The 97787-nt window shown below is 72.2% G+C and carries 83 protein-coding genes and 1 rRNA gene (1 of these 84 only partly in view); 37 read left to right on the forward strand and 47 right to left on the reverse strand.

Going from position 1 to position 97787, the window contains the following annotated elements:
• Nucleotides 1-169 carry the 5' end (the start) of a M4 family metallopeptidase gene (locus ABZW17_RS25395; protein ID WP_354818944.1) on the reverse strand. It extends 1913 nt beyond the left edge of the window, so the window shows 169 of its 2082 coding nt (coding positions 1-169); the start codon lies at nt 167-169; its stop codon lies beyond the left edge, outside the window.
• 149 nt (nt 170-318) lie between these two features.
• Nucleotides 319-1494, reverse strand: coding sequence for a saccharopine dehydrogenase NADP-binding domain-containing protein (locus ABZW17_RS25400; RefSeq protein WP_354818947.1), 1176 nt, complete (start codon nt 1492-1494; stop codon nt 319-321).
• Between the two features lie 109 nt (nt 1495-1603).
• On the opposite strand from ABZW17_RS25400, the gene ABZW17_RS25405 reads away from it, so the two are divergent.
• The 3 genes from ABZW17_RS25405 (at nt 1604) to ABZW17_RS25415 (ending at nt 8757) form a co-directional block, all read left to right on the forward strand.
• On the forward strand, nt 1604-2767 hold the full coding sequence (locus tag ABZW17_RS25405; protein ID WP_354818950.1) for a lactate 2-monooxygenase: 1164 nt from the start codon (nt 1604-1606) through the stop codon (nt 2765-2767).
• 118 nt (nt 2768-2885) lie between these two features.
• Entirely contained in the window at nt 2886-6782 is a 3897-nt protein-coding gene (hrpA, locus tag ABZW17_RS25410; RefSeq protein WP_354818953.1) for an ATP-dependent RNA helicase HrpA, read from the forward strand.
• 220 nt (nt 6783-7002) lie between these two features.
• Entirely contained in the window at nt 7003-8757 is a 1755-nt protein-coding gene (locus ABZW17_RS25415; protein WP_354818956.1) for a sialidase family protein, read from the forward strand.
• A 48-nt stretch (nt 8758-8805) separates the two neighbouring features.
• Here ABZW17_RS25415 and ABZW17_RS25420 read toward each other — a convergent pair whose 3' ends face one another.
• Nucleotides 8806-10494, reverse strand: a complete 1689-nt coding sequence (locus ABZW17_RS25420; protein WP_354818959.1) for a bifunctional 3'-5' exonuclease/DNA polymerase — start codon at nt 10492-10494, stop codon at nt 8806-8808.
• A gap of 194 nt (nt 10495-10688) precedes the next feature.
• Between ABZW17_RS25420 and ABZW17_RS25425 the strand changes: the two genes are divergently transcribed.
• Nucleotides 10689-12323, forward strand: coding sequence for an acyl-CoA synthetase (locus tag ABZW17_RS25425; protein ID WP_354818962.1), 1635 nt, complete (start codon nt 10689-10691; stop codon nt 12321-12323).
• On the opposite strand, the gene ABZW17_RS25430 is transcribed toward ABZW17_RS25425, so the two are convergent.
• Nucleotides 12318-12614 (reverse strand): nuclear transport factor 2 family protein, encoded by a 297-nt coding sequence (locus ABZW17_RS25430; protein WP_354818965.1) that lies wholly within the window; start codon nt 12612-12614, stop codon nt 12318-12320. The genes ABZW17_RS25425 and ABZW17_RS25430 overlap by 6 nt on opposite strands.
• A gap of 75 nt (nt 12615-12689) precedes the next feature.
• Here ABZW17_RS25430 and ABZW17_RS25435 point away from each other — a divergent pair, with 75 nt between their 5' ends.
• Complete coding sequence (locus ABZW17_RS25435; RefSeq protein ID WP_354818968.1) at nt 12690-15641, forward strand: LuxR C-terminal-related transcriptional regulator; 2952 nt, start codon at nt 12690-12692, stop codon at nt 15639-15641.
• Between the two features lie 198 nt (nt 15642-15839).
• On the opposite strand, the gene ABZW17_RS25440 is transcribed toward ABZW17_RS25435, so the two are convergent.
• Complete coding sequence (locus ABZW17_RS25440; protein WP_354818971.1) at nt 15840-16769, reverse strand: hypothetical protein; 930 nt, start codon at nt 16767-16769, stop codon at nt 15840-15842.
• 383 nt (nt 16770-17152) lie between these two features.
• On the opposite strand from ABZW17_RS25440, the gene ABZW17_RS25445 reads away from it, so the two are divergent.
• From ABZW17_RS25445 to ABZW17_RS25480, 8 genes are all read left to right on the forward strand, one after another.
• Nucleotides 17153-17905 carry an SDR family oxidoreductase gene (locus ABZW17_RS25445; RefSeq protein ID WP_354818974.1) on the forward strand — a complete coding sequence of 251 codons (753 nt, stop codon included), beginning with the start codon at nt 17153-17155 and terminating at the stop codon, nt 17903-17905.
• Nucleotides 17902-18960, forward strand: coding sequence for a phosphotransferase family protein (locus ABZW17_RS25450; protein ID WP_354818977.1), 1059 nt, complete (start codon nt 17902-17904; stop codon nt 18958-18960). Before ABZW17_RS25445 ends, ABZW17_RS25450 begins: the two co-directional genes overlap by 4 nt.
• The gene (locus tag ABZW17_RS25455; protein WP_354818980.1) at nt 18960-19616 is read left to right on the forward strand and encodes a histidine phosphatase family protein; all 657 of its coding nucleotides are present in this window, start codon (nt 18960-18962) and stop codon (nt 19614-19616) included. The genes ABZW17_RS25450 and ABZW17_RS25455 overlap by 1 nt, the downstream gene beginning before the upstream one ends.
• 8 nt (nt 19617-19624) lie before the next feature.
• Entirely contained in the window at nt 19625-20542 is a 918-nt protein-coding gene (locus ABZW17_RS25460) for an SMP-30/gluconolactonase/LRE family protein (protein ID WP_354818983.1), read from the forward strand.
• Nucleotides 20542-20931, forward strand: a complete 390-nt coding sequence (locus ABZW17_RS25465) for a VOC family protein (RefSeq protein WP_354818986.1) — start codon at nt 20542-20544, stop codon at nt 20929-20931. The genes ABZW17_RS25460 and ABZW17_RS25465 overlap by 1 nt, the downstream gene beginning before the upstream one ends.
• A gap of 214 nt (nt 20932-21145) precedes the next feature.
• Nucleotides 21146-21550 carry a hypothetical protein gene (locus ABZW17_RS25470; RefSeq protein WP_354818989.1) on the forward strand — a complete coding sequence of 135 codons (405 nt, stop codon included), beginning with the start codon at nt 21146-21148 and terminating at the stop codon, nt 21548-21550.
• Nucleotides 21543-23873: a hypothetical protein gene (locus ABZW17_RS25475; protein ID WP_354818992.1), complete on the forward strand. Its 2331-nt coding sequence runs from the start codon at nt 21543-21545 to the stop codon at nt 23871-23873. Before ABZW17_RS25470 ends, ABZW17_RS25475 begins: the two co-directional genes overlap by 8 nt.
• Nucleotides 23873-25480 carry an amidohydrolase gene (locus ABZW17_RS25480; protein ID WP_354818995.1) on the forward strand — a complete coding sequence of 536 codons (1608 nt, stop codon included), beginning with the start codon at nt 23873-23875 and terminating at the stop codon, nt 25478-25480. Before ABZW17_RS25475 ends, ABZW17_RS25480 begins: the two co-directional genes overlap by 1 nt.
• 23 nt (nt 25481-25503) lie before the next feature.
• Here the strand turns inward: ABZW17_RS25480 and ABZW17_RS25485 are convergent, their stop codons facing one another.
• Genes ABZW17_RS25485 through ABZW17_RS25500 form a run of 4 tightly spaced genes read right to left on the reverse strand, consistent with a single transcriptional unit; the run spans nt 25504 to nt 29276 of the window.
• Nucleotides 25504-26331, reverse strand: a complete 828-nt coding sequence (locus tag ABZW17_RS25485; protein ID WP_354818998.1) for an enoyl-CoA hydratase family protein — start codon at nt 26329-26331, stop codon at nt 25504-25506.
• Nucleotides 26328-27020, reverse strand: coding sequence for an SDR family oxidoreductase (locus ABZW17_RS25490; RefSeq protein ID WP_354819001.1), 693 nt, complete (start codon nt 27018-27020; stop codon nt 26328-26330). Before ABZW17_RS25490 ends, ABZW17_RS25485 begins: the two co-directional genes overlap by 4 nt.
• Complete coding sequence (locus ABZW17_RS25495; RefSeq protein ID WP_354819003.1) at nt 27017-28531, reverse strand: benzoate-CoA ligase family protein; 1515 nt, start codon at nt 28529-28531, stop codon at nt 27017-27019. Before ABZW17_RS25495 ends, ABZW17_RS25490 begins: the two co-directional genes overlap by 4 nt.
• On the reverse strand, nt 28524-29276 hold the full coding sequence (locus ABZW17_RS25500; RefSeq protein WP_354819006.1) for a creatininase family protein: 753 nt from the start codon (nt 29274-29276) through the stop codon (nt 28524-28526). The genes ABZW17_RS25495 and ABZW17_RS25500 overlap by 8 nt, the downstream gene beginning before the upstream one ends.
• 47 nt (nt 29277-29323) lie before the next feature.
• On the opposite strand from ABZW17_RS25500, the gene ABZW17_RS25505 reads away from it, so the two are divergent.
• The 5 genes from ABZW17_RS25505 to ABZW17_RS25525 all read left to right on the forward strand — a co-directional run bounded on the left by ABZW17_RS25505 (nt 29324) and on the right by ABZW17_RS25525 (nt 34239).
• Entirely contained in the window at nt 29324-30139 is an 816-nt protein-coding gene (locus tag ABZW17_RS25505) for a PaaX family transcriptional regulator C-terminal domain-containing protein (protein WP_354819009.1), read from the forward strand.
• Nucleotides 30136-30930 carry a tryptophan 2,3-dioxygenase family protein gene (locus tag ABZW17_RS25510; RefSeq protein ID WP_354819012.1) on the forward strand — a complete coding sequence of 265 codons (795 nt, stop codon included), beginning with the start codon at nt 30136-30138 and terminating at the stop codon, nt 30928-30930. The genes ABZW17_RS25505 and ABZW17_RS25510 overlap by 4 nt, the downstream gene beginning before the upstream one ends.
• Nucleotides 30927-32120: a kynureninase gene (locus ABZW17_RS25515; RefSeq protein WP_354819015.1), complete on the forward strand. Its 1194-nt coding sequence runs from the start codon at nt 30927-30929 to the stop codon at nt 32118-32120. The genes ABZW17_RS25510 and ABZW17_RS25515 overlap by 4 nt, the downstream gene beginning before the upstream one ends.
• Nucleotides 32121-32368: 248 nt before the next feature.
• Nucleotides 32369-33442, forward strand: a complete 1074-nt coding sequence (locus ABZW17_RS25520) for a Glu/Leu/Phe/Val dehydrogenase dimerization domain-containing protein (protein ID WP_354819018.1) — start codon at nt 32369-32371, stop codon at nt 33440-33442.
• On the forward strand, nt 33439-34239 hold the full coding sequence (locus tag ABZW17_RS25525; RefSeq protein ID WP_354819021.1) for a serine hydrolase: 801 nt from the start codon (nt 33439-33441) through the stop codon (nt 34237-34239). The genes ABZW17_RS25520 and ABZW17_RS25525 overlap by 4 nt, the downstream gene beginning before the upstream one ends.
• On the opposite strand, the gene ABZW17_RS25530 is transcribed toward ABZW17_RS25525, so the two are convergent.
• Nucleotides 34224-35168, reverse strand: coding sequence for a LysR substrate-binding domain-containing protein (locus ABZW17_RS25530; protein ID WP_354819024.1), 945 nt, complete (start codon nt 35166-35168; stop codon nt 34224-34226). The genes ABZW17_RS25525 and ABZW17_RS25530 overlap by 16 nt on opposite strands.
• Before the next feature lie 84 nt (nt 35169-35252).
• On the opposite strand from ABZW17_RS25530, the gene ABZW17_RS25535 reads away from it, so the two are divergent.
• Complete coding sequence (locus tag ABZW17_RS25535) at nt 35253-36215, forward strand: MBL fold metallo-hydrolase (RefSeq protein WP_354819027.1); 963 nt, start codon at nt 35253-35255, stop codon at nt 36213-36215.
• A 148-nt stretch (nt 36216-36363) separates the two neighbouring features.
• On the opposite strand, the gene ABZW17_RS25540 is transcribed toward ABZW17_RS25535, so the two are convergent.
• The gene (locus tag ABZW17_RS25540; RefSeq protein ID WP_354819030.1) at nt 36364-36549 is read right to left on the reverse strand and encodes a DUF5302 domain-containing protein; all 186 of its coding nucleotides are present in this window, start codon (nt 36547-36549) and stop codon (nt 36364-36366) included.
• A gap of 91 nt (nt 36550-36640) precedes the next feature.
• Complete coding sequence (locus ABZW17_RS25545) at nt 36641-37597, reverse strand: winged helix-turn-helix transcriptional regulator (RefSeq protein WP_354819033.1); 957 nt, start codon at nt 37595-37597, stop codon at nt 36641-36643.
• 125 nt (nt 37598-37722) lie between these two features.
• Here ABZW17_RS25545 and ABZW17_RS25550 point away from each other — a divergent pair, with 125 nt between their 5' ends.
• From ABZW17_RS25550 to ABZW17_RS25570, 5 genes are read left to right on the forward strand one after another with little or no spacing between them, the layout of a single operon-like run.
• Nucleotides 37723-39198 carry a carotenoid oxygenase family protein gene (locus ABZW17_RS25550; RefSeq protein WP_354819036.1) on the forward strand — a complete coding sequence of 492 codons (1476 nt, stop codon included), beginning with the start codon at nt 37723-37725 and terminating at the stop codon, nt 39196-39198.
• Nucleotides 39195-40883, forward strand: a complete 1689-nt coding sequence (locus ABZW17_RS25555; RefSeq protein WP_354819039.1) for a class I adenylate-forming enzyme family protein — start codon at nt 39195-39197, stop codon at nt 40881-40883. The genes ABZW17_RS25550 and ABZW17_RS25555 overlap by 4 nt, the downstream gene beginning before the upstream one ends.
• Nucleotides 40884-40887: 4 nt before the next feature.
• Nucleotides 40888-42075 carry an acetyl-CoA acetyltransferase gene (locus ABZW17_RS25560; RefSeq protein ID WP_354819042.1) on the forward strand — a complete coding sequence of 396 codons (1188 nt, stop codon included), beginning with the start codon at nt 40888-40890 and terminating at the stop codon, nt 42073-42075.
• Entirely contained in the window at nt 42072-43061 is a 990-nt protein-coding gene (locus ABZW17_RS25565) for an LLM class F420-dependent oxidoreductase (RefSeq protein ID WP_354819045.1), read from the forward strand. Before ABZW17_RS25560 ends, ABZW17_RS25565 begins: the two co-directional genes overlap by 4 nt.
• On the forward strand, nt 43058-43576 hold the full coding sequence (locus tag ABZW17_RS25570) for a pyridoxamine 5'-phosphate oxidase family protein (RefSeq protein ID WP_354819048.1): 519 nt from the start codon (nt 43058-43060) through the stop codon (nt 43574-43576). Before ABZW17_RS25565 ends, ABZW17_RS25570 begins: the two co-directional genes overlap by 4 nt.
• On the opposite strand, the gene ABZW17_RS25575 is transcribed toward ABZW17_RS25570, so the two are convergent.
• Entirely contained in the window at nt 43566-44411 is an 846-nt protein-coding gene (locus ABZW17_RS25575) for an SGNH/GDSL hydrolase family protein (RefSeq protein ID WP_354819191.1), read from the reverse strand. The genes ABZW17_RS25570 and ABZW17_RS25575 overlap by 11 nt on opposite strands.
• 111 nt (nt 44412-44522) lie before the next feature.
• On the opposite strand from ABZW17_RS25575, the gene ABZW17_RS25580 reads away from it, so the two are divergent.
• The gene (locus tag ABZW17_RS25580; protein WP_354819051.1) at nt 44523-45746 is read left to right on the forward strand and encodes a helix-turn-helix domain-containing protein; all 1224 of its coding nucleotides are present in this window, start codon (nt 44523-44525) and stop codon (nt 45744-45746) included.
• 100 nt (nt 45747-45846) lie between these two features.
• Here the strand turns inward: ABZW17_RS25580 and ABZW17_RS25585 are convergent, their stop codons facing one another.
• Nucleotides 45847-46284: a hypothetical protein gene (locus ABZW17_RS25585; protein WP_354819054.1), complete on the reverse strand. Its 438-nt coding sequence runs from the start codon at nt 46282-46284 to the stop codon at nt 45847-45849.
• Between the two features lie 74 nt (nt 46285-46358).
• Entirely contained in the window at nt 46359-47228 is an 870-nt protein-coding gene (locus ABZW17_RS25590) for an alpha/beta hydrolase (RefSeq protein WP_354819057.1), read from the reverse strand.
• A 67-nt stretch (nt 47229-47295) separates the two neighbouring features.
• On the opposite strand from ABZW17_RS25590, the gene ABZW17_RS25595 reads away from it, so the two are divergent.
• Nucleotides 47296-48027: a TetR family transcriptional regulator gene (locus tag ABZW17_RS25595; RefSeq protein ID WP_354819060.1), complete on the forward strand. Its 732-nt coding sequence runs from the start codon at nt 47296-47298 to the stop codon at nt 48025-48027.
• Between the two features lie 108 nt (nt 48028-48135).
• Here ABZW17_RS25595 and ABZW17_RS25600 read toward each other — a convergent pair whose 3' ends face one another.
• The 10 genes from ABZW17_RS25600 to ABZW17_RS25645 form a co-directional block, all read right to left on the reverse strand.
• Complete coding sequence (locus tag ABZW17_RS25600; RefSeq protein ID WP_354819063.1) at nt 48136-48780, reverse strand: TetR/AcrR family transcriptional regulator; 645 nt, start codon at nt 48778-48780, stop codon at nt 48136-48138.
• A gap of 80 nt (nt 48781-48860) precedes the next feature.
• A complete protein-coding gene (locus ABZW17_RS25605) occupies nt 48861-50552 on the reverse strand; it encodes an NAD(P)/FAD-dependent oxidoreductase (RefSeq protein ID WP_354819066.1) in 1692 nt (563 codons plus the stop codon).
• Nucleotides 50549-51292: a carbon-nitrogen hydrolase family protein gene (locus ABZW17_RS25610; protein ID WP_354819069.1), complete on the reverse strand. Its 744-nt coding sequence runs from the start codon at nt 51290-51292 to the stop codon at nt 50549-50551. Before ABZW17_RS25610 ends, ABZW17_RS25605 begins: the two co-directional genes overlap by 4 nt.
• Entirely contained in the window at nt 51289-52680 is a 1392-nt protein-coding gene (locus tag ABZW17_RS25615; protein WP_354819072.1) for an amino acid permease, read from the reverse strand. The genes ABZW17_RS25610 and ABZW17_RS25615 overlap by 4 nt, the downstream gene beginning before the upstream one ends.
• A 158-nt stretch (nt 52681-52838) precedes the next feature.
• A complete protein-coding gene (locus ABZW17_RS25620; protein WP_354819075.1) occupies nt 52839-54149 on the reverse strand; it encodes a HAMP domain-containing sensor histidine kinase in 1311 nt (436 codons plus the stop codon).
• Between the two features lie 2 nt (nt 54150-54151).
• Nucleotides 54152-54862 carry a response regulator transcription factor gene (locus tag ABZW17_RS25625; RefSeq protein WP_354819078.1) on the reverse strand — a complete coding sequence of 237 codons (711 nt, stop codon included), beginning with the start codon at nt 54860-54862 and terminating at the stop codon, nt 54152-54154.
• Between the two features lie 47 nt (nt 54863-54909).
• Nucleotides 54910-55572, reverse strand: coding sequence for an IclR family transcriptional regulator (locus ABZW17_RS25630; RefSeq protein WP_354819081.1), 663 nt, complete (start codon nt 55570-55572; stop codon nt 54910-54912).
• A gap of 51 nt (nt 55573-55623) precedes the next feature.
• Nucleotides 55624-56436, reverse strand: coding sequence for a sugar phosphate isomerase/epimerase family protein (locus tag ABZW17_RS25635; protein ID WP_354819084.1), 813 nt, complete (start codon nt 56434-56436; stop codon nt 55624-55626).
• Nucleotides 56436-57569, reverse strand: coding sequence for a DUF993 family protein (locus ABZW17_RS25640; protein ID WP_354819087.1), 1134 nt, complete (start codon nt 57567-57569; stop codon nt 56436-56438). Before ABZW17_RS25640 ends, ABZW17_RS25635 begins: the two co-directional genes overlap by 1 nt.
• Before the next feature lie 82 nt (nt 57570-57651).
• The gene (locus ABZW17_RS25645) at nt 57652-58692 is read right to left on the reverse strand and encodes a LacI family DNA-binding transcriptional regulator (RefSeq protein ID WP_354819090.1); all 1041 of its coding nucleotides are present in this window, start codon (nt 58690-58692) and stop codon (nt 57652-57654) included.
• A 216-nt stretch (nt 58693-58908) separates the two neighbouring features.
• Here ABZW17_RS25645 and ABZW17_RS25650 point away from each other — a divergent pair, with 216 nt between their 5' ends.
• From ABZW17_RS25650 to lpdA, 3 genes are all read left to right on the forward strand, one after another.
• Nucleotides 58909-59313, forward strand: coding sequence for a nitroreductase family deazaflavin-dependent oxidoreductase (locus ABZW17_RS25650; protein WP_354819093.1), 405 nt, complete (start codon nt 58909-58911; stop codon nt 59311-59313).
• Between the two features lie 77 nt (nt 59314-59390).
• A complete protein-coding gene (locus ABZW17_RS25655; RefSeq protein ID WP_354819096.1) occupies nt 59391-60155 on the forward strand; it encodes a lysophospholipid acyltransferase family protein in 765 nt (254 codons plus the stop codon).
• Between the two features lie 49 nt (nt 60156-60204).
• Nucleotides 60205-61596, forward strand: a complete 1392-nt coding sequence (gene lpdA / locus ABZW17_RS25660) for a dihydrolipoyl dehydrogenase (protein WP_354819099.1) — start codon at nt 60205-60207, stop codon at nt 61594-61596.
• Here lpdA and ABZW17_RS25665 read toward each other — a convergent pair.
• On the reverse strand, nt 61586-62029 hold the full coding sequence (locus ABZW17_RS25665) for a GNAT family N-acetyltransferase (protein ID WP_354819102.1): 444 nt from the start codon (nt 62027-62029) through the stop codon (nt 61586-61588). The two genes, lpdA and ABZW17_RS25665, sit on opposite strands and share 11 nt — an antisense overlap.
• A 187-nt stretch (nt 62030-62216) precedes the next feature.
• On the opposite strand from ABZW17_RS25665, the gene ABZW17_RS25670 reads away from it, so the two are divergent.
• Entirely contained in the window at nt 62217-64124 is a 1908-nt protein-coding gene (locus ABZW17_RS25670) for a S8 family serine peptidase (RefSeq protein WP_354819105.1), read from the forward strand.
• A gap of 59 nt (nt 64125-64183) precedes the next feature.
• Nucleotides 64184-64918, forward strand: coding sequence for an SDR family oxidoreductase (locus ABZW17_RS25675; RefSeq protein WP_354819108.1), 735 nt, complete (start codon nt 64184-64186; stop codon nt 64916-64918).
• A 30-nt stretch (nt 64919-64948) separates the two neighbouring features.
• Here ABZW17_RS25675 and ABZW17_RS25680 read toward each other — a convergent pair whose 3' ends face one another.
• Both ABZW17_RS25680 and ABZW17_RS25685 read right to left on the reverse strand, forming a co-directional pair.
• On the reverse strand, nt 64949-65263 hold the full coding sequence (locus tag ABZW17_RS25680) for a hypothetical protein (RefSeq protein WP_354819110.1): 315 nt from the start codon (nt 65261-65263) through the stop codon (nt 64949-64951).
• Between the two features lie 49 nt (nt 65264-65312).
• Nucleotides 65313-66323 carry an SDR family oxidoreductase gene (locus ABZW17_RS25685; protein WP_354819113.1) on the reverse strand — a complete coding sequence of 337 codons (1011 nt, stop codon included), beginning with the start codon at nt 66321-66323 and terminating at the stop codon, nt 65313-65315.
• A 71-nt stretch (nt 66324-66394) separates the two neighbouring features.
• Here ABZW17_RS25685 and ABZW17_RS25690 point away from each other — a divergent pair, with 71 nt between their 5' ends.
• Nucleotides 66395-67276 carry a LysR family transcriptional regulator gene (locus ABZW17_RS25690; protein ID WP_354819116.1) on the forward strand — a complete coding sequence of 294 codons (882 nt, stop codon included), beginning with the start codon at nt 66395-66397 and terminating at the stop codon, nt 67274-67276.
• A 32-nt stretch (nt 67277-67308) separates the two neighbouring features.
• Here ABZW17_RS25690 and ABZW17_RS25695 read toward each other — a convergent pair whose 3' ends face one another.
• Together ABZW17_RS25695 and ABZW17_RS25700 are read right to left on the reverse strand one after the other, a co-directional pair.
• Nucleotides 67309-67893 (reverse strand): amino acid transporter, encoded by a 585-nt coding sequence (locus tag ABZW17_RS25695; RefSeq protein ID WP_354819119.1) that lies wholly within the window; start codon nt 67891-67893, stop codon nt 67309-67311.
• Complete coding sequence (locus tag ABZW17_RS25700; protein WP_354819122.1) at nt 67890-69335, reverse strand: ABC transporter substrate-binding protein; 1446 nt, start codon at nt 69333-69335, stop codon at nt 67890-67892. The genes ABZW17_RS25695 and ABZW17_RS25700 overlap by 4 nt, the downstream gene beginning before the upstream one ends.
• A 105-nt stretch (nt 69336-69440) precedes the next feature.
• Between ABZW17_RS25700 and ABZW17_RS25705 the strand changes: the two genes are divergently transcribed.
• A complete protein-coding gene (locus ABZW17_RS25705) occupies nt 69441-70775 on the forward strand; it encodes a hypothetical protein (protein ID WP_354819125.1) in 1335 nt (444 codons plus the stop codon).
• Here the strand turns inward: ABZW17_RS25705 and ABZW17_RS25710 are convergent.
• The 10 genes from ABZW17_RS25710 to ABZW17_RS25755 all read right to left on the reverse strand — a co-directional run bounded on the left by ABZW17_RS25710 (nt 70765) and on the right by ABZW17_RS25755 (nt 85459).
• The gene (locus ABZW17_RS25710; RefSeq protein WP_354819128.1) at nt 70765-71274 is read right to left on the reverse strand and encodes a GNAT family N-acetyltransferase; all 510 of its coding nucleotides are present in this window, start codon (nt 71272-71274) and stop codon (nt 70765-70767) included. The two genes, ABZW17_RS25705 and ABZW17_RS25710, sit on opposite strands and share 11 nt — an antisense overlap.
• A 77-nt stretch (nt 71275-71351) precedes the next feature.
• Nucleotides 71352-72929: a glycoside hydrolase family 13 protein gene (locus ABZW17_RS25715; RefSeq protein WP_354819131.1), complete on the reverse strand. Its 1578-nt coding sequence runs from the start codon at nt 72927-72929 to the stop codon at nt 71352-71354.
• Between the two features lie 33 nt (nt 72930-72962).
• Nucleotides 72963-73832, reverse strand: a complete 870-nt coding sequence (locus ABZW17_RS25720) for a carbohydrate ABC transporter permease (protein WP_354819134.1) — start codon at nt 73830-73832, stop codon at nt 72963-72965.
• On the reverse strand, nt 73829-74797 hold the full coding sequence (locus ABZW17_RS25725; protein WP_354819137.1) for a sugar ABC transporter permease: 969 nt from the start codon (nt 74795-74797) through the stop codon (nt 73829-73831). The genes ABZW17_RS25720 and ABZW17_RS25725 overlap by 4 nt, the downstream gene beginning before the upstream one ends.
• The gene (locus ABZW17_RS25730; RefSeq protein WP_354819140.1) at nt 74775-76151 is read right to left on the reverse strand and encodes an extracellular solute-binding protein; all 1377 of its coding nucleotides are present in this window, start codon (nt 76149-76151) and stop codon (nt 74775-74777) included. The genes ABZW17_RS25725 and ABZW17_RS25730 overlap by 23 nt, the downstream gene beginning before the upstream one ends.
• 565 nt (nt 76152-76716) lie before the next feature.
• Nucleotides 76717-77724 (reverse strand): LacI family DNA-binding transcriptional regulator, encoded by a 1008-nt coding sequence (locus ABZW17_RS25735; RefSeq protein ID WP_354819143.1) that lies wholly within the window; start codon nt 77722-77724, stop codon nt 76717-76719.
• 1122 nt (nt 77725-78846) lie between these two features.
• Nucleotides 78847-80256 carry a HAMP domain-containing sensor histidine kinase gene (locus ABZW17_RS25740; protein ID WP_354819146.1) on the reverse strand — a complete coding sequence of 470 codons (1410 nt, stop codon included), beginning with the start codon at nt 80254-80256 and terminating at the stop codon, nt 78847-78849.
• A complete protein-coding gene (locus tag ABZW17_RS25745; protein ID WP_354819149.1) occupies nt 80253-80927 on the reverse strand; it encodes a response regulator transcription factor in 675 nt (224 codons plus the stop codon). Before ABZW17_RS25745 ends, ABZW17_RS25740 begins: the two co-directional genes overlap by 4 nt.
• A 101-nt stretch (nt 80928-81028) precedes the next feature.
• Nucleotides 81029-83203, reverse strand: a complete 2175-nt coding sequence (locus ABZW17_RS25750) for a discoidin domain-containing protein (protein WP_354819152.1) — start codon at nt 83201-83203, stop codon at nt 81029-81031.
• Nucleotides 83204-83215: 12 nt separating this feature from the next.
• Complete coding sequence (locus ABZW17_RS25755; protein WP_354819155.1) at nt 83216-85459, reverse strand: discoidin domain-containing protein; 2244 nt, start codon at nt 85457-85459, stop codon at nt 83216-83218.
• A gap of 199 nt (nt 85460-85658) precedes the next feature.
• Between ABZW17_RS25755 and ABZW17_RS25760 the strand changes: the two genes are divergently transcribed.
• Nucleotides 85659-86441, forward strand: a complete 783-nt coding sequence (locus tag ABZW17_RS25760) for a methyltransferase domain-containing protein (protein WP_354819158.1) — start codon at nt 85659-85661, stop codon at nt 86439-86441.
• Nucleotides 86438-87361 (forward strand): alpha/beta hydrolase fold domain-containing protein, encoded by a 924-nt coding sequence (locus ABZW17_RS25765; RefSeq protein ID WP_354819161.1) that lies wholly within the window; start codon nt 86438-86440, stop codon nt 87359-87361. Before ABZW17_RS25760 ends, ABZW17_RS25765 begins: the two co-directional genes overlap by 4 nt.
• Here ABZW17_RS25765 and ABZW17_RS25770 read toward each other — a convergent pair.
• The 5 genes from ABZW17_RS25770 to ABZW17_RS25790 all read right to left on the reverse strand — a co-directional run bounded on the left by ABZW17_RS25770 (nt 87347) and on the right by ABZW17_RS25790 (nt 94019).
• Nucleotides 87347-89083, reverse strand: a complete 1737-nt coding sequence (locus ABZW17_RS25770) for a choline/carnitine O-acyltransferase (RefSeq protein WP_354819164.1) — start codon at nt 89081-89083, stop codon at nt 87347-87349. The two genes, ABZW17_RS25765 and ABZW17_RS25770, sit on opposite strands and share 15 nt — an antisense overlap.
• Complete coding sequence (locus ABZW17_RS25775; RefSeq protein WP_354819167.1) at nt 89080-89886, reverse strand: class I SAM-dependent methyltransferase; 807 nt, start codon at nt 89884-89886, stop codon at nt 89080-89082. The genes ABZW17_RS25770 and ABZW17_RS25775 overlap by 4 nt, the downstream gene beginning before the upstream one ends.
• 16 nt (nt 89887-89902) lie before the next feature.
• Nucleotides 89903-90757, reverse strand: a complete 855-nt coding sequence (locus ABZW17_RS25780; protein WP_354819170.1) for an arpA protein — start codon at nt 90755-90757, stop codon at nt 89903-89905.
• Between the two features lie 88 nt (nt 90758-90845).
• Nucleotides 90846-91376: a DUF4232 domain-containing protein gene (locus ABZW17_RS25785; RefSeq protein ID WP_354819173.1), complete on the reverse strand. Its 531-nt coding sequence runs from the start codon at nt 91374-91376 to the stop codon at nt 90846-90848.
• A 45-nt stretch (nt 91377-91421) separates the two neighbouring features.
• Nucleotides 91422-94019 carry a bifunctional FO biosynthesis protein CofGH gene (locus ABZW17_RS25790; protein WP_354819176.1) on the reverse strand — a complete coding sequence of 866 codons (2598 nt, stop codon included), beginning with the start codon at nt 94017-94019 and terminating at the stop codon, nt 91422-91424.
• A gap of 153 nt (nt 94020-94172) precedes the next feature.
• On the opposite strand from ABZW17_RS25790, the gene ABZW17_RS25795 reads away from it, so the two are divergent.
• Nucleotides 94173-95720 carry a transposase gene (locus ABZW17_RS25795; RefSeq protein ID WP_354819194.1) on the forward strand — a complete coding sequence of 516 codons (1548 nt, stop codon included), beginning with the start codon at nt 94173-94175 and terminating at the stop codon, nt 95718-95720.
• On the opposite strand, the gene ABZW17_RS25800 is transcribed toward ABZW17_RS25795, so the two are convergent.
• Both ABZW17_RS25800 and ABZW17_RS25805 read right to left on the reverse strand, forming a co-directional pair.
• Entirely contained in the window at nt 95705-96463 is a 759-nt protein-coding gene (locus tag ABZW17_RS25800; protein ID WP_354819179.1) for an SDR family oxidoreductase, read from the reverse strand. The genes ABZW17_RS25795 and ABZW17_RS25800 overlap by 16 nt on opposite strands.
• Nucleotides 96460-97242: an alpha/beta fold hydrolase gene (locus ABZW17_RS25805; RefSeq protein WP_354819182.1), complete on the reverse strand. Its 783-nt coding sequence runs from the start codon at nt 97240-97242 to the stop codon at nt 96460-96462. Before ABZW17_RS25805 ends, ABZW17_RS25800 begins: the two co-directional genes overlap by 4 nt.
• Nucleotides 97243-97696: 454 nt before the next feature.
• On the opposite strand from ABZW17_RS25805, the gene ABZW17_RS25810 reads away from it, so the two are divergent.
• Nucleotides 97697-97787: ribosomal RNA gene (locus ABZW17_RS25810) — 16S ribosomal RNA — on the forward strand; the annotation flags it as partial.

Below are 97787 nucleotides of genomic sequence, written 5' to 3' on the forward strand. Positions count from 1 at the left end.
GGGCGGCGACCAGGCCCGCGGCGGCGCCGGTGGCGTCGGCCTGGGCCTGCGCGGCGGACGGCGGGGGCACGGGGGCGGGCTGCGCGGGCGCGGCGACGGCGATGCCGACCACCACCATGCCCGCCGCCGTCGCCCCGCCGAGCGCGGCGAACCGTTGGGGCAATCTCATGACGCTCCTTGGGAAAACGCGAAGGGGAAAGGGAGAACCCGATCGACGCTAACCGCGGTTTCGGAGCGGCAGAAGTTCCATCACAGCAGCGGAATTTCACGCACCCTTGCTGTGAAAGCGTGAAAGCCTCGTGAGTGGTAAGGAGGGTTCTAACCCGCCTTACCACTCACGACGGTGAAGCGGAGGCCGGCTTTGGTGAGGCGGTCGACGAGGGCGCCGCCCATCGCGGTCGCCGTCGTCACCTGGCCGGCCGTTTCCGGCAGGTCGTCGGTCGCCAGGCACAACGCCGATTCCGCGAGCATCTTCGCCGTTTCGTCGTAGCCCGGGTCGCCGCCGGACACCTCCGTCACCACGCGCGAGCCGCCGCCTTCGCCGAAGAACCGCACCGAGAACCACGACCGCGCGCGGCGCTCCGGGCTCGGCCCGCTGCCGGGCGCGAGCAGCCGCGAGAGCGCCCGCCGGGCCGGCGGGACCTGCGCCGCGGCGAGCAGCGCGCCCGCCCCGGCGACCCCGCCGGCCAGCACCGGCAGGTGCTTGACCGCGGCGAAGTGCCGGTAGGTGAAGTCGGGCCCGTAGCGCTCGGACGCGGCGGCCGACCGGCGGACGACTTCGGGGTCGATCGTCGGCAGCGGCACCGCCCACCAGCCCGGGTCGGCGACCCGGTGCGGGCGCCCGAGCGGGGCCCGCGCGAACCGCCCGGCCGGCCGCGGCTCGGCGGCGGCCCGCTCACGCGCCACCCGGGCCCCGGCCGGCAGCCGGGACATGATGGTGAGCGCGCTGAGCACGGTGCCGCCCGACGGCATCCCGCCGGCCCGGACGTAGCCGTCGACCCGCAGCGGCACGCCCTCCGGCAACTGCTGCACGGTGAACCACGCGCCGAGGTCGTGGGGGATGGAGTCGAACCCGCACGCGTGCACCAGCCGCGCCCCGGTCTCGCGGGCGCGCCGGTCGTGCGCGAGGTACATCCGGTCGACGAACTCGGGTTCGCCGGTCAGGTCGACGTAGCCGGTGCCGGCGTCGGCGCAGGCCGCGACCAGCGGCTCGCCGTGCGTCAGGTACGGCCCCACGGTGGTGATCACCACCTTGGCGGCCTCGGCGACGGCCCGCAGCGACGCCGGCTCGCCGGAGTCGGCGACGAGCAGGTCGAGCGAGGCGAACCGGTCGTCGATCGCGGCGAGGGCCGTCCGGACGGCTTCGAGCTTGCCGCGGTTGCGCCCGGCCAGGGCCCAGCGCAGGTCCGCGGGTGCGTGGCGGGCCAGGTGTTCCGCGGTCAGGCCGCCGGTGAACCCGGTGGCGCCGAACAGGACCACGTCGTACGCGCGCATGACTTCTCCTCCGGGGACGTCGGCGGCCTCAGGTTACCCGTGGGTCACTTCCCGGCGCCGGGTGAACTACCGGCGGGTACAGTGCCCCCTCGAACGCGAGGAGGCAACCGTGACCGAACGCTTCGGCAGCTACCAGAACGAGATCTACCTGCAGGGACTCGGAGGTCAGCTGCCGCCGTGCTCGACCGACGCGACGAAGCTCGAAGCGTCGGCCCGCGAGGTCATGGCGCCCGGGCCGTTCTCCTACGTCGCGGGCGCGGCCGGCTCCGGCGCGACCGCCCGCGCGAACCGCGAGGCGTTCGACCGCTGGCGCGTCGTGCCCCGGATGCTGACCGGCGCCACCGACCGCGACCTGGCCACGACCGTGCTCGGCACCCGGCTGCCGGCGCCGGTGGCCGTCGCGCCGGTCGGCGTCCAGTCGATCGTGCACCCGGACGCGGAGTCCGCGACCGCCCGCGCCGCCGCCTCGGTCGGGCTGCCGTTCATCCTGTCCACGGCCTCCTCGACCGGCATCGAGGACGCCGCCGCGGCCAACGGTGCCGGCCCGCGCTGGTTCCAGCTGTACTGGCCCGGCGACAACGACGTCTGCGCGAGCCTGCTGACCCGGGCGAAGAACGCGGGCTACACCGCGCTGGTCGTCACGCTCGACACGTGGACGCTGGCCTGGCGGCCGTCCGATCTGGACCAGGCGTACCTGCCGTTCCTCAAGGGCGAGGGCTGCGCGGTCCCGTTCACCGACCCGGTGTTCCGCGGCCTGCTGGAGAAGACGCCGGAGGAGGACCTGAACATGGCGATCCTGCGCTGGATCGGCATGCTCACCGGCACCGACCGGACCTGGGACCAGCTGCCCTTCCTGCGCGAGCACTGGGACGGCCCGATCGTCCTGAAGGGCATCCAGCACGTCGGGGACGCCCGCCGGGCGGCCGAGGCGGGCATGGACGGCATCGTGGTGTCCAACCACGGCGGCCGTCAGGTCGACGGCGCCCTGGGCGCGCTGGAGGCCCTCCCGCCCATCGTCGCGGCGGTCGGCGACCGGCTGGATGTGCTGTTCGACTCGGGCGTCCGCACCGGCTCGGACGTGCTGAAGGCGCTGGCTCTCGGGGCCCGGGCGGTCCTGGTGGGCCGCCCGTGGGTGTACGGCCTGGCCCACGCGGGCGAGGCCGGCGTCCGGCACGTCCTGCGCAGCCTGCTGGCGGACTTCGACCTGACCATGGGGTTGTCGGGCCACCGCACCCTCGCCGACCTGGGGCCGGAGTCCCTGCAGCGGGTGTGAGGTGCCGGCCCGGCCCGGCCGGGGACCGTCGGCGCGGGCCTTCCGGAGGTGCGCCCGGTCACGCGCCGGGGATATTCGGGAGCCCGGTTCGTCACGCACGGCTATCCTCGGACCAAGAATGTCCGAGCCATCCCCCTTCACCGCGCTGCGAGCGCGCCTGCCCGAGCTCATGCCGCGCGACGAGCAGCGGCTGCGCCGGCGGCTCGAAGGCGCCCGCAAAGCCCGCGACCGCGACTCCGCCCTCGCGCAGATCGCCGCCGACGTCGACAAGGCGGAGCTGCGCGTGCAGTCGCGGCGCGAGAGCGTGCCCAAGATCGAGTACCCCGAAGAGCTGCCGGTCAGCCGGCTCAAGGACGAGATCGCCGCGGCCATCGGCAAGCACCAGGTCGTGATCGTCGCGGGGGAGACCGGCTCCGGCAAGACCACCCAGCTGCCGAAGATCTGCCTGGAGCTCGGCCGCGGCATCCGCGGCCAGATCGGGCACACCCAGCCGCGGCGCCTCGCCGCGCGCACGGTCGCCGACCGGATCGCGAGCGAACTGAAGACCGAGCTCGGCGACACCGTCGGCTACAAGGTGCGGTTCACCGACCAGTCCGGCCAGGACACCCTGGTCAAGCTGATGACCGACGGCATCCTGCTGGCCGAGATCCAGACCGACCGGTCGCTGCGCCAGTACGACACGCTGATCATCGACGAGGCCCACGAGCGCAGCCTCAACATCGACTTCATCCTCGGCTACCTCAAGCAGCTGCTGCCGCGCCGCCCCGACCTCAAGGTCATCATCACCTCGGCGACAATCGATCCGGAGCGCTTCTCGAAGCACTTCGACGACGCCCCGATCGTCGAGGTCTCCGGCCGGACGTACCCAGTCGAGACCCGCTACCGGCCGCTCGTCGACCCTGACGACCCTTCCGACGACGATGGAGCCGCCGACGAGCGGGACCAGACGCAGGGCATCCTCGACGCCGTCGAGGAGCTGTGCGCCGAGGGCCCCGGCGACATCCTGGTGTTCCTCTCCGGCGAACGCGAGATCCGCGACACCGCCGACGTGCTGAACCGGGCGAACCTGCGCAACACCGAGGTTCTGCCGCTGTACGCGCGGCTGTCCTCGGCCGAGCAGCAGCGCATCTTCCAGTCCCACACCGGGCGCCGGGTGGTGCTCGCGACGAACGTCGCCGAGACGTCGCTGACCGTGCCGGGCATCAAGTACGTCGTCGACCCGGGCACCGCGCGGATCTCGCGCTACAGCCACCGCACCAAGGTGCAGCGGCTGCCGATCGAACCGGTGTCGCAGGCGTCGGCGAACCAGCGCAAGGGCCGCTGCGGCCGGACGTCCGACGGCATCTGCATCCGGCTCTATTCCGAAGAGGACTTCGAAAGCCGGCCCGAGTTCACCGATCCCGAGATCCTGCGCACCAACCTGGCCTCGGTCATCCTGCAGATGACGTCGCTGGGCCTCGGCGACATCGCCGCGTTCCCGTTCGTCGAGCCGCCGGACCGCCGCCAGGTCAGCGACGGCGTCGGCCTGCTGCAGGAGCTGGGCGCGTTCTCCTCGACGAGTTCGGACCGCACGCTGACCGACATCGGCCGCAAGCTCGCGCAGCTGCCGGTCGACCCGCGGATGGGCCGGATGGTCCTGGAAGCCGCGAAGAACGGGTGCGTCCGCGAAGTGATGATCATCGCCGCCGCACTGTCCATTCAGGACCCGCGCGAGCGGCCGGCCGAGAAGCAGCAGGCCGCCGACGCCCAGCACGCGCGGTTCGCCGACCCGACGTCGGACTTCCTGGCCTACCTGAACCTCTGGGAGTACGTCGCCGAGCAGCAGAAGGCGTTGTCCGGCAACCAGTTCCGCCGCATGTGCCGCACGGAGTACCTGAACTACCTGCGGCTGCGCGAGTGGCAGGACATCTTCAGCCAGCTGCGCCAGCTGGCCAAGCCGCTCGGCATCTCGCTGAACACGAACGCGTCGCCGGTGGACCCGCAGCGCGTGCACACGTCGCTGATCGCCGGGCTGCTCTCGCACATCGGCCTCAAGGACCCGGCGAAGGGCGACTACCTGGGCGCGCGCGGCGCCCGTTTCGGCGTCTTCCCGGGTTCGGCGCTGTTCAAGAAGCAGCCGCGCTGGGTGATGTCGGCGGAACTGGTCGAGACGTCCCGGCTGTGGGCGCGGGTCAACGCGCGCATCGAGCCCGAATGGGTCGAGCCGCTGGCCGGGCACGTCGTCAAGCGGTCGTATTCCGAGCCGCACTGGGAACGCAAACAGGGCGCGGTGATCGCGACCGAAAAGGTGACGCTGTACGGCGTCCCGCTGATCGCCGACCGCCGCGTCAACTACGGCCGGATCGACCCGGAGCTGTCGCGGGCGCTGTTCATCCGGCACGCGCTGGTCGAGGGTGACTGGCAGACGCGCCACCACTTCTTCGCCGAGAACCGGGCGCTGCTGGAAGAGGTCGAGGACCTCGAAAACCGCGCCCGGCGGCGGGACATCCTGGTCGACGACCAGACGCTGTACGAGTTCTACGACGCGCGGGTGCCGGCGGACGTCGTCTCGGTGCGGCACTTCGACAGCTGGTGGAAGAAGGCGCGGCACGCCGAACCGGACCTGCTGTCATTCGAGAAGTCCATGCTCATCAACGAGTCCGCGGGCAGCGTCCGCGAGGGCGACTACCCGGACTCGTGGACCCAGGGCACGCAGGTCTTCAAGCTGACCTACCAGTTCGAGCCGGGCGCGGACGCCGACGGCGTCACCGTGCACGTCCCGCTGCCGGTGCTGAACCAGGTGACGCCGGACGGGTTCGACTGGCAGGTGCCGGGCCTGCGCGCGGAACTGGTGACGCAGCTGATCAAGTCGCTGCCGAAGGCGTTGCGGCGCAACTTCGTCCCGGCGCCGGACACCGCGCGGGACGTCCTTTCGCGAGTGTCGCCTTCGGACGGTCCGCTGCTGGAGGTGCTCGGCCGCGAGCTGCGCGCCTGGCGCGGGATCACGGTGCCGTACGCGGACTGGGACCCGGCATCGGTGCCGGACCACCTGAAGATGACCTTCCGCGTGGTCGACGAGCGCGGCAGGAAGGTCGCCGAGGGCAAGGACGTTTCCGCGTTGCAGCGACGCCTGGCCCCGAAGGTCCGGGAGACGATCTCGAAGGCCGCGAACACGCTGGAGAAAGCCGGGCTGACCAAGCCGTCGTTCGGTGCGCTGCCGAAGGTGTTCGAATCGACGCAGCGCGGCCACGACGTCAAGGCGTACCCGGCGCTGGTCGACGAGGGCGCCTCGGTGGCGGTGCGGCTGCTGGACACCCCGGCCCAGCAGGCGCACGCGATGTGGGCGGGCACGCGGCGGATGCTGCGGCTGAACCTGAACTCGCCGATGAAGTTCATCACGCGGTCGCTGTCCAACTCCTCGAAGCTGGCACTGAACCGGAACCCGCACGGCAGCGTGGCCGCGCTGCTGGAGGACTGCGTCGACTGCGCGGTGGACGCCCTGATGGCCGCGGGCGGCGGCCCGGTGTTCGACGAAACCGGCTTCAAGGTGCTGCTGGAGAAGGTCCGCGCGGGCCTGCACCCCGAGGTGCTCGGAGTCCTGGCGGACGTGGAGAAGATCCTCCGCGCGGCGAACGACGTCGAGGTGCAGCTGCCGTCGACGCGCGGCCCGGCGGAGTCACTGGCCGACATCCGCACCCAGCTGTCTTCGCTGGTCTACCCCGGCTTCGTGACGGAGACGGGCGCGGCGCGGCTGCGGCACGTGGTCCGGTACCTGCAGGGTATTTCCCGCCGGCTGGAGAAGCTGGTTTCGGAGCCGACCCGCGACCTGCAGCGGACGGCGGACATCGCGTGGATCACCCGCGAGTACGAGGACGCGCTGGCTTCGCTGCCGCCGGGCACGTCGTCCCCGGCGTTGCGCGAGGTGCGCTGGATGATCGAGGAACTGCGGGTGTCGTTCTTCGCGCAGACGCTGGGAACGGCGCACCCGGTGTCGCTGAAGCGGATCACCAAGGCGCTCGACGACGCCATGGCCTAGCGGAAGACCCGGGCGGCCGCCGGCGAGGTGCGCGATCCGGTGGCCAGGTCGGGCAACGCGTGGTCGCGGTCCACCGCGGACAGGTCGAGGCCGTAGTCGATCATTGTTTCAAATTACCGAAAAACCGGTATGTCCGGCTCCACACTTCCGGCGGTTGACCGGCGGCGTGCGGAAGTCAAGCCTGGGTCGGCTGGAGACCTTCCTGGGAAAGGACTTTCCGATGTCCTTGGGTGTTTCGTCCGCCAGGCGAAGAATCGTCATCGCCTGCACCGCGCTCCTGGTGCCGCTGGTGCTCGCGCCCGCCGCGCACGCGGCCGGGTCGCCGCTGCCGGTGAACCCGCACGCCGGCAAGCAACGGCTCGCCGCCGAGCCCCGGCACACCGTGCCGAACCGGCTGCTCAAGGAGCAGTTCGCCGAGGAGGAAGAGGAGGACGGCGACAACCCCGCGCTGTCCGCGCTCTGCCAGACCTACATCGGCAAGCCGAACCCGTACCGGCCGCTCGCGCCGAACACCGACGTCATCGACGGGGACACCATCGTGCCCACCGGCAGCCAGACCGGCTGCAGCACCGCCCAGAACGAAACGACCGTCGCGGTCAACCCGGAGAACCCGCGCAACATCGTCGCCGGGTCGAACGACTACCGGCTGTACAACACGCGCGAGGCGCGCAACGACTCCGGCGGCTTCGCCTACACCTCCTTCGACGGCGGCCGGACCTGGGCGAACGTCCAGCTGCCGCACCTCGACTTCCCGACCGGCGCCGCCGCGCCGCTGTCCTACATGGACGCCGCCGGCGACCCCGCGATCGCCTTCGGGCCGCACAACACCGTCTACTACGCGACCCTCGTGTTCAGCCGGGCCGCGGTGCCCGACGACCAGCAGCTGGCCAGCGGCATCGCGGTGTCGGTCTCCCACGACGGCGGGCGCAGCTTCGGCGACCCGGCGATCCTGCACCTCGACGGCGTCACCCCGGCGGGCACGCCGACGCCGACGAACATCTTCAACGACAAGGAGTGGATCGCCGCCGACCCGGTGTCCGGCGACGTCTACGTGACCTGGACGCAGTTCACCTACGACCCGTCCGGGGCCTTCGTCGAGTCGCCGATCGTGCTGTCGAAGTCCCGCGACTTCGGCCGGACGTGGTCCCCGATGCGCCGGATTTCGCCGTCGCTGACCGGTTTCCCCGGCGGGATCACGCCGTTCGGCAGCGGCTCGAACCCGGTGGTCACCCGCGACGGGACGCTCCAGGTCGCCTACGAGACGTCGGTGTGCAAGACGGCCGCGTGCGACCAGCCCGCCGACCACGACGCGGTCGTCGTGGCGACCTCGCGCGACGGCGGCCGGACGTTCCGGCACGCCGAGGTGGGGCTCGACTTCGACTTCCCGGTGAACGACGACGTCGCCAACAACGCGCTGACCGGCGAGAACTTCCGGATCAACAGCTTCCCGCAGCTGACCTACGACCGGGTGACCGACCACCTGTGGGTGACCTGGGCCGACGACCGCAACGGGGTCTACCGCGACAGCGAGTCGGTGAAGACGAACGGCGACGCCTTCCTGAGCGGATCCGACGGCCGGCACGGCTGGTCGAAGCCGGTGAAGGTCGGTACCAGCGCCGACGAGGTGTTCCCGGCGGTGGCGGCCTTCGCCGGCCGGGTCGCGGTGACGTCGTACACACGCGCGTACGACCCGAACGGCATCGGCCTGGACTACGCGTACGCGACCGGCTGGGGCGACACCCTGTCACCGCTGCGCCGGATCACGACGCAGACGGCGAACCCGCAGGTCCAGTTCGTCTCGACGGGCGCGGTGACGGGCAAGGAACTCCAGGGCGTGTTCATCGGCGACTACACGGCGGCGGCGGTCGGCGCGGACTTCCGCCTGCACCCGGTGTGGACCGACTTCCGCGGCAACCCGGGCCGGACGCTGCCGAACCAGGACGTCGGCACGCAGACCCTGCCGATGTTCCCGTAGCGACCGGGCCGGCCGCTCCCGTTCCCGGGGGCGGCCGGGCCCGGCTCGCTACTTCGCGTCGGCGTAGGTGTCGACCACCGCCGTCTGCATCGGGAAGCGCACCGGGCAGGCCGGGCCGAACAGCATCCGGGCCGCCTCCGCGACCGAGTCCACGATGGCCTCGGTGACGGTGCCGGCCAGCGACGCCGGGGTGTGGACGATGACCTCGTCGTGCTGGAAGAACACCAGGTGGGCGGGCGAAGGCAAGCGCGTGCGCAGGGTCGCCAGCATCACCGCCGTCATGTCCGCCGCGCTCGCCTGGACCACGAAGTTCCGCGTGAACCGGCCCCAGCCCCGCGACGCGCGGCGGGCCTTCAGCTCCGCCGCCTCGTCCGTGGCCGTTCCCCCGGTCAGCGCGCGCCAGGCCGCCGAGGGGGCCGGGGACGTCCGGCCCAGCCGGGACCGGACCCGCTCGCCGCGCTCGCCCGCCTGGGCCGCCCGCTCCACATAGGACACCGCGTCCGGGAACCGCTGGCGCAGCAACCCCAGCAGCGGGCCCGCCTCACCGGACGTGCCGCCGTACATCGCCGACAGCATCGCGATCTTCGCGCGCGACCGGTCGTCGCGGTCGTCGCCGGTGGCCGGGACCCAGCGGGCGCCGGAGAACAGTGCCTCGCCCAGCCGCGCGTACAGGTCCGTCGCCGCCGCGACGCCGGCCAGCCGCCGGTCACCCGACAACGCCGTGAGCACCCGCGGTTCCAGCTGGGCCGCGTCGGCCACCACCAGTTTCCAGCCCGGGTCCGCCCGGACGCACGTCCGCAGCACCTTCGGGATCTGCAGCGCCCCGCCGCCGCGGCTGGCCCACCGCCCGGACACCACCCCGCCGACGACGTAGTGCGGCCGGAACCGGCCTTCGCCGACCCATTCCTCGAGCCACGCCCAGCCGTTGGCGGTGAACAGCCGCGACAGCTCCTTGTACTCCAGCAACGGCCCGACCGCCGGGTGGTCGATGCCCTTCAGCAGGTACTTCCGCGCGGCCGGCACCTCGATCCCCTCGCGGGCCAGCGCCCGCACCACGCTCGGCGGCGAGTCCGGGTTGACCGGCCGCCCGCCGAACGCCTCGCTGATCTTCGCGGCCAGCTCGACCAGCGCCTTCGGCCGCTGCCCGGACGGCACGCGCGAGCCCAGCCGCGCGGCCAGCAGCTCTTCGTGCACGTCGGCGCGCCAGGGCAGCCCGTCGGCCGACATCTCGGCCGCGGCCAGCGCGCTCGCCGACTCCGCCGCGAGCAGCAGCCGCATCCGGTCCGGGTGCTCGGTCGCCGCCACCCGCCGCTCCTGCTCGGCGAGCACGCGCCGGACCGCCGTGACGACCGTCACGCCCGCGGGCAGCACCGGCACCCGCGTTTCGAACAGCGTCGGCTGCGCCAGCTCGACGGCCGCCGCGTCCGGCGGTGGTTCCTCGCCGTTCGCCCTGGCCCAGGCCGCGCGCAGGCTCCGTGACTCCGCTTCCGCGCCCTCGTACGCCAGCAGCAGCCCCTCGGCCAGCTCGAGGTCGTAGCAGCGGCGCACCCGCAGTCCGGCCGCCACCAGCACGGGATAGGTCCGCTCCACCGAAGGGAACACCCACCGCGGTGCGAGCGACGACTCCAGCTCCCGCGCCCGCGCCGCGAAAGCCGCCTCGTCCAGGCCGGACACCGTGTCCTCCGGTGTGTGCACGGTGAAGCTGCCGTCCTCCTCCCGTCCCGCGATCACCTGCACCTGGACATCATGCCGACCACCACCGACATTTTCTCGGGGTGCGGGTGGCCGAGCCGCGAAGCACCGGATGCCACGGCCGGTTTCCGGGCTGGTGCGTTCGGCCCACGGTTGGTTTACTCTCCAGTAGCTCCCATACCGCCGGTACGCCCGCCGTCGGCGTGGGCTCTCTTCCCCGCAGCAACGGAGGTGCCCGGATGAGCCTGGTCGCGCTCGCCACCACGGTGGCGGACAAGGTGACCGAGACGGTGCGCAGCGTCGACGTGATGCGGCGGGCGGGGCTGGTTCCCTTCCCGCGCCTCGACGAGGGGGTGCGCTCCCTGGTGGCGCTGCGGAAGTTCGGCCCGTTCGCCGGGGCCAACCACATCTCCGCCCGCCGCGACCCGGCCGCCGTCGGCATCGTCGACGAGCTCGGCCCGCTCACCTACAAGCAGCTCGACGACCAGTCGAACGCGCTGGCCAGGGCCTGGTCCGAGCGCGGCATCAAGCCCGGCCAGGTGGTCGCCGCGCTCTGCCGCGACCACCGCGGCCTGGTCATCACGATGGCCGCGTCGGGCAAGCTCGGCGTCCGCCTGCTGCTGATGAACACCGGGTTCGCGAAGCCGCAGCTGGCCGACGTCGCCAAGCGCGAAGGCGTCACCGCGCTCGTCTACGACCAGGAGTTCACCGGCCTGCTCGACGCGATCCCGGACGGCGTCGACCGCTACCTCGCCTGGGTCGACCCGGACAGCGACCTGACCGGCCGGGACACCCCGGTGCTGTCGGAGATCATCGCCAGCACCGACGACCGGCCGTGGCCCGCACCGGGCAAGCCCGGCGGGTTCGTGCTGCTGACCAGCGGCACCACCGGCACGCCCAAGGGCGCGCCGCGGCCGCACACCTCCGCGCTGGCGTCGGCGCAGTTCCTCGACCGGATCCCGCTGCGGTCCAACGAGGCCACCTACATGGGCGCGCCGCTGTTCCACGGCACCGGCCTCTCGCAGTTCATCCTGTCCTTCGCGCTCGGTTCGAAGGTCGTGATGCGGCGCAAGTTCAACCCCGAGGAGGCGCTGCGCGGCGTCGCCGAGCACAGGTGCACCGCGCTCGTGCTGGTGCCGACCATGCTGCAGCGCATCGTCGACCTGCCCAAGGACGTCCGCGCGAAGTACGACACGTCGGCGCTGCGGATCATCTTCGTCGCCGGCTCGGCCCTCTCGCCGGACCTGGGCAACCGCGCGAACGAGGCGTTCGGCCCGGTCGTGCACAACCTCTACGGCTCCACCGAGGTCGCGGTGGCGACGGTCGCGACGCCGGCGGACTGGGCGAAGGCCCCGGGCACGGTCGGCCGCGCGCCGGTCGGCTGCAAGGTGGCGCTGTACGACGAAAAAGGCCGGCGGATCACCGAACCGAACGTCACCGGACGCGTGTTCGTCGGCAGCGGGCTGAGCTTCGGCGGCTACACCGACGGCCGCCACAAGGAGATCATCGACGGCCTGCTTTCCAGCGGCGACGTCGGCCACTTCGACGAAGCCGGCCTCCTGTTCATCGACGGCCGCGACGACGAGATGATCGTCTCCGGCGGCGAGAACGTGTTCCCGATCGAGGTGGAGAACCTGCTGGTCGAGCGCGAGGACGTGCTCGAGGCGGCGGTGATCGGCGTCGAGGACCCGGAGTTCGGCCAGCGGCTCAAGGCGTTCGTGGTCCGGGCCGAGGGCGCCGACCTGGAAGCCGACGAAATCCGCGACTACGTCAAGGCGAACCTGGCCCGCTACAAGGTGCCACGGGACGTCGAATTCCTGGACGAGCTGCCCCGCAACGCAACCGGAAAGGTGCTGCGCACCAAACTCTCATGACCCGCGCTGGACGTTGACGATCAACCAGCGCCCGTCTCGGTACTCCCCGACCACGGTGCAGGTGACCCCGTCGCGGCGCCCGGTCGCGACGCCGACCGACGGCGTCAGCTGCAGGCGCGTCCACCGGAACGCGCCCGCCGGGACGCGGCCGGGCCAGCCGGTCTTGCCGAGCACGCGCCCGGCCGGGCCGTCGCCGCGGAAACCGTCGGCCAGCAGGGGCCCCAGCGCCTGGGCGTCACCCTGCGCGTCGGCGTCGGACCAGCGGGCCAGCACCGCTTCGAAAGTCTCCACGATCCGAAGGTCGCAGGCGCCGGGGAGGTGAACATCGGCCACTTGGCCGAGATCCGCTGGCAGACTGGCCGGGTCATGACTGAGCCGAAACTGCTGCCGGCGGGCACCGTCACGGTCGTCTGCGCCGGCGACGCCCCGCCTGCCGTCTTCGCGACGCCCGGCGAGGCGCTCGCGGCGCTCACCGGCGGCCCGGCGGCCGTGCACACCGGGGACGTGCTGATCCGCGACGACGGCACGCCGACCGGGCCCGTCGTCCGCCGCTGCCGTCAGCTGCGCGCGCTGGCGGACGAGGGCCGGATCCTCGTGTCGGCGCGCACCGCGGCCGATCTCCGCGACGCCGTCCCGCTGCACGACCTCGGCGTCCACCGGCTGCCCGACCTCACCGCGCCCGAGCGGATCTTCGAACTCGGCGGGACACCCGGGCCGCTGCGCTCGCTCGACACGATCCCGAACAACCTGCCGGTGCAGCTGACCGGGTTCGTCGGCCGCGACGCCGAGGTCGCCGACGTCCGGCGGCTGCTCGCCGGGACGCGGTTGGTCACGCTGGCCGGCCCCGGCGGCAGCGGCAAGACGCGGCTGGCCGCGCAGGTCGCCGGCGGCGGCGAGTGGCCCGACGGCGTGTGGTGGATCGAGCTCGACGCCGTGACCGAGGTCGCCGAACGGGTCGCCGCGACGCTCGGCGTCCCGGTGGAGCCCCGGGCCGGCGCGGCGCGGTCGGTCGCGACGGAGCTGCGCGACCGCCGCGTCCTGCTCTGCCTCGACAACTGCGAGCACGTCCTCGACGGCGCCGCCGAAGTCGCCGTCGAGCTGCTGCGGTCCTGCCCCGAGGTGGCGGTGCTGACGACCAGCCGGGAACCGCTGGGCGTGCCGGGGGAGACGGTGTGGCGGGTGCCGCCGCTGGCCGTCGAGGAGGCCGTCGCGCTGTTCGTCGAACGCGCGGGCGCGGTCCGGCCGCTGTTCGCGCTGGACGCCTCCAGCGCGGCCGCCGTCCGGTCGATCTGCACCCGGCTCGACGGCATCCCGCTGGCCGTCGAGCTGGCCGCGGCGTGGCTCGGCACGCTGACCCCGCACCAGATCGACGCCGGCCTCGACGACCGGTTCGCGCTGCTCACCCGCGGTCCGCGCGGGGCGCCGGCGCGGCAGCGGACCCTGGAGGGCTCGATCGCGTGGAGCCACGACCAGCTCGACGCGCCGGACCGCGCGGTGTTCCGGCGGCTCGCGGTGTTCGCCGGCGGGTTCACCCTGGACGCGGCGGGCGGCCCGGCCGTGCTGCCCGCGCTCGGCCGGCTCGTCGACAAGTCCCTGGTGCTGGCCGAAGACGGCCGCTACCGGCTGCTGGAAACGCTGCGCGAGTACGCGGCGGCCCGGCTGGCCGAAGCGGGGGAGACCGCCGCCGCCCGCGACCGCCACCTCGACCACTTCCTGGCCCTGGCCGAAGCCGCCGAGCCCGAGCTCGACCGCGACAAGGACGCCTGGCGGGCGCGGGTGGAACCCGAGCGCGACAACCTGCGCGCGGCCCTGGAATGGGGCCTGGCGCGGGAAGATCCCGACCGCGGCCGCCGGCTCGCGGCCGCCGTCGCATGGCTGTGGAACCTGCACGGGCGCGGCCACGAGGGCCTGGCGTACCTCAAGCGCGCGGTCGCGCTCCGCCCGGACGACCGGACAGTGCTGCAGGCCCGGCTGCTGACCGGGATGGGCCTGGTCGCCGACACCACGGCGCCGTTCGACGTCGAAGCCGCGCGGCAGGGCCTGGACCTGGCCACCGAGCTCGGCGAAGCGGGCCTGCGGGCGCGGTGCCTGTCCCTGACCGCTCTCGGGCACCTGTACACGGACCTGGACGCCGCCTGGGACAGCACCTTCGACGCCGAGAAGGTCGCCGAGGACGCCGGAGACGGCTTCGCGCGGGACAGCGCGTTGACGCTGCGCGGGATCGTCCAGTTCGCCCGCGACCGCCACGACGAGGCCGAACCGCTGCTCGCCGAGGCGGCCGAGGGCCTGCTGCGGCGGGGCGACCGCGGCCTCGCCTCGACCGTCCTCAGTGTCCGGTCCGGGATCGCGCTCGCCGCGGCGGACCTGCCGCGGGCCCGCGAACTCGCCGAGCACGCGGTGGACGTCGCCGCGCCGCTCGGCGACTTCCACCGCGTCAACACGACGTTGTGCCGGCTCGCCCTGGTGCACTGCGCGGCCGGCGACGTCGACGCCGGTTTCCGCGTGATGGAACCGTTCCGGCGGCTGGTGGAAACGGCGGGCGACGTCTTCGTGCCGGGGATGGCGCGCGTGCTGGGGGAACTGCACCGGCGGCGGGGCGAGTTCGAAGCCGCGTTGTGCTGGTTCGAGCGCGAAGCCGTTGCGGGGACGTACATGGCCGCGCAGGGACTGGCCGAGCGCGGCGCTCTCCTGCGGACGCTCGGCCGCACCGAGGAGGCGGCTGAGGTGCTGGCGACCGCCGTCGACCTCACCCGCCGCTGGTCCCTGCCCTCGCCGCTGGCCGACGCCCTGGACCAGCAGGGCTACCTGGCGGAGCCGGAGCAGGCCGCCGAGCTGCACCACGAAGCGCTCAGCCTCCGCGTCGCCCACGGCCTCCGGCTGGGCGTCCTGGCCGGCCTCGACGCGCTGACCACGCTGCTCGCCCGCAGCGGCCGCGAGGCCGACGCGGCCCGCGTGCTGGTCTCGGCGTCCCACGCGCGGGCGGAGCTGGGCTTTCCCCGGCGCCCGTTCGAGCAGGCCGGGCTCGACGCCCTCGGGCTCTCGACGGCCGAGCCGCCGATGAGCCTCGACGACGTCGTCGCGTTCGTCCGCCGGACCCGCGGCAGCCGCGGCCGGCCGTCGAACGGCTGGGCCAGCCTGACCCCGACCGAGCTGCAGGTCGTGAAGCTGGCCGCCGAGGGCTGCACGAACCCGGAGATCGGCACCCGCCTGTTCATGAGCCGCGGCACGGTGAAGACCCACCTCGCGCACGTCTACGCGAAGCTCGGCATCGCGAACCGCACCGAGCTGGCCACCCTCGCCGCCGCCCACCTACCCTGACCCGTCCCGCAACGGTCGGCTCGCGTACCTGCACAGTCGGCTCGCGTACCTAGACGGTCGGCTCGCGTACCTGGACGGTCGGCTCGCGTACCTAGACGGTCGGCTCGCGAACCGACCCTCCGGGTACGCGAACCGACTGCCTGGGTACGCGAACCGACTGCCTGGGTACGCGAACCGACCCTCCGGGTACGCGAGCTGTCAGTCCCAGTCGATGCCGAAGACGCCCGGGCCGAAGTCGAACACCACCGCGTGGACGCCGTCGGCGCCGTCGAGCGTGAGCGCGCGGCGGGCGAGGGTGCCGGTCGCGCCGTTGCGGGAGTACTGCCAGCAGCGGCCGGGGGCGGTGCCCGGCGCGAACCGGACCTCCAGCAGGTACTCCCGGACCGGGCGGCGGAACTCGCGGTAGTGCGTGTTGCGGCACTCCGGGTACGGCGGCCCGCTGTTGGTCAGGGTGTACTCGATCAGGTGCGTCTCGCCCCGGTTGATCGGCCGGTCGAAGAGCAGTTCGGCGACGATCAGGCCGTGCTTCTCGTCGACCTCGGCACGCCCGACCCGGCAGTTGCGCACGGCGTGCAGGTCGGGGGCGCCCGCCGCGGGGTCGTCCTGGGTGTACACCAGCAGCCAGCGGTCCTGGCCGTCGGCGGCGGCCTGGAACACCGCCCGCGCGGTGACCGCCCGCTGCCCGCCGTCCGCGGCGATCTCGCACAGGTCGTGCAGCCCGACCATCTTCAGCGGCTGCTGGCGGTCGAGCGCGTGCGGCGCACCGACCTTGTCCAGCAGCGGCTGCAGCACCTGGCGCGGGAACGACATCGGTTCGCCGCCGGCCTGACGCTTCCCGGCCCCGCCGCGCGGCCGGGGCGGGGGCAGCAGCCCGAGGAGGGACCCGGCGGGCACGTCGAGGATTTCTTCGAGCGTGCGGACGGCCGACAGCGAGCTCTGCCGCTCCGGCTGCCGCTTGCCCGACTGCCAATAGCTGAGGGCGGTGACGCTGACGACGACGCCGCGCGCCCGCAGCCGCGCCTGGATCCGGTCCAGCGACAGCCCGCTCGTGGCGATGGCCGCGCGCAACTGGATGGCGAACGCGGTACGCCCACTCTCCTGGCCGTCGCCCGCCGTGCTGCCCGCCATTGCTGAAATCCCGACCCGCCCCGTGCCGTCCCCCGACGATCCCCGACACCGGAGAACGTTAGCAGGATTCCCGCCGTCGTCAGCGCCCCTCTTCGGCCGGGTCACCGCGGCCGCCACTCGGGCGAACGGGCTAGTACTGGCAACTGTGAACCATTGCCCCGGCCTGGGCGGACGCGCTTTTATGACTTGCCTGCGCCGGTGGCTCCGCCTCCCCCTCACGGCCCACCCGGGCGCAGGTGTGACCGGCCGCGAGAGCGGTTCCGGCTCCGGTTCACCCGGCCGCGTTGTGCGACCGGCCGGTGTGGCCGCGCGATGACCGGTGGCCCGGCGACGCCCCCAGCGCCGGGCCACCGGTCTTGTTACCACCGGGTAGCATCCGGGACATGGTCCTCCGGCAGAACATCCTGATCACCGGCGCGAGCAGCGGGTTGGGCGAAGGCATGGCCCGCCAGTTCGCCGCGAAGGGGCGCAATCTCGCGTTGTGCGCGCGACGCACCGAGCGGCTCGAGAAGCTGGCCGCCGAGCTGACCGCGGCGCACCCCGGGATCAAGGTCGTCACGCGCACCCTCGACGTCACCGACCACGACCGCGTGTTCGCCGTCTTCGAGGAGTTCCGCGCCGAGCTGGGGTCCCTCGACCGGGTGATTGTGAACGCCGGGCTCGGAAAGGGGCAGCGGGTCGGCACCGGCCGGTTCGACGCCAACCGCCAGACCCTCCAGGTCAACTTCATCGCGGCGGCCGCCCAGATCGAAGCCGCGGCCGGGATCTTCCGCGAGCAGGGCGCCGGCCACCTCGCCGTCATCTCCTCCTTCAGCGCCCTTCGGCCGTTCCCGGGCAAGCTGACCGCGTACGCCGCATCGAAGGCCGGGATCTCGGCGTTCGTCGACGGCACCCGCATCGAACTCAAGCGCAGGGGCATCGCGGTCACCGACGTGCGGCCCGGCTACATCGAGTCGGAGATGAACGACCGGATCGGCCGCAACCCGTTGCTGGTCAAGGCCGAGACCGGCGCCCGCGCGCTGGCCAAGGCGATCGAAGCCGAGCCGGCCCGGGCCTACGTCCCGGCGTGGCCGTGGCTGCCGCTGAGCGTCGTCATGCGCCTGGTGCCGGCCGCGCTGCTGCGGAAGTTCGCGTGAACGCCCCGGTCGAGGTCCGCGCGGAGGACGCCTTCGACGCGGACGCGGTGCACGCCTGGCTGCGCGGGAAGCTCGAAGGCCTCGGGGCCGGGCCGCCGCGGGTCCGGCAGTTCCCCGGCGGCGCGTCCAACCTGACGTACCTGCTGACCTACCCGGACCGCGAGCTGATCCTGCGCCGCCCGCCGGCCGGGCACAAAGCGGCGTCCGCGCACGACATGCGGCGCGAATACCGCGTGCAGCACGCCCTGAAGCCGGTGTTCCCGTACGTGCCGCGGATGCTGGCCTTCGGCGACGACCCGGCCGTGCTCGGCGGCGACTTCTACGTCATGGAGAAGCTCGACGGCCTGATCCTGCGCGGCGACCTGCCGCCGGGCCTGACACTGACGCCGGAGCAGGCGCGCGAGCTGTCCGGCAAGGTCGTCGACCGGCTGGTGGACCTGCACGCCGTCGACGTCGCCAAGGCCGGGCTCGCCGACCTCGGCAAGGGCGCCGGGTACGTCGAGCGGCAGGTCCGCGGCTGGTCCGAGCGGTACGTGGCGGCACGCACGGACAACGTCGGCGACTTCGCCGAGGTCCGCGAATGGCTGGCCGCGAACCAGCCCGGCGACGTCGAGATCTGCCTGATCCACAACGACTACCGGCTCGACAACCTCGTGCTCGACGGCCCGTCGACGCTGAACATCACCGGCGTCCTCGACTGGGAGATGGCCACCCTCGGCGACCCGCTGATGGAGCTGGGCAGCATGCTCGCCTACTGGGTCCAGGCCGGCGACGACGACGCCATGCACGCCAGCCGCCGCCAGCCGACCCACCTGCCCGGCATGTTCACCCGCGAGGAGTTCGTCGCGCGCTACGCCGAGAACACCGGGCTCGCGGTCGGCGACTGGCGGTTCTACGAGGTCTACGGCCTGTTCCGGCTCGCCGCGGTCCTGCAGCAGCTGTACCGGCGCTACCGCGACGGCGCCACCCGCAACCCGGCGTTCAAGGACTTCTGGCAGTTCGTCGCCTACCTGGACTGGCGCTGCCGCGAGATCATCGCGAAGGGACGGGCCTAGTGGGCGCGATCTACCTGGTCCGGCACGGGCAGGCGTCGTTCGGCGCTTCGGACTACGACGCCCTGTCCCCGCGCGGCTTCGAACAGTCCACTGTGGTCGGTGCGGAACTGCTGCGGCGCGCGGTCTCCTTCACCCAGGCCCGGTCCGGCACGCTGGCCCGCCAGCGCGACACGGCGGCCACGGCGCTGAAGGTGCTCGACGCGGTCGTCCCGGTGGTCGAGGACCCGCGCTGGAACGAGTACGACCACGTCGACATCGCGCGCCACCACGCCGGGGGCGCGCCTCAGGAGGACTCGCGCGCGTACCAAGGGGTCCTGGACGCCGCCCTGACCGCGTGGACCTCGGCGGGCGCGGGCGGGCCGTGCGCCGAGACGTGGCCCGCGTTCCTCGACCGGTGCCGGGCCGCGCTGGCGGACCTGGTCGCGTCGCTGGGCAAGGGCGAGCACGCGGTCGTGTTCACCTCCGGCGGCGTGATCGCCACGCTCTGCGGCGCGCTCCTGGGCACGCCGGAGACCGGCCTGCTGAAGCTCAACCGCGTCACGGTCAACGGCGGCATCACCAAGCTGGTGTCCGGCCGCGGCGGCGTCACCCTCCTGTCCTTCAACGAACACCCGCACTTCGAGGCCGACGCGGCCTCGTTGCTGACCTACCGCTAGGAGCTTCGATGCGGTTCGGCGAAGTCACGCTGTACCCGGTGAACGGCCACGGCCCGGAGGACGTCGTCGTCGACGGCGAAGGCCGGATCTACACCGGCGTCGACGACGGGCGCATTCTCCGCCTGTCGCCGGACGGACGGCACATCGACGTCATCGCCGACACGGGCGGCCGCCCGCTCGGGCTCGAGCTCTACGGCGACGACGAACTGCTGATCTGCGACGCGCGGGCCGGTCTGCTGGTGGTCCCCCTCGGCGGCGGTTCCCCGGCGGTGCTGGCGACTTCCGCGCTGGGCCTGGACTTCGTGTTCTGCAACAACGCGGCGGTGGCGGCCGACGGGACGGTCTACTTCACGGATTCCTCCCGCCGCTTCGGCATCGACAACTGGCGTGACGACCTGATCGAGCAGACCGCGGGCGGCCGCCTCCTCCGCCGCACCCCGGACGGCTCCATCGACCTGCTCCTCGACGGCCTCCAGTTCGCGAACGGCGTCGCCCTGGCCCCCGACGAGTCGTTCGTGGCGGTGGCGGAAACGGGCGCCTGCCGGGTTTCCCGCGTCTGGACGGCCGACGGCCGCACCGATGTCTTCGTCGACGGCCTGTGGGGGTTCCCGGACAACATCTCGACGGGCACGGACGGGCTGATCTGGATCACGCAGGCGTCCCCGAAGGTGGCGGCGCTGGACGTCGTGCGCCGGTTCCCGGCGTACCTGCGGGCCGGCATCCGGCGCCTGCCGACGTCGCTGCAGCCCCGCCCGGGCCGCGAGGTGGGCGTGCTGGGCGTCGCGGCGGACGGCACGGTGGTGCGCGAGCTGCGTGGCGAGATCGACGGGTTCCACATGCTGGTGGGCGTCCGCGAGTGGCGCGGGCAGCTGTATTTCGGCTCTTTGGAGGAGTCGGCGATCGCGGTGACGCCTACCATCGGGTGATGCTGAACAACGTCCGCGTCGAAGCGCGCATCCCGACCCAGGACCTGGCCCGAGCGCGCCGCTGGTACGCCGAGAAACTCGGCCTCGAAGCGGTCGAGGAACGCGAAGGCGGCCTGCGGTACGAAGGCGCGTCAGGCGTCTTCTGCCTGTACGCCTCGGCCGGCGCGTCCGACGGTTCGTACACGCAGGTCGCGTTCTACGTGGACGACCTCGAAGCGACGGTCGCGGTGCTGCGCGCGCGGGGCGTGGTGTTCGAGGAGTACGAGGGCACGCGGGGCGGGATCATGGAGATTCGCGGCAACTACCCGAGCAAGGGCAGCGGGGAGCGCGCGGCGTGGTTCCGCGACAGCGAAGGAAACCTGATCGGGCTGGGCGAAGTGGTGCCCTGACCGCCTCGGAAACCGCTCTCGGGAATTCTTGATCGAAAACAAGGGATCTCCGCCGGAAACATCATTGCTCGCGGATTGGTTTTTTTCGACCGGCCGGAACGGGTGAGTTCACTCGAAAGGTCGCTGACGCGCGCATTGTGCTCGGTACTCTGATTTTGTCGGCGACCGAAAAAGCGTGATCGGCAATTCCTGATCCCATGACGACAGGGCGGCCATGTCCCGGAAGAAGGCGAGAATCCTCGTCATCGGCGGTGGTCTCGTGCTCGCCGTCGTTCTGGTCGTCGTTTCGGCCGTGCTCCGCAGCGGCAATCTGGACCAGGCGGACAAATGGGCCGGCGTGATCGGCGTGTACCTCAACATCGCCGCGCTGGTGGTCGCCGTGCTGGGGCTGGTGCTCGGGGTGCGCGTCGGCCGGGACCGCGGTGCGAACCGGGTCGTGCGGCAGGTCATCGAGGCGCGGGGGCGTGCGGTCGTCAAGGCGCCGCGGTCGCAGCAGGCGACCGGGCCGGCCGCGGCCGACGCCGACCAGCGGATCTCCGGTCGCGGCAAGGGAACCGTCGACGCCTCCGACGCCCAGATCCTGCGCGGCACCGAAGGGGCGAACGATACGGATGGCTGAAACGCTTTCCCCGGCCAGGGAAGCCACCGTCGCGGCGATTCTCGAGGACGACACCCGTCCCCACCTGGTGACCGGCCCGTTCGGGGTGGGCAAGACCCGGTTGCTGGGCGCGGTCGAAGCGCGGCTCGTCGCTCGCGATCACCTGGTCCTGCGGGTGTTCGTGCCCCCGGACGGCGGCCCGGCCGACGGGATCGGCCGCACCCTGGCGCAGTTCCGGCGGACGCTGGACATCTCCCGCCAGCTCGGGGATCAGCTGAAGCGGTTCGGCTACCCGCGCCTGGCCCGCGCCACGGCGACGCTGACCCGCAAGGCCCAGTTCACGCCGGTCCGGGTCCAGCAGACCATTTCGGCGTCCGGCCGGTCGACCGTGCACGCCGACGGCGCGCAGGGGCTGCAGATCCAGTGGGGCGACCACCTCGGAGTGCTCGACCGGTCGCTGCGCGACCACGTCGTCGAGGCGATCGCGCGGGTCGGCCGGCGGCGCCGGGTCGCCCTGCTGATCGACGAGGTGCAGCACCTCGACGAGACGCACGGCGTCACGTGGCTGCTCGAGCTGATCCGCAGTCTCGACGGCGTGCGCGTCGTGGCCGCGCGCCGCGGCGCGGTCGGCACCGTGCTGGGGCGCGTCTTCCGCTGCCACGGGCTCGGGCCGTTGTCCCGCGACGACGTCGCCGCCCACCTCGCCCAGCGCGTCGGCGGGCCGGTGGAACCGGCGCTGGTCGACCACGTGTGCCTGGTGACGGGACGGCTGGCCTGGGGCGTCGGCGTGCTGGCCGAAGGACTGGCCCGGACTCGTGCCGCGGGCACCGGAACCCCGGTGATCCCCACCGGCCCGCTCGAGCTCGACGAGCTCTTCGGCCACGTGCTGGCGGCCCTGCCGAAGGACCTGCGGACGGCCCTCGAACAGCTTTCCGTGCTCCGCGAGTTCGACCGGGCCGCCGCGGTGCACATGCTGGAAACCGGCGGAACACCGGCCGGGCGCGCCGAAGCGCTGCTGAACGAGCTGGTGGACGCGTTGCTGGTCGAGACCGACGTGCTCGGGGAGTACCCCCAGGGCCGGTCGGTGGACGTGGCGCACGCATCGACGTCACTCCGCCTGCCGGAACTGGTCCGGCGGGTGGCCGACGCGAGCGTGCGGGCGCAGGGCGCGGAGCGGCCGGTCGAACTGCACCGGCGCGCGGCCGGCTTCTACCAGGTCGCGGTCGACGCCGCCGGTGCCGAATCCGCCGACCCGTTCTCGCACTGGTCGGCGCTCGAAGGCGGGCTGGCGCAGCGGTACTTTTCCGAGTGGGTGCACCACGTGGCGCACGCCGAACCGCGGCTGCGCGCGGAGACCCGCAGCAAGATCATCAGATGGTACCTGGAGGGGTTCTTCTGGTACGAGTGGAAGGTTCCGCACTGGTTCTGCTCCAGCCTGCTGAGCTACTGCGCGGAGATCCGGCGGACCGGTGAGGACGCCGGGTGGCTCGACTGCCTGGCGCAGCTGCACCAGAACTATCCCCGCGGGTGGCGCAAAGCCGCGGAACCGGCGGTGTGGCGCCGGGCGATCGACGCGCTCACCCACCTGCGGACCACCGGGTGGCAGCCGGGCGGCCCGCCCGCCGAGGTGACCGACAACGGGCAGGTGTACGCCCTCGCCACGCACCTGCTCGCCGAGTGCTTCCACTACTCCGGGGCCGGCCCGCGGACCGCCGACGAGCGGTACGCCGAGGCTGCGGAGTGGTACGTGGGCGAGTACAACAACTGGAACCGCCGGTACGTGGAACTGCACCGGATCGAGCTCGCCGTCGGGTCCGGCCTCCGGGAGGTCGGACCCGGCGAATTCGCCGGACTGCTCGCCTTCGCCCGGGAGGTCGGTGACGTCGAGATGTTCTGCTTCGCCCTGCGGGTTTCCGCCGACGCGCACCTGAACCGGGGCGAGTTCCGGCACGCCGCCGCGGCGATCGCCGCCGCGACCCTCCACGCGCTGGCCTACCAGGCCAAGCAGATCCTGCTCCCGCAGATGCACAACTTCCCGGACGGGTACACGCGCGAGGTCTACCTGGAGCTGGTCGCACGGACCCGGGCGCTGGTCGAGGCGATCCGCGACCGCGACGCCGCCTTGGCCTCGCGGGTGGAGACGGCGCTGCTGGACCTGTTCGCCCCGTTCTGGGACGGTGGGGCCGGCGAACGGGACGCGATGCTGCCACCGCCGCCGTCGGACCAGGAGCTGGGCGTGGGCGACAGCGACTACGTGCGGCGGGTCCGGTGGCTGGTCGAGCTCCGGAGCCGGCACCTGTGGCGGGTGGAGGTGGACCCGGCGGAGCTCGGACTGGAGGCTTGATGACGACGGCGTTCACCAACGCGGCGGTGTGGAGCGGGTCCGGCGCCGTCCGCGAGGCCACCGTCCTGGTCGACGGCGAGGTCGTGCTCGCGGTGGTGGACCGCGGTGCGCCGGTGCCCTCCGGCGCGCGGGTCGTCGACCTGGCGGGCGGTGTGCTGCTGCCCGGCTTCGGCGACGGTCACGCCCATCCGGTGTTCGGTGCCCTGGAAGCCGACGGTCCCGCGGTGCGGGAGGCGGGGACCGTCGCGGAGGTGGTGTGGGCGGTCCGGGAGTTCGCCGAAGCCGACCCGGGACGGGAATGGGTGGTCGGGGCCAGCTTCGATCGGTCCATCACGGTGGACGGGAACTTCGACGCCCGCTGGCTCGACGCGGTCGTCCCGGACCGGCCGGTGGTCCTGCGGGCCAGCGACTACCACACCGTGTGGTGCAACAGCGCCGCGCTGCGGGCGGCGGGGATCGGGCCCGGCACCCCGGATCCGGCGCTCGGCCGCATCGTGCGCCGCGACGACGGCTCGCCGCTGGGAACCCTGCTCGAGTGGGGAGCCTGCGATCTGGTCCTGGACCGGGTGCCGCCGCACTCGCCCCCGGCGTTGCGCCGGGCGGTCGCCGCGGCGAGCCGCAGCTGCGCCGCCGCCGGGCTCACCTGGGTCTTCGACGCCTGGGTCGACGTGGGTTCCGGGATCGTCGACGCCTACCTCGACGCCGTGGCGGCGGGGGACACCGCGACCCGGTTCGACCTGGCCTTCCGCGTCGACCCGCGCGACTGGCGCGCGCAGGTGCCGCTCATCGTGGCCGAGCGGGCCCGGGTGGACGCGGCGGGCCTGGGCGACCGGTTGCGGGCCCGGACGGTGAAGTTCTTCGCGGACGGGATCATCGAGAGCTCCACCGCGGCGCTGCTCGAATGCTATTGCGGTTCGGGCGATCGCGGGATGCCGATGTGGGAGCCGGACGAACTGGCCGCCGCCATGGCCGTGTTCGACGCCGCGGGGATGCGCACCCACGTGCACGCCATCGGGGACGCCGGCGTGCGGGGCGCGCTGGACGCCGTGGAACGGGTGGCGCACGGCAACCCGCCGTGGGATCGCCGTCCGACGATCACCCACCTGCAGCTGGTGGACCCGGCGGACCTGGTGCGGCTGGCCCGCACCGGGACCATCGCCAACTTCCAGCCGTACTGGGCGCAGTGGGACGAGTTCCAGAGCAACCTGACCGCGCCGCGGCTCGGCGACCGGGCGGACCGCCAGTACGCCATGGCGACCGCGCACGCCGAGGGCGCCCGGGTTTCCTTCGGCAGCGATTGGCCGGTGAGTTCGCTCCGGCCGCTCGACGGGCTACGGGCCGCGGTGACCCGCCAGAAGGCCGGGAGTTCGTCCCCGGCCTGGTGCCCGGAGGAGCGGCTGACCGTGTCGCAGGCGCTCACGGCCTACACGGCGGGTGCGGCGTACCAGGCCGGGGACGAGGGCACGCGCGGTTCGATCGCCCCGGGCATGGTGGCCGATTTCGTGCACCTCGCCGAGGATCCGTTCGCGGCCGATCCGGCGGCGCTGGACACCATCGAAGTCCTCGGCACCTGGGTGGCCGGCCGGAAGGTGACCACCCGGGACTGATCTCCGCGGGCCGCCGAACGGGCTCAGCGACCCGTCCAGCGCGGCTCCCGCCCCGCCGACCAGGCCGCGTAGAACTCCTTGTGGTCCTTCGCCGTCATCAGCAACGCCTGCGTGATCGCCTCCAGCTCGATCGCGCTGCCGAGATCCATGTCCAGCTCACGGGTCAACAACACCTTCGTCGTCGCGTACGCCAGCGCCGGGCCGTCGGCCAGCCGCCGCGCCAACGCCGTGGCCGCCGCCGGGAGATCCGCGTCGGGAACCACCTGGGTGGCCAGCCCGATCTCCGAGGCGCGGGCCGCCGGCACCTTGTCCCCGAGGATCAGCAGTTCCGTCGCCCGGCCCAGGCCGACCAGGCGCGGCAACAGGTACGCCGAGCCCATGTCCGCGCCCGCCAAGCCCACCTTCGTGAACAGGAACGCGAACTTCGCCGACTCCGCGAGCAACCGGAAGTCGCTCGCCAGCGCGATCACCGAACCCGCGCCCGCCGCCACCCCGTTCACCGCCGCGATCACCGGCAGGGGGCACTCGCGCAGCGCCTTCACCACCGCACCCGTCATGCGGGTGAACTCCAGCAGCTCCGCCGTCTCGAACTTCTGCAGCTCGCCGATGATCTCCTCGACGTCGCCGCCCGAGCAGAACCCGCGGCCCTCGCCCGTGATCACCAGGACCCGGACGTCTTCGTGCTGCGGGAGCTCCAGCACCAGGTCCCGCAGGTCCGCGTACACCTCGAACGTCAGCGCGTTCAGCTTCTCCGGACGGGTGAACGTCACGGTGGCCACGCCGTCGGCCACGGCGTACCCGAAGTGGTCCCACTCCTTCGTCAGCGGGGCAGTTGCGCGGAACGGGCTCATGACTGGATTCCTCCGCCGTCGAGTACGAGGGTCTGGCCGTTGATCGCGGCGGCCTCCGGGGCCGCCAAGAAGGACACCGCGAACGCCACCTCGGCCGGTTCCAGCAGCCGGCCGAGCGGGGAGGCCGCCGCCAGCGCCGCTTCCGCGTCCGAAGGGGAACGGCCGGACCGGGACACGATCCGCGCCACCGAGGTCGCCGTCATGTCGGTCCGGACGAACGCCGGGCACACCGCGTTCGCCGTCACGCCCGTGCCGGCCAGCTCCGCCGCCAGCGCGCGCATGAAGCCCACCGCCGCGTGCTTCGACGCCGTGTAGCCCGCCGTGTAGCGGTAGCCGACGTGCGATGCCGTCGACGCCACCGTGATGATCCGGCCGCGGTCGCGGGTGCGCATCCCGTCCAGGACCGCGCGCGTGCACAGGAAGGCGCCCGTCGCGTTCACCTCGAACTGGCCGCGCCAATCGCCGAGCGAGGTGCGCGAAACCGGGGCGCTGGAGGAGATCCCGGCGTTGTTCACCAGCACGTCCACCGGACCGGCCGAGGCGAAGTACTCGGCCACGGCGTCCTCGGAGGTGACGTCGCAGTCCGCGCGGCCCGGCGCCAGCACGGTGTCGCCGGCGGAGCGGAACCGGTCGGCGATCGCCGCGCCGATGCCGCGGGTGCCGCCCGTGACCACCACCAGGCGGCTCACGGGCGGGCCGCCAGGGCGCGGCGGTCGAGCTTTCCGTTGGCCGTGCGGGGGAGTTCCGTCACGAAGACCACCTCACGGGGGTACTTGTGCTTGGCCAGGTGGGCCTTCGCGTGGTCCTTGAGCTCGTCGGGCGACACCGGGGACCGCACCACGACGTACGCCCGCGGCACGACCAGGCCGCCGGCCTCGTGGCCGACCACCGCGCAGTCCACCACCGCCGGGTGGCCGAGCAGGCAGTCCTCGATCTCGCCCGGCGCGACGAACACGCCGCCGACCTTGAGGAGCGCGTCCGCGCGGCCGTGGTGGCGGAAGAACCCGTCCGGGGTGCGGCTGAACAGGTCGCCCGAGGTCAGCGTGTCGCCGTCGAACGTCCGCGCGGACTTCTCCGGGTCGCCGAAGTACTCCCGTGCGATCGTCGGCCCGGTCACCCGCAGCGGCCCGATCCCCCCGTCGGGCAACGGTTCGCCCAGCTCGTCGACGACCTGCGCGGTGTAGCCGGGAACGGGTGTCCCCAGCGTGCCCCGCCGCGCGGCGCCGGGCCGGTTCGACAGGTAGATGTGGTACGCCTCGGACGAGCCGATCCCGTCCACCACCGGCACGCCGAACGCGGCGTCCCACCGCCGGTGCAGCTCCGGGGGCAGCGCCTCGCCCGCCGACGTCGTCATCCGCAGGCCGCTCAGGTCCTGCTCCGCCGCGGCCGGGTGGGCGAGCATCGCGCTCATCATCGTCGGGACGTTGACCAGGACCGTCGGCCGGTACCGGGCGATCAGCTCGAACACCAGGTCCGCGGTGGTGCGCTCGGGGAACGCGATCCCGGCCGCCCCGACCCCGAACGGGAACAGCGCCACCAGGTCCCGCGCGTACCCGAAGAACAGCTTGGGCACGGCCAGCACGATGTCGTCCGCCCGCAGGCCGAGCACCTGGACGGCGTACCGCTCGAAGCTCTCGAGCGGGCTGCGCAGCGGGTGCACGCACGCCTTGGGCGCGCCCGTGCTGCCCGTGGTGAACTTCCAGATCCCGACGTCGTCCACCGTGGTCGGCGCGGCTTCGAGGGTGTCCGGTGCCGCGTCGAGCAGCGTCCGGAACGGCCGTTCACCCGGGCGCAGCCGCTCGGCGGGCACGCCGGTGACCAGCAGCCCGGTCGCGCCGGCCGCGCGCAGCGCCGGCAGCGTGACGGCGTCCGCGAGCACCGCGACGGCCTCGGTGTAGCCGAGGTAGTACGCGTAGTCCTTCGGCTGGAGGAACGGGTAGACCTCCGCGGTGACCGCGCCGATCTTCTGGGCGCCGTACCAGGCCGCGACGAACTCGTCGCCGTCGCTCAGCGCCAGCAGCACCCGCTGCCCGCGCCGGACACCGGCGTCGCGCAGCACGTTCCCCGCGCGGTTCGCCATCGCGGCGAGCGCCGCGTAGCTGACCGTCCGGTCCCCGACGTACAGCGCGGTCCGGTCGCCCCGGCCCTCGGCCACGTGCCGGTCGAGGAAGTGCGTGGCGAGGTTGAACGGCTCACTCACGGGCCAGCTCCCGGATCGCTTCCACCAGCAGGTCGGTCAACGTCGAGAACGTCTCGGTGCCCTCGTCCGCGGTCGCCTCGGCGGGCTTGCCGCAGTACGCCTCGGACATGCCCATCTCGCGGAAGCCGCCGTCCTCCGGAGCGGCCGCGAGACTCACCGGCACGTGCGGCAGCGTCCGCATCAGGGGCTGGTCGACCAGCTCCGGCCGGTCGGCCAGCACCAGCGACGTCTCGTACCGCCCCGCGTGGCACTCGCCGGAGCGGAACTCCTCGGTCAGCCGTTCCGCGTGCCGCCGCCGGACCAGGTCGAGCAGCGCGACGCGGCCGTCGTAGGCGAAGTTCAACGTCTCCGCCGCGCGCCGCAGCGTCACCAGGTGGGCGGGCTCGAAGTGGTTGTTGACCAGCAGGATCCGCCGGAGCCGCTGGCCGATCAGGGCCGCGCCGATGTCGACGAGCAGCGCGTGCAGGGTCTCCTCGCCGACGTGGACGCCGCCGGCGAACCCGGCCGCGAAGCGCGTCACGCCGTAGGGGACTTCGGGCAGGATCAGGACGTGGACGTCCTCGTCCGCGGCCAGCCGCTCGGCCGCGCGTTCGCACATCCCGCGCGAGATGAGCGGGTCGGTGCCCAGCGGCGCGTGCGGGCCGTGCGGCTCGATCGCGCCCAGCGGGAGCAGCAGCACCGGGACGCGCCCGCCCGAAGCCAGGGCGTCGACCTGGCGCGAGGTGAGGTCCGCGAAGTACGTCACGCAAATCAAGCTACACCGCAGCGGCCTGAGGTGTATAGAGTTGCGGCATGCCCGGAGACGCGTTCGAAGCCGGCCCGCAGGAGCTGGTCGTGACGTTGCTGGGCAGCTACGTGCACCCGCGCGAGACCCGCCGGGTGTGGTCGGGTGGCCTGGTCGCGGTGCTCGCCGAGCTGGGCTTCTCCGACGGCGCCGCCCGGATCGCGCTCACCCGCCTGGTGCGCCGCGGCCTGCTGCAGCGCCACCGCGAAGGCCGTACCGTGCACTACTCGCTGACCCGGCGCACCATCGCGCTGCTCGCCGACGGTGACCACCGGATCTTCTCCCTCGGCCGCCGCGAGCGCGCCGCCGGCGAGTGGACCGTGCTGTGGCAGAGCATCCCCGAGAGCCACCGCCAGGCCAGGGAACGCCTGGTCCGGCGGCTGCGGTTCCTCGGGTTCGGGCCCTACTCCGACGGCACCTGGATCGCCCCGCACGACCGCGAGGCCGAGGTCGTCGCCCTGCTCGGCGAACTCGGCGTCACCGAGCACGCCGGGCTGCTGCTCGGCCGGCCGTCGGCCGCCCTCGACGTCCGCCGGTTCGCCGGCCGGGCCTGGGACCTCGACGACCTGGCCGCGCGGTACACCGCGTTCGTCACCCAGTTCGGCGGGTACGCGGGCCGGGAGCCGCCGGACGCCGAAGCGTTCGAGGTGCGCACCCGGCTGGTGCACACCTTCCGGATGTTCCCGTCGCTCGACCCGGAACTACCCGCCGACCTGGTGCCCGCACCGGGCTGCCGGGCGGCGGCGGTCGAGCTGTTCCACGATCTGTACACCGCGCTCGCGGACCCCGCGCAACGCCACTTCGACGAGGTGACCCAAGGATGACCGAAACCAGCCAAGCGACCCAGGAAGCCTTGAGCTACACCTCGTACCTCGGGCTCGACGAAGTCCTGAACGCGCAGAACCTGCGGTCGGACGAGCACGACGAGCTGCTGTTCATCGTGATCCACCAGGTGTACGAGCTGTGGTTCAAGCAGATCCTGCACGAAGCCGCCTTCCTCCAGGCGAACCTGGAGAAGGGCAGCACCGCGCACTCGATCCGCACCCTGCGCCGGATCCTGACGATCCTCAAGGTCGCCGTCGCGCAGATCGACGTGCTGGAAACCATGACGCCCAGCCAGTTCACCAGCTTCCGCGCCCGTTTGGACGCTTCGAGCGGCTTCCAGTCGGCCCAGTTCCGCGAGCTGGAAGCGGTGCTGGGGCGGCGGGACGAGCGCGTGTTCGCGCACTACCCCGAAGGTGGGGAGCAGCGGAAACGCATTGCCGAAGCGATGGCGCGACCGTCCTTGTTCGACTCTTTTCTCGCCTACCTCAAGGTTTCTGGCTACGCCGTCGAGTGTGACCGAGACGTCACTCGCTCGGTGGAGCCGTCCCCGGCCCTGCAGGCGATATTGCTGGACGTGTACAGCGACGACGGGGGACCCTCGGTCGTCGCCGAATGTCTGGTGGATCTCGACGAAGGGATGCAGGAGTGGCGCTACCGGCACGTGAAGATGGTCGAACGCACCATCGGCGACAAGACCGGGACAGGAGGATCATCCGGCGCGACCTACCTGCGTACCACGCTTTTCCAGCCGATGTTCCCGGATCTCTGGGCCGTACGGAGCCGACTGTGACCACTTTGGACGACCTGCGCGCGGACGCCAACCGCCTCGCCGCGCACTACACCCGGTTCGCGGTGGCCGACCGCCTCCTGCTTTCCGGGCACTCACACCAGGCCTGGCCGGACGTCGCCGAAGAGGGACTCTTGGAGTCCTTCGCCGACGCCGCCCGCGACGTCGACGGCAAGTGGGACCGCGCCTTCGCCAAGGCGGACCAGCTGCGCGCGGGTTTCCGCCTGCTGCTCGGCGACCCGCACGGCGAGTACGCGCTCGGCGCGAGCACGCACGACCTCGTGCTGCGGTTCCTGTCGGCGATGGAGCTGCCGCGCCGGCCGCGCCTGGTCACCACCGACGGCGAGTTCCACACCCTGCGCCGCCAGCTCGCCCGCCTCGAAGAGGAGGGCGTCGAGATCGTGCGGGTGCCGTTGGAGCCGGTGACGACGCTGGCCGAGCGCGTCGCCGGCGAGGTCGACGGCAACACCGCCGCCGTGCTCGTCTCGGCCGTGCTGTTCGAGACGTCGAGGCTGGTCCCCGGCCTGGCGCACCTCGCCGACGTCTGCCGCGGCCGCTCGATCGAGCTCGTCGTCGACGCCTACCACGCGCTCGGCGTCGTGCCGTTCCCGCTGCACGACCTCGGGCTCACCAACGCCTGGGTGCTCGGCGGCGGCTACAAGTACCTGCAGCTCGGCGAGGGCAACTGCTTCCTGCGGCTGCCCGCGCACGCCCAGGAGCTGCGCCCGGTGATCACCGGCTGGTACGCCGAGTTCGGCGCGCTCGCCGACGAGCGCGACCCCGGCCGGGTCGCCTACGCCACCGGCGGCGACCGGTTCGCCGGCGCCACCTACGACCCGGCGAGCCACTACCGCGGTGTCCGGGTCCAGCGGTTCTTCGCCGAGCAGGGGCTCACCCCGGAGTTTCTCCGCGAGGTGTCCCAGCACCAGGTGGGCCTGCTCGCGTCGGTGTTCGACAAGCTCGCGCTGCCCGAGGACGTCGTCACCCGAGACCGCGAGACACCGCTCGGGATGCTCGGCGGGTTCCTCTCGCTGCGCTGCGCCGACGCCGCCGGGCTGCAGGCGGCGCTGGCCGCGCACGGGGTCCGCACCGACAGCCGGGGCTCCTACCTGCGCTTCGGCCCGGCGCCGTACCTCTCCGACACCCAGCTGGAGACGGCGATGGGCACGCTGGCCACGGTGGTGCACGGCTGACGGTCGTGAGTGGTAAGTCGGGTTAGAACCCTATTTACCACTCACGACCGGGTGCGGTAGGGGCCCCTGACTTCCGGGCTACCGGTCCGTATCGCGGGACCTCCACTGGTCCGGCGCACGAAGGGGATCTAGGTTGGTGCCGGGACCCGGCACAGCGGCGGACGACCTCCGCCCGGTGCCGGATCCCGGCCACCCGAAGCGCGTCCCGGCCACGAAACCGGGCGCGGATGACAAAGGAGTCACCACCCGTGACCGAAGGAGTGTTCGCCCGGGGCACCGGGCACGAACAGGTCGTGTACTGCCACGACCAGGCCAGCGGCCTCAAGGCCATCATCGGCATCTACTCCACCGCGCTCGGCCCCGCCCTCGGCGGGACGCGCTTCCACCCCTACGCCACCGAATCCGACGCGCTCGACGACGTGCTCGCGCTGTCCAAGGGCATGGCGTACAAGAACGCGCTGGCCGGGCTCGACCTCGGCGGCGGCAAGGCCGTCATCGTCGGTGACCCGAAGACGCTCAAGTCCGAAGCGCTGCTGCGCGCGTACGGGCGCTTCGTGCAGTCCCTGGGCGGCCGTTACATCACGGCGTGCGACGTGGGCACGTACGTGCAGGACATGGACGTCGTGGCCCGCGAATCCCAGTACGTCACCGGCCGTTCGCCGGAGGACGGTGGCGCCGGCGACTCGTCCGTGCTCACCGCGTTCGGCGTCTTCCAGGGCATGCGGGCCTCGGCCGAGCACGTCTGGGGCAGCCCGGAGCTGGCCGGCAAGCGCGTCGGCGTCGCGGGGGTCGGCAAGGTCGGTCACATCCTCGTCGGGCACCTCGTGGAAGCCGGCGCACAGGTGACGATCACCGACGTGCACGAGCCGGCGATCGAACGCACCCGCTCGATCTACCCGACCGTGCAGGTCGTGTCCGATGTGGACACCCTGCTGCGCGCCGAGCTCGACGTCTTCGCGCCGTGCGCGCTGGGTGGCGTGCTGAACGACGAAACCGTGCCGGTGCTCGGCGCCCGGATCGTCTGCGGCGCGGCCAACAACCAGCTCGCGCACGCCGGCATCGACAAGCAGCTCGCCGACCGCGGCGTGCTGTACGCGCCGGACTACCTGGTCAACGCCGGCGGCGTCATCCAGGTCGACGACGAGCGCCACGGGTTCGATTTCGAGCGGGCGAAGCGCAAGACGACGGCCATCTACGACACGACGAAGGCCGTGTTCGCGCTGGCCGACACCGACGGCGTACCGCCGGCGACGGCGGCCGACCGGCTCGCCGAGCGGCGGATGGCGGAGGTCGGGCGGCTGCGGTCCATCATGACCGGGTGAGGCTTTCCGCGTTTTTCGAGGCGGTGGGTGTGCGGGGGTTCCTGCACGCCCGCCGCCTCGGCTCGTCCGATTCGGTGGGGCTGGCCGAAGACTCGCCGGTCGTCCTGGCGTCGGTGGTGAAGGTGCCGCTGGCCTACGAATTCGCCCGGCAGGTCGCCGCCGGTCTGCTGGACCCGACCGACCGCGTGCACGTGTCGGCGGCGGACCGCCTGGGCGGCACCGGATCCGCGGGGTTCGCGGACGACGTGTCCTACAGCCTGCGGGACGCGGCGCTGCTGGCGCTGACGGTGTCCGACAACACCGCCGCGGACCTGCTGTTCGACCGGGTCGGCGTGGACAACGTCCGCTCGCTGCTGGCCGAGCTGGGCCTGACCCGCACGACGGTGATCGGTTCGCCGCGGGACCTGCTGCGCACGATCATCGAGGACACGTCGGCGAGCCGCCCGGTGCGGGCGCTGGATCCGCTGCGGACGTCCGCGACCACACCTCGCGAGATGACGACGCTGTTGTCGGCGGTCTGGGCCGACGACGTCGGCGCGCCGGTCCGCGAGTGGATGTCCGCGCAGGTCAGCTGGCACCGGCTGACCGCGGGGTTCCCCCCGGAGGTGGCGGTGGCGGGCAAGACCGGCACGATGCCGGGCATCCGCAACGAAATCGGCGTCGCGACGTACCCGGACGGCGCCGCGTACGCGGTGGCGGTGTTCACGGCGGGCGGCGCGGAGACGTTGCGGCGCCCGGACATCGACCACGCGATCGGCGCGGCCGCGCGAGCCGCGGTCGATCAGCTGCGGTCGTAGAAGACGTCCCACGGGCGGGGGTCCGCCGGCGGCGGCACGATCCGCGAAACGCCGTCGCCTTCGAGGACGCCGGCCGCGATTTCGCCCAGCTTCGCCGCTTGCGGGTGGGCGCCGGCCGACGGCCAGGCGAACGCCGTCCGGGCCCGCAGCACCTCGCCTTCCAGCGGCCGCCAGACCACCCGGGGTTCCTTGCGGACGTCCGGTTCGAACGCGACGCCGTGGCCGGCCAGCACCAGGCCGAGGACGAACTCGGGGTTGCGGGCGTGGCGGATCGACGCCGGCCGGAAACCGTGGTCCCAGCAGGTGCGCAGCAGCGCGTCGTAGCGCCCGGGCGCGGCGGCGCGCGGGGCGTGGACCAGGCCCTCGCCGGCGAGGTCGGCGAGGGCGAGCCGGCTGCGGCGCGCCAGCGGCGAGTCGCGGGGGAGCACCACGCCGAGCGGGGTGTCGACGGCCGGGCCGAGGTCGAGCCCGACGACGTCGACCGGCAGCTGCAGCAGCCCGGCGTCGAGCTCGCGGTCGGCGAGCAGCCGGGCCTGTTCGGCGGTGGTGAGCTCCTGCAGGTCCAGCCGCACGGCCGGGCACTCGTCGGCGAACCGCGTCAGGATGGCGGCCAGCATCCGGCCGGGCAGCTCCGGCGGCACGCCCGCGCGGAGGGCGTCGGTCTCGCCGCGTTCGGCCTTCGCGACGAGCGTGGTCATGCGGTCCCACCGGGAGAGCAGGTCGCGCGCTTCGGCCCGCAGCACCTCGCCGGCTTCGGTGAGCGTGACGCGCCGGCCGCGCTCGAACAGCGTCGCGGCCAGCTCGGCTTCGAGCCGTTTGATGCGCTGGCTCAACGGCGGCTGCGCGATCCCGAGCCGGTCGGCGGCCCGCCCGAAGTGCAGTTCGTCGGCGACGACGAGGAAGTAGCGCAGCGAGCGAAGGTGGTCCACGCTGCGACGATAGCCGTTTGCCTATCGAGTTGTCGTCTTCGTGATCTTGGACAGCGGTTCGTGTCTTGTGGTCGGGTGTCGGCCATGGAGACAGGAATCAGCAGGCGCGGGCTGTTCGGCGCGAGCGCGGCGGCCGCGGCGATCCTCGCGGGCGCACCGGCCGCCGCCCGCGCGGCTTCGGGGACTTCCGGGGCTTCCGGCGCTTCCGGCGCTTCCGGGATGACGTTGCGCTGGTGGGGGAACAACGGCTGGGAGATCCGCATCGGGGCGAAGACGATCCTGATCGACCCGTGGCTGACGAGGTTCAAGACGGGCACGTACACCACGGCGGGCGCGGACCCGCGCACCCCGCTTTCGGTGAACCGCGAGCTGATCGACGGGTACCTGGACCGCGGGTTCCTCCACGCGGACCACATCCTGGTGACGCACGGCCACTACGACCACCTGACGGACGTCCCCTACCTGGCCCGGCGCACGGGCGCGACGGTGATCGGGACCGAGACCCATTTGAGTCTCATGGCGGCCCTGGGTGCCCCGGAGGACCAGCTGGCGATCGCGACGGGCGGGGAGAACCTGACGTTCGACGGGTACTCGATCCGCGTGCTGCGCTCCCTGCATTCGGCAACGGGCACCCGGGCCCAGGTGGCGTTCCCGGGAACGCGCCCACTGTCCCGCCGCGACCGGCCGAGGGTGATTTCGGACCTGCTGGAGGGCGGCACGCTGGCTTACGTGGTGTCGGGCGGCGGAGCGAGCGTGCTGGACTTCGGGGGTTCGAACTACGTGGAGTCGGAGCTGGCGGGGCTGCGGCCGGACGTGGTGCTGCTGCCACCGGGAGGGGCAAAGGTGACGGACTACGTACCGAGGCTGCTGCGCGTGCTGGAAAACCCGAGCCGAGTGGCGGCAACCCACTGGGACGACTTCGACCTACCGCTGGGCCAGGCCCAAGACCCGAACGGCGGCCTGGAGGTCCTACGCAAAGCCGTGGCGGCGGCGAGTCCGGGGAGTGAGTTCGTGGTGCTGGATCACCTGGGGGAGTTCACGCCGTAGCGGGTTGTCCCCAGGGTGGTCGTGATGTGGACGGCAAAGCCGCCCGAAGCTCGTTCGGGCGGCTTTGTCAGTGGGGGGCGATAGACTGGACTCGGGACGCCCCCCAGGGAAGGGCGGGGGCGTTTTCCGGCCCCCTGCCCCTCAACCCTCAGCCGCTCTTGCGGCGGAATGTCCTCTTGTTCGCCGCCGGGCCGTGGGCGTGCTGGTTCTTGCCGCCGCCGTTCTCGTGGGATGCTCCTGATCGGGCGTGGGCCTGCTTGCGCTCCAAGGCCTCGCGGAACTTGCGCTTGACGTCGTCCTCCTCGCCGCTGGGCGACGGGCTCGGTTCACTCATGCTTACCTCCGAAAACGACGAAAACGACGACGTGTGACCGCTCCAGCCTGGCACCACTCGCACCCCTTGGCGAGCCGATTTCCGTCACCCTTCAGCGTTTGGGGGACGGCACCCCGCCGAACTGGACCGACTTGCGGGTCAGGGGGCGGCCGCAGTGGTCGCACAGCAGCATCGGGCGCAGGCGCTCGCCGCACTCCACGTGGTGGAGCGTGATGTCCGGCTCCTGGCCCGCCACCTCGAACCCGCGGGACCACTCCGCGATGAACGCCAGCGCCGGGAAGAACGCCAGCCCCTTCGCCGTCATGCGGTAGTCGCGCGCGTCCGTGCGGGTGGCCGCCGTTCCCGTGCGCAGGACGCCGACCTCGACCAGCTTGCTCAGGCGGGCCGACAGCACGCTCGGCCCGATGCCCAGCTCGCGCTCGAACTCCGAAAAGTGCCGGCAGCCGAGCAGCGCCGAGACCAGCAGGCCGGTCGACCAGCGGTCGCCGAGCAGCTCCATCGTGTCCGGGAAGAACATCAGCGGGTCGCCGGCCAGGGAATCCGCGTCCTTGCGGCGGAAGCGCTTGGACGCCGTCGCCGCCGCGACGCCGGTGCTGTCCAGGCGCGACGCCCGCACGTCCCGCGCGTCGACCCGGCGGCCGCACGCCGCGCAACCCAGCGGCGCTGATGTAGCCAGCTCGCAGTCGAGGTGGATCAGCGTCGGCAGCACCTCGCGGCGCCCCTCGACCCACTCGCGCTCCCACGCCCAGATCGAAATCAGCAACGGCCACAGCTCCAGGCCGCGCTCGGTGAGCCGGTACTCGTGCCGCGTGCGGCGGGCGTCCCGGTACGGCACGCGGGTCAGCATGCCCGCCTCCACCATGTCCCGCAGGCGGCCGGACAACGCGGTCGGCGAGATGCCCAGCCGCAGCCGCAGCTCTTCGTACCGCCGGAAGCGCAGGAACAGGCTCTGCAGGATCAGCAACGTCCACTGGTCGCCGACCAGCTCGAGCGCCCGCCGGAGCGGATCGCCCGCCGGCCGCACGCGCTGGGCAGTCGCCTCGACCACGTCTTCCCCCTCGTTACTCGCCTCCGAAGGGTAGCACCTGACTACACCAAAAGAAGCCTATTGACAGCTGGGTACACAAATCATAGTCTCATTCCCATCAGCCCGCCCAGTCAGGGAGCAGCCCGATGACCAGCACCTCCGAACAGCCGCTGATGGTGGCCCGGACGGCGGACGCGGCGGACGAGGCCAACCCCTACCTGCTCGGCGTGTACGCCCCGGTCGGAGAAGAGATCGACGCCGAAGACCTGCAGGTCATCGGCGAGATCCCGAAGGACCTCAACGGCGTCTACCTGCGCAACGGCCCGAACCCGCGGTTCGCCCCGGAAGGCCGCTACCACTGGTTCGACGGCGACGGCATGATCCACGCCGTCCACCTGGAGAACGGCAGGGCCCGCTACCGCAACCGCTGGGTCCGCACGAAGGCGTTCGAGGCCGAGTCCGCGGCCGGCAAGGCGCTCTGGACCGGCGTCATGGAGAACCCGAAGGACAACCCCTTCGGCAACTCCCACGGCCTCGGGCTCAAGGACAACGCCAACACCGACGTCGTCTTCCACCGCGGCCGCATCCTCGCCACCTGGTACCTGTGCGGCTCGCCGTACGCGGTCGACCCGCTCTCGCTGGAGACCCTCGGCGCCGACGACTTCCTCGGCACGCTGGCCGGCGACATGATGGCCCACCCCAAGGTCGACGAGACCACCGGCGAGCTGTTCTGGTTCGACTACGGCCCGCGCCCGCCGTACCTGCGCTACGGCGTGATCAGCGCGGACGGCCGGGTCGTCCGGACCACCGACATCGAGCTCCCCGGCCCGCGGCTGCCGCACGACATGGCCATCACCGAGCGCTACGCGGTGCTGATGGACCTGCCGCTGGTCCAGGACCTCGCGGCGGCGAAGCAGGGCCGGCACAAGCTGCACTTCGACCGCTCGCTGCCGAGCCGCTTCGGCGTCATGCCACGCTACGGAGACGGTAGCCAGATCCGGTGGTTCGAGGCGAGCCCGTGCTACATCTACCACGTCGTCAACGCCTGGGAAGAGGGCGACGAAGTCGTCCTCGACGTCTGCCGCGTGCAGCGTCCCCAGCCGCGGGCCGACGCGCACACGCCGCTCGCCAAAATGCTCTCCTACCTGCGGCTGGACGCCCAGTTGCACCGCTACCGCTTCGACCTGCGGACCGGCGCGTGCCGCGAAACGCCGCTCGACGACGACAACACCGAGTTCCCGACGGTCGACGCCCGCGGCGTCGGACGGCGTAACCGGTACTCCTACGCGGTGCACATCTCGCCCGAGTCGACGCTGAAGTTCGACGGGCTGGTGCGCCGCGACGATCTTGCCGGCACCAAGACCGAATACCGGTTCGGTCCCGGCCGGTGGGGCAGTGAGGCTCCGTTCGCACCCCGCGAAGGAGCAGCCGCCGGTTCGGCGGACGGTTATCTGGTGACGTTCGTGCAGGACGAGCGTGAGGGACGCTCGGAACTGGACATCTTCGACGCCGCCGATCTCGCTGCCGGACCCGTGGCCAGGGTCCTGTTGCCCCAGCGTGTCCCGCTCGGTTTTCACGCGACCTGGGTCCGGGCGGACCAGCTGGAAAACCTCCGTCCATGAGATGCCATCGAGAGGGTCGCGCCCGGGACTTCCGGGCGCGGGGATGGTGGAGTGCGGAGACGATCGACCGGCTCGTGAAGGAGCGGGTCAGTGCCGACCCGGAGGGTCTCGCGCTGGTCGATCCACCGAACACCACCGCACTGGTCGGACGCGACCCGGTGCGGTGGACCTGGAACCGGCTCGACGAACGCGTCGACGTCCTGGCCGCGTTCCTGCTCGCCAGAGGGGTGCGAGCAGGTGACGTCGTGGCCGTGCAGTTGCCGAACTGCTCGGCCCTGGTGCAGGCGTTCCTCGCGATCGTGCGGATCGGCGCGATCGTCACCCCGTTCCCGGTGTCCTACCGGGAACACGAACTCGGCCCGATGTGCCGGCGCACCGGTGCCGTCGGGGTGGTGACCGCATCCGGATACGGCGGGCGCGAGCTCGCCGGGGCGGCCCTTGGGCTAGGCGCTTCGGCGCCGTCGGTCCGGTTCGTCGTCGCCTGCGGGGACGACGAACCGGCCGGCGCCCTGGCCTGGCCCGAAGCTCCACTGTCCGAAGCGGACAAGTCCACTTTGGACGTACAACTGACCGAAGCCGACGTGAACGACTGCGTCACGATCTGCTGGACGTCCGGCACCGAAGCCGAGCCGAAGGCCGTGCCGCGCTGCCACGGGGACTGGCTGGCGACGGCCGCCGGCTGCGTCCAGGCCGCCGGGATGGCCCGCGAAGACGTCCTGCTTTCGCCGTTCCCGATGACGAACATGGCCGGCATCGGCGGCATGTTCCTGCCGTGGCTGCTGACCGGCGCGGTGTTCGTCCCGCACCACCCGTTCGACCTGCCGGTGTTTCTAGGTCAGCTCGCGGCCGAGCGGGTGACGTACACGCTCGCGCCACCGGCGTTGCTGACCATGTTGCTGCACAACGAAAAGATCCTGTCCGGAGTGGACCTTTCGGCGCTGCGGAAGATCGGGTCCGGTTCGGCACCGCTCTCGCCGTGGCTGGTGCGCACCTGGGCGCAGCGGTACGGCATCGACATCATCAACTTCTTCGGCTCGAACGAGGGCACCGCGCTGCTGTCCGGCCCGGTGGACATCCCGGACCCGGACCAGCGCGCGAGCTACTTCCCGAACTACGCCTCGGACGTCACCTGGTCGACCCCGGTCGCCGGCTGGACGTCGGTGCGGCTGCACGACCCGGTCACCGGCGAACGGGTGACCGGACCCGGGCGCCCCGGCGAGCTGCACATCGCCGGTCCGACGGTGTTCGCCGGCTACTTCGGGGCAACGGGCGAACCCCTCGACACGACGTCGTTCGACGAGGACGGGCACTTCCGCACCGGCGACGTCTTCGAGATCGCCGGGGAGCGCGGGGAGTTCCTCAAGTACGTCGACCGGATGAAGGACCTCGTCATCCGCGGCGGCATGAACATCTCGCCGGCCGAGGTCGAGGGCCTGCTGGCCGGGCACCCGGACGTCGCCGACGTCGGGGTCATCGGCGTGCCCGACGACGTCATGGGGGAGCGGGTCTGCGCGGTCGTCGTGCCGGGCGCGCGCAAGCCGTCGCTCGACGAGCTGGTCGCGTACCTGCGCGAGAAGAAAGTGGCCGCGTTCAAGCTGCCGGAACGGCTCGAGTACGCCGACGCCTTGCTCCGCAACCCGGTGGGGAAGATCCTGAAGCGGCAGCTGCGGGAGAGCCTGGAGTGACGTCATGACGGTGTTCGTGCTCGGCGGGGCGCAAACCGACTTCGCGCGCAACTTCACCAAGGAAGGCCGCGGGATCCTCGAGCTGTTCGCCGAGGTCGTGCCCGCCGCGCTGGCCGACGCCGGCGTGGGCGCGGACGACGTCGAAGTCGCCCACGTCGGCAACCTCGCGGCGGAGCTGTTCACCGGTCAGGCCCAGCTCGGCGGCCTGCTGGTGGCCGCCGTCCCGGAGCTGGACGGCGTGCCGTCGACCCGGCACGAAGCCGCGTGCGCGTCCGGCAGCACCGCCGTGCTCGCGGCCTGCGCGGACATCGAGGCGGGCCGCTACGACGTGGCGCTGGTCATCGGCGTCGAGCTGATGCGCAACGTCGACGGGCAGCGCGCGGCCGAGCACCTGGGGTCCGCCGCCTGGGCCGGGCACGAGGCCGTCGCCGCGAAGTTCCCGTGGCCCGCGCTGTTCGCCGACGTCGCGGCCGCCTACGACGAGCGGTACGGCCTCGACCCGGCCCACCTCGGCCTGTTCGCCGAACACGCCTTCACCCGGGCGACCCTGAACCCGCTGGGGCAGGCCCGCGACTGGCGGTTCCCGCCCGGTGCGTTCGGGCCGGACGACGAGCTCAACCCCGTCATCGAAGGCCGGCTGCGCAAGCAGGACTGCGGCCGGATCACCGACGGCGCCGCGGCGGTCCTGCTGGCCTCGCCCGCGTTCGCCGCTCGGCTCGGCGGCGGCTTCCCGCGCATCGCGGGCTTCGGGCACCGCACCGCGCACATCGGCCTCGCGCCGAAGATCGCGCCCGACGGCGAATACCTGTTCCCGCACCTCCGGGGCGCCGTCACCGACGCCTACCGGCGTGCGGGCGTGCCCGGCTTCGACGCGCTCGACGTCGTCGAACTGCACGACTGCTTCACCATCACCGGCCTGGTCGCACTGGAGCACCTCGGCGCGGCCGCCCCCGGCGAGGGCGGCCGGTTCATCGCCGGTGGCGGCCTCGACGCGGCCGGGATCAACCCGGGCGGCGGCCTCATCGGCCTCGGCCACCCGGTCGGCGCGACCGGTGTCCGGATGCTGCGCGACGCGGCCCGGCAGGTGACCGGGAAGGCGGGCGGGACGCAGGTCGAAGGCGCGCGGACGGCGTTGACGCTCAACGTCGGCGGGTCGTTCACCACGGTGGTCACGATGGTGGTCACCGCATGAGGCTTTCGGTGTCGCTGGGGCTCTGGCAGGACCGGCCGCCGGCGGAGGCGCTGGACACCGCCCGCGCGGCCGACGCCGCGGGCTACCCGGAGCTGTGGATCGGCGAAATGGCGACGTGGGACGCCTTCGCGCTCGGTACCGCGATCGGCGCGGCCACCTCGAAGATCTCCCTGACGTTCGGGCCGCTGGCGGTGACCGTGCGGGACCCGGCGACGATCGCGATGGGCGTCGCGTCGGTGGCGGCGCTGACCGGCCGCGAAACCGGCGTCGCCCTGGGGACCTCCAGTGACGTCGTCGTGCGCGGCTGGCACGGCCGGTCGCGGGACCGGGCGGCGACCGCGCTGGCGGAGTCCGCGGTGGCGGTCCGCCAGCTGCTGGGCGGCGAGAAGTCCACTGTGGACGGATCGGTCGTCGGCTCGCGGGGCTACCGGCTGCGGCTGCCCGCCCCGAAGGCCCCGTTGACCATCGCCGCGTTCGGGCCGCGGGCGCTCGACGTCGCCGCGCGGCACGCCGACCGGATGGTCGTCAACCTCGTCAGCCCGGCGGCCGCGGCGACGCTGGTGCGGGGGCTCCGCGCCGCGGCCGAGCGCGCGGGCACCACCCCGCCGCCGGTGGCCGCGTGGGTGGTCGCCGCGGCCGAGCCGGGTCCGGCCGAGCTCGAACAGCTCCGCCGCGGGGTGGTCGGCTACCTGGCCGCGCCCGGCTACGCGGACATGTTCCGCGCGGAGGGCTTCGGCGACCTCGTGGACTTCGCGCGCGGCCGGCCGCACCCGCGTGAACTGCTGGCCGCGGTGCCCGCCGAGGCCGTCGCCGCCGTCGGCCTGCTCGGGTCCCGCGACGAGATCGCCGCGAAGATCGGGGCCTACGCCGCCGCGGGCGTCGACGAGCTGGCGATCGTCCCGGCCACCGGCGACGGCGACCCCGGTGGGGCGAAAACCCTCGATGCGTGTCGATCCGCGGCCGTTCTGTTCGACACTGGGGTATGACCGAACCGACCGCCACCCGCAACCTCGACCGCACCGGCGCCGCGGCGCTGCCCTGGAGCCGGGCACGCGACCTCCTCGCCACCCAGACCCCGAAGGAGGACCTGACGTTCTTCGTCGGGACCGTCCGGCCCGACGGGCGGCCGCACGCCGCCGGCGTCGGCGCCATCTGGGTGGACGACACGCTGTACTTCGTCAGCGGCCCGGGCACCCGCCGGGCCCGCAACCTGGCCGCGAACCCGGCGTGCAGCGTGTCGGTGCGCTTGAAGGGCCTCGACGTCACCATGGAAGGCGAGGCCCACCGGACCGCCGACGCGGCCACCCTCGAGCGGGTGGCCGCCGTCTACCGCGAGGGCGGCTGGCCCGCGACCGTGCTGGACGAGGGGTTCACCGCCCCGTTCATGGCCGCGAGCGCCGGGCCGGCGCCCTGGCACCTGTACCGGCTCACGCTGCACCGGGCCGTCGGCGTCGCCTGCGCCGAGCCCTACGGCGCCACCGCCTGGGACTTCACCCGCTGATCGCCGCGGCCACCAGGCCGCCGATCGCGTTCATCCCGTCCGCGTTCGGGTGCAGCGGCGCGGCGACCGACGTCGGGATCACGCTCTCGAACCACTTCACGCCGGGCGGCTTGCACACGTCGTGCCCGATCGAGGCCGTCCGGACGTCGACGTACTGCGCGCCGTGCGCGGCGGCCTGGCGGGCCAGGGCGGCGTTGGTCCGGTCGACGCTGCCCTGGATGTAGTTCGCGTCGCGCGGAGTCAGCGGCGCGATCGGCCAGCACCCGTTGTGCGGCAGGTAGGTGCCGTAGCCGGCCACGTGGACGGCCGCGTTCGGCGCTTTCGCGTGGATGGCGTCCAGCAGCGCGCCCCAGACCGGCTCGAACGCGGCGATCTTCTCGGCCAGCTGGTCGTGGCCGCCCGCGGTGTAGCGGTCGACGCAGTCGGGGTTGATGCCGGGCAGCAGGTTGATGCAGCTCGTCGCCGCGCCGACCAGGCCGACGTCGTTGCCGCCGATCGTCACGGTCACCGTGCGGGTCCGGTCGCTCAGCGCGTCCAGCTGCGGCGGCACCGCGCCGGTCGACGTCTGCTGCGGCGCGGTCATGTCCGCCGTCGTCGCGCCGGAGCACGTGACGTCGGTCAGCGGCGCGCCCAGCTCCTTCGCGGCGACGTGCGGGTAGTTCGCCAGGGACCGGAGGCAGCCGGGGGAGGAGAGGTCCGGGGGCAGGATCAGCGGCCCGGCCGCCGCCGAATCCCCCAGTGCCACGTACTCCCCGGCGGTGCCCGCCGCCGCCGGGACTGCCGTCGCGCCCGCCAGCGCGGTGACCATGATCGCAATGCACGCCGTCGTTCTCATGCGCACGCCGTCCTCCTTGACGTTGTGCCGATGGCTGGTCTCCGTGACACCATCGGCACGGTGCGTGGCCGGGTTGACTGGGAATCCGGGCAGAGAACGGGGGGATCGGTTGTGACGGAGCACAAGCCCGGCGGCGAGCTGACCCTGGGCGGCCAGCGCGTGCACGAGCGGCTCACCCGGGAGGAACCGGAGCTGATCGCCCGGGTGCTCCGGCGCATCCAGGAGGAGGTCACGGACTACCGGCGGCTGCCGGTGGAGGAGCTGACCGGCGACATCGCGGGGATCACCCGGCAGGCGGTGCGGGCGTTCGCGCGGAGCCTGCGGGAGGACCGCGAGCTCAACGAGGCCGAGCTGCGGGAGGTCGGCGCGTCCGCGGTCCGCCGGGCGGAAGAGGGCTTTCCGCTGGAGGCCGTGCTGACCGCGTACCACGTCGGCGCGCGGGAGATCTTCGCCGTCGGCTCGGGTGCGTCGGGGAGCGCGGACGTCGCCGACCTGCTCGACGTCGCCGACCGGGTGCTGGCGTTCGTCGGCACCGTCACCGGCGCGGTCACCCGTGGCTACCTCGAGGAGCTGCGCACGAAGGTCGGGCAGGAGCACACCGCGCGCCGGACGCTGCTTTCGGTGCTCGTCGACGGCGGCCCGGTCGACGTCGTCGCCCGCAGCGCCGGGATCACGCTGCCGGCGCGGTACCTCGTGCTCAGCGTCGAGCTCGGGCCGCACGCCGACGAGGAGTCGCTGGACGTGGACGCCGAGATCGCCGTCCGCCGCAAGCTCCGCCGGTTCCTCGCGGCGTTCGAGCACGCGTGCGGCGACGGCGTGCTCGCGTCCCTGGACGGGCCGGGCGGGCTGGTCCTGCTGCCGCTGGCCGGCCGCCTGCCGGACTGGCACGCGGTGCTGGACGCGGCCGGGCGCGCGGCGGGCGTGACGGTGCTCGCGGCGGCCGGCACGGCGGCGCCGTCCGAGGTCCGGGAGGTGGCCGCGCAGACCGGCGAGGTGCTGGACGTGCTGCGGTGGTTCGGCCGGCCGCCGGGGCTGTACCGCCTCGACGACGTCCTGGTCGAGTACCAGCTGACCCGCCCGGGCGCGGCCCGCGACCGCCTCGCGGCCGCGCTGGAGCCGCTGGCCGCGCACCCGGAGCTCGTCGAGACCCTGGAGACGTATCTGGCCCTGGACACGAACCGCCGCCGCACGGCGGCCCGCCTGCACGTCCACCCCAACACGGTGGACTACCGCCTGCGCCGCGTCCGCGACCTGACCGGCATCGACCCCCTCCACCCCACCGGCCTGGCCCGCCTCACCGCGGCCTCCGCCGCCCGCCGCGCCACCCACCCCTGACGACCCGACCCCTCAGGTACGCGAGTCGACCCTCTGGGTACGCGAGTCGACTCTCTGGGTACGCAAACCGACCCTCTGGGTACGCAAACCGGCCTCCCGGTCACGGGGCCCGGAGCACCCGGCCGGCGAACTCGCGCACCCGGACGGTCGGCCGGCGCACCCGGAGGGTCGGTTTGCGTACCTGGAGGGTCGGTTCGCGTACCTGGAGGGTCGGTTCGCGTGTCCGGCGGGTCGACACGGTGTGGGCGAGGGTGCCGGTGAGGAGGGCGGTGGCCAGGACCACCGCGGCGAGGCCGGACGCGTGGTCGAAGCGGAGCTCGCCGAAGCGGTTGAGCACGAAGCCCGTGTGCAGGGCCCAGGCGACCACCGCGACACCCGTGGCCGAAGCGGGGGAACCCCGGTGGGCGAAGGTCAGGACGACTGCGGCCAGGGTGACCAGCGCGTACCAGGGATGGGCCGTCGCCCCGGCCAGGTCCGCGGCGATCACCGCGGCGACCGCCGCCACGCAGCCGAACGGGAATCCGAAGCCCTGTGTCATGCCTCCAGTGCAGTCCCGGGGCCGGGTACGCGCGTGAGCCAGGACACGTTCCCTACGCCGTGACCCCGGGATCTTTACGCCCTGTTGACAACGCCCTCGATCGCGTCCGCCAGCGACGGCCAGACCGCGCGCGGCAGGTTGTGGCCCATGCCCGGGATCACCACCAGTTCCGCACCCGGGATGGCCTCCGCCGTCGCCTTGCCGCCGCTGACGTCGATCAGCGGGTCCGCGTCGCCGTGGACGACCAGCGCCGGCAGCCGCACCGAACGCAGACCGGCCGTGCGGTCACCCGAGGCCACCACCGCCGCCGCGTGGCGGAGCGTGCCGACCGGGTGGCGGGCGCGGTCGTAGTGCAGCGCCGCCTTGGCCAGCAGGAACGCCTCGTCGTCCGGGTAGCCGGGCGAGCCCAGCTTCCGGTAGCCCTCGACGCTGTCGGCCAGCGCCTGCTCGCGCGTCGACGCCGGCGGCCGCGCCAGCAGCGCCAGCGCCCACGGCTCGGCCTGCCCGACCGCCGGGTCGCCGGTGGTCGACATGATCGACGTGACCGAAAGCAGCCGGTCCGGGTGGTCGATGGCCAGCTGCTGCACGATCATCCCGCCCATCGACGCCCCCACGACGTGGGCGCGGCCGATGCCGAGCGCGTCGAGCAGCCCGACGGCGTCGTCGGCCAGGTCCGACAGCGTGTACGGCGCGGTCGCCAGGTCGCCGGCCGCCAGCGCGGCCAGGTCCGGCGGCGGCAGGTGGTCGAGCCACGTCGAGAGCCCGACGTCCCGGTTGTCGTACCGCACGACGAAGAACCCGCGGCCGGCGAGCAGCTCGCAGAACCCCTCCTCCCAGGTGATCATCTGGGCGCCGAGGCCCATCACCAGGACCAGCGGCGGAGCCGCCGGATCGCCGAAGGTGTCGTACTCGAGCTCGAGACCGTTGGCCTGTGCGCGTGCCATACCCCGATCCTGCCGTACCCGTGCGGAGCTGGCACCGGGCCGGGCGGTGCCGTTACCGTTACCCCCCATGCCGACCTCATCCTCGGGCACGGGCCAGCGCCCCCGGTCGCGGGCCGCGGCGGGACTGCCGGCGCTCACCGCCGACCGCATCGTCAGCGCCGCCACCGACCTGACCGGCCAGCGCGGCCTCGACAACTGGACGCTGCGGGAGCTCGCCCGCGCCGTCGAGGCCTACCCGGCGGTGATCTACCACCACGTCGGCGACCGGGACGCGGTGGTGAACGCCGTCGTCGACCGGGTGGTCGGGCTGCTCGAACTGCCGGACGAGGGACTGCCCTGGCAGGAGTGGTTCACCGAACTGCTGGCCAACCTGCGCGCGGTGCTGCGCGGCTACCCGGGCTGCGCGCGGCGGCTGGCGCTGTTCGGGCCGTCCGTCGAGGCGGCCACGCGGTCCATCGACGCGGGCATCGGCGTGCTGCTGGCCGCCGGGTTCGGCCGCGAGAGCGTGCTGGCCTACAACCTGCTGCTGATGACCGCCTGCCAGTTCGTCGCGATGGAGGACGACCGCGACGGCGCGCTCGCCCTGCGGATCGACAACACCGAGGAGTACGCGACCTACCGCGAGCGGGCCGACCTGCCCGGGATGGCCGAGCTGGGCGCGGCGATGCACGACCTGATGGGCGACCCCGACCTCGCTTCGGGCTATTACGCGCAGCTCTACGACTACGCCGTCCAGCGGTGCCTCGACGGGCTCGCCCACCGGCTGGCGGAACTGCACGATTCGGACACTGCCGGTTGACAGCGACTTGACAGTGCGGGGGCGTACCGTGGGCGTGCGTCGGTGGTTCGCCCACTGACCCGGAGCCCCTGGCGCCCTCCTCCCCCTCGTGGCGCCGGGGGCTTCGGTCTACGCGGGGCCGGCGGCGCGCGGCGGCTCGGCCTGGATGGCCGGGAAGATCTCGCCGACCAGCGTCACCAGCGACTTCGACAGCAGCAGGTGCACCTGGGCACGGGTCAGCGACCGCCGCACGAGCCATTCCCGGCCGGCCGACTTCACCATCCCGCCGAACGCGCGCACCAGCGCGTTCAGCTCCGGCCCGTGCTCGCTTTCCCGGGACAGCCCGACGGCCTCCAGCACGCGGTCGGCGGATTCGCGGTCCGCTTCTTCGAGGATGCGCTCCACTTCGAGGTCGCGGCCGATGCCCTCGGGCGCGATCGCGGCCAGCCACATCCGCTCCTGGCTGGTGACCATGTCGAGGAACCACTCGATGGCGACGTCGGCCCGCAGTTCGAGCGGCCCGTCGGGCAGGATCTCCACGGCCAGCCGCGGCACGGTCAGCGCGCGGCGGATGATTTCCAGGTACAGCTCGCGTTTCGTGCCGAAGTAGTGGTTGATCAACCCCCGCGCGACGCCGGCCGCCGCGGCTATGTCCGAAGTGGACACTGCGGAATACGGGCGCTCACCGAACAGCCGCGCCGCACACGTGTAGATCTGTTCCTTCCGTTCGTCCGGTTCCAGTCTTCGCCATCTCGGCGCCGGCTCGGTGTTCATGGCCCCATCGTCGCACGGGCCGTTGAGGCGGGCAGGGTAGTTCGCACGATGTCGGATGGCCTCCCACGATCGGGGCACGCTCAGTCCGGCAGCGTGATCGGTGCGATGTCCGCGAAGCCGTCGCCCGGGCCCGGGTTCGCCGGATCGGTCGTACCGCCGAAGTGGTGCAGCACGCCCCACACGGCGTTGAGCGCGGTCTGCACCGCGCCCTCGGCCCAGCCCGCCGTCCACGAGATGTCGTCGCCGGCCAGGAACAGCCCGCGGTAACGCGCCGGCAGCTCGTCCTGCACGAAGTGCGTGAACAGCCGCTGCTGGTAGCGGTAGTGGCCGGGCAGGTTCGCCTTGAACGCGCCCATGAAGTGCGGTTCGGCCTCCCACGACACGGTCACCGGGTCGCCGATGATGTGCCGCCGGACGTCGACGCCGGGGTAGATCTCGCGCAGCGACTGCAGCATCACCTCGACGCGTTCGCCGACCGACAGCGGCAGCCACTTCAGCGAGTCGTCGGCCCAGGTGTAGGACAGGCAGATCACCGCGGGTTTTTCCGGGTCGTCGCCGAGCAGGTAGGTGCCGCGCGGCATCCGGTCGGTCAGCGTCATGCTCATCGCGTCGCGGCCGGTGCCGGCGTCGCGGTCCAGCCAGAACGGCCGGTCGACCGGCACGAACACCTTCGACGACGCCATGTAGTGCGTGCGCTCGATCGCCGTCCAGTGGTCGATCGGGAACAGGGCCTCGTCGCATTCGATGTTCGACAGCAGCATCCAGCTCTGCGCGGTGAACACCGCGGCGGGGAACGTCCGGATGTGGCCTTCGGTGTCCGTCACGGTGATGTTGCCGGGTGCCGTGCGGTGCAGCCGCGCGACGCCGGGCTGCGGGCGGCCGCCGTGCAGCGTGCTCAGGCTCGTGCCGGCCGGCCAGAAGGCGAGGTCTTCCGGAGCGTGCTCCCACAGCCGCAGCGGGAGCTGCCGGCTGCCGCCGGCGATGCTGCGGTGCTCGTCGTCGGCTCCGGTGTAGACCACCCGCAGGATCTCCAGGATGGAGTTCGGGAAATCGGTGTCCCAGCCGCCGGTGCCGAAGCCGACCTGGCCGAAGATCTCGCGGTGGCGGAAGGAGGCGAAGGCGGGGGAGTCGCAGAGGAAGCCGTAGAACGTCTGGTTGTCCAGCCGCGGGACCAGGTCGTTCCACAGCCGCTTGATCGTCTTCGCGTCGCGGTCGCGGATCGCCGTCTGCATCTCGGCGAAGGAGGCGTGCTCGGCCAGGGTCCGGTCCCAGGCCGCGGCGACCTCGCCGAAGACGGCGGGCAGGTCCTCGGGCGTGCGCGCGTAGTGGCTCTGTCCCTTGAGGTCCACGACCGTGCTCGGCGTTCCCGGTGCCAGCGGGTTCGGGAACGGCGTGGTCTCCAGCCCGACCTTGTCGATGTAGTGGAACAGCGCGGTCGACGCGGGCGGGAAGCGCATCGCGCCCATCTCGGCGACGACGTCGTCCGGGCAGCCCGGGAACCGCACGGTCCGCAGCCGGCCGCCGATCTCCGCGATTTCGTACACCACCGGGCGCAGGCCCAGCTTCATCAGCTCGTACGCGGTGACGATGCCCGACAGGCCGCCGCCGATCACCGCCACCTCGGTGCCGTGCCGGTGCGCGGGCAGCGTGCCGAGGCCGGCGGGGTGGGCGAGGTGGTCGTCGTAGGCGAACGGGAAGTCGGGGCCGAACATCGTGATCGGGCGGCCCGCCGGTTCGTCGTGGTGGATCGCGGTCGGAACGGCGGAAGTCATGCGGTGGTTCCCCGGTACAGTTCGGGCCGTCGGTCGGCCAGGTGGGTGTTCTCTCGGCGGGACGCGATCAGGGCGTCCCGCGTGACGTCGGCGGTGACGACGTCCGGCCCGGCGCCGGCGCGGGCGAGCACCTCGCCGGTCGGGGCCACGACGCAGGAGCGCCCGCAGTAGGTCAGCTCCCGCTCGGTGTCGCAGCGGTTCGCGTAGGCGACGAACAGCTGGCTTTCGTAGGCCCGCGCGGGCACGAGCGTGTCCGCAACGATTTCGTACGGGCTCATCAGCGCGGTCGGCACGACCAGGAGCTCGGTGCCGGCGAGCGCGTGCGCGCGGACGAGCTCCGGGAATTCGACGTCGTAGCAGATCAGCAGGCCGATCCGGATACCGTCGAGGTCGGCCTGCACCACGGCTTCGTCGCCGGGGGTGAACCAGGCTTTGTCGAGGTCGCCGAAGAGGTGCGTCTTGCGGTAGTTGGCCAGGCGCCGCCCGGTGCTGTCGATGAGCTGGACGCTGTTGTAGACGTGCTCGCCGTCGGTTTCCGGGTAGCCGTACGCCAGCGCGGTGCCGGTTCGCCGGGCCCACGCGGCCATCCGGCCCGCGGTGGGGCCGTCGGCGGGTTCGGCGAGCTCGTGCGTGCGGGCGCCGATGTGGTAGCCCGTCGTGATCATCTCCGCCGCGACGACGAGCTCGGCGCCGGTTCCGGGCAGGGCGTCGAGCGGGCCCTGGTGGATGGCGACCCTCATGCGAGCCTCGACCGCCGGATGCCGTAGCCGAAGTAGATCAGCAGGCCGAGCGCCATCCAGCCGCCGAAGACGAGCCAGGTCGCGCCGTCGAGGCTGAGCATCATGTAGCCGCAGCAGAGCACGCCGAGGATCGGTGTCACCGGCGAGAGCGGGACGCGGAACGAGCGCGGGGCGTCCGGCTGGCGGCGTCGCAGCAGCAGGACGGCCACGTTGACCAGGCCGAACGCGAAGAGCGTGCCGATGCTGGTGGCGTCGGCCAGCTTGCCGAGCGGGATGAAGGCGGCCAGGGCCGCGACGAAGCCCGAGACGACGAGGGTGTTGATCCGCGGCGAGCCGGACTTGGCGTCCACTTTGGACAGCGCGGGCGGGACGAGGCCGTCGCGGGACATCGCGAACAGGATGCGGGTCTGTCCGTAGAGGACGGTCAGCACGACGCTGGAGATCGCCACGATCGCGCCGACGGCCAGCAGACCGGCCCAGAACGGGTTGTCCGAGACGACGTCGAGCACGTGCGAGAGCGCGGCCTCCTGGCCGTCGAACTGCTGCCACGGCAGGGCGCCGACCGCGGCCACCGCGACCAGGCAGTACAGCACGGTGACGATGCCGAGCGAGAGCAGGATCGCCCGCGGCAGGTCCTTCTGCGGGTTCTTCGCCTCCTCGCCGGCGGTCGAGGCGGCGTCGAAGCCGATGTAGGAGAAGAACAGCTTGGCCCCGCCGGCGCTCAGCCCGGCCAGCCCCAGCGGCAGGAACGGCGTGAAGTTCTTGGCCTGCACGGCGCTGAAGGCGATCGCGCAGAACAGCACCAGCGTGCCGATCTTGACCACGACCATGACCGTGTTGGCCCGCGCGCTCTCCTTCGCCCCGGACAGCAGCAGGACCATCGCGAGGACGACGACGAGGATCGCGGGCACGTTGACCACCCCGCCCGAGCCCGGTGGCTGGCTGAGCGCGTCCGGGATGGCGAAGCCGAAGGCCAGCCGCAGCAGTTCGTTGAGGTACTGGCCCCAGCCGACGGCGACCGAGGCCACCGAGACGCCGTATTCGAGCACCAGGCACCACCCGCAGACCCAGGCGACCAGCTCGCCGAGGGTCGCGTAGGTGTAGGAGTAGGACGAACCGGACAGCGGGATCATCCCGGCGAGCTCGGCGTAGGACAGCGCCGAGAACAACGCCGTGACGCCGGCGAGCACGAACGAGAGCACCACCGCCGGCCCGGCCACCGGGACGGCCTCGCCGAGCACGACGAAGATGCCGCTGCCCAGCGTCGCCCCGATGCTGAGCGTGGTCAGCTGCCCCAGCCCGAGCGACCGCTTCAACGTGCCATGATCACCTTCGGCGACGAGGTCGGCGACCGGTTTCCGCCGCACCGTCGCGGCTCGCAAAGTCATGCCGACGACGGTAACGGCCGTTTCCCGCCCGCAAAACACGAGAACATTGCACGTACAGCTGAATCACAGGTGATTCATTGCACAACAGCCCCGAAACGTAGCGAATCATTCCGGGGCATCACGCGTGTCCCCTCCAGACACGCGTGATGCCGCTCCGGTCACGCGTGATGCCCGGTTCGGCACGGTGTGGCGGGGGGGTCGGCGGCCGGGAGGAGCAGGGTGAACGTCGGCGGGGCCGGACGGCTGAGGCGGAGGCGGCCGCCTTCGGCTTCGGCGAGGCCGCGGGCCAGGCGCAGGCCGATGCCGTGGCCGGTGGGGGTGGTCGCGAACGGGTCCGTCTCGCCCAGGTCGGGGCCCTCGTCGGCGACGTCGATGGCGAGCGCGTCGCCCGCGTCGCGGGCCACCACCGTCACCGTGCCGCGGCCGTGCGTCACCGCGTTGTCCAGCAGCACGCCCAGCACCTGCCGGACCGCCGCGGCCGCCACGTGCGCCGGGGGCGGGTCGTCGCGGACGATCCGCAGGGCCCGCCCCTGCGGCTGGAGCAGCGCCTCGCCGGCCTGGCGGACCTCCTCCAGCAGCGCCCCGAGGTCGAGCTCGGCGCGGGGGGCCCGGCGTTCCCGGCCCAGGGCCAGCAGGTCCTCGATGGTGCGTTCCAGCCGGTCGGCGGAGGCGATGCCGGCGCGGATCGCCGCGTACGGGTCCGCGGCCGGGGTCTCCAGGGCGGCTTCCAGCTGCAGGCGCAGCCCCGTCAGCGGCGTCCGCAGCTGGTGGGACGCCTCCGCGGAGAACGCGCGCTCGCGTTCGAGGGTCTCGCCGATCCGGGCCGCGGTGGCGTCCAGCGTCTCGCCGACCTGGTCGATCTCGGGGATGCCCGCGCGCGGCGACCGGGCGGTGAAGTCGCCGTCGCCCAGCCGCCCGGCCGCGGCCGCGAGCTCCTCCAGCGGCCGGACGAGCCGCGTGGTGAACCGGCGCGCCAGCAGCCAGCTGACCCCGATCGCCGCCCCGGCGAGCCCGGCCATGCCGAGCCAGGTCAGCACCACCCGCAGCCGCAGCTCCGACATCGGCCGCGCGGCGCGGACCACGCCGGTCACCCGGGAACCGCTCAGCACCGGGACCGCCAGCACGACCTCCTCGCCCTCCTGCTCGATGACGACGTCCACGGTGGCGCTCGCGGCCTGCCGCTCGGCCGAGCCGGCGACGGTGGGCCCGTGGCCGGCGAGGAGCCGGCCGCCGGCGGTGTAGATCCCGACCTGGGCGTCGTCGTCGGCATCGGGCCGCGGCAGCACCGGCGCCAGGCCCGCGTTCAGCTCGTGCGACACCGCGAGCGCGACGGTGTCGGCCGCGCGTTCCAGCTCGGCCTTCGTGTCGTCGCGGTAGTACTGCATCACCGCGAGGCCCAGCGGCAGCGCGAAGAGCGCCGTCGCCACCAGCGCGGCCAGCACCGTCAGGGAGATGATCCGGCGGCGCACGGCTACCCTTCGGCGGCGGTCCGGGCCGGGTCCTCCAGCCGGTAGCCGTGCCCGCGCAGGGTGGCGATCCGCGGCACCTCGTCGTCGGGGCCGGCGGCCGCCGAGAGCTTGCGGCGCACCGCCGCGATGTGCACGTCCAGGGTCTTCGTCGAGCCGTACCAGTGGGCGTCCCAGACCTCGGACATCAGCGTCTCGCGGCTGACCGCGACGCCGGGCTGCTCGGCCAGCCGCGCCAGCAGGTCGAACTCCTTCGCGCGCAGCACCACCTCGCGCCCGCCCAGGGTGGCGCGGCGGCCGGCGATGTCGACGGTCAGCCCGCCGACGGTGACCGGCGGCCGGGCCCCGGCCGGCGCGCCGCGCCGCAGGTGCGCCCGCACCCTCGCCAGCAGCTCGCCCAGCCGGATCGGCTTGGTGAGGTAGTCGTCCGCGCCGGCGTCGAGGCCGACGACGACGTCCATCTCCTCCTGCCGCGCGGTCAGGATCACCAGCACCGAGGCGGGCAGCGCGGCCCGCAGGCGGCGGCAGACCTCGACGCCGTCGAGGTCCGGCAGCCCGAGGTCGAGCAGCACGAGGTCGAAATCACCGGCGTCGGCGGCCTGCAGGGCGGTCCGCCCGTCGCGGCGCCAGCACACCTGGTGGCCGTGCAGCCGCAGCGTCGATTCGAGCACGCTGCCGATCGCCGCGTCGTCTTCCACCACCAGCAGGTTCGGCATGCCGCGCAGCCTAACCAACGACCCGCCGGGTACCCGCCGGTTGTGGCCTATTCCGCGCGCGTCCCGAGGCCGATCTGCGATATCCGCACCGCGGCGGCGGTGACGGCGTCGGTGAACGCGGCGGTTTCGCCGGGCCCGAACCGGCTGCTGGGCCCGGTGACCGCCAGCGCCGCCAGCACCCGCCCGTCGCCGTCGAGCACCGGCGCGGCGACGCTCGACGCGCCGGCCTCGGGCTCGCCGTGGCTGACGGCGGCCCCCTCGGCGCCGTCGAGGACACGCCCGGGGGCCCCGGAACCGAGTGGCAGCTCGTCCCCGACGCGCCCGACGTGCCGGATGGCCAGGGGGCCCTCCTGCTGGGCCACGCAGACCAGCACCGACGTGCTGCGCACGTAGAGGTTCACCGTCTCCCGGCACTCCCGCGCCAGCTCCCGCAGCACCTGGCGGACCGGCTCGGGCAGCTGCCACGCCGTGTTGGCCAGCTGCGCCCACCGCAGCATCCCGGGCCCGACGGTGATCCGCCCGTCGGGCCGGGTCCAGAGCAGGCCGCGCTGTTCGCAGGTGGCGACCAGCCGCAGCACGGTGGTCTTCGCCAGCCCGCTGGCCGCGGTGAGGTCCTTGACCGCCCAGGTCCGGCGGTGTTCGGTGAAGAGGGCGAGCAGGTCGAACGCGCGCAGCACGCTCCGGACCGTTCCGTCGTCTTCCGGTTTCATCGCGTGACCCCGTCCGCCTGGTGGACCCAGGGTACCGACAGGTGGACCGGGTCAGGCCACGTGTCGCTCGAATGCCGCAACGGTCTCGGCGAGCACTTCCGCCCCCGGGCGGGCCCACAGCCCGGCGTTGAACACCTCGACCTCGATCGGCCCGGTGTACCCCGCCGCTTCGACGGCCGCGCGCAGGCGGCGGTGGTCGATCGGGCCGTCGCCCGGCAGCGCGCGGCCCAGCAGCGGGTCCGGCAGCGGCACCAGGACGTCGCAGACGTGGAACCCGGCGATCCGCCCGGCGGCCGCGGCGATCGACGCCTCGATCCGCGGGTCCCACCAGACGTGGAACTCGTCCACGATCACGCCGACCTGCTCGGCCGGGTGCTCCGCGGCGATCGTCAGCGCCTGGTCCACAGTGGACAGCACCGACCGGTCCGCGCACTGCATCGGGTGCAGCGGCTCCAGGCCGAGCCGGACCCCGCGGTCCCCGGCGTAGGGCGCGAGCTCCCCGACGGCGTCCGCGACCCGCTGCCGCGACGCCGGCAGGTCGTTGCCCGCGATCCCGCCGACGACCAGCACGAGCACGTCCGCGCCGAGGGCGGCCGCTTCGTCGATCGCCTCCCGGGTCTGCGCGATCCCGTCCACCGGGGACCCTTCCGGCGTCACGCCGGTGAAGAACCCACCGCGGCACAACGACGACACCCGCACCCCGTGCTCCTCGAGCAGCCGGGCGGCTTCCGCGACGCCGGTTTCGGCGACCTTGTCACGCCACAGCCCGATCCAGCCGACGCCCGCCGCGGCGCAGCCGGCCACCGCTTCGGGCAGCGACCAGGACTTCGTGGTGATCTGGTTGAGGCTCAGCCGGGGATCCATCACACGATCCCCGCGGCCTGCAGCAGCGGCCGCATCCGGGCCTGCGCCAGGTCCGGGTCGGCCAGCACGCCGGCCTCGTCGGCCAGCCGCAGCAGCGTGGCGAGGTGGGTGATCGTGCGGGCGGACTCCTGTCCGGCGATCATCCGGAAGTGGTCCTGGTGGCCGTTGAGGTGAGCCAGGAACACGACGCCGGTCTTGTAGTGCCGGGTCGGTGCGCGGAAGATCTCGCGGGCCAGCGGCACGGTCGGGTCGAGCCGCGCGCGGAACCCGGCCGGGTCGCCGTCGTCCAGCCGCCGCAGCGCCGCCGCGGCGACCGGTGCGATCGGGTCGAAGACGCCGAGCAAGGCCTCGCTGTGGCCGGCGTCGTCGCCGGCGATCAGCTCGGGGTAGTTGAAGTCGTCGCCGGTGTAGCAGGCGACCGCGGCCGGCAGCGCCCGCCGGAACTCGACCTCGACCTCGGCGTCCAGCACCGAGACCTTCACCCCGGCGACCACGCCGGCGTGCTCCGCGCACAGCGCCGCCAGCTCCCGGGCGGCGGCGCGGACGTCGTCGTGGCCCCAGTAGCCGGCCAGCGCCGGGTCGAACTGCTCGCCCAGCCAGTGCAGCAGGACGGGCCTGCCGGTCTCGGACAGCAGCTTCCCGTACGCCGCGTGGTAGTCGGCCGGGCCGGCGGCCGCCGCGGCCAGCGCGCGGCTGGCCATCACGACCGGGACCGCGCCCGCGCCGGCGACCAGGTCCAGCTGCTCGCGCCAGGCGTCCACAATGGACGCCACGGTGGCCGGCCCCGGCGGCAGCTGGTCGGTGCCCACCCCGGCGCACCAGCGCCGCCCGGCCGCGGCCGCGCCGGTGCGCGTCACCAGCTCCTTCGTCGTGGCCCAGTCCAGGCCCATCCCGCGCTGCGCGGTGTCCATCGCCTCGGCGACGCCGAGCCCGCACGCCCAGAGGTGTTCGCGGAAGGCCAGCGTCGTGTCCCAGTCCACGGTGCCGGGCTCGTCGGCCAGCGCGTCCGCGACGACGTGCGCGGCGGCGTAGGCGATCCGCGACGACGGCGGCGGCCCCGGCGGCCCGGGGAGCGGCGGACCGGACGGCGACCAGTTCTGCAGCCCGCCGCCGGGGACCGGGAGCACGAGCATCGGGGACCTCCGAGAGGGTCAGAAAGCGCTTTCTCAACCCACGGTAGGGCCTGTCCCGCGGCTCGACAAGGCCCAGGCCGGGTCAGCGCTTGGGGCGTCCGGTGCTCTCGCGCAGGACGACCTCGCCGGACAGCCGGACCGTCCGCGGCCGCGAACCCGCGGCCCCCTTGATCGCCAGGTCCATCGCGCGTTCGCCGAGTTCCTCCAGCGGCAGCCGCACGGTGGTCAGCGCCGGGGCGAGGTCGCGGACCACCGGGATGTCGTCGAAGCCGGCCACCGAGATGTCGCCGGGCACGGACAGGCCCTCTTCGCGCAACGCCGTCAGCGCGCCGATCGCCATCACGTCGGTGACGGCGAACAGGCAGGTCGGCAGCTTGCGCCGGCGGCCGGCGAGCAGCCGCCTGGTCGCCTCGTACCCGCCGTCGCGGCTGAACGCGGCCTCGACGACGTCGTCCTCGCGCAGCTCGATGCCGTGCGCGGCGAGCTCGCCGGAGAAGCCGGCCAGCCGGTCGATCACGGTGCTCAGCCGCCGCGGCCCGGCCAGCACCGCGAACCGCTTGTGGCCGAGGCCGACCAGTTCCTTCGCCAGCGCCGCGGCGCCGCCCTTGTTGTCCGGCTGCACGGTGTCGATCTTGAGCCCGCGGTGGCGGCTGACCGCGGCCACCTGCCCGCCGCCGCGGCGGTAGGGCTCCAGCTCGGCGGCCATCGCGCGTTCCCACGCCCGGTCTTCGAACGCCGAGCCGATCAGCAGGATCGCCGCGGCCCGCTGCGCGCGCAGCGTCGAGACGTAGGCGACCTCGCGGTCCGGGTCGCGGAAGGTGCCGGCGAGCATCACGAGCAGCCCGTTGTCGGTGGCCACCCGCATCACCCCGCCCGCGATCGCGGCGAAGTACGGGTCGCTGACGTCGTGGCAGATCACGCCGACCGTGCGGTGGGTGCCGCCGGCGAGCGCCTGTGCGTGCGCGTTGGGGGCGTAGGCCAGTTCGGCCGCGGCGGCGGAAACCCGCTCCCGCAGGTCGGCGCGGACGGAAGCGGTGCCGTTGAGCACCCGCGACGCCGTTGCGAGCGAGACGTTCGCGCTGCGTGCCACGTCTTCCAGTGTCACGTGCGGCCGGGCCTTCATGGCTGGCTCCTCCAAGGGTCGGTCTCGGGTGTCTCGGTGTGCTCGGTCGGTGCAATCTACTGGGAGGGGGGTGTGTCCCGAGAAGCCGCTGCTCGGGGGACCTCCCCCGAACGAGTGAATGCCACGGGAAGATCGCCCGGGGCGCGTGTGTTGGAAACAAGGAGAACCTTCAAGTGGTGAGCCCGCCACTGCTGCCGATCACGAAAGGAACCCCGCATGCTGTTCGGTGACGAACACGTCCGCCGCTACGAGGAAACCGACGGCGAGGTCGGCCACGACTGGAAGGACGGCGTGCCGACGCTCGTGCTGACCACGAAGGGCCGAAAGACCGGGCAGGAGCGGAAGTTCGCCCTGATCTACCAGGAGGTCGACGGGAACCCGGTGATCGTGGCCTCCAAGGGCGGCGCGCCGAACCACCCCGGCTGGTACTTCAACCTCGTCGAGCACCCCGAGGTCGGCGTCCAGGTCAAGGCGGACAAGTTCACCGCCCGCGCCCGTACGACTTCCGGCGAGGAGCGCGCGAAGCTGTGGGAGAAGCTCGCCGCCGTCTGGCCGGACTACAACGAGTACGCGAAGAAGACGGACCGTGAGATCCCCGTCGTCGTGCTCGAGCGCGTCTGAAATTCCCGCTGTGATCTGCGCCGCGTTCGGCGCGGGGACGGGCCGATCCGGCCGGTCGTGGGCTACGAATAACCCTCATGACCGACCGCTGGACCGCCCTGGACACCGAAGGTGAGCTGCTCACCCGACGCCAGATGATCGCCTACGGCCGGCGCTTCGCCCGCGCCGGCCGTGGCGCCTGGTACAGCTTCGCCATCGAGGTGGTCTGGCAGTTCCTCGTCCAGACGACCCGGTTCCGGGTGCGCGGCTCGCACCACGTCCCGAAGACCGGCGGCGTGCTGGTGGCGTCCAACCACCTGTCCTTCGCCGACCCGACGACGCTGACGGCGTTCTGCCTCGCCGCCGGCCGCGTGCCGCGTTACCTGGCGAAGGCGTCCCTGTGGAAGCTGCCGGTGGTCGGCCGCGTGATGCGTTCGGGCCGCCACATCCCGGTCTACCGCGGCGCGGCGACGGCCGCCGAGGCCTACCGCGACCTGGTCACGTCGGTGCGGGCCGGCGAGTGCGTCGCGGTCTTCCCGGAAGGCACGTTCTCCGACGACCCGGACGGCTGGCCGATGCGCGGCAAGACGGGCATCGTGCGGGCCGCGCTGGAGACCGGCGCCCCGGTGATCCCGGTGGGCAACTGGGGCACCCACCGCCTGCTGCCGTCGACGGCGAAGCTCCCGCGGGTGCTGCCGCGCAAGACCGTCGACCTGGTCGCGGGACCGCCGGTCGACCTCTCGGACCTGGCCGGGCGCGAGCTGACGCGGGCGGTGCTGGAGGAGGCGACGGCCCGGATCATGGCGGCGATCACCGAGCTGCTGGAGGGCATCCGCGGCGAGGAGCGTCCGGTCGCGGCCTGAGGTCGGCGTCACCCCGCCGACGCGTCCCGATGGGGGTAATTTCGGTCTCATGAGTGCACAACACTTTGATGTCGTCGTGCTGGGGGCCGGAGTGGGCGGCTACGTCGCGGCGATCCGCGCGTCCCAGCTGGGGCTGAGCGCCGCGGTGGTCGAGGAGAAGTACTGGGGTGGCGTCTGCCTGAACGTCGGGTGCATCCCGTCGAAGGCGCTGCTGCGCAACGCCGAGCTGGCGCACGTGGTGACGCAGGAGGCGAAGGCGTTCGGCATCTCCTCCGACAGCCCGATCAAGGTCGACTACACGGCCGCGTACGAGCGGAGCCGGAAGGTCGCCGAGGGGCGCGTCAAGGGCGTGCACTTCCTGATGAAGAAGAACAAGATCACCGAGTTCGACGGGCACGGCACGTTCGTCGACGACCACACCCTCGAGGTGAACGGCGAGCGGATCACCTTCGGCCACTGCGTCATCGCGACCGGCGCGACCACGCGGCTGCTGCCGGGGACCTCGCGCAGCGAGCGGGTCGTCACCTACGAAGAGCAGATCCTGTCGAGCGAGCTGCCGGGCAGCATCGTGATCGCCGGCGCGGGCGCGATCGGCGTCGAGTTCGCCTACGTGCTGCACAACTACGGCGTCGACGTCACGATCGTCGAGTTCCTGGACCGGATGGTGCCGCTGGAGGACGCCGAGGTGTCGGCGGAACTCGCGCGCCGCTACCGCAAGCTGGGCATCAAGGTGCTGACGTCGACCCGCGTCGAGTCGATCGACGACTCGGGTGCCTCGGTGCGGGTGACGGTGTCGTCGGAGAAGAACGGGCAGCAGGTCCTGGAAGCGGACAAGGTGCTGCAGGCGATCGGGTTCCAGCCGCGCGTCGAGGGCTACGGCCTGGAGAAGACCGGCGTGGCCCTGACCGAGCGCGGCGCGATCGCGGTGGACGGCCGCGGCCGCACGAACGTCGGCCACATCTTCGCGATCGGCGACGTGACGGCGAAGCTGATGCTGGCGCACGCGTCCGAGTCGATGGGCGTGGTGGCGGCGGAGACGATCGCGGGCGCGGAGACGATGGAGCTCGACTTCCCGATGATCCCGCGCGCGACCTACTGCCAGCCCCAGATCGCCAGCTTCGGCTGGACGGAGGAACAGGCCCGCGAGAAGGGTTTCGACGTCCAGGTGGCGAAGTTCCCGTTCACGGCCAACGGCAAGGCCCACGGCCTCGGCGACGCGGCGGGCTTCGTGAAGCTGATCAGCGACGCGAAGTACGGCGAGCTGATCGGCGGCCACCTGATCGGCCCGGACGTGACCGAGCTGCTGCCGGAGCTGACGCTGGCCCAGCAGTGGGACCTGACGGTGCACGAGGTGGCGCGCAACGTGCACGCCCACCCGACGCTGGGCGAAGCGGTTAAGGAGGCCGTCCACGGCCTCGCCGGTCACATGATCAACCTGTAGGGACGTCGAAGCGGAGCTCCGGCCGGTCCCAGCGCACCTTCGGTGGTCTCGCCGGGACCGTGCCGGTGCGCCGCGCCCCCATCCGCAGGTAGAACGCCAGGGCGGGCGGGTGCGAGACGACCCGCACGCTCGCCAGCCCGCGCCGGCGGGCTTCGGCGAGCATGTGCGCGATCAGGCGTGCGCCGACGCCGAGACCCTGGGCCGCGTCCGCCACGAAGAGCAGGTCCAGTTCGGCTTCCACGAGCGCGTAGAAGCCGAGGAGACCGTCGCCGGTGGCGGCGAAGGCCGGGTTGGCCGCAACATAGTCCGGAGTGATCGCGTAACCGTCCAAAATGGACGCGTACGCGCCTTGGTAGGCCGCGGAAGCGTGCACCAGGGCGGTCAAGGCCCCGGCTTGGTCCGGCGTGGCCCGGACGATCTCGATCGGCCCCATGCGCGCCAGCCTACGACGGCGCGGCCGGAAAATGTTCTCACGTTTCCCTGGTCGTTCCAGCATGTGGACCGGAGGGCCTTCCCGACTTTGGTCGCTGGAATCCGGGGCGGTCGCTCCTTAGATTCTCCCCATTACACCCGGTTGGGTGTCATTCGGTCGAGTGGCCGAGTACCACAGGGAGACATCGATGGTGAGATTCAGCCGGGTCGCCGCGCACGCGGTTCCGCTGACGGTCGGCACGCTGCTGCTGACGACCGGGGTTTCGGCGGCGCAGCCGTCCACCGTGGACGCCGCGGCCGCGCGCACCGAGGCGGGCATCAGCGCGCTGCAGAGCATCAAGAAGAGCCTGAGCCCCGCGGAACGCAAGCAATCGAGCCAGCTCGTCGTCGAGAAGCGGTTGCGGGCCGACCGGTCACTGGCCGCGAAGCTGCCCGAATACCGCTCGGGCGTCGGCGTGAGCGCCGCCGGCACCGTCGCGGTCGACATCACCTCCCGCGACCAGGGCGTCGCCAACGCCGTGAAGGCCGCGGGCGGCACCGTCCGCTTCGCCTCGCCGGCCGGCGCCGTCCGCGCCGACCTGCCGCTGGCCGCCCTCGACGCGATCGCCGGCCGCGCCGACGTCGTCGAGGTGAAGCCCGCCGCGCAGGCCACGACCTGGCGCGAACCGGGTAACCGCGACGCCGCCGCGCCCGCGGCCGTCCAGGCGGCCGCCGCCGCGACCCAGGTGTCCGAAGGGGACAAGGCGCACGGCGCCGACGCCGCCCGCACCACCTACGGCGTCAGCGGTTCCGGCATCAAGGTCTGCGTGCTCTCCGACGGCGTCGACTCCCTGGCGAAGTCCCAGAGCGCCGGCGAGCTGCCCGCGGTGGACGTCCTGTCCGGCCAGAAGGGCAGCGGCGACGAGGGCACCGCGATGCTCGAGATCGTCCACGACCTCGCGCCCAACGCCACCCTCGGTTTCGCCACCGCCTTCACCAGCGAGGCGAGCTTCGCCGCGAACATCCGCGCCCTGCGCACCACCGGCAAGTGCCAGATCATCGTCGACGACGTCTCCTACTTCGACGAGTCGCCGTTCCAGGACACGCAGGTCGCGCAGGCGGTCAACGAGGTGACCGCGGCCGGCGTCCTCTACTTCTCCTCGGCCGGCAACTCGGGCAACGCGACCGACGGCACCAGCGGCTACTACGAGGGCGACTTCCGCGCGTCCTCGACGAAGATCAGCGGCGTCACCGGCACGCCGCACGACTTCGACCCCAGCAGCACCACGCAGAACTTCGACGCGCTTTCGGCCGGCTCGCTCGGCAAGCCGGTGACGCTGTTCTGGTCCGACCCGTGGGGAAAGTCCGCCAACGACTACGACCTGTTCATCCTGAACTCCGCGGGCAGCGTCGTGGCCTCCAGCGAGAACTCGCAGTCCGGCACGCAGAACCCGTACGAGATCGCGAACGTGCCGACCACCGGCTCGGGCTACAAGGTCGCCGTCGTCAAGTACAGCGGCGCCGACCGGTTCATCGCGCTGAACGTCATCCGCGGCCGCTTCGTGGCTTCGGGTTCGCTCAAGGCGTTCAGCACCAACGGTGTCACGAACGGCCACTCGGCCGCGGCGAACGCGTTCAGCGTCGCGGCGGCGCCGGCGGCCGGCGCGTTCACCCGCCCGCTGGAGACCGGTGACCCGGCGAACCCGGCCGGCCCGTACCCCGGCCTGTTCACCGCGTCGAGCAAGTGGGAGCGGTTCTCCTCCGACGGCAAGCGCCGCCTGTTCTACAACGCCGACGGCACCGCGATCACCCCGGGCAACGTGTCCTCGACCGGCGGCACGGTCCGGAACAAGCCGGACATCACGGCGGCGGACGGCGTGTCGACGTCGGTGACCGGCTTCCAGCCGTTCTTCGGCACCTCGGCGGCGGCCCCGCACGCGGCGGCCATCGCGGCCCTGCTGCTGTCGGGCAAGCCGACGGCCACTCCGGCCCAGATCCGCACCGCGCTGGTGTCGTCGGCGATCGACCTCGGCACCCCGGGCTTCGACACGGTGACCGGCAACGGCGTGATCATGGCCGGTCCGGCCCTGGCCGCGCTGGGTGTGCAGCCGAAGTAGGCGGATTTCCGCGAAGAGGGCCCGGCGCGTGCCGGGCCCTCTTTCGTTAGGGTCGGACCATGGCGAAGACGGCGGTGGTCACCGGGGCGGGATCGGGCATCGGGCGGGCCGTGGCGCGGGCCCTCCTGGCAGACGGCTACCGGGTCGCCCTGGCCGGGCGGCGCGCTTCCGCCCTCGGGGAAACGGCCTCAGGGTCCGAGAACGCGCTCGCCGTGCCCACCGACGTCTCCGACGAGCAGGCCGTCGAGGCGCTGTTCGAAACCGTGCGGGAGCGGTGGGGGCGGCTCGACCTGCTCTTCAACAACGCCGGGATCGGCGCGTCCGGGACGGTCGCCGAGCTGTCCGTCGAGGACTGGAAGCGGACCGTCGACGTCAACCTCACCGGGATGTTCCTCTGCGCCCGGCAGGCCGTGCGGCTGATGAAGGACCAGGACCCGCGCGGCGGCCGGATCGTCAACAACGGCTCGATTTCGGCGCACGCCCCGCGGCCGGCGAGCGTGGCCTACACCGCGACCAAGCACGCCGTCACCGGGCTGACCCGCTCGATCTCGCTGGACGGCCGGGCCTGGAACGTCGCCTGCGGGCAAATCGACATCGGCAACGCCGCCACGGAAATGACCGAGCGGATGGCCGCCGGCATCCCGCAGGCCGACAGCCGGGTGGTCGCCGAGCCGACGTTCGACGTCCGCCACGTCGCCGACGCGGTGCGGTACATGGCCGCCCTGCCGCTCGACACGAACGTCCAGTTCCTCACCGTCACGGCGACCGCCATGCCGTTCATCGGCCGCGGCTAGCACGCGTCCGACCTGCCCGCCTCGGCCGGGTCAGGCCGTGCCCTGGTGTTCGTCGCCGGTGTCGAAGAACCGGTCCACGTACTCTTCCGGCGGCAACGCGCTGTCACGCAGCAGCGAAAACACCTCGCTGCCGGACACCAGTTCCTTGTTGCCCGTGGCGTAGGACTGGGCGAGCCCCACGTAGGTCGCCCCCATCTCCTTCGCGTATTCCCGCGCTTCCGTCTCGGCCAGCGCCAGCGCCGAGTCGGCGTCGACCGCGTGCCACACCGTGACCCGTTCCTCGTACGACGGTTCGACGGCTTGGGTCCATCGGAAGACGCACCGCACCCCGTACCACTCCGTCATGACTTCGCTCCCTCGGCTTCGCGACAACGCGGACGCCTGGGAACATACTTCAGGGGATCACCCGCGCCTTCCGGAACTCGTCGAAGAGCCGGTAGAACATCTGCTCCGTCTCGACGTGTTCGTGGAATCCCGCCCGGCGCGCCTTGGACGTGTCCGCGAACACGTCGTAGTCCCAGCCGAACACGAAGTCGCCGAAGGCCCACGAGGCCGAGACGTCCGCGTAGGACGCCGAGAGCCCGTGGCGGGTGGCCATGGACGTCCACAGAGGACCCTTGTCCGCCATGACGTCCGCCAGGGACATCCGCAGCGGCGGCGCCACGTCGAGGCCGAAGTACGCCGCCAGTTTCGGCCAGAGCTCGCGCCAGCGGAACAGGTCGCCGTTCGCGATGTTGAACGCGCCTTCGTGGCCGGTCGCCCAGACCGTCGCCGAGGCCAGGAGGCCCGCGTCGGTCAGCTCCAGCAGGCTGTCGTACGCCCCCGGTGCGCCCGGGAACCGCAGCGGCAGCCCGAGTTCCTTCGAAATCGACGCGTACACCGCGATCACCAGGGCGAGGTTCATCGGATTGCCCAGTGCGGTGCCGCCGACCACGGACGGCCGGATCGCCGACCACGTCCAGGAGCCGGCTCGCCGTTCGAGGAACTGCTGCTGGTCGACGTTGAACTCGGGCGGCATGTGCCCGGCGTCGGTTTCGCGCGCCGGGGTCTTGAACGGCCCGAGGTGCGCGCCGTACACCTTGTAGCCCTGCATGAGGCTGACGTGCTCGAGGCCGGGAGGTGCCGCTTCGACGAGGTTCGTGAGCATGGCCAGGTTCGGCGGGACGAGCTCCGCCCAGGTCGGTTTGTCCAGGTAGGCGGCGTAGAACAGGTGTGTTGCCGGCTTCAGCGAGGCGATCTTCGCGCGGGTGCCGGCGGGGTCGAGCAGGTCGACGGCGACCGTCCCCGGCCCGCCGCGCCGGGAGAGGCCGACGACGTCCCAGCCACCGTCGGCCCGCAGGTGTTCGACGAGGTTCCTGCCGATGATGCCGTTCGCGCCGGCGACCCATGCTGTCTTGCGTTCCATGGCTCCAGGCTCGTCCCGGGTGCGGTGATAAGTCCAAGGCTTAGTTGTCACCAAGTCGATAAACTGAGGTCATGACAAGTCTGCGGCAGCTGGAGTACCTGGTCACGGTGGTCGACACGGGTTCGTTCACCCGCGCCGCCGAGCAGCTGCACGTGACGCAGCCGGCGTTGTCGCACCAGATCCGGGCCCTCGAGCGCACCCTCGGCGGGCCGCTGCTGGAACGGCTGCCCCGCGCGGTCCGGCTCACCCCGATGGGCCGGGCGATGCTGCCGCACGCGCGCGCCGCGCTGGCCGACGCCGAACGCGCGCGCTGCGCGGCCCGGCTCGCGTCCGGGACGACGGCGGGCGAGCTGCAGGTGGCGACGGTCTACTCGATGAGCCTGGGGGTGCTGCCACCGGCGTTGCGCGTGTGGCGGCGCGACCGGCCCGGCGTGGACGTCCGGCTGCTCGAGTTCCGCCACGCCGACGAGTTGCGGGAGGCGATGGCCGCGGGCGAGGCCGACATCGCGCTCGGCCCGTGCCCCGGCGACTGGAACGGGCCGGTGCGCGAGCTGGGGACGGAGGAGTTCGTCGTCGTGCTACCGGCCGACGGCGCATCGGAAGACGACGCGACGGGCGAGGTCGACCTGGCCACCCTGGCGGACTGCGCGTGGGTGCACTACGCGCCGGGAAACGGCCTGGCGGAGCTGGTCGACGCGGCCTGCGCGGCGGCGGGCTTCCGTCCCCGCCCGGCGGTCCGCACCGAGCAGACGGCCGCGGCCCCGATCCTCGCGGCGGCGGGCCTGGGCCCGGCCCTGGTCCCGGCGAACGTCCTGCCGGCGGCCTTCGAGGGCCGCGTGCTGCGGCCGAAGGTGCCGGTGCGCCGGGCGCTGGGGGCCTACACCCGCGCAGCCCCGGACCCGCTGACCAAGGCGTTCATCGAAACCCTCGTCGCGTACGCCGCCGTGTCGTGAGTGGGAAACAGCGTTAGAACACTGTTTCTCACTCACGAGGGGGCGCGGCAGGCCGCCTGCCAGGGGTGTGCGTCGTCGAGGGCTTCCGCGAGCCAGCGCCGCTGAGCCTCGCCGAGCACCGGGAGCACCGCCGCGAAGTCCTGCTCGTCCTTGGGCCGCGTGCGGTGGGCCTTGGCGAACACCTGCACCTCCGGCGCCAGGTAGGGGAGACCGTCCGGGGAGACCACGCCCAGCTCGCCGATCGGCCGCCGCACCGCCGGGTTCCGGCGGGAGACCCACTCGTCCCCCTGCGTCTCGTCGAGCATGACCTGGATCCGCCACGGCGAGCCCGCCGACGGGCGGCACCACACGTCGTCCACCCCCACGGGCAGCAGCTCGCCGCGCGCCCACGGGCGCAGCGTGCCCGGCGGGTCCGCCGCCCACCACTCCCACGTCGGCAGGGCCTCCTGGACGGCGAGCTGGTCGCGCCGCAGCAGCAGCACGTCGATGTCGCCGTGCCGGCGGAACGGCCGGCCCACCGCCAGCTCGATCGCGTACCCGCCGGCGATCCACCACGGTGCGGCCACGCGCGAGAACAGCCGGGCCACCTCGTGCGGCGACGCGGGTGCCCAGGTCACGAAACGCCGATCCCGGCCAGCACCGGGCCGGTGAACGGCGTCGTCGTGACGTCGTGGACCCGCGGACCCCACACCGAGTGCCCGTGGCCCGACCACAGCGGCGCCACCGGCAGGTCGCGCAGCAGCTGGTTCTCCGCCAGGCGGTACAGCTCGCCCGCCTCCTCCGGGGTCGCCGCCGCGTCGGCCAGGTCCAGGTTCTGGCGGAACACCGGGTCCTGGTACCCCGACCGGGCCGCCAGCTCGGACAGCAGCTCGTACGGGCTCGCCGTCGCCAGCTTGACGTCCACTGTGGAGGGACCGTCGAGCCGGCCGGTGTTCGGGAGCGCCTGGGCCGTCACGGAAACGTCCAGGGCCTTGTGCAGGCCGACCACCAGGGTCCGCGTCCACGTCTCGGCTCCGGGTCCGAAGTAGACGGTCGCGCCGCCGGGGAAGGCCGCCTGCTTCAGCAGGGCCTTGCCCGCCGCCGCGTCGAAACTGCAGGGGCGGCACGTGCCCGTCCGCTCGCCCGGGGCGTCCGCCGGGGGCAGCAGGGCCTTGGCCGGGTCGACCTGGTGCGCCAGCGGGCCCGCCTCCAGTGCCGCGCGGTCCACGCCGAGCGCGAAGCCGTGGCGGACCGTCGCGTCGGCGAAGCGCGGGTCCGGCACCGGGAACGCCAGGTAGCCCGCCTCGGGGAGGGCCCACGTCGCGTGGCGGTCGGCGAAGTCGCCGTGCATGGCGTCGTGCTGCGCGCCGGGGACCTCGGTCGCGAGGTCGAGCGTGCCCGCCTTCACCGCGTCGTACTGGGCCGCCGGCTCGCCGACCCGCAGCTCGATCTCCTCGGCCTTCCCGGCGCCGACGCGCTTCAGCGTGCCGCCGGAGCCCGGGTGCCAGCCGCCGTCGAGGCGGTACGGGCCGTTGCCGACCGGCGCCTTCGCGAAGCCGTCCCAGTCGCGGGAGGCGAGCACCGACGCCGGCAGCGGCACCAGGCCCGGCGCGGAGAGCAGCGCGGGCACCTGGCCGGACGGGCGGTCGAGGGTCAGGGCGATCGTGTCCGGGGCCGGCGCCGTGATCTCGCGGGCGCGCAGGAGATTGGTCAGCACCGGCGTCGAGACCCACCGCGCCGCGGCGACCGCCCGCCAGGTGTCCACATAGGACTGCGCGGTGACCGGGGTGCCGTCGTGGAACGTCGCCGGCCGCAGCTTCACCGTCCAGTGCACCCGGTCGGTGCTCTCGATCGACGCCGCGGCGCGCGGGGTGACCTTCCCGGACGCGGCGTCGTAGTCGGCGAGCGGGGTCCAAAGGGCGCCGGTCACCAGCCGCCCGGCCTGGTCGGCGAGGTCGGCCGGCAGGAGCGTCTCGGGCTCGCGGAGGCCGACGGAGAGCACACCGGGCCGGGCGGAATCGGAACCGGAGCAGCCCGTGACGGCGAGGACCACGACGGCGAGCAGGGCGAGCAAACGCATGAAGCAAGTCTTATCAGTCGGAAGGCAACGAAAGACGGTTGTGTCCGGTTGATCTCCGTCGTACCGTTCGATTGGTCCCGCTCGGAGCGTTCTGGGAGGTTTCGCGTGCGCACCTGGTTGCGGTCGTGCTTCGCCGCCGTCACCGTCAGCGCCACGCTGGTCGCGACCGGGCTCCCGGCCGCGGCCTGCGGCGAGGACGACAAACCCGCGGTCCCGGCCGCCCGGACGCCCGGCGACCCGGGGGCGATCAAGAACGTCAAGGCCGTCGGCAACGTCCCCGACGCCGCCGGCGCCATCTCGATCAACTTCCTCGACTACGGCCGCCGCGACGTCATGGTCGTGTCCGGCGAGTTCGGGCTGAAGGTCTACGACCTGACGAAGGATCCGGCCGCGCCGAAGCTGGTCGGGCAGGTCAGCCTGCCGGGCCTGTGGGAGACCGAGGACACCGAGGTCGACCAGAACCGGAAGCTGGTGTTCCTCTCCCGCGACCCGCGCGCGTACGGCGGCACCACGCACACCGGCGAGTCCGGCATCTACGTCGTCGACGTCTCGAAGCTCGAGGCCCCGGCGATCCTCAGCTACGTGAAGGTGCCGGCCGGCCACACCACCAGCTGCGTCGACGGCTGCCGCTACCTCTGGACGGGCGGCCCGGCGAAGGCCGACGACCAGCCGGCCGACTGGGGCGGCCGCCCGATCTGGGTCACCGACATCCGCGACCCGAAGCACCCCAAGGTCGACCCGCAGCCGATCGAGCTGGCCCGCAACGACGGCAAGACCGACTACGTGCACGACGTCCAGGTGGACGACAACGGCGTGGCCTGGGTGTCCGGCCGCGGCGGCGTCCGCGGCTACTGGACGTCCGGGATCCACCGCGACCCGCTGACGGACAGGGTCCGCCGCGCGACCGCGCACGAGCCGGTCCCGTACGCGGGCGGCGGCATCGCCGAGACCGCGGCGCCGTCGCGGTTCATGCACAACAGCTTCCACCCGGCCGGCCACCGCGTCGGTGACGGCGCCTGGCGCGGCCAGGACCTGATCTACGCGACGGAGGAGAACTTCGTCGACGGCTGCGCGGGCGACGGCGTCCTGACGATCTCGTCGCTGGCCGGCTCCTACCACGGCGAAGGCTGGCGCTCGACGCCGGAAAAGCCGTTCCGCCTGCAGAGCGTCGGCACCTGGGGCGTCAACGGCCAGGAGGGCAGCGACCCGGCCTCCGACGACTGCTCCGCGCACTACTTCGACGTCCGCGGCAAGATCCTGGTCCAGTCGTTCTACGCGCAGGGCACCCGGTTCCTCGACGTCAGCGACCCGACGAACCCGCGCCAGATCGCCTACTACCGCCCGGGCGACGCGAGCGCGTGGGCACCGTACTGGCACGGGAAGTACGTGTACGTGGCCGACAACACCCGCGGCGTCGACATCCTGAAGCTCACGAAGTAGGGCACCAGTAACGCAGACGCCCGGCCTGGCTGGTGCCGTCGGGGACACCGCCGTTGCGCTCGATGACGCGGCGGGAGGCGAGGTTGTCCGGCGCGCAGGTCAGCAGGGCGCGGTCGAGGCCCGCGTCCTGCGCGGTGGTCAGCACCGCCCGCAGCAACGCCGTCGCGTGGCCCCGGCCGCGCGCGGTGGGGCGGATTTCGTAGCCGATGTGGCCGCCGAACTCCGCCAGCTCCGGGGTGAGCCGGAGGTTGAGCCGGGCCCGGCCGAGGAACCGCCCGTCTTGGACCCACCAGTAGATGCGGTGGGGTGTCCGGTCCCGCACACTGGCGGCCGCCCCCACCAGGCCGGCCCAGCGCAGGTGCTCGAGCCAATCGCGGAACGCCGCCGGCTCGGCGACGTCGGCCAGCCGGACGTCGAGGGACTCGCCCTCTTCGTGGAACTCGCGCACCGCGGCAACGAACGACTCGTGGTAACTCTCGTCGGGAACGACCAGGGACACCACCCGACCTTATGCCCGCGGCCCGGGCCGGTGGATTCCGGAGGCCGCCGCCGGGCCGGCGACGGCCTCCGGTGTCTTCAGGAGCGCAACCAGACCGCGGTGTCCGTCGGCAGCTCGCCGTCGACCGGTCCGCTGGCCAGCAGGACTTCTCCGGCGGGCACCGGCACCGGCGCGGCCGAGAAGTTCAGCGCGAACGTGAACCCCGGCCCGATCCGGAACGCCAGTACCTCCTCGCCGAGCGGCAGCCACTCCAGCGAGCCGGCGGGCAGCGACCGCCGGATCCGCAGGCCGTCGCGGTACAACGACAGCATCGACGCCGGGTCCGCTGCCTCCGCTTCGGCCGTGTAGTCGCGCCAGGACGCCGGCTGCGGCAGCCAGGTCCCGCCGCTGCCGAACCCGAACGGCGGCTCGTCGCCGGACCACGGGATCGGGACGCGGCAGCCGTCGCGGCCCGGGTCGGTGCCGTTCGTCCGGGCCCAGACCGGGTCCTGGCGCAGCTCGTCCGGGATGTCCAGGACCTCCCAGAGCCCCAGCTCCTCGCCCTGGTAGACGTACAGCCCGCCGGGCAGGGCCAGCGTCAGCAGCGCCGCCGCCCGCGCGCGCCGGGTGCCGAGCTCGCGGTCGACCGGCCGTTCGTGCAGCCGGTTCGCGAACGAGAAACCCGTGTCGCCCTGCCGTCCGTAACGCGTGACGTGCCGGGTGACGTCGTGGTTCGACAGCACCCACGCCGCCGGGGCGCCGACCTCGTCGTGCGCGCGCAGCGTGCGCGTGATGACGTCCCGGAAACGCGCGGAATCCCACGGGCAGACCAGGAAGTCGAAGTTGAACGCCGAGTGCAGCTCGTCGCGGCGCAGGTAACGCGCGGCCCGCGACATGTCCGGCAGCCACATCTCGCCGACGAGCACGCGCTCGCCGCCGTAGCTGTCGGCGATCTTGCGCCACGACCGGTAGATCTCGTGCAGCCCTTCCTGGTCGGAGAACGGCGTCTCGTCGCCGTCGTCGACGTCGGGCAGGTGCGGGTCCTTGACCAGGCCGTCGGCGACGTCGATGCGGAAGCCGTCCACCCCGCGGTCGAACCAGAACCGCAGCACGTCCTCGAACTCGGTGCGGATCTCCGGGTTGTCCCAGTTGAAGTCGGGCTGCCGCGAGCTGTAGAGGTGCAGGTACCACTCGCCGTCTCCCGCGCGCGTCCACGCGGACCCGCCGAACCGGGACTTCCAGTTGTTCGGCGGCTCGGCCCCGTCCGGGCCGCGGCCGGGACGGAACCAGAACCGCTGCCGCTCCGGCGAACCCGGGCCCGCCTCGAGCGCGGCCTGGAACCAGCGGTGCTCGTCGGAGCAGTGGTTGGGCACGATGTCGATGATCACCCGGATGTCCCGCGCGTGGGCCTCGGCGATCAGGTCCTCCGCCTCGGCGAGGGTGCCGAACAGCGGCTCGATGTCGCGGAAGTCGGCGACGTCGTAGCCGCCGTCGTCCATCGGGGACGGGTACCACGGGGTGAACCAGATCGCGTCGATCCCCAGGTCGGCCAGGTGGTCCAGCCGGGCGCGGACGCCGGCGAGGTCGCCGACGCCGTCGCCGTTGCCGTCCGCGAAGCTGCGGATGTACACCTGGTAGATCGCCGCGCTCCGCCACCAGCCGGTCTTGTCGGTCACGAAAGTGCCCCTCCTGGTCGTGTTCGGGAAAACTCAGCCCTTGAGGCTGCCGGCGGTCAGCCCGGCGAGGATCTGCCGCTGGAAGGCGAGGAACAGCGCCACCATCGGCAGGCTGGCCAGCACCATCCCGGCGACGAGCACGTTGAGCGGCATGTCGATCGCCACCCGCTGCAGCATCACCGAGAGCGTCTGCTTTTCGGTGTCCGGGAACACCAGCAGCGGCCAGATGAAGTCCTTCCACGCGGCGACCACCGCGAGGATCGACACCACGGCCAGGATCGGCCGCGAAATCGGCAGGATGATCTTCCAGAGCGTGCGCACCGGCCCGGCGCCGTCGATGCGCGCCGCTTCGACCAGCTCGTCCGGGATCTGGTCGAAGAACCGCTTCAGCAGGTAGATGTTGAACGCGTTCGCCGCCGCGGGCAGCCAGACCGCGGCCGGCGAGTTGATCAGGTTGAGGTGCAGCAGCGGCAGGTCCGTCACCGTCACGTACGTCGGGACGAGCAGCGCCGTGGCCGGCAGCATCAGCGTGGCCAGCATCAGCCCGAGCACGACGTTGCCGAACTTGGGCCGCAGCTTCGACAGCGCGAACGCGGCCGGGACGTCGATGGCCAGCTGCGCCAGCCACGCGCCACCCGCGACGATCAGCGTGTTGAGGAAGTACTTGCCCAGGCTGAGCTGGTTCCAGGCGTTGGCGAAGGTTTCCGGGTGCCACTCGTGCGGGACGAGCGTCGCCGGCGTCTGGGCCAGTTCCTGCGGCGACTTCAGCGCACCGGTGACGACCCAGTAGAGCGGGAACATGAAGGCCAGGACGAAGACGGCGAGCGTGCCGGCGAAGACGACGCCGTAGACCAGCTTGCCGCGCGGGCTGCGCAGCGCGCCGGGGGAGACGAGGGTTCTCATGACTGGTCCGCCTTCCGCGTCAGCCGGACGTACCACGCCGAGAACACGCCGAGCGCCACGAACAGCAGCAGGCTCATCGCGCTCGCCGCGCCGAAGTCGTTGTAGACGAAGGCGTAGCGGTAGAGGAGCAGGAGCACGGTCACCGTCGAGTCGTCCGGGCCGCCGCCGGTCATCACGTACGGCTCGGTGAACACCTGCATGGTCGCGACGACCTGCAGCAGGAGCAGCACCAGCAGGACGAACTTCGTCTGCGGGAACGTCACGTGCCGCAGGCGTTTCCCCAGGCCGGCGCCGTCGAGCTCGGCGGCTTCGTAGAGCTCGCCGGGGATCGTGCCGAGGGCGGCGAGGTAGATGAGCGTGGTGCTGCCCATGTTGGCCCAAGTCGAGACGAAGACCAGGCTCAGCATCGACGTCGTGGACGAATCCAGCCACTGGCCGCCGGGCAGGCCGACCGCGCCGAGCGCCGAGTTGAACAGGCCGGGACCCGGGTCGTAGAACCACTTCCACATCAGCGCCGTCACGACCGGCGGCAGCATCACCGGCAGGTAGACGGCGAGCCGGAAGAACGCCTTGGCGTGGCGGAGTTCGTTCAGCAGCACCGCGGTGAGGAACGGGACGGCGAAGCCGAAGACGAGCGCGAGCCCGGTGAACAGCAGCGTGTTGCGCCAGGCGACGCCGAAGAGCGGGTCGGCGAACAGTTTCTCGAAGTTGCCGAAGCCGACCCACGTGGGCGCGTTGACGAAGTCGACCTGCTGGAAGCTCAGCAGCACCCCGCGCACGATCGGGTACCAGGAGAACAGGGCGAACACCACGAGCGCGGCGCAGAGCAGGCCGTACGCGGTGAGGTTCTCCTTGAGCCTGCGGCGGATCTTCGTCCGGTTGCCCTGGGCGGCGGCCGGGCGCCCGGCCCGCGACGGTTTCGCCGCGGGCCAGGCGAGCAGGCTACTTGACCTGGGCGAGGACACTGGTGACCTTCGACGACGCCGACGACAGCTGCTGGTCGAGGTTGGCGTTCTGGTCGGTGAGCACGGCCTGCATCACGCTGTCGAGCGCGGCGTAGATCTGCTGCGCGTTCGGCGGCTCGATGCTGCCCTTGATCTTGCTGGTGGTGTCCACGTAGGACTGGAAGTTCTTCGCGGGAACGTTGGCGTACTTGGCCTTCAGGGCCAGCTGCTGCTCGCGCACCGAACCGGTCCAGACGTCCGGAGTCGGCTCGGCGGGCAGCCCGACCGGCTGCTTGCCGTCGACGTACTGCTGGATGTGCTTCTCGAAGCGGTCCGGGTTGAGGTACTTCCACTGGATCCACTCGAGGCCGGCCTTGATCTTTTCGGGCGACGCCTTCGGGTTGACCATGTAGCCCTCGCCGCCGAGCAGCGTGCCCTGCCCGCCGGGCATGCCGGCGATGCCGTAGTCCTCGTACTTGCCGTTGAACTGCTTGACGAGCACGGGAACGTTGTCGGGGGCGGCCATGTACATGCCGAGCTGGCCGGCGCCCATCATCCGCTGGACGTCCTGGGCTTCGAGGAGCTGCTTGGCGCCCATGGAGTTGTCGGTCCAACGCATGTCGTGCAGGTACTGGAGGGCTTGTTTGCCCTTCTCGTTGGCGAAGTCGGCGACCCACTTGTCGCCGTCCTTGCGGGCGATGTCGCCGCCCATCGAGTACAGCCAGCCGGTCAGGTGCCAGCCACCCTGGTTGTTCTTGCTGTAGTCGGCGTACCCGACGGTGCCGTTGCCGAGCGCGGCGATCTTCTTGGCGTCGGCGCGGACCTCGTCCCAGGTCTGCGGCGGCTTGTCCGGGTCGAGCCCGGCCTTCTGGAACAGCGGGCGGCTGTAGAGCAGGCCCATGGTGTAGTTCATCGTCGGCAGGCCGTAGAGCTTGCCGTTCGCGTCGCGGAAGTTGTCCAGTAGTTCCGGCTTGATGTCGTTGATGTGCGGAACGCTCTTCGCGGCTTCCGTGATGTCGGCGGCCTGGTGCCGCGCGATGATCTGCGCGGGATCGGTGAAGTAGACGTAGTAGACGTCCTCGAGCTGCCCGCCGGCGAGCTTCGCGGAGAAGGTCTTCGGGTCCATGAAGCCTTCGTGCGGATCGATGTCGATGTTCGGGTGCGCCGCCTCGAACTCCTTGACGTCGGCGTCGAAGACGCTGCGCTCGAACGGCTGACTGGTCGGCGGCTGCCCGGTGACGGTGATCTTGACCTTGCCGCCGGCCTGAGCCGCGGAGTCACCATCTCCGCAGGCGGCAACGGTGAGGGCAAGACCACCGGCGGCAACCAGGCACAACATCCGGCGGGCAGGGGATCGGGACCAGGGACTGCTCATCTCAAGCCTCTTCTCGGGGTCGCGACGGCTGTCACGTGATTGCGGTCACTCTAAAGTGGCAAACCAGATCAGCGCAATAACCAGACGAGAATCTGCAAGTTACGAACAGCCCCACCCGGCCCCCGAGAATCCCAACGGCCAGCCGCCAGACCACGGCACGCACCCGCCCAGACCCCCCTCCCCACCCCGATACGAAGCCGAAAACACGGACGGTGGCGCCGGGTCAAGGCATCTTTCCCGCCTTGACGCGGCGCCACCGTCCGTAGTCACAATCAGGCTTCGGGGTGGGGGGCACACAACGCCCCGACCGCGCCCCACAAGCCGACCGCCCACGTACGCGAGCCGACCCTCCACGTACGCGAGCCGACCGCCCAGACACGCGAGCCGACCCTCCACGTACGCGAGCCGACCGTCCAGGTACGCGAGTTCGCCGGCCAGGTGCTCCAGGCCGGTGACGGGGAAGTCGACTCGCATACCCAGCGGGCCGACTCGCGTACCCAGACGGACGACTCGCGTACCCGGAGGGTCGGTTCGCGTACCTGGACGGTCGGTTGGGCAGGGACGGTCAGGGGATGAGGCGGGCGGTGGACCCCCGGACCACCAGCTCCGGCGCGAACAGCAGCTCCTCCGCCGCCACCTCACCCCCGTTGATCCGCTTCACCAGCAGCTCCACCACTGCCCGCCCCATGGCCTCGATCGGCTGGCGGGTCGTCGTCAGGGGCGGGTCGGTGCAGTTCATCAACGCCGAGTCGTCGTAGCCGACCACCGAGATGTCCTCCGGCACCGACAACCCCTGCCGACGCGCCGCCCGCACCGCCCCCAGCGCCAGCAGGTCGCTGGCGCACAGCACCGCCGTCGCTCCTCGCGGGTACAGGCGGGCCGCTGCCGCGTGGCCGCCTTCGATCGAGAACATCCCGTGCTCGACCAGCTCGTCCAGGACCGGCAGGCCCAGCTTCGCCGCGTACGACCGGAACGCCTCGAGCTTGCGCTGCGACGGCACGTGGTCCGACGGCCCGAGCACCAGGCCGATCTTCTCGTGCCCGAGCGAGCTCAGGTGCCCGACGACCTGCTCGACGGCCACCGCGTCGTCGCACGAGACCTGGGGCAGGCCGAGGTGGTCGACCGCCGCGTTGATCAACACCGTCGGCAGCCGCCGCTCGACGAGGTGGTGGTAGTGCGAGTGGACCGCGTCCGCCTGCGCGTACAGCCCGCCGGCGAACACCACGCCCGACACCTGCTGCTGCAGCAGCAGTTCGACGTACTCCGCCTCCGACACCCCGCCCGCCGTCCGCGTGCAGAGCACCGGCGTGAACCCCTGCTGGGCGAGGGCGTTGCCCATGATCTCGGCCAGCGCCGGGAAGATCGGGTTCTGCAGCTCCGGCAGCACCAGCCCGACCAGCCGGGCGCGCTCGCCCCGCAGCTGGGTCGGCCGCTCGTACCCCATCACGTCCAGCGCGGTCAGCACGGCGGCGCGGGTGCTGGCCGACACCCCGGACCGGCCGTTGAGCACCCGGCTGACCGTGGCTTCGCTGACCCCGACCTGGCGGGCGACTTCGGCAAGACGACGCGTCATAGCCGAAACTTTACAGCAACTCAGCGCAAAAGCACGACGTGCGGCACCGGTGCAGAACTGGTGATCAACGGTCACGGGGCGCGTACATCCCGTTCCTAGCTTGGCCGTCGTGACCAGCACCCTCGACCGCACCACGACGTCCCGCGGCCTGACCGCGCTCGCCGCGTTCGCCCTGCTCTTCGCCGCCTACCGCGGGTTCCGGCTGCCCGGCGACTGGGCCGTGACGCTCGAAGCCGTCTCGTTGACCGACGGCTTCCACCGCCGGTTCCTCGTCGGCACCCTGCTCCACCCGTTCGCCGTCGCGACCGGGTACGCGTACTGGGTGTTCGCGGCCGCCGCGTTCGCCGTCCTCCTCGCCCTGCTGGGCGTGCTGGCCACCGCTTTCGTCCGCGCCCGGCACCCCGGTCGGAAGCTGCTGATCGCCGGCTGGCTGCTGCTGCCCTCCGGCGGGTTCCTCTTCCACGAGGTCGGCTACTTCGACCAGGTCCTGTACCTGCTGCTGTTCGCCGCCCTGCGACAGCTGCCGCGCCGGCCCGCGGTGGCGTCCGGGCTGCTGACGGCCGCGGTGTTCACCCACGAAATCGCCGCGCTCACCGTCCTGCCCGTCTTCGCGGTCGTGCTGCTGCGGCGGTTCCCGGTGCGGCGCGCGGCGCTGCTGCTCGTGACGCCGGTCGTCGCGGAACTCGCCGTGCTCGCGCTCCCGGCGTCGAGCCCGGGCGCGGTCGCGCGGCTGAAGTCCACGCTGGCCACCGCGGACTTCACCCCGCGAGCCGACGCGCTGGCCCTGTTCGAACGCACCCAGAGCCAGAGCTGGCAGCTGTATTCGATCACCGAGGTGCTGCTTTGTGTGGCGCCGATCTTCGCCGTGGTCGTGGTCGGCGCCCTGCTGCACCGCCTCGACGCGCTCGCCGTCGCGGCGGTCGCGGCGCCCGCGTTGCTCGCCTTCGCGGGCTGGGACTGGGCGCGGTGGGCCTTCCTGCTCGTCGCCAACTTCGCCGTGGTGCTGTGGCTGAGCCCGGTACGGACCCTGCGTCCGCTCCCGCTGCTCGCCGGCGCGGTGCTGCTCGCCTCCCTGCCCCTGCCGTACTTCGACGGGCAGCACCCGCGCGAGCTGACCGCCGGTCAGCTGCCCCGGGGAAGCCGGATCGTGAACACGGCACCGCCGTCGTTGTGCACCGCGAGCGAGCCGCCGTGCGCCAGCACGTTCTCCCGCGCGATCGCCAGGCCCAGCCCGCTGCCCTCGGTCGCCTGACGCGCGTGGTCGCCGCGGGTGAACCGGTCGAACAGGATCGGCAGCAGCTCCTCCGGGACCCCCGGCCCGGCGTCGGCGACGCGCACGACGACGTCTTCGCCGGTGCCGTCGAGGGTGATCGTGACCGGCGCGGCGCCGTGCCGCACGGCGTTGCTCAGCAGGTTCGCCACCACGGTGTGCACCCGCCGCGGGTCCGCGACGACCGTGACGTCACCCGCGGAGTTCACGACGGCCTCGACGCCGGTGACCTCGGCGGTGTCGCGGACCAGGTCGGCGAGGTCGACCGGCACCACCCGCAGGTCGGCCTTCCCGGCGTCGAACCGGGCGATCTCCAGGAGGTCTTCGACGAGCTTCGCCAGCCGCCGGGTCTGGGTGCCGAGGATCTCGGCGGCGCGGGTGCGGGTGGCGGGCTCGGCGTGGTCGAGGCTGTCGACGGTGGCGAGCATCGAGGCCAGCGGCGTCCGCAGGTCGTGGGCGACGTCGGCGACGAACCGCCGCTGCTGGCGGTCCTTCGCGTGCAGCTCGTCGATGGACTCGCCGAGCCGCGCGGCCATCGTGTTGAAGGAGACGGCCAGGGCGGCGACCTCGTCCCGGCCCTTGACCGGGACACGGGTTTCGAGCTCGCCCGCGCCGAGTGCGTCGGCGGCCGTGGACAGCGCCTTGATCGGGCGGCGGATCCGGCGGCCGATCAGGAGCGCGACACCGGCGCCGAGCACACTCACCCCGAGCGCGATGCGGACGAGCTTCCAGCGCAACGTGGTCAGGTCGTCGTCGAACCGGCTGAAGTCCAGGAACTGGACGAGGTGGTAGCCCGGCACCGACAGGTTCGCGTTGACCACGAGCACCTTCCGGCCGGTCTGCGGCACTCTCGCGTAGGCGCTTCCGAGCTGCTCGGGCAGCCGCTGGGGGAACAGCTCGTCCCGCACCGCCCGCAGCACCGTGAGCTTGTCCGGCACCGGGATGAGCGAGACGTACCCGGTGGCGGCCCGGACGACTTCGACCGTCCCGCCGGGGCGCTCGGTCACCAGCGCCCAGTCCGGGACGGGGCCCAGGCGGTTGGGGACGTCGTCGAGCCACCCTGCGGTGCCCACCTTCGAAAACTCCTGGAGGATCCGGCGGTCGGCGGCCACGCTGCGCACGGCCGACCAGGCGAAGCGGCCCTGTGCCTCGTCCGCCTGCACCTGGTAGGCGGAGTACGCCATCACCGCCGTTGCCGTCGTGGTCACCCCGACGATCGCCGCGACGATCCGCGTCCGCAGGCTGATCGCGGGAAGCCTCACTTCGTCACGAGCCGGTAGCCGAGGCCGCGGACCGTTCGCAGCAGCACCGGGTTCGCCGGGTCGTCCTCGACCTTCGCCCGCAGCCGCGCGACCGCCGCGTCGACGATCCGCGAGTCGCCGACGTAGCCGTAGTCCCAGACGCGCTTGAGCAGCACCTGGCGGCCGAGCACCTGGTTCGGGTGTTCGGCGAACTCGACGAGCAGCCGGATCTCGGTGGCGGTCAGCGCGAGTTCTTCGCCGTCCCGGGTCACGCTCATCGCGGCGGCGTCGATCTCCAGCCCGCCGACGCGCAGCAGCCCGGCCTCCGGCACGGCCGGGCGCGCGCGGCGGCCGATCGCCTTGATCCGCGCGTCGAGCACCCGCGGCTCGGCCGGCTTGACCACGTAGTCGTCGGCGCCGCATTCGAGCCCGGCGACGACGTCGATCGGGTCGCCGCGCGCGGTCAGCAGCACGATCGGCAGCCGGCTGCGGGCGCGGATGCGGCGGCAGACCTCGAAGCCGTCGATGCCGGGCAGCATGACGTCGAGCAGGACGAACTCGGCGTCGCCCAGCGCGGTGAGCGCGTGCTCGCCGGTGGGGGCGTGGACGACGTCGTGGCCCAGCGCGCCGAGGGCCAGCGAAAGCGCCTCGGCCGGCGGTTCGTCGTCCTCGACGAGCAGCAGACGCGGCACTGGTCCTCCCCGGGATGATCTCCGGGGCGATGCTAATGCAGCACACGGCGGCCCGAGGGTTCCCGTGCGGAACCGTCGAGCCGCCGTGCGGTTTCGTCACACTAGGCCGCGGCCACCTCGAATTCGGACACCTGGCCGGCGGGCCAGCCGGTGTTGCCGGTGAACGTCAGCCGCACGAACCGCTGGGACGTCGCCGCGAAGGACACCGACGCGGTGTTGCCGGACGCCGGGTCGAACGTGTAGCCGCGCGAACCCACCAGCGTCGAGTACGAGCCGCCGTCGGTGCCGGCGGAGATCGTCACCGTCTGGGTCCGCGTGCCCCACGCCGAGGACGGCGGCAGTCTCAGCGTCACCTTGTTGATCGACGCGGCCGCGCCGAGGTCGACCGTCAGCGTCTGCGGGAAGGCGTTGTTCGTGCTCTCCCAGTAGGAGTTCGCGTCCCCGTCGTTCGCGTTCGACGGCGGGAACCCGCCCTGCGACCCGGACGCGCTGATCGCCTTGCCGCGCGCCAGGTTGCTCCCGGACGTGGGCGGCTGCGGCGGGCCCGAGTTCGGCGCGGGCCAGGTCGAGCAGTCGCTCCAGGTGCCGGTCCAGCCGCTGTTGCCGGAGCCGCCGAACGTCATCTTCGGGATGGACGCCGGGTAGGGGCAGTTGTACGTCCCGGTCACGCCGACACCGGACGCCGTCAGGTTGCTGATCGACACCGACCCCTGGGTCTGGGACTGCGCCACGAACGTGCCCGCACCCTGCACCGAGACGCCGTCGATCGTGATGCCCTGGATCGGCTTGCCCGCGCCGTTGCCGTCGATGAACTGGATGGCCTCGTACGGGCTCTGGATCGCGGTGAACCCGGTGACGCGGACGGTCACGCCGGTGATCGCCTGGTCGCGGGCGTCGAACCACAGCGCGCCGACGCCGAACTGCCAGTTCGGGTCGAGCGCCCCGGCCCGCAGCGCGGTGTTGTTCGACAGCGTCACGGTGCCGGACAGGGGCACCGAGTTGAACCGGTTCGCCACCAGGTAGCCGCCGCCGAGGGCGTTGGTGTCCTGGACGAGGTTGCCGATCACGGTGTTGTTCGAACCGCCGTAGAGGGCGATGCCGTTGGCCAGGTTCGGCTGCACGACGGTGTTGTTCGCGAGGGTGTTGCCCGAGTCGGCCTGGCCGTTGGACCACAGCGCGAGACCGTCGTCGCCGTTGTTGCGCAGGTAGTTGTTGCGCAGCGTCGAATTCGTGACGGCGCCGTCGAAGTTGACGCCGTCGGCCTGGGTGTCGAGGATGCGGTTGTTCTCGATGGTGACGTTCGACGAAGCGCCGTTCATCAGCCACAGCCCGCACTTCGTGTCCTGGATCCACAGGCCGGACACGACGGAACCGGTGCCCAGGACGCCGTGGAACGCGTTGTCCGGGCTGCCGTCGTTGCGCTCGGTCACGTCACCGAAGACGGCGAAGTCGTACAGCTTGATGTTCCCGGACGCGCTGCCGTTGTTGAAGATGTTGTTGCCGTGCAGCACGGTGTACCACGGGCCCGCGCCCCGGACGGTCGTCTGGTCGATCTGCAGCGCCGACCCGATTTCGAACCGCCCCTGCGGGACCCACACCTCACGCCCCTGCGAACGGGCGGCGGAAAGGGCGTTGCGGAACGCCTGCGAGTCGTCCGACGAGTCGTTCGCCGTGGCACCGTAGTCGGTCACCGACAACGCGTTCGCCGGTTTCGCGCCCGCGCCGCCGACCTGCTCGAAGTCGGCGAGGTCGATGGTCGCCTGGCCGACGTCGCCGGAGTCGGCCTGCACGCGCACCTTCGCGCCCGCGGCCAGGTTCTGCCCCAGCAGCAGCCGGGCGTCGTCGAAGAAGTGGTGCGTCTTCGCGCCCGGGATCCAGCCGGTGTCCACATAGGAATACCGGGCGGTGACCGGCAGGGCCAGCTTGGACCCGTTGACGAGCACGGTGAGGCGGCCGGACGAGCCGTCCGGGACGTTGTAGTGGACGTTGATCGAATTGGCCGCCGCGGGCAGCGTGAACTCGACGTACTGGCCGGTGGTGAGCCGGACCGCCTGCCGACCGGAGGCTTCCGAGGCGATCGAAGCCTGCGTGTGGTCGGGGCCGACGGCCGAGCCGTTCGTCGCCGAGCACTCGGCTTCGACGGTCCGGAACGGCACGCTCGCGCCGCCGGACGCGGTGGTGGGACAGGTGGCCGCGGCCGCCGGGGTGGCGCCGGACAGCACGGTCAGGCCGGACGCGGCGAGCGCGACGGCGAGCAGAGCCGGGATGCGGGACATCGTCAGCACCTCTCAGGAGGAATAGGCTTCGAGTTCGGACAGCTGGCCGGCGGGCCAGCCGGTGTTGCCGGTGAAGGTGAGCCGCAGGGTGCGCACCGACGTCGCCGGGAAGGTCACCGTCGCGGTGTTGCCGGAGGCGGGGGTGAACGTGTAGCCCGCGGCGGCCTTGACGCCGTCGACCGAGATCGTCTGCGTGCGGGTGCCCCACGCCGGGGACGGCGGCAGCTTCAGCACCAGCCGCGAAACGCTGACCGTGCTGCCGAAGTCGACGGTCAGCGACTGCGGGAAGGCGTTGTTCGTGCTCTCCCAGTAGGAGTTCGCGTCGCCGTCGACCGCGTTGCCGGGCGGGAACCCGCCCTGCGACCCGGACGCGCTGATGCTCTTGTGCAGCGCCAGGTTCCCGGACGGCTGGGTCGGCGTGGTGGTCGGCGGGGTCGTGGTCGTCGTGCCGCCGTTGTCCGAGCCGTACACCGGCGTCGGCCACGAGCCGCAGTACGTCGTCGACCAGCCGGAGTTGCCGCCCTGGTCGGCCAGGCCGCTCATCGCGTCCGGGCCCAGGCAGTTGTAGACGCCCGCCCGGCCGATCCCGGTCGCGACGACGTTCTTCACCGATCCCGTCGGCTTGGCCTGGAGCTGCCAGGCGAACGTGCCGGCGCCGGTGATCCGGACGTTCGTGAAGTGCACGTCGGTCGTGGCGCTGTCGATGAACTGGATCGCTTCGTAGTTGTTGTCCTGCAGGTCGAGGTCGGTGACGTCGATCCGGCCGGTGATGGCCGAGTCGCGGCCGTCGAACCACAGCGCGCCGACGCCGAACTGCCAGTTGGAGTCGAGCACGCCGGTGCGGATCGCGGTGTTGCGCGCGACCGTCGTGGTGCCCGACAGCGGCACCGCGCTGAACCGGTTGGCGATGTGGAGGCCGCCGCCCTGGTCCTGGGTGTCGGCCACCACGTTGTCGGACACGGTGTTGTCGTGCCCGCCGTAGACCGCGATGTTGTTGGCGAGGATCGGCAGCAGCACGGTGTTGAAGGAGAACGTGTTGTGGTGGTCGGCGTCGTGCTCGGACCACATCGCCAGGCCGTCGTCGCCGGTGTTGCGCAGGAAGTTGTTCGTCACCGTGACGTTGCTGATGCCCTGGTGCAGGTTCAGCCCGTCGGCGGTCTGGTCGAGGATCCGGTTGCCGGACACGGTGAGGCCGTCGAACGGCCCGTCGAGCCACAGGCCGACCTTCGTGTGCTGCAGCCACAGGTTCTGCACGACCGAGCCGCCGCCCAGCGCGCCGCCGATGGCGTTGGACTGGTCGCAGTCGACGCGGGCGTCGACCTGGCCGATGATCGCGAAGTCGTAGAGCTTCACCGCGCTGCTCGTGCCGGGCACGGCGGGGTTGCCGGGGTAGGTCGGCGTGCCGCAGCTCGCCGGTTCGCCCTTGCCGAAGATCCCGGCGCGCGGGCCGGTCAGCACCGAGTACCACGGTCCGGCGCCGCGGATCGTCACCTGGTCGACGGTGATGTGGTGGCCGAGGGTGAAAGTGCCACTCGGGATCCAGACCTCCTTGCCCTGGCTCTTCGCGGCGGCCACGGCGGCGTCGAACGCGGCGGCGTCGTCGCTCGTGTCACCCGCGGTGGCCCCGTAATCGGTGACGGACACCGAATTCGCGGGCCGGGCGTTGGCCGCGCCGACCTGCTCGAAGTCGGCGAGGTCGACGGTGACCGGCGTGACGTCACCGGCGTCGACCTGCAGCTTGATCTTCGTGCCGGCCGGGTAGCTCGTGCCGAGCAGGGCCCGGGTTTCGTCGTAGAAGTGGTGCGCGTGCCCGTCACCGGGGTTGTTGGTGAACGGGTACGAGCCGTAGTACCAGGCCCACTTCGACGTCAGCGGGACGTCCCGGTTGTGGGCACCGCCGACGTAGAGCGAGATCGTGCCGGCGGCGGAATCCGGGACGCTGTACCGGAAGTCGATCGAGTTCGCCGGTGCGGTGAGGGTGAATTCGACGTACTGGCCCGGGCCGGAGAGCGTCACCGCCTTCCGGCCGGAGGCTTCGCCGGCGAGGGTGCCCGCCGCGCGGTTCGGGCCGATGACCGCGCCGTTCGTCGCGGCGGATTCGGCTTCCTGTTCGACGAAGGGCACGCTCGCGCCGCGGGCGGCGGCGAGCGCGCCGGCCGGTACCGCGGCGATCGTGACGCCGGCCGCGGCGACCACGGCCGCGGCCAAAGCACCGAACCGGAATCCGGGCGCGTTGAACACAGAGCTGGGAGACATGGGCAGCACTGGCCTTTCCGCAGCAGGTGGGGACCATCTGTGACGGGGATCATACGAATCCCGGACAAGAAAGTGCAATAGATGGACGAACTTACGCAAGTTTGCGACAGGAATTGACGATTGCGCCGGATGCCCGGCGTTCGCTTACACCCCGCGGAGCAACGCCCGGGCACCCCCGTTCCGCTGCTACTTTCTGGGCATGAGCCAGCGACGTGCGGACGGGAGCGCCGGGGACGCCGACTACGGCGCCATCGGCGGGGTCTACACCGACTACCGCAAGCCGGATCCCCGCATCGGCCGGTACATCCTCGACGCACTGGGCGACGCGCGAACCGTCCTGAACGTCGGCGCGGGCGCCGGCGCGTACGAACCCGAAGACCGGGAAGTGACGGCGGTCGAACCGTCGGCGTCGATGCGCGCGCAGCGGCCGCCGGGCCTGCCGCCGGCGGTCGACGCCGTCGCGGAGAAGCTGCCGTTCCCGGACCGGGCGTTCGAGGGCGCGATGAGCACGTTCAGCGTCCACCAGTGGAACGACCTGTGGGCCGGGCTCAAGGAGCTGCGCCGGGTCACCCGCGGCCCGGTCGCCATCCTGACCTGCGACCCGGAGCGGCTGCGCCGGTTCTGGCTGCTCGACTACGCACCCGAGGTGATCGAGACCGAAGCCCGCCGCTACCCGTCGGTCGACGACATCGCCGACGGCCTCGGCGGTCACACGTCGGTCATCGGCGTCCCCGTCCCGATCGACTGCACGGACGGCTTCAACGAGGCGTACTACGCCCGCCCGGAGCGCCTGCTCGACGCGGGTGCCCGGCTGTCGTGCTCGGCGTGGAGCTTCGTCGACGACCGCGTGCACCACCGTTTCGCGGCGGAACTGCAGCACGACCTGGACGACGGCACGTGGGAACGCCGTTACGGGAAGTTGCGTGAGCAGCCGAGTTTCGAGGGCTCGCTGGTGCTGGTGGTTTCGGACCCCACGGCGTGACGCCGCCGCGGTTCGACCCTGAGCTGACACCGGTCATCGAGGCGCTGCGCGCGCTTCGCCCGTCGCTGTCCCGCCTGGACGAAATCCCGGGCCGCCGGGAGCTCAACGCCGCGGACGCCTGGCCGGTCGACCGGCTGGCCGCCGCGTACCCGGCGCACCGGGTCACCGAGGAACACGTGGGCGAGCTCCCGTTGCTCGTCCTGCGCCCGGCCGAGAGCGCGGGTGTCCTCTACCACGTTCACGGCGGCGGCCTGATCGCCGGCAGCCACCTCGGCCAGGACGCGCGGAACGCGCTGGCCTGGTCGGGCGAGCCGGACCTGACGATCGTCTCGCCGGGGTACCGGCTCGCGCCCGAGCACCCGTACCCGGCGGCGCTCGAGGACTGCCACGCCGGTCTGCTGTGGACGGCCGAGAACTGCGCGGGCCCGCTCGTGGTCGGCGGGGTCAGCGCGGGCGGCGGGCTGGCCGCGGCGTTGACGCTGCTGGTCCGCGACCGCGGCGGCCCGGCCCTGGCGGGCCAGCTGCTCGCCTGCCCGATGCTCGACGACCGCAACGACACGCCGTCGGCCGTCGACCTCGACGGCCACGGCCTGTGGGACCGGACGGCGAACACCGTCGGCTGGACGGCCTACCTCGGCGACCGCCGCGGCACCGGAGACGTCCCGGCCTACGCGGCGCCGGCCCGCGCCGAAGACCTTTCCGGGTTGCCGCCGACGTTCCTGGACGTCGGCGCGGTCGAGACGTTCCGCGACGAGGTCATCGCCTACGCGAGCCGGATCTGGCGGGCGGGCGGGGACGCCGAGCTGCACGTGTGGCCAGGCGCCTTCCACGGCTTCGACTCGCTGGCGCCGGCGGCGCGGGTCAGCCGGGCGGCCAGGGCCGCCCGGCGGACGTGGCTGCGCCGCCTACTCGGCCAGTAGCTCCTGCAGCTCCCGCACCGCAACAGCAAGCTCGTCGGCGAAGCGGTACATCTCCGCCGAAACGTGCTTCGGCGTGCTCAGGTAGATGTTCCACCGATCCGGCAGCAGCACGTACGCGACACCGATGCACTGCGGGCTCGTCGAGCCGAACCCGAAGTACCGGATGTTGACCGACGGCGCCGAGCTGGTGCTCAGGTAGTCGTCGCGCAGCTTCAGCCAGCCCGGCGACGAGTACAGCGCCGGGGTTTCGGTGTCCCCACGGCGTTTCCCGATCAGCTGCAGCTCCCACAGGTGCTGCTCCGGCGCGTCCCCCGCCTGGCACTCCTTGGCCCGGGCCACGTGCTTCGCCGCGGCCGCACGGAACGCCTCGCGCTTCGCAGCCGCCGAGGCGTCGGAGGTCATGACGTCGGCGAAGCGCACGACTTCCGGCGTCACGACCCGCATCGCCTCGGTCCGGCCGTTCTGGAACTGCCGGGTGGCGATCGACTCGTACGTCGCACCCGTCAGGCCCTTCGCACGGCGGTGGGCCAGTTGGTACGCCATCTGCGCGAAGGCGTCCGGCGACATCCCGAGCTCCTTCGCCCGGTTGGCGCCGAAGTCGAACGACACCGTCTGCGTCGCCGTCGCGTCCGCGTACGCCTTGAAGGCCGCTCCGGCCGCGCGCGCGTCTTCGCGGAGGGCGTCGGTCAGCGTGAACTCGATCGCCTCGAAGCCCGGGACGCCGCCGGCCGTCTCCCGTGACGGTCGCGAGCCGCTCAGCAGCGCGTCGGTGAAGCCGAGGATCGTGGTGCCGTCGAGTTCGCAGTGCTCGACGTTGATGCCCGCGCTGCCGTCCTCGAAGACGACCAGCGACACGGCCTTGTCGTACCAGCGGTTGTCGCCGTACAGCAGCCGGTCACCGGCTTCGAGGTCGTCCGACGGCGTGACGTCGTCCAGGCACAGGCAGAACAGCGCCGTCTCGATGGTCTCCAACGCCGCGGCGTTGCCCGCTTCGACCAGCGCGGCCCGCGAAGCGGCCCACTCCGCGCGCGCCTTCGTCGTGAAGGGGCCGGCCGGGACGTCGGGGACGTGGTCGTCCTTCAGGATCGCGCGCAGCGCGTCGGCCAGTTGCGCCGCCGAGTACGGGCGGCCGTCCTCGGCGAGGACGTCCAAGCGGAACGGCGTGCCCTTCGAGAACACGACGATGTGCCGCTCGGGCGACGGGAACCGCGTGCGCGCGGTGTCGAGCACCTCGCCCGGGATGCGCGTGGCCGAGAACAGGAACTTGTGCTGCACCATCGACTGCGGCGTGCCGCGCAGCAGCACCGGCGGCACGAGCTCCTCGTCGAGCTTCAGCTTGTAGTCCACGGCGGACGCGGCCAGCTCGGCCGCGCGTTCCACCTGGCCCAGCGGGGAATCCTGGAACAGGAAGAAGAAGTTGGCGTTGAGCGCGATCCGGTCGCGGCGGCCGAGGTAGCGGTACGGCCAGAAGGTGTCGAGCCAGCTGCGCACGCCGGGTGCGCGGTCGTACTCCTCGAGCCGGGCCTGCAGCTCGGGCCCGGGACCCGCCAGGAACTCCGCGAGCGCCGCTTCGGTCTCCGCCAGCTCGTCCTCCGTCAGCAGCGGGGTGCACCACTCGAGGAACCGGCGGCCGCTGTCCGCCAGCGTGGGGAGCGGGACGCGGAGGAGCCGGTCCTCGTTGCCGAAGGTGCGGGTGGACCATTCCGGACTGCTCACGTTCATCCTTCTTCGGGGAGTTCGAGGGGGACCGAGCCTTCAGGACGGGAAACATACAGCCGGGCGTAGAGCCACCCGTCGGACTCCAGGCCGGTGGGGTCGACCCCGGCCGCGCTCAGCGTGTCCAGGATCTGCGTCCGCTCCTCGGCGGAGGCGAACTGCCGCTGCCGGAACACCCCGCCGACGCCCTCGGTCTCGTACCCGAGCTCGGCCAGGCTCTCGGCGATCGGCTCGTACGAGAACATCCGCAGCACGAAGTGCGCCATCCACGGCCGGGCACCGCGCGCCACCCGGGACAGCGTCTTCTCGGTGACGTACCCGACGCAGCCGGTCGAGATCACGAGGTCGACGTCGTCGAGGAGCTTCTGCTGGGTGCTGTCGGGGTCGTCGCGTTCGAAGTCGGCGTGGATCGCCTCGTCGAGAAAACCCGCGGACAGGGCGTACTCGAGGGCCGGGGCCGAGTTGTCCAGGCCGTGGAACCGCGGCCCGCCGAGGTGGACGCGCTCGCGGTCGGCCTCGACCAGCGCCGCGTGGTCCAGCGCGCGCACGGCCGGGTCGGTGTAGTGGGCGTAGAGGTCGTCCATCGTCGCGTCGCACCGCTGCAGGGCCGCGTTGACACCGTACGAGCAGCCGATGTCGAGCACGGTCGGGCGCTCGGCGGGGTGCTGGCCGATCAGCTTCGTGAAGTACGGCTTCGCCAGCTGCGGGATGCCGTACTGCACGCGGCGAAGCGTGGTGAAGAACGGTCGCGGGTCCGGTGCGGTGTAGATGTGGTCGAATGAGATCTTGCCGGTCGAGTCCAAAGGCACGGGCCAGGCTCCTGATCTAGTCGAGCAGTTCGTCGCCGCGGGCGGTCCGCTCCGCGAGGTGGGCGGGCAGGACGCGGCCGAACAGCTGCCGCGTCCGCTCGGGGCTGCCGATCACGCCCGGGTGCTCGCTGTAGGCGAAGATCGCGGAATGCCGCGCGATCGCGCCCTCCACCGTACTGACCCGGTGCAACGCGAAGCGTCCTTTGAACAGCTGAAGATCGCCGGGCCGCAGGTCCAGGCGCCGGACGAGCCGGGTGTCGCCGGCCAGCACCGCGCGCACGGCGGGGAAGTTCTCGTCCGCCGCGGACCGGATGCCCGGGCAGTGCTCGAACGTGCCGCCGTCGGCCGCCGCCTGCGTCAGCATGCTGACGGTGTGGGTGTTCGTGTCGAAGTGCCACGGGTGCGCGCGGCCGGGTGCGATCACGTTGAGCGTCAGCCCGGACAGCGGGTCGGCGAGCTCGTGCAGCTCCGGCAGCCCGAAGCAGTCGGCGACGAACCGCTGGAACACCGGGCTGGTGTAGAGCCGGCTGATGATCGCCGACGCGGGGATGTGGTCGCGGGCCACGAAGGCGTTGCCGCGTTCCATGATCGTCCGGCCCGGGTGGTCTTCGGGCAGCGGCTCGCCGATCGCGGTGTTGTAGGCGTTGACCTGCTCGATCTTCGTGTACGCGTGCGGTTCGAGGGCGGCGCATTCGGCCCGCAGCACGGCACGCAGCTCGGGGCGGATGAAGTCGGTGAGCACGCTGCAGCCGGCGTCGGCCAGCTCCGCGCGGGTACGGCCGACGACCGCGCGCCAGGCGGGACCGTCCGGTTCGGTGAGCGGGTAGCGGTCGGTGTCGACCATTTCCAGTGGCGCTACGGAGGTGCTCATCGAACGTCCCTTCCGGCATTGGAAGAGACAGAGTTAGCACAGATCCCCGCTGGTCAACCGTCAGTTTGTGAGCGGTGACACAAGGTGGTCAGTGACCGATCGCGGTGGCCCAGGCGCTGAGCTTCACGGTGTCGGTGGTGCCGAGGTCGGTCTCCAGGGGCTGCTTCTGCGCCGGTTCCCCGGGGATCGGGACGACCGAGATCGCGGCGCCGGTGTGCTGGTCGCCGCTGGTGACGGTGGCTGACCAGGCGAGCACCGACACGGCCTTCTCTCCCGGTTGGAGGGTCAGGTTCTGCGGCCCCGGATCGGGGGCGAAGTAGGACGTCTCGTGCAGCACCTGCACGTCGAGCGGTTCGCCGTCGCCCGCCAGGACCTTCAGGTCCGGGTAGCCGGTGACCTTGCGCGCGACGGTGTCCCGGTTGGTCAGCGTCAGGACGCTGGCGCGGTGCCCGAGCCCGGCTTCGACCTGACCGACCGAAAGGGACAGACCGGTCGGCGGCGGGGGCCCGTACGTCGGGCTGGGCGAAGGTGCCGGCGTCGGTGCGGGTGGCGGCGGTGGGCTGCCACAGCCGGCGAGGAGCGCGAGAGCGAGCAGCGGTGCGAAGCGAGAAACCCCCATGTGGGTGAAGGATAGCGGGCGCCGGTCACCCGGCGCCCGCACACCTCACGGGGTCAGCAGCGGCAGGAGCGGCTTGCGCACGGCGGTCGCGACGCCGTCGGACGCCTCCGCCGCGGCGAGCCGCTCGGCCGACGGTCGTCCGTAGCCCGTCGTGCGCTGGACCAGCGGGCGCCCGAGCGGCTCGACCATCGCGCGCATGTCGCTGATCGTCTTGTACGACCCGTTGGACGCGCCCGCCATCCGGCTGATCGTCTCCTCCATCAGCGTCCCGCCGATGTCGTTGACGCCGCCCTGCAGCACCGCGCGGCTGCCTTCGACACCCAGCTTCACCCAGGAGCTCTGGATGTTGTCGATCATGCCGTGCAGCAGGAGCCGCGACAGCGCGTGCACCGCGCGGTTCTCCCGCACGGTCGCCCCGGCGCGGGCCAGCCCGGCGAGGTAGATCGGCGAGCTCTGGTGGATGAACGGCAGCAGCACGAACTCGCTGAACCCGCGCCGTCCGTGCTTCTCCAGGCCTTCGCGCTGCAGCCGCGCGAGGAGCTTGAGGTGCGCGACCCAGTGCGCCGGGGTGTCGACGTGGCCGTACATCATCGTGGACGTCGTCGGCAGCCCGACCTCGTGCGCGGTCGTGACGACCTTGATCCACTCCGACGTCGGCAGCTTGCCCTTGGTGAGCACCCAGCGGACGTCGTCGTCGAGGATCTCCGCGGCCGTGCCCGGCAGCGAGTCCACGCCGGACTCCTTGGCCTTGATGAGCCAATCGCGGAGCGAAAGGTTGGTCCGCGAAGCGCCGTTCACGACCTCCATCGGGCTGTAGGAGTGCAGGTGGATCTCCGGCTGGCGGCGTTTCACCTCGGCCGCGAGGTCGAAGTACGCGGTGCCCGGCAGGTCCGGGTGGATGCCGCCCTGCATGCAGATCTCGGTCGCGCCCGCGGCCCACGCCTCGTCGACGCGGTCGCCGACCTGCTCCAACGAGAGCGTGTACGCGTCGGCGTCGGTGCGACGCTGGGCGAAGGCGCAGAAGCGGCAACCCGTGTAGCAGACGTTGGTGAAGTTGATGTTCCGCGTGACGACGAAGGTGATGTCGTCGCCGACCGTCTCCCGCCGCAGGTCGTCGGCGATCCGGGTGAACGCGTCGAGCTCGCGGCCGTCCGCGTGCAGCAGCGCGAGCGCGGCGTCGTCGGAGAGCCCGGCCGGGTCCTTTTCCGCGCTGCGCAGGGCTTCCAGGACGTCGGTGTCGAACTTGGCCGGGCCGGTCTTGATCCGTTCGCCGATCTCCTTCCAGTCCCCGTACACCGAGTCGAAGTCGCTGCGGCGGTCCTCGGTGCGGCCGCTGGTGTCGATCTCGGTGTGCAGGTCGGTGCGGCCGGACTCCTGCCAGCCGCCGTCCGGCTCCTGCCACGGGATGCCGATCGGCATCGCGTCCTCGCGGGCCATGCCGGTGTCGTGGTCGACGAGCGCGGCGACGTGCCGGGTGATCCGCGGGTCCAGCCACGGCTCGCCGGCCTTGACGTACTCCGGGTAGATCGTCAGCCGTTCCTTGAGCTCGAAACCGGCCTTCTCGGTGCGGCGGGCGAGCTCGTCGATCTGCGGCCACGCGCGCTCGGGGTTGACGTGGTCCGGGGTCAGCGGCGAGACGCCACCCCAGTCGTCGATGCCGGCCCGGATCATCAGGTCGTACTGGTTGCCGATCAGGTTCGGCGGTGCCTGGATGCGCATCTTCGGGCCGAGCACCAGCCGCGCCACGGCGATGTTGGCCGCGAGCTCTTCGAGGTCGGCGTCCGGGGTCGCGCGCATCTTCGTGTCCGGCTTGGCCCGGAAGTTCTGCACGATGACTTCCTGGATGCCGCCGTAGGTCCTGGCGACCTTGCGGATCTCGAACAGCGCGTCCGCGCGCTCCTCGAACGTCTCGCCGATGCCGATGAGGACACCGGTCGTGAACGGGACCGAGCTGCGCCCGGCGTCTTCGAGCACGCGGAGCCGTACCGCGGGGTCCTTGTCCGGCGAGCCGTAGTGCGGGCCGCCCTTCTCGCTCCACAGCCGGGTCGCGGTCGTCTCCAGCATCATGCCCATCGACGGCGCGACCGGCTTGAGCCGCTGGAAGTCCGGCCAGGTCAGCACGCCCGGGTTGAGGTGCGGCAGCAGGCCGGTCTCTTCGAGGACGCGGATGGCCATCGCCCGGACGTAGGAGAGCGTGTCGTCGTAGCCGTGCGCGTCCAGCCACTCGCGGGCGGCCTTCCAGCGGTCCTCGGGCCGGTCGCCGAGCGTGAAGAGGGCCTCCTTGCAGCCCATCTCGGCACCCTTGCGGGCGATGTCGAGCACCTCGTCCGGGGACAGGAACGGCGATTCGAGCTTGCCGGGCACGGTGACGAACGTGCAGTAGCCGCAGCGGTCGCGGCACAGGCGGGTCAGCGGGATGAACACCTTGCGGCTGTAGGTGATGACGCCGGCGCGCCCGGCCTCGGCCAGCCCGGCGTCGCGGATGCGGGAGGCGTACTCGGAAAGCGTGGTGAGGTCGTCGCCGCGGGCGTGCAGCAGGACGGCCGCTTCGGTGACGTCCAGTGTCTTCCCGTCACGCGCCCGGGCGAGCGCGCGGCGCATCGCGGAGGGCGTCGGGGCGGTGGCGTCGGGTTCGGGTCCCATTCCGCCCACGCTAGGACCGTCCTCGCGGGACCAGCCAGTGTGTGTTGCGCACCCCGCGCACCCGATCGGCTCGCCCGGCGGTCTGCGCAGGTGAGGGGCCTTCCGTGGTTGTCGATCAGCGCGGTGCCGTGTATTACCTAAAGGGTGGCATCGGTGGTCGGCAAGAAGATCGGCGGACGGACGTACTACTACCTGGCGGAGTCCGCCCGGGTGGACGGCAAGCCGCGGGTGGTGACCCAGCGTTACCTCGGCACGGCCGACGAGATCGCCCGCGCCGTCCCGGGCGGCGAGCCCGCGTCGGCGTCGTACCGCACGTACGGCGACGTCGCCGCGGTGTGGGCGACACTGTCCCGGCTGGACTTCGCCGCCCGCGTCGACGACGTCGTGCGCGCGAAGCCGCCGCTGGGGCCGATGCTCGCCGTCGCGGTGCTGCACCGCGCGACCGCCCCCGAGACGCCGATCGGGTCGTGGTGGGAGACGGGCGCGGCCGCCGGCCTCGTCCGGCCGCGGTTGTCCACAGTGGACGGCTTGTGGCGGGCCCTGGACCGCCTGACGCCCGAACGCATCGCGGGCATCGAAGAGACCGTCGCCGCGGCGGTCCTGGCCACTTCGGACGACCACGCGGCGCTCGCCGTCGACGTCCCGCAGTTCGCCGCGTTCGCCCCGGCGGACTGCACGCTGCCCTCGGCCTGCCCGGGCGTGCTCGCCGGGGCCGGGCTGCGGGTGACCCGCGACGGCGCCATCCCGCTGGCGTCGCGGCTGTACCGGCGTGACGACGGCACTGCGCCCACGTTCGCGTCGCTGATGGCGGACCTGGGGCCGGCGACCCTCGTCTTCCACGCCGGCCAGGCCGCCCAGCTGGACCTGGGCTCACGCAGCGGCTTCGTCGGGTCGCTGCCGCTGACCGACCACCCGGAGCTGCTGACCCAGCCGGCGTCCGCCCGCAAGCGCGTCGACCCCGAGCGGTTCGCCGGCCTGACCGCGCTCGACACGCACGCGGTCGTCGACGGAGTCCGGCGGCGGGTGATCCTGACGCACTCGGCGACGCTGCACGCGGCGCAGTCCCGGGCGTTCGCCGACGAGCTGGCCACCGCGACCCGCGAGCTCGACGGCCTGGCCGAGGCCCTGGCCGCGGGCACCCACCGCGGCGATCGCGCCCAGGTGCACGCCGAGATCGGCCGCGTGACGCGCGGCCGGCGCATCGAACGCGTGCTCACCGCCGTCCTCAGCGGGAACCGGCCCGGCGACATCCGGGTGGAACGGCGGATCGACGCCGCCTCGCTGGCGCGGCTGGACGAGGAGTTCTTCGGCAAGCAGGTCCTGGTGACGGACCGGGACTGGCCGGTCGCCGAGGTCGTGACCGCCTACCGCGCCCGCACGCACCTGGAGTCGACGTTCCGCTGGCTGACCGGGCCCGCCGTCACCGGCCCGGCCCCGCGCTGGGCGTGGACGCGGCAGCGGATCGCGGCGCACGGCCTGGTCTCGGTGCTCGCCGCGACGGTGACCCACCTGATGCGGCGCGAAGCGGACCGGGCGGGGATGAACCTGTCGGTCCGGGAGCTGCTGGACCGGCTCGCGGGCATCGGCGAGCTGGTCCTGACCTACCCGTCGACCGGCGGGCGGCCGCGGGCGAAGCGCCTGCTGACCGGGCTGGACCCGGATCGGCAGGCGCTGTTCTCCCTGTTTCAGGACTCCCGGTAGATCTGCAGCGCCGAGAAGCTCTGGACCACCGGCATCAGCTCGATGACGTTGATGTTCACGTGCTTCGGCTGGCTAGCGGCCCAGAGGACGGACTCGGCGACGTCGTCCGCGGTCAGCGGCGTGGTGCCTTCGTAGACCTTGTCGGCCTTGTCCTGGTCGCCGTCGAAGCGGACCTTCGAGAAGTCCGTGCCGCCGACCATGCCGGGCTCGACGTTGGTGACGCGGACGCCGGTCCCGTGCAGGTCGCTGCGCAGGTTGAGGCTGAACTGGTGGACGAACGCCTTGGTCGCGCCGTAGACGTTGCCACCGGGGTAGGGATAGGTGCCGGCGATCGAGCCGATGTTGATGACGTGGCCGCGGCCGCGCTCGACCATGCCCGGCAGCAGCGCGCGCGTGACGTGCGTCAGGCCGCGGACGTTGGTCGCGATCATCTCGTCCCAGTCCCGCAGGTCGGCCTTGTGGGCGGGCTCGAGGCCCTTGGCGAGGCCGGCGTTGTTGACCAGGACGTCCACCTGGTTCCACTCCGCCGGGAGGGCGTCGATCGTCGTTTTGACCGCTGCGGGGTCGCTGACGTCGAGGGTCACCGGGAGGACGGCGTCGCCGAGCTCGCCGGCCAGCTTCTCGAGCTTGCCGGCGCTGCGGGCGACGGCGATCACGCGGGCGCCCTCGGCGGCGAACCGGCGTGCGATGGCGGCACCGAAGCCGGCGCTCGCGCCGGTCACGAACACGGTCTGCTGGGTCATGAAGTTGCTCCGCTGCTGGTCAGGAACGTGCTGAAGGCGTCGTCGAACTCGGTCTCGCGCTCCAGGTTAGGCAGGTGACCCGCGCCCTCGATCACCACCAGGGTGGAAGTCCGGATTTCCCGGTGGATGAGTTCGGCGTCGGCGACCGGGGTGAACTCGTCTTCGCTGCCGACGACGACCAAGGTGGGGACGTCGATGCTCGCCAGGGTGCCGGTGTAGTCGGGGCGCTCGGCGCGTCCCCGGAGCGCGGCCGCGGCTCCCCGGCTCGGGGCGGTGCGCATCATGCGCCGGACGTGGGCCTCGACGTCCGGCCTGGTCGCGCGGGTCCGCTTCGAGATCATCTTGGGGAGGAGCTCCTCGGCGTAGCGCTCCATCCCTTCGTCGGTGATCCGGTCGGCGGTGTCGTAGCGGGCCTGCTTGGCCTGCGGGGTGTCGAGGCTCGCGAAGGTGTCGGCGAGCAGGAGCGTGTCGACGCGGCCGGGGTGGTCCTGCACCAGCTGCATGGCGATCTGGCCGCCCATGGAGAGACCGCCGAGGACGAAGCTCGTCAGCTCCAGGTGGTCGGCCAGGCCGATGAGGTCGTTCGCGAAGACGTCGAGGCCGGTCCTGGTGTCCTCGGTGGGGGACTCGCCGTAGCCGCGGAGGTCGGGGGTGATGACCCGGTGGCCGCGGTCCGCCAGGTACTCGGCCTGGGGCCGCCACATCGAGCGGTCGAAGGGGTGGCCGTGGACCAGGAGAACGGGGCGGCCGCTTCCGAGGTCGTCGTAGGCGAGGTTCATGCCGCCGACGCTAAGCGGAGCGTTGACCCGGAGCAATACGGCGCAATGTAGTCGGAGCAATGTTCTTTCGGTGGCGCTCGGGGCCGGTTCGGGGCAGACTGAGCCGTAGACGGGCTCCGTCATGGGGCCTGACCTGCGCTGATCTTGTTAACCGACCCCCCTGTTTCGGGCCGTTTTCGAGCGTGTAATGTTCTCTTCGTCGCCAGGGAAACCCGGCCGACACGGAGACACGAACCAAGCTCTCGCAAACCGCGATTGAGTGGGTGCTCCACCAAAAACTGCTAGGAATAACCCGCTTCGGGTGACGCTGGGCCGATGAGGTACGGTGTTGTTCGATGTGTGTTGCTTGAGAACTCAACAGTGTGCTAGTGAACTAAGCCAGTAGAGCTTATATGAAACCCCCTCGTCGGGGTTTCCTTTGAGATGCAAGCAATTGCCTCGATTAAACTATTCATTGTTGGAGAGTTTGATCCTGGCTCAGGACGAACGCTGGCGGCGTGCTTAACACATGCAAGTCGAACGCTGAACCACTTTCGGGTGGGGAT

This window comes from Amycolatopsis sp. NPDC004625, assembly GCF_040609695.1.
GTDB lineage: Bacteria > Actinomycetota > Actinomycetes > Mycobacteriales > Pseudonocardiaceae > Amycolatopsis.

Excerpts from the sequence above, each read along its gene's own strand:
- ABZW17_RS25480 (WP_354818995.1), top strand. The coding sequence starts at position 23,873 with ATGACGACGGCGTTCACCAACGCGGCGGTGTGGAGCGGGTCCGGCGCC.
- ABZW17_RS25585 (WP_354819054.1), bottom strand. The coding sequence starts at position 46,284 with ATGACACAGGGCTTCGGATTCCCGTTCGGCTGCGTGGCGGCGGTCGCC.
- ABZW17_RS25780 (WP_354819170.1), bottom strand. The coding sequence starts at position 90,757 with ATGAGCACCTCCGTAGCGCCACTGGAAATGGTCGACACCGACCGCTAC.
- ABZW17_RS25720 (WP_354819134.1), bottom strand. The coding sequence starts at position 73,832 with ATGAGAACCCTCGTCTCCCCCGGCGCGCTGCGCAGCCCGCGCGGCAAG.
- ABZW17_RS25425 (WP_354818962.1), top strand. The coding sequence starts at position 10,689 with ATGAGCCTGGTCGCGCTCGCCACCACGGTGGCGGACAAGGTGACCGAG.
- ABZW17_RS25435 (WP_354818968.1), top strand. The coding sequence starts at position 12,690 with ATGACTGAGCCGAAACTGCTGCCGGCGGGCACCGTCACGGTCGTCTGC.
- ABZW17_RS25655 (WP_354819096.1), top strand. The coding sequence starts at position 59,391 with ATGACCGACCGCTGGACCGCCCTGGACACCGAAGGTGAGCTGCTCACC.
- ABZW17_RS25685 (WP_354819113.1), bottom strand. The coding sequence starts at position 66,323 with ATGGAACGCAAGACAGCATGGGTCGCCGGCGCGAACGGCATCATCGGC.
- ABZW17_RS25555 (WP_354819039.1), top strand. The coding sequence starts at position 39,195 with ATGAGATGCCATCGAGAGGGTCGCGCCCGGGACTTCCGGGCGCGGGGA.
- ABZW17_RS25595 (WP_354819060.1), top strand. The coding sequence starts at position 47,296 with ATGCCGACCTCATCCTCGGGCACGGGCCAGCGCCCCCGGTCGCGGGCC.
- lpdA (WP_354819099.1), top strand. The coding sequence starts at position 60,205 with ATGAGTGCACAACACTTTGATGTCGTCGTGCTGGGGGCCGGAGTGGGC.
- ABZW17_RS25755 (WP_354819155.1), bottom strand. The coding sequence starts at position 85,459 with ATGTCTCCCAGCTCTGTGTTCAACGCGCCCGGATTCCGGTTCGGTGCT.
- hrpA (WP_354818953.1), top strand. The coding sequence starts at position 2,886 with ATGTCCGAGCCATCCCCCTTCACCGCGCTGCGAGCGCGCCTGCCCGAG.
- ABZW17_RS25645 (WP_354819090.1), bottom strand. The coding sequence starts at position 58,692 with ATGAAGGCCCGGCCGCACGTGACACTGGAAGACGTGGCACGCAGCGCG.
- ABZW17_RS25625 (WP_354819078.1), bottom strand. The coding sequence starts at position 54,862 with ATGCCGAACCTGCTGGTGGTGGAAGACGACGCGGCGATCGGCAGCGTG.
- ABZW17_RS25670 (WP_354819105.1), top strand. The coding sequence starts at position 62,217 with ATGGTGAGATTCAGCCGGGTCGCCGCGCACGCGGTTCCGCTGACGGTC.
- ABZW17_RS25735 (WP_354819143.1), bottom strand. The coding sequence starts at position 77,724 with ATGACGCGTCGTCTTGCCGAAGTCGCCCGCCAGGTCGGGGTCAGCGAA.
- ABZW17_RS25440 (WP_354818971.1), bottom strand. The coding sequence starts at position 16,769 with ATGGCGGGCAGCACGGCGGGCGACGGCCAGGAGAGTGGGCGTACCGCG.
- ABZW17_RS25730 (WP_354819140.1), bottom strand. The coding sequence starts at position 76,151 with ATGAGCAGTCCCTGGTCCCGATCCCCTGCCCGCCGGATGTTGTGCCTG.
- ABZW17_RS25415 (WP_354818956.1), top strand. The coding sequence starts at position 7,003 with ATGTCCTTGGGTGTTTCGTCCGCCAGGCGAAGAATCGTCATCGCCTGC.
- ABZW17_RS25445 (WP_354818974.1), top strand. The coding sequence starts at position 17,153 with ATGGTCCTCCGGCAGAACATCCTGATCACCGGCGCGAGCAGCGGGTTG.
- ABZW17_RS25605 (WP_354819066.1), bottom strand. The coding sequence starts at position 50,552 with ATGACTTCCGCCGTTCCGACCGCGATCCACCACGACGAACCGGCGGGC.
- ABZW17_RS25470 (WP_354818989.1), top strand. The coding sequence starts at position 21,146 with ATGTCCCGGAAGAAGGCGAGAATCCTCGTCATCGGCGGTGGTCTCGTG.
- ABZW17_RS25700 (WP_354819122.1), bottom strand. The coding sequence starts at position 69,335 with ATGCGTTTGCTCGCCCTGCTCGCCGTCGTGGTCCTCGCCGTCACGGGC.
- ABZW17_RS25540 (WP_354819030.1), bottom strand. The coding sequence starts at position 36,549 with ATGAGTGAACCGAGCCCGTCGCCCAGCGGCGAGGAGGACGACGTCAAG.
- ABZW17_RS25760 (WP_354819158.1), top strand. The coding sequence starts at position 85,659 with ATGAGCCAGCGACGTGCGGACGGGAGCGCCGGGGACGCCGACTACGGC.
- ABZW17_RS25630 (WP_354819081.1), bottom strand. The coding sequence starts at position 55,572 with ATGAAACCGGAAGACGACGGAACGGTCCGGAGCGTGCTGCGCGCGTTC.
- ABZW17_RS25460 (WP_354818983.1), top strand. The coding sequence starts at position 19,625 with ATGCGGTTCGGCGAAGTCACGCTGTACCCGGTGAACGGCCACGGCCCG.
- ABZW17_RS25550 (WP_354819036.1), top strand. The coding sequence starts at position 37,723 with ATGACCAGCACCTCCGAACAGCCGCTGATGGTGGCCCGGACGGCGGAC.
- ABZW17_RS25510 (WP_354819012.1), top strand. The coding sequence starts at position 30,136 with ATGACCGAAACCAGCCAAGCGACCCAGGAAGCCTTGAGCTACACCTCG.
- ABZW17_RS25750 (WP_354819152.1), bottom strand. The coding sequence starts at position 83,203 with ATGTCCCGCATCCCGGCTCTGCTCGCCGTCGCGCTCGCCGCGTCCGGC.
- ABZW17_RS25675 (WP_354819108.1), top strand. The coding sequence starts at position 64,184 with ATGGCGAAGACGGCGGTGGTCACCGGGGCGGGATCGGGCATCGGGCGG.
- ABZW17_RS25690 (WP_354819116.1), top strand. The coding sequence starts at position 66,395 with ATGACAAGTCTGCGGCAGCTGGAGTACCTGGTCACGGTGGTCGACACG.
- ABZW17_RS25785 (WP_354819173.1), bottom strand. The coding sequence starts at position 91,376 with ATGGGGGTTTCTCGCTTCGCACCGCTGCTCGCTCTCGCGCTCCTCGCC.
- ABZW17_RS25570 (WP_354819048.1), top strand. The coding sequence starts at position 43,058 with ATGACCGAACCGACCGCCACCCGCAACCTCGACCGCACCGGCGCCGCG.
- ABZW17_RS25615 (WP_354819072.1), bottom strand. The coding sequence starts at position 52,680 with ATGACTTTGCGAGCCGCGACGGTGCGGCGGAAACCGGTCGCCGACCTC.
- ABZW17_RS25680 (WP_354819110.1), bottom strand. The coding sequence starts at position 65,263 with ATGACGGAGTGGTACGGGGTGCGGTGCGTCTTCCGATGGACCCAAGCC.
- ABZW17_RS25790 (WP_354819176.1), bottom strand. The coding sequence starts at position 94,019 with ATGGGACCCGAACCCGACGCCACCGCCCCGACGCCCTCCGCGATGCGC.
- ABZW17_RS25560 (WP_354819042.1), top strand. The coding sequence starts at position 40,888 with ATGACGGTGTTCGTGCTCGGCGGGGCGCAAACCGACTTCGCGCGCAAC.
- ABZW17_RS25535 (WP_354819027.1), top strand. The coding sequence starts at position 35,253 with ATGGAGACAGGAATCAGCAGGCGCGGGCTGTTCGGCGCGAGCGCGGCG.
- ABZW17_RS25610 (WP_354819069.1), bottom strand. The coding sequence starts at position 51,292 with ATGAGGGTCGCCATCCACCAGGGCCCGCTCGACGCCCTGCCCGGAACC.
- ABZW17_RS25650 (WP_354819093.1), top strand. The coding sequence starts at position 58,909 with ATGCTGTTCGGTGACGAACACGTCCGCCGCTACGAGGAAACCGACGGC.
- ABZW17_RS25635 (WP_354819084.1), bottom strand. The coding sequence starts at position 56,436 with ATGGATCCCCGGCTGAGCCTCAACCAGATCACCACGAAGTCCTGGTCG.
- ABZW17_RS25800 (WP_354819179.1), bottom strand. The coding sequence starts at position 96,463 with ATGACCCAGCAGACCGTGTTCGTGACCGGCGCGAGCGCCGGCTTCGGT.
- ABZW17_RS25640 (WP_354819087.1), bottom strand. The coding sequence starts at position 57,569 with ATGCTCGTGCTCCCGGTCCCCGGCGGCGGGCTGCAGAACTGGTCGCCG.
- ABZW17_RS25590 (WP_354819057.1), bottom strand. The coding sequence starts at position 47,228 with ATGGCACGCGCACAGGCCAACGGTCTCGAGCTCGAGTACGACACCTTC.
- ABZW17_RS25505 (WP_354819009.1), top strand. The coding sequence starts at position 29,324 with ATGCCCGGAGACGCGTTCGAAGCCGGCCCGCAGGAGCTGGTCGTGACG.
- ABZW17_RS25475 (WP_354818992.1), top strand. The coding sequence starts at position 21,543 with ATGGCTGAAACGCTTTCCCCGGCCAGGGAAGCCACCGTCGCGGCGATT.
- ABZW17_RS25400 (WP_354818947.1), bottom strand. The coding sequence starts at position 1,494 with ATGCGCGCGTACGACGTGGTCCTGTTCGGCGCCACCGGGTTCACCGGC.
- ABZW17_RS25770 (WP_354819164.1), bottom strand. The coding sequence starts at position 89,083 with ATGAACGTGAGCAGTCCGGAATGGTCCACCCGCACCTTCGGCAACGAG.
- ABZW17_RS25665 (WP_354819102.1), bottom strand. The coding sequence starts at position 62,029 with ATGGGGCCGATCGAGATCGTCCGGGCCACGCCGGACCAAGCCGGGGCC.
- ABZW17_RS25565 (WP_354819045.1), top strand. The coding sequence starts at position 42,072 with ATGAGGCTTTCGGTGTCGCTGGGGCTCTGGCAGGACCGGCCGCCGGCG.
- ABZW17_RS25575 (WP_354819191.1), bottom strand. The coding sequence starts at position 44,411 with ATGAGAACGACGGCGTGCATTGCGATCATGGTCACCGCGCTGGCGGGC.
- ABZW17_RS25485 (WP_354818998.1), bottom strand. The coding sequence starts at position 26,331 with ATGAGCCCGTTCCGCGCAACTGCCCCGCTGACGAAGGAGTGGGACCAC.
- ABZW17_RS25465 (WP_354818986.1), top strand. The coding sequence starts at position 20,542 with ATGCTGAACAACGTCCGCGTCGAAGCGCGCATCCCGACCCAGGACCTG.
- ABZW17_RS25600 (WP_354819063.1), bottom strand. The coding sequence starts at position 48,780 with ATGAACACCGAGCCGGCGCCGAGATGGCGAAGACTGGAACCGGACGAA.
- ABZW17_RS25805 (WP_354819182.1), bottom strand. The coding sequence starts at position 97,242 with ATGAACCTCGCCTACGACGACCTCGGAAGCGGCCGCCCCGTTCTCCTG.